Source organism: Hymenobacter jeollabukensis (genome assembly GCF_005771675.1).
Lineage (GTDB): Bacteria > Bacteroidota > Bacteroidia > Cytophagales > Hymenobacteraceae > Solirubrum > Solirubrum jeollabukense.
The window spans coordinates 57,672-173,014 of sequence record NZ_VAJM01000015.1 but is presented as its reverse complement, the minus strand read 5'-3'; the positions used below and the strand labels follow the sequence as shown (position 1 = coordinate 173,014).

At 61.6% G+C, this 115,343-nt stretch carries 85 protein-coding genes (2 of these 85 cut by a window edge); 47 read left to right on the top strand and 38 right to left on the bottom strand.

From position 1 onward, the window contains the following. From FDY95_RS22665 to FDY95_RS22650, 4 genes are all read right to left on the bottom strand, one after another. On the bottom strand, window positions 1-1,785 hold the 5' portion of the coding sequence (locus FDY95_RS22665; RefSeq protein ID WP_138081335.1) for an AAA domain-containing protein. It extends 33 nt beyond the left edge of the window; the window shows 1,785 of its 1,818 coding nt (coding positions 1-1,785); the start codon lies at window positions 1,783-1,785; its stop codon lies beyond the left edge, outside the window. A gap of 35 nt (window positions 1,786-1,820) precedes the next feature. Continuing rightward, window positions 1,821-7,241 (bottom strand): sacsin N-terminal ATP-binding-like domain-containing protein, encoded by a 5,421-nt coding sequence (locus tag FDY95_RS22660; RefSeq protein ID WP_138081332.1) that lies wholly within the window; start codon window positions 7,239-7,241, stop codon window positions 1,821-1,823. Between the two features lie 123 nt (window positions 7,242-7,364). Beyond that, window positions 7,365-8,678: an McrC family protein gene (locus tag FDY95_RS22655; protein WP_138081329.1), complete on the bottom strand. Its 1,314-nt coding sequence runs from the start codon at window positions 8,676-8,678 to the stop codon at window positions 7,365-7,367. Further along, a complete protein-coding gene (locus FDY95_RS22650; RefSeq protein ID WP_246074110.1) occupies window positions 8,678-11,005 on the bottom strand; it encodes an McrB family protein in 2,328 nt (775 codons plus the stop codon). Before FDY95_RS22650 ends, FDY95_RS22655 begins: the two co-directional genes overlap by 1 nt. An 879-nt stretch (window positions 11,006-11,884) precedes the next feature. On the opposite strand from FDY95_RS22650, the gene FDY95_RS22645 reads away from it, so the two are divergent. From FDY95_RS22645 to FDY95_RS22585, 13 genes are all read left to right on the top strand, one after another. Then, a complete protein-coding gene (locus FDY95_RS22645) occupies window positions 11,885-14,632 on the top strand; it encodes a DEAD/DEAH box helicase (RefSeq protein WP_212744944.1) in 2,748 nt (915 codons plus the stop codon). Then, window positions 14,629-15,510 carry a DUF4391 domain-containing protein gene (locus tag FDY95_RS22640; RefSeq protein ID WP_138081323.1) on the top strand — a complete coding sequence of 294 codons (882 nt, stop codon included), beginning with the start codon at window positions 14,629-14,631 and terminating at the stop codon, window positions 15,508-15,510. The genes FDY95_RS22645 and FDY95_RS22640 overlap by 4 nt, the downstream gene beginning before the upstream one ends. Further along, on the top strand, window positions 15,507-17,417 hold the full coding sequence (locus FDY95_RS22635; RefSeq protein ID WP_138081320.1) for a site-specific DNA-methyltransferase: 1,911 nt from the start codon (window positions 15,507-15,509) through the stop codon (window positions 17,415-17,417). Before FDY95_RS22640 ends, FDY95_RS22635 begins: the two co-directional genes overlap by 4 nt. A 158-nt stretch (window positions 17,418-17,575) precedes the next feature. Beyond that, window positions 17,576-20,620 (top strand): type III restriction-modification system endonuclease, encoded by a 3,045-nt coding sequence (locus FDY95_RS22630; protein ID WP_138081317.1) that lies wholly within the window; start codon window positions 17,576-17,578, stop codon window positions 20,618-20,620. A gap of 30 nt (window positions 20,621-20,650) precedes the next feature. Next, window positions 20,651-22,456: a DUF262 domain-containing protein gene (locus FDY95_RS22625; RefSeq protein ID WP_138081314.1), complete on the top strand. Its 1,806-nt coding sequence runs from the start codon at window positions 20,651-20,653 to the stop codon at window positions 22,454-22,456. Between the two features lie 112 nt (window positions 22,457-22,568). Further along, on the top strand, window positions 22,569-23,423 hold the full coding sequence (locus FDY95_RS22620; protein WP_138081312.1) for a phospholipase D-like domain-containing protein: 855 nt from the start codon (window positions 22,569-22,571) through the stop codon (window positions 23,421-23,423). 398 nt (window positions 23,424-23,821) lie between these two features. After that, window positions 23,822-24,619, top strand: a complete 798-nt coding sequence (locus FDY95_RS22615; protein WP_138081310.1) for an HNH endonuclease — start codon at window positions 23,822-23,824, stop codon at window positions 24,617-24,619. Beyond that, entirely contained in the window at window positions 24,612-25,607 is a 996-nt protein-coding gene (locus tag FDY95_RS22610) for a hypothetical protein (RefSeq protein WP_138081308.1), read from the top strand. The genes FDY95_RS22615 and FDY95_RS22610 overlap by 8 nt, the downstream gene beginning before the upstream one ends. A 35-nt stretch (window positions 25,608-25,642) precedes the next feature. Further along, on the top strand, window positions 25,643-26,812 hold the full coding sequence (locus FDY95_RS22605) for an HNH endonuclease domain-containing protein (RefSeq protein WP_138081306.1): 1,170 nt from the start codon (window positions 25,643-25,645) through the stop codon (window positions 26,810-26,812). Between the two features lie 6 nt (window positions 26,813-26,818). After that, on the top strand, window positions 26,819-27,190 hold the full coding sequence (locus tag FDY95_RS22600) for a nucleoside triphosphate pyrophosphohydrolase (RefSeq protein ID WP_138081304.1): 372 nt from the start codon (window positions 26,819-26,821) through the stop codon (window positions 27,188-27,190). 67 nt (window positions 27,191-27,257) lie between these two features. Beyond that, on the top strand, window positions 27,258-28,169 hold the full coding sequence (locus FDY95_RS22595; RefSeq protein WP_171025808.1) for a hypothetical protein: 912 nt from the start codon (window positions 27,258-27,260) through the stop codon (window positions 28,167-28,169). Window positions 28,170-28,266: 97 nt separating this feature from the next. Beyond that, window positions 28,267-29,595 carry a DUF4041 domain-containing protein gene (locus FDY95_RS22590; protein WP_138081300.1) on the top strand — a complete coding sequence of 443 codons (1,329 nt, stop codon included), beginning with the start codon at window positions 28,267-28,269 and terminating at the stop codon, window positions 29,593-29,595. Window positions 29,596-29,730: 135 nt separating this feature from the next. Beyond that, window positions 29,731-30,141, top strand: a complete 411-nt coding sequence (locus FDY95_RS22585) for a hypothetical protein (protein ID WP_138081298.1) — start codon at window positions 29,731-29,733, stop codon at window positions 30,139-30,141. A 43-nt stretch (window positions 30,142-30,184) separates the two neighbouring features. Here the strand turns inward: FDY95_RS22585 and FDY95_RS22580 are convergent, their stop codons facing one another. The 8 genes from FDY95_RS22580 to FDY95_RS22545 all read right to left on the bottom strand — a co-directional run bounded on the left by FDY95_RS22580 (window position 30,185) and on the right by FDY95_RS22545 (window position 39,581). Beyond that, window positions 30,185-30,829, bottom strand: coding sequence for a hypothetical protein (locus tag FDY95_RS22580; protein ID WP_138081296.1), 645 nt, complete (start codon window positions 30,827-30,829; stop codon window positions 30,185-30,187). 31 nt (window positions 30,830-30,860) lie between these two features. Next, the gene (locus FDY95_RS22575; RefSeq protein ID WP_138081294.1) at window positions 30,861-32,252 is read right to left on the bottom strand and encodes an HNH endonuclease; all 1,392 of its coding nucleotides are present in this window, start codon (window positions 32,250-32,252) and stop codon (window positions 30,861-30,863) included. Window positions 32,253-32,291: 39 nt separating this feature from the next. Further along, window positions 32,292-33,959 (bottom strand): tetratricopeptide repeat protein, encoded by a 1,668-nt coding sequence (locus FDY95_RS22570; RefSeq protein WP_138081292.1) that lies wholly within the window; start codon window positions 33,957-33,959, stop codon window positions 32,292-32,294. 122 nt (window positions 33,960-34,081) lie between these two features. Next, window positions 34,082-34,426 carry a hypothetical protein gene (locus FDY95_RS22565; protein WP_138081290.1) on the bottom strand — a complete coding sequence of 115 codons (345 nt, stop codon included), beginning with the start codon at window positions 34,424-34,426 and terminating at the stop codon, window positions 34,082-34,084. 43 nt (window positions 34,427-34,469) lie between these two features. Continuing rightward, window positions 34,470-34,763 carry a hypothetical protein gene (locus tag FDY95_RS22560; protein ID WP_138081288.1) on the bottom strand — a complete coding sequence of 98 codons (294 nt, stop codon included), beginning with the start codon at window positions 34,761-34,763 and terminating at the stop codon, window positions 34,470-34,472. A gap of 90 nt (window positions 34,764-34,853) precedes the next feature. Next, window positions 34,854-35,792, bottom strand: coding sequence for a helix-turn-helix transcriptional regulator (locus FDY95_RS22555; RefSeq protein ID WP_171025807.1), 939 nt, complete (start codon window positions 35,790-35,792; stop codon window positions 34,854-34,856). An 84-nt stretch (window positions 35,793-35,876) separates the two neighbouring features. Further along, window positions 35,877-39,065: an ATP-dependent helicase gene (locus FDY95_RS22550; protein ID WP_138081284.1), complete on the bottom strand. Its 3,189-nt coding sequence runs from the start codon at window positions 39,063-39,065 to the stop codon at window positions 35,877-35,879. Window positions 39,066-39,098: 33 nt separating this feature from the next. Further along, window positions 39,099-39,581 (bottom strand): hypothetical protein, encoded by a 483-nt coding sequence (locus FDY95_RS22545; RefSeq protein ID WP_138081282.1) that lies wholly within the window; start codon window positions 39,579-39,581, stop codon window positions 39,099-39,101. Window positions 39,582-39,732: 151 nt separating this feature from the next. Here FDY95_RS22545 and FDY95_RS22540 point away from each other — a divergent pair, with 151 nt between their 5' ends. The 4 genes from FDY95_RS22540 to FDY95_RS22525 all read left to right on the top strand — a co-directional run bounded on the left by FDY95_RS22540 (window position 39,733) and on the right by FDY95_RS22525 (window position 43,732). After that, the gene (locus tag FDY95_RS22540; RefSeq protein ID WP_138081280.1) at window positions 39,733-40,743 is read left to right on the top strand and encodes a hypothetical protein; all 1,011 of its coding nucleotides are present in this window, start codon (window positions 39,733-39,735) and stop codon (window positions 40,741-40,743) included. Window positions 40,744-40,930: 187 nt separating this feature from the next. Next, the gene (locus FDY95_RS22535) at window positions 40,931-41,839 is read left to right on the top strand and encodes an HNH endonuclease (RefSeq protein WP_138081278.1); all 909 of its coding nucleotides are present in this window, start codon (window positions 40,931-40,933) and stop codon (window positions 41,837-41,839) included. A 41-nt stretch (window positions 41,840-41,880) separates the two neighbouring features. Continuing rightward, window positions 41,881-42,555 (top strand): hypothetical protein, encoded by a 675-nt coding sequence (locus FDY95_RS22530; protein ID WP_138081276.1) that lies wholly within the window; start codon window positions 41,881-41,883, stop codon window positions 42,553-42,555. 466 nt (window positions 42,556-43,021) lie between these two features. After that, on the top strand, window positions 43,022-43,732 hold the full coding sequence (locus FDY95_RS22525) for a hypothetical protein (RefSeq protein WP_138081274.1): 711 nt from the start codon (window positions 43,022-43,024) through the stop codon (window positions 43,730-43,732). A gap of 87 nt (window positions 43,733-43,819) precedes the next feature. Here FDY95_RS22525 and FDY95_RS22520 read toward each other — a convergent pair whose 3' ends face one another. The 5 genes from FDY95_RS22520 to FDY95_RS22500 all read right to left on the bottom strand — a co-directional run bounded on the left by FDY95_RS22520 (window position 43,820) and on the right by FDY95_RS22500 (window position 49,438). Beyond that, a complete protein-coding gene (locus tag FDY95_RS22520; RefSeq protein WP_138081272.1) occupies window positions 43,820-45,199 on the bottom strand; it encodes a Fic/DOC family protein in 1,380 nt (459 codons plus the stop codon). Beyond that, window positions 45,199-45,471, bottom strand: a complete 273-nt coding sequence (locus FDY95_RS22515) for an antitoxin VbhA family protein (RefSeq protein ID WP_138081270.1) — start codon at window positions 45,469-45,471, stop codon at window positions 45,199-45,201. Before FDY95_RS22515 ends, FDY95_RS22520 begins: the two co-directional genes overlap by 1 nt. A 79-nt stretch (window positions 45,472-45,550) precedes the next feature. Further along, complete coding sequence (locus FDY95_RS22510; protein ID WP_138081268.1) at window positions 45,551-47,806, bottom strand: type IV secretory system conjugative DNA transfer family protein; 2,256 nt, start codon at window positions 47,804-47,806, stop codon at window positions 45,551-45,553. Between the two features lie 32 nt (window positions 47,807-47,838). Then, complete coding sequence (locus FDY95_RS22505; RefSeq protein WP_138081266.1) at window positions 47,839-48,873, bottom strand: DUF5712 family protein; 1,035 nt, start codon at window positions 48,871-48,873, stop codon at window positions 47,839-47,841. Window positions 48,874-48,922: 49 nt separating this feature from the next. After that, window positions 48,923-49,438: a BfmA/BtgA family mobilization protein gene (locus FDY95_RS22500; RefSeq protein ID WP_138081264.1), complete on the bottom strand. Its 516-nt coding sequence runs from the start codon at window positions 49,436-49,438 to the stop codon at window positions 48,923-48,925. An 884-nt stretch (window positions 49,439-50,322) separates the two neighbouring features. Here FDY95_RS22500 and FDY95_RS22495 point away from each other — a divergent pair. The 5 genes from FDY95_RS22495 (at window position 50,323) to FDY95_RS22480 (ending at window position 55,122) form a co-directional block, all read left to right on the top strand. Beyond that, window positions 50,323-51,090, top strand: coding sequence for a ParA family protein (locus tag FDY95_RS22495; RefSeq protein WP_138081262.1), 768 nt, complete (start codon window positions 50,323-50,325; stop codon window positions 51,088-51,090). Between the two features lie 302 nt (window positions 51,091-51,392). Then, window positions 51,393-51,563: a hypothetical protein gene (locus FDY95_RS26450; protein WP_171025806.1), complete on the top strand. Its 171-nt coding sequence runs from the start codon at window positions 51,393-51,395 to the stop codon at window positions 51,561-51,563. Between the two features lie 909 nt (window positions 51,564-52,472). Continuing rightward, a complete protein-coding gene (locus FDY95_RS22490; protein WP_138081260.1) occupies window positions 52,473-53,423 on the top strand; it encodes a replication initiation protein in 951 nt (316 codons plus the stop codon). 93 nt (window positions 53,424-53,516) lie between these two features. Beyond that, window positions 53,517-53,840: a helix-turn-helix domain-containing protein gene (locus tag FDY95_RS22485; protein WP_138081258.1), complete on the top strand. Its 324-nt coding sequence runs from the start codon at window positions 53,517-53,519 to the stop codon at window positions 53,838-53,840. Window positions 53,841-53,844: 4 nt separating this feature from the next. Next, window positions 53,845-55,122 carry a type II toxin-antitoxin system HipA family toxin gene (locus tag FDY95_RS22480; protein ID WP_246074109.1) on the top strand — a complete coding sequence of 426 codons (1,278 nt, stop codon included), beginning with the start codon at window positions 53,845-53,847 and terminating at the stop codon, window positions 55,120-55,122. 193 nt (window positions 55,123-55,315) lie between these two features. On the opposite strand, the gene FDY95_RS22475 is transcribed toward FDY95_RS22480, so the two are convergent. Continuing rightward, the gene (locus FDY95_RS22475; RefSeq protein ID WP_138081256.1) at window positions 55,316-55,597 is read right to left on the bottom strand and encodes a hypothetical protein; all 282 of its coding nucleotides are present in this window, start codon (window positions 55,595-55,597) and stop codon (window positions 55,316-55,318) included. A gap of 646 nt (window positions 55,598-56,243) precedes the next feature. Next, complete coding sequence (locus FDY95_RS22470; protein WP_138081254.1) at window positions 56,244-56,435, bottom strand: hypothetical protein; 192 nt, start codon at window positions 56,433-56,435, stop codon at window positions 56,244-56,246. Between the two features lie 570 nt (window positions 56,436-57,005). Between FDY95_RS22470 and FDY95_RS22465 the strand changes: the two genes are divergently transcribed. The 4 genes from FDY95_RS22465 (at window position 57,006) to FDY95_RS22450 (ending at window position 60,112) form a co-directional block, all read left to right on the top strand. Next, window positions 57,006-57,818, top strand: a complete 813-nt coding sequence (locus tag FDY95_RS22465; protein WP_138081252.1) for a phosphatase PAP2 family protein — start codon at window positions 57,006-57,008, stop codon at window positions 57,816-57,818. 107 nt (window positions 57,819-57,925) lie between these two features. Next, window positions 57,926-58,951 (top strand): YncE family protein, encoded by a 1,026-nt coding sequence (locus FDY95_RS22460; protein WP_171025805.1) that lies wholly within the window; start codon window positions 57,926-57,928, stop codon window positions 58,949-58,951. After that, on the top strand, window positions 58,948-59,664 hold the full coding sequence (locus tag FDY95_RS22455) for a phosphatase PAP2 family protein (protein ID WP_138081250.1): 717 nt from the start codon (window positions 58,948-58,950) through the stop codon (window positions 59,662-59,664). The genes FDY95_RS22460 and FDY95_RS22455 overlap by 4 nt, the downstream gene beginning before the upstream one ends. A gap of 31 nt (window positions 59,665-59,695) precedes the next feature. After that, window positions 59,696-60,112: an EamA family transporter gene (locus FDY95_RS22450; protein WP_138081248.1), complete on the top strand. Its 417-nt coding sequence runs from the start codon at window positions 59,696-59,698 to the stop codon at window positions 60,110-60,112. Window positions 60,113-60,129: 17 nt separating this feature from the next. Here FDY95_RS22450 and FDY95_RS22445 read toward each other — a convergent pair whose 3' ends face one another. The 3 genes from FDY95_RS22445 to FDY95_RS22435 all read right to left on the bottom strand — a co-directional run bounded on the left by FDY95_RS22445 (window position 60,130) and on the right by FDY95_RS22435 (window position 65,827). Continuing rightward, the gene (locus FDY95_RS22445) at window positions 60,130-63,300 is read right to left on the bottom strand and encodes an efflux RND transporter permease subunit (protein WP_138081246.1); all 3,171 of its coding nucleotides are present in this window, start codon (window positions 63,298-63,300) and stop codon (window positions 60,130-60,132) included. Between the two features lie 154 nt (window positions 63,301-63,454). Next, a complete protein-coding gene (locus FDY95_RS22440; RefSeq protein WP_171025804.1) occupies window positions 63,455-64,468 on the bottom strand; it encodes an efflux RND transporter periplasmic adaptor subunit in 1,014 nt (337 codons plus the stop codon). Window positions 64,469-64,519: 51 nt separating this feature from the next. Continuing rightward, window positions 64,520-65,827 (bottom strand): TolC family protein, encoded by a 1,308-nt coding sequence (locus tag FDY95_RS22435; protein ID WP_171025803.1) that lies wholly within the window; start codon window positions 65,825-65,827, stop codon window positions 64,520-64,522. 227 nt (window positions 65,828-66,054) lie between these two features. On the opposite strand from FDY95_RS22435, the gene FDY95_RS22430 reads away from it, so the two are divergent. The 9 genes from FDY95_RS22430 to FDY95_RS22390 all read left to right on the top strand — a co-directional run bounded on the left by FDY95_RS22430 (window position 66,055) and on the right by FDY95_RS22390 (window position 78,963). Continuing rightward, complete coding sequence (locus FDY95_RS22430; protein ID WP_138081240.1) at window positions 66,055-66,735, top strand: response regulator transcription factor; 681 nt, start codon at window positions 66,055-66,057, stop codon at window positions 66,733-66,735. Window positions 66,736-66,839: 104 nt separating this feature from the next. Beyond that, a complete protein-coding gene (locus FDY95_RS22425; RefSeq protein ID WP_138081238.1) occupies window positions 66,840-68,087 on the top strand; it encodes a sensor histidine kinase in 1,248 nt (415 codons plus the stop codon). Between the two features lie 392 nt (window positions 68,088-68,479). Continuing rightward, on the top strand, window positions 68,480-68,956 hold the full coding sequence (locus FDY95_RS22420; protein WP_138081236.1) for a hypothetical protein: 477 nt from the start codon (window positions 68,480-68,482) through the stop codon (window positions 68,954-68,956). 40 nt (window positions 68,957-68,996) lie between these two features. Beyond that, on the top strand, window positions 68,997-70,373 hold the full coding sequence (locus FDY95_RS22415) for a TolC family protein (RefSeq protein ID WP_171025802.1): 1,377 nt from the start codon (window positions 68,997-68,999) through the stop codon (window positions 70,371-70,373). Window positions 70,374-70,483: 110 nt separating this feature from the next. Further along, the gene (locus FDY95_RS22410) at window positions 70,484-71,635 is read left to right on the top strand and encodes an efflux RND transporter periplasmic adaptor subunit (protein WP_171025801.1); all 1,152 of its coding nucleotides are present in this window, start codon (window positions 70,484-70,486) and stop codon (window positions 71,633-71,635) included. A gap of 113 nt (window positions 71,636-71,748) precedes the next feature. Next, a complete protein-coding gene (locus tag FDY95_RS22405; RefSeq protein WP_138081230.1) occupies window positions 71,749-74,844 on the top strand; it encodes an efflux RND transporter permease subunit in 3,096 nt (1,031 codons plus the stop codon). 329 nt (window positions 74,845-75,173) lie between these two features. After that, on the top strand, window positions 75,174-75,797 hold the full coding sequence (locus FDY95_RS22400; RefSeq protein WP_171025800.1) for a phosphatase PAP2 family protein: 624 nt from the start codon (window positions 75,174-75,176) through the stop codon (window positions 75,795-75,797). A gap of 137 nt (window positions 75,798-75,934) precedes the next feature. Further along, window positions 75,935-76,402 carry a PepSY-like domain-containing protein gene (locus FDY95_RS22395; RefSeq protein ID WP_138081226.1) on the top strand — a complete coding sequence of 156 codons (468 nt, stop codon included), beginning with the start codon at window positions 75,935-75,937 and terminating at the stop codon, window positions 76,400-76,402. Window positions 76,403-76,479: 77 nt separating this feature from the next. Continuing rightward, a complete protein-coding gene (locus tag FDY95_RS22390) occupies window positions 76,480-78,963 on the top strand; it encodes a TonB-dependent receptor domain-containing protein (protein WP_138081224.1) in 2,484 nt (827 codons plus the stop codon). 258 nt (window positions 78,964-79,221) lie between these two features. On the opposite strand, the gene FDY95_RS22385 is transcribed toward FDY95_RS22390, so the two are convergent. The 4 genes from FDY95_RS22385 to FDY95_RS22370 all read right to left on the bottom strand — a co-directional run bounded on the left by FDY95_RS22385 (window position 79,222) and on the right by FDY95_RS22370 (window position 84,107). After that, the gene (locus FDY95_RS22385) at window positions 79,222-79,521 is read right to left on the bottom strand and encodes a recombinase family protein (RefSeq protein ID WP_138081222.1); all 300 of its coding nucleotides are present in this window, start codon (window positions 79,519-79,521) and stop codon (window positions 79,222-79,224) included. A gap of 147 nt (window positions 79,522-79,668) precedes the next feature. Then, window positions 79,669-81,195 (bottom strand): IS1182 family transposase, encoded by a 1,527-nt coding sequence (locus FDY95_RS22380; RefSeq protein WP_171025799.1) that lies wholly within the window; start codon window positions 81,193-81,195, stop codon window positions 79,669-79,671. Between the two features lie 99 nt (window positions 81,196-81,294). Next, a complete protein-coding gene (locus FDY95_RS22375) occupies window positions 81,295-82,680 on the bottom strand; it encodes a M16 family metallopeptidase (protein ID WP_138081219.1) in 1,386 nt (461 codons plus the stop codon). Then, window positions 82,677-84,107: a M16 family metallopeptidase gene (locus FDY95_RS22370; protein ID WP_138081217.1), complete on the bottom strand. Its 1,431-nt coding sequence runs from the start codon at window positions 84,105-84,107 to the stop codon at window positions 82,677-82,679. Before FDY95_RS22370 ends, FDY95_RS22375 begins: the two co-directional genes overlap by 4 nt. A 196-nt stretch (window positions 84,108-84,303) precedes the next feature. On the opposite strand from FDY95_RS22370, the gene FDY95_RS22365 reads away from it, so the two are divergent. Both FDY95_RS22365 and FDY95_RS22360 read left to right on the top strand, forming a co-directional pair. Then, on the top strand, window positions 84,304-85,485 hold the full coding sequence (locus FDY95_RS22365; protein WP_138081215.1) for a sensor histidine kinase: 1,182 nt from the start codon (window positions 84,304-84,306) through the stop codon (window positions 85,483-85,485). Beyond that, entirely contained in the window at window positions 85,478-86,233 is a 756-nt protein-coding gene (locus tag FDY95_RS22360) for a LytR/AlgR family response regulator transcription factor (RefSeq protein ID WP_138081212.1), read from the top strand. The genes FDY95_RS22365 and FDY95_RS22360 overlap by 8 nt, the downstream gene beginning before the upstream one ends. Before the next feature lie 156 nt (window positions 86,234-86,389). On the opposite strand, the gene FDY95_RS22355 is transcribed toward FDY95_RS22360, so the two are convergent. From FDY95_RS22355 to FDY95_RS22345, 3 genes are all read right to left on the bottom strand, one after another. Continuing rightward, entirely contained in the window at window positions 86,390-86,953 is a 564-nt protein-coding gene (locus FDY95_RS22355; RefSeq protein ID WP_138081210.1) for an HD domain-containing protein, read from the bottom strand. Window positions 86,954-86,986: 33 nt separating this feature from the next. After that, the gene (locus FDY95_RS22350) at window positions 86,987-87,601 is read right to left on the bottom strand and encodes an FMN-binding negative transcriptional regulator (RefSeq protein WP_138081208.1); all 615 of its coding nucleotides are present in this window, start codon (window positions 87,599-87,601) and stop codon (window positions 86,987-86,989) included. A gap of 237 nt (window positions 87,602-87,838) precedes the next feature. Next, entirely contained in the window at window positions 87,839-88,306 is a 468-nt protein-coding gene (locus tag FDY95_RS22345; RefSeq protein WP_171025798.1) for a cupin domain-containing protein, read from the bottom strand. Window positions 88,307-88,750: 444 nt separating this feature from the next. Here FDY95_RS22345 and FDY95_RS22340 point away from each other — a divergent pair, with 444 nt between their 5' ends. Both FDY95_RS22340 and FDY95_RS22335 read left to right on the top strand, forming a co-directional pair. Then, window positions 88,751-89,680 carry a hypothetical protein gene (locus FDY95_RS22340; protein ID WP_138081204.1) on the top strand — a complete coding sequence of 310 codons (930 nt, stop codon included), beginning with the start codon at window positions 88,751-88,753 and terminating at the stop codon, window positions 89,678-89,680. Window positions 89,681-89,746: 66 nt separating this feature from the next. Further along, a complete protein-coding gene (locus FDY95_RS22335; protein ID WP_138081202.1) occupies window positions 89,747-91,936 on the top strand; it encodes a glycoside hydrolase family 44 protein in 2,190 nt (729 codons plus the stop codon). A gap of 308 nt (window positions 91,937-92,244) precedes the next feature. On the opposite strand, the gene FDY95_RS22330 is transcribed toward FDY95_RS22335, so the two are convergent. Together FDY95_RS22330 and FDY95_RS22325 are read right to left on the bottom strand one after the other, a co-directional pair. Beyond that, a complete protein-coding gene (locus FDY95_RS22330) occupies window positions 92,245-92,790 on the bottom strand; it encodes a cupin domain-containing protein (RefSeq protein WP_138081200.1) in 546 nt (181 codons plus the stop codon). Window positions 92,791-92,942: 152 nt separating this feature from the next. Then, window positions 92,943-93,812 (bottom strand): Cif family virulence factor, encoded by an 870-nt coding sequence (locus FDY95_RS22325; RefSeq protein WP_138081198.1) that lies wholly within the window; start codon window positions 93,810-93,812, stop codon window positions 92,943-92,945. Between the two features lie 328 nt (window positions 93,813-94,140). On the opposite strand from FDY95_RS22325, the gene FDY95_RS22320 reads away from it, so the two are divergent. Together FDY95_RS22320 and FDY95_RS22315 are read left to right on the top strand one after the other, a co-directional pair. Beyond that, entirely contained in the window at window positions 94,141-95,229 is a 1,089-nt protein-coding gene (locus tag FDY95_RS22320; protein WP_138081196.1) for a sensor histidine kinase, read from the top strand. Window positions 95,230-95,249: 20 nt separating this feature from the next. Beyond that, window positions 95,250-96,032: a LytR/AlgR family response regulator transcription factor gene (locus FDY95_RS22315; RefSeq protein ID WP_138081194.1), complete on the top strand. Its 783-nt coding sequence runs from the start codon at window positions 95,250-95,252 to the stop codon at window positions 96,030-96,032. A gap of 104 nt (window positions 96,033-96,136) precedes the next feature. Here FDY95_RS22315 and FDY95_RS22310 read toward each other — a convergent pair whose 3' ends face one another. The 4 genes from FDY95_RS22310 to FDY95_RS22295 form a co-directional block, all read right to left on the bottom strand. Then, window positions 96,137-96,382 carry a PID-CTERM protein-sorting domain-containing protein gene (locus tag FDY95_RS22310; protein ID WP_138081192.1) on the bottom strand — a complete coding sequence of 82 codons (246 nt, stop codon included), beginning with the start codon at window positions 96,380-96,382 and terminating at the stop codon, window positions 96,137-96,139. Window positions 96,383-96,442: 60 nt separating this feature from the next. After that, window positions 96,443-97,936 (bottom strand): PKD domain-containing protein, encoded by a 1,494-nt coding sequence (locus tag FDY95_RS22305; protein WP_138081190.1) that lies wholly within the window; start codon window positions 97,934-97,936, stop codon window positions 96,443-96,445. A 31-nt stretch (window positions 97,937-97,967) separates the two neighbouring features. Next, window positions 97,968-98,660 (bottom strand): hypothetical protein, encoded by a 693-nt coding sequence (locus tag FDY95_RS22300; RefSeq protein ID WP_138081188.1) that lies wholly within the window; start codon window positions 98,658-98,660, stop codon window positions 97,968-97,970. 73 nt (window positions 98,661-98,733) lie between these two features. Beyond that, window positions 98,734-99,717 (bottom strand): carboxypeptidase-like regulatory domain-containing protein, encoded by a 984-nt coding sequence (locus FDY95_RS22295; protein WP_138081186.1) that lies wholly within the window; start codon window positions 99,715-99,717, stop codon window positions 98,734-98,736. A 493-nt stretch (window positions 99,718-100,210) separates the two neighbouring features. On the opposite strand from FDY95_RS22295, the gene FDY95_RS22290 reads away from it, so the two are divergent. From FDY95_RS22290 to FDY95_RS22265, 6 genes are all read left to right on the top strand, one after another. Continuing rightward, a complete protein-coding gene (locus FDY95_RS22290; protein WP_138081184.1) occupies window positions 100,211-101,200 on the top strand; it encodes a hypothetical protein in 990 nt (329 codons plus the stop codon). A gap of 7 nt (window positions 101,201-101,207) precedes the next feature. Continuing rightward, window positions 101,208-105,743, top strand: coding sequence for a T9SS type A sorting domain-containing protein (locus FDY95_RS22285; protein ID WP_138081182.1), 4,536 nt, complete (start codon window positions 101,208-101,210; stop codon window positions 105,741-105,743). A gap of 719 nt (window positions 105,744-106,462) precedes the next feature. After that, entirely contained in the window at window positions 106,463-109,645 is a 3,183-nt protein-coding gene (locus tag FDY95_RS22280) for a SusC/RagA family TonB-linked outer membrane protein (protein WP_138081180.1), read from the top strand. 14 nt (window positions 109,646-109,659) lie between these two features. Next, complete coding sequence (locus FDY95_RS22275; protein WP_138081178.1) at window positions 109,660-111,189, top strand: SusD/RagB family nutrient-binding outer membrane lipoprotein; 1,530 nt, start codon at window positions 109,660-109,662, stop codon at window positions 111,187-111,189. A gap of 32 nt (window positions 111,190-111,221) precedes the next feature. Further along, window positions 111,222-111,905, top strand: a complete 684-nt coding sequence (locus FDY95_RS22270) for a hypothetical protein (RefSeq protein WP_138081176.1) — start codon at window positions 111,222-111,224, stop codon at window positions 111,903-111,905. A gap of 113 nt (window positions 111,906-112,018) precedes the next feature. After that, the gene (locus tag FDY95_RS22265) at window positions 112,019-112,555 is read left to right on the top strand and encodes a GNAT family N-acetyltransferase (protein ID WP_138081174.1); all 537 of its coding nucleotides are present in this window, start codon (window positions 112,019-112,021) and stop codon (window positions 112,553-112,555) included. Window positions 112,556-112,682: 127 nt separating this feature from the next. Here the strand turns inward: FDY95_RS22265 and FDY95_RS22260 are convergent, their stop codons facing one another. The 3 genes from FDY95_RS22260 to FDY95_RS22250 form a co-directional block, all read right to left on the bottom strand. Next, window positions 112,683-113,774, bottom strand: coding sequence for a serine hydrolase domain-containing protein (locus FDY95_RS22260; protein ID WP_138081172.1), 1,092 nt, complete (start codon window positions 113,772-113,774; stop codon window positions 112,683-112,685). 45 nt (window positions 113,775-113,819) lie between these two features. Beyond that, a complete protein-coding gene (locus FDY95_RS22255; protein WP_138081170.1) occupies window positions 113,820-114,791 on the bottom strand; it encodes a c-type cytochrome in 972 nt (323 codons plus the stop codon). A gap of 533 nt (window positions 114,792-115,324) precedes the next feature. Then, window positions 115,325-115,343: the 3' end of a hypothetical protein gene (locus tag FDY95_RS22250; protein WP_138081168.1), read on the bottom strand. The gene runs 290 nt beyond the window's last position; 19 of the gene's 309 nt are visible here — the last part of the coding sequence; the start codon falls outside the window, past its right edge — the gene reads right to left on this strand; its stop codon occupies window positions 115,325-115,327.

The window sequence follows — 115,343 nt, the reverse complement described above, 5'->3', positions numbered from 1 at the left end:
TTTCTGATGCATTAATGAACTGAGAAAGGCCTGTACCGGTCCTGCAGCCAAACCATTATTTTCGCTTATGCTCTCATCGGCCACTATTAGCGTGTGGCGCCGGGCACGGCTGGTTGCCACGTTGAAGGTGGCCGCTTCTAACGAATATGTATAGCCAGCAGCCGGCAATACATACAGGCAGATATCACAGGTAAGCCCCTGGACACGGGCAACAGTGTCGGTGACCAGAGCAGATCCGGCCGGAACCGCAATCCCCGCTAGGGTACGTTGTAAAGCTCGGTTCGTCGTGCGACGGTGCGTGAGTACGGCTACTGCTAATGGCTCATCTGCTTGAAAAAGATCAGTTACCAATTGTTTGACTAACTGCAGCATAGTAGGCGGGGCCTCATGCCCAGGTGGCATGGCTACGGGCACCAGTGTGGGGCCGCCTTCGGGGTGCAACACTTGACGAAGCAAGAGTGAAAGCCGACCGGGTAACAGTTGGCCCGTTGTTGAGGCGCTTGATACCAGTGTATTGTCATAGAAAAGGCCCGTGAAACGGGCCGCCCTCGGCGGCAGACGGTGCGTATGGGTGAGGCGAAAGCTAGGCAGACCTGCATAGTCATGCACGGTGCGAATGCCGCTTACGGCACCGGGTACCCGCAGCCGTTCGGATTGCTGACGCACGATGGGCGGCAACTGGGCTGTGTCGCCCACCCAGAGGTGCCGTTCCCCCAAGGTACGGGCCAGCGCCAGCGTTGCCAGCAAGGCTTGGCTGGCTTCATCTACCAACACGTAATCAAACCATTCTGCACTACCTGCCGCCTCAATCTCGGGCGATCCGGCTGCTCCTACGCTCATCATGTGAAACGTAGCCAATACCAGCGTTCCGGGCAGGGCCGTTAGCCGCGTAGCAGCTTGTAGCCCGGGCGCGGCCACCTCCTCGTCCGTACTGAGGGCCAGCTTAAGTACCTTGTGCTGGTCGCGCCATGGAGCTAGGTGGGGCTTGGTCGCCAGCTCAAGCAGGGCTCGATTGGTGAGGGCGGTCACGAGGATGCGCCGTCCTTGGGCCAGCAATTGGGCGCAGATTTCTGCCAGCAGATAGGTTTTACCGGTGCCTGGTGGACCTTGCACGAGCAGCGCAGGTGTTAGCCGACTTTGGCCCAACAGGAAATCGGCCAAGCGCGGACTGTTCAGCGGCTGTGGAGTGGGCGGGGGCGCCGCGGTAGCAGCAACAGGCGTAAGGGGCAGGTCAAGCAAGTAGCCAGCTGGTGTATGGGCAGGAGTGTGACGCACGGTTCGCAGCAACTGGCGCAGGTAGTCCAGCGGCGGCGGTTGGGGACCAAGTACTACCACGCAACGTGGCACCAAGCACGCAGCAAATTCCAGCGTAAATCCCTTAAATCCGACCAGTTGCAGCGCCGTCGGATTGTCGGGTGTGGCGGAAAAGCTGTGCCACACACAGCTCACCTCAGCCCGGGCCCGGCACCCAGCAGCTAGCTCAGCGTAGGTAAGGGCAGTGGGCCAATCGCGGTGTCGAGACAGGTGGTCAGGAGGGAGCAGAGCCAGACAATATTCGCGCAAACGCGGCAGGGGTGCGCCTGCTCGGAAGCCCAAGATGGCGTGGCCGCCTGCATCGTGGCCTAGGTAGAGTGCTACAAATAATTCCTCGTGCGTGTCACGTAGGACACAGGCGCTGGTTTCAGCCTTTTGCCGAAAATCCTCCACTTGCAGGCGCACTTCTTCGTCCAGAAACTCTTCGTGCAGGCGACGGCTAGGGGCAAGGGAAGGCAGGATAGGCAGCATGAGCGATCCGGGAGTACGATCTGATCAAATGGCTACTACAGTACATCATCGGACTGGGGACTGACAGGGCCGGCATCAGGATTGGTGGCGGAACCAAAAAAGCCTCGCAGCGGCACATCGAGCGAATCGGTATAGTTTGCGCCGGGTTGGTGAAACTTAAAGGTGGTTTGCACTCCCGTTTCACCATAGAGTTCGCGGTAAAAAACGGCCAGAGCAGTCAGCATTTTCTCTGAAGCGTATTCATTAAGACTCACTTTAAGCGAGTAGCGTCGATTGCGCTCGTCCTGCTCCAAGTCTTCCAGCGTAGTGGGCCTGAAATGGCCATTTGCTGTCAACACCAGTAGGGCACTGGGTTTTTCGCGAGCCAGCGCCAGCCAGTCGAAGGGGGTCAGATACATATAGCCGAGCTTGGCGCTTTTTACAACCAGTGTAAGCGGCTGCCCATCATAGCGTACCCCACGCACTACCGAATATTGTACCTCCCAGCGCGAGCAATCGTAACCAGGTTGCGATTGCAGCCATACTTTGGCTTTGGCAACGGCTTCCTGAGATGCTGCTGCTGCTGCTGCTGTGCCCTGGATATCGGTTGTGCCATCTCCATCGTCACCATCCATGGAAGGGTGTGCGTCTGTGGGCTTCATAAGCCGTGCTTGTTCCATCAGGGCAATACGTTGTTCCAGTTCCCTGATGCGATCCTCTTTTATTGCTAGTTGTCTGTCTTTATCCCGCTCTCGCTCCTGCTGCTGGGTCAGCTGTTGATTAAGCGTCAGCAGGCTTTGCTTATCATAGGCGGCGTCCATATCCCGTAAAGCGTGACGCAACGCTGTTATCCCTTCCGACGTGAAAACGCTGACTTCTTGTTCCGCTAGTAACTCTGGCAAATGTGCAAGGTCATCGGCCTTAACGTACATGTTCCCCTCATCCAAATCCACCCATAAACGACCATGGTAACGGGTAGTTAATGGCTCTTGCAGTAAGGTCCGCACTTGGGGCAAATCGCCCGGCACGGTAAACACTCGATTGATTATCCCTTTAGTCCATGCGTTTTCGCTAGCCCATTCGGCCAGTTCGGGGACTTCGCAAGCTTCCGATTGCAAGGCACTCCGATTGAAGTTCGCTTCTACAACTATTTTCTTCGCTGAGAGCGTTGACCAATTTTCCGGGTATATGCTCATGTCTAACACATTGAGCCCACGGTCTGCAGCAATTTTCAGCAAATCGACTATGGCAAGGCCGTGGTCGTGAAGTTCGGTCCGGGCATTCGCATCCAGTTGCAAATCGTCTTCGCTGTTGCAGCGTACCACGTGCCACGTTGCTCCAGAAAAATCAGCAGTCAAGTACGCGAAACGCTCCCAATCAAAATGATTGATGTCAAGCCGCTCAAAAATTCCGGTGAGGAGTTGTTGATGCCACGTGCTTGCGATGCGTATTTGCTGTTCATCCAGCCACCTCAAGGTCAGCGTCAGTACGCGCTGGCGGGCCTCATTGGTCTGGTTGGGCAGGCCCTCGAATAAGTTGGCTGCCGGTCCTGGTGCTGGGGGTAACTGGAATGCCCGCCGCAGATTTGCTAAGGGGCTGCTATCTACCGCCACGCCTAAGGTTGCCAGAAACCGTTGACGCTGGGCAGGGCTGTTGGTGCTTGCCCAGATTACCAGCCAATCGGGAGCTAGTTCGTCGGACGTGGCAAGTTCGACGGGCAACACAACTTCGGCGGGAACGAAGCCTAACGCCCGCGCGGCGTGTACGCCTGCCAACGTCGTCCAGTCGGTTGGCCAGTCATACTTACTGGTTTGCTGCTCGCGTTTTTCCCACCGCTCATAGAGGTAAGTAAGCAAGGTTTGCTGACCGACTTCGTCTAAGTCTTCGCGCAAGCCAGGCGCTTGCAGGCCCTGACCGGTAAAGTATGGCCGGGATAATAGTCGAAAGGCCGTGTTGGGAATATTATACTCCCGCTGGCCGCTCATTTTGAGCAAGTCAGGCAGCTCAGCTAAATCAGAACCCAACACGTAGCCGGGATCAATGAAGTTGGGAGCTTTGGTATACCAATCACTGGTCAACGCATATGGCTGCCCGTCGGCGCTCAACACCTGGAAGTCAGTTAACGAGTATACTTCACTGTCTTCACCGGTCAGCAGCACATAAGCAACCTGCGTGGCATTCTGCAACACATTCCCAAAATTTGCGAGTTCCGCTAACACGTCGGCTTGCAGTCGCCCATGGTCATGCTCCTCGCCCAAACCCAACAGCTTACGCAGGTCGTCACCGGCCGCCAGGCGGTCAGCCAGCTGGTTTACCCATTCGCTTTTCTGGTCGGCGCCTGGTAGCAGTGCTGAGCGCCGCAGCTTAACATCCGCGCCGGTACCGGTTTTCAACTTTATTTCATCGGCTTCGGCTGCCCCGTCCAGCGCAAACTCTGCATGGTGCGGCACGGACAGGAATAGCTTGCGCCGGAACGCTGCCAGCTCGCTCGGCTTGTCTGCCAGTGTACGAGCGGCTAGTTCCAACAGGCGGCGGTGCAGGTGGTTGGCGGGATATTCCGCTTCCAGCTCTACCTCGACGCGGGGCAGACGGGTCAGCCAGTCGCGCACTACGCTGCTATAACTGGTTTCAGCCATCAAGTTCTGGAGGGCTTCGCTTAGCCATTCGGTAGCAGGCAACTCATCCAGCAACGCGGTCAATAGCTTGGCATCTTTCAATACGGCTTCTTCGTCGCGCAAACTCCGCCCATGCGCATCCAGTGGCAACGGGTGCAAGTCGGGACAATTCGCCTCAGCCAATGTTCGCACGGCTTCGTCGGTGCTGAAATAGGAACGCGGGCGGCCATTGGTGCGCGGCATCACCTGGTACTGCCCCGCTTCGGCCCGCAGTGTGAGGTAGTCGGTCAGGCGTACTTCGGTTGCTTTTGCCAGGGCAATCCAGACGGCCACCTGCGCACTAGTCAGTAGATTCGCCTTGGGTGTGCAAGCCAGCGTGTCCACATCCAATTTGAACGGTTCCGTAGCCAACCAGGGCAACATTTCGGACTCCGGCACCTGCCATCCATAAAGGGCCAAAATGGCTTCACCCAAGGCCTTGTAGTTGGCGGATTCACTGAGTTTGGAATGGTAGAAAACGCTACCGGTAGGCTGCCAGCCGTTGGTTGTAAGGACCGTCTTTGGACCGGGCAGATGACCGGGATTGGAGGCGGCAGCATACCATTCTACCACTGTCTTACTAAAGACAGCTATGTTGCTGGTTGTCAGCTTCGTCTTCCAACTTTCCCAGCGGGTTTGTATGAGGGAGGCGTATAATTCAGGCTTTTTTAGCAGATACTTATCAAGCTGTGCGCTGTAATCATCGGCATGTACTTCAGCCCATTTAAATAAGCTGGGTAGTGTCACGTCCTTACTGACCAACTCGCCCAGAGCCATAGGGTTACTATGGGCATTGCGGAACAGCACTAGCTTGCGAAGCGTGGTAGTGGTAATACCTAGCGATTCAAACCACGTGAACAGGGGTAATTTTTCGGCAGCGTTTAGCTGCACGAAAGCTTCTGAAATCTGCGAACTGACACGGGTAAACAGCTCGCTGTTCTTTTCGAAGTAGGGCAGTTTTTGCAGCATCGCTCGCCCGATAGCCGAGGAGGCAAATTCTGGCGAATAGAAACTGGTATGAAGGCCTGCCTTGTGCAACGTGCCACTTACCGCTGCAGCACCGGCGGGTAGCAGCAGATGACTAGCCGAGTCCACCACCATGCTGATTGACCACAATACCCCGTCTGCAAAAGGCACAAAGCGCAGGGCGCATAACTTAGCCAAAAACTCAGCCGTCCAGACTTTTCCCGCTTCCAGCTTGATGCTGGACAGTTCGCTAACAAACCGGGTAAGGTCATCAGAGGTAAGACTCTTTAGCCAATCATTAATAGCATCAATGTTCCCACTGCTTATCAAGTCCTTGATATTCCATTGCACCAACTTAAGCTTTCGCCCTGCGTGATTGGCTAGCTCGCTACCAGACTCCCATCTAAACCACTCCTGCTCCGCAATGCCCAGCGCGGCGGGTTCCACCGGCAGCTTGGTTTGCTTGATTTTTACCTGCGCCACCGGGCGAAAGCCGCCGCTAGCAGTAGGTACAACAGCCGGTAAGCCAGCCAACAGTGGGTCGTAGAACACCGGTTTCTGCCAGGCGTGTTTCTGGCCCATTGGCGGCTCATCGGACAACAATATTCCGCCCCAGATGCGGCGGGCCAGTGAGGGATTGGTACCGATGTGAGTCTGTAATCGCTCGTAGAGCAAGGTCACTGCCAACGGCAGCAATTGCTTGTTTATGTCGTTGGGCTGTAGCTGCGTTCGGTTGGGCTCGATGCCCAACAGGTTGCTGTGTAACACGAAGGTGTAGGGTGCATCCTCGGCGGCTACGGGAAAATATTTGAAAAAACTGGCTTCGGTTTTCAGTAAGGCGCTGGCCTGCTCCACTGGCGCAAAACCAAAGGTGCATTCGAGCGGGCTACGCTGGTCGCGGCTGTTTTCCAATGGCACGACCAGTAAGCGCGGGTCGTCAGCCGGGAGTGTAAAGGTTTCCAGGTGTAAATCATCGAGCCGCTGTACGGCTTGACCCTGGACCGACACGTGCTGTAGTTTACCCAGCAAATGCAGGGCACTGCGCATCCCGTTGCCTAGGGCTTGTTCGTTCTCGCGCAACTTCTGGCTTTTACCCTCGCCGAGCTTCAAAAAAAACAGACTGCCTTGACTTAGCTGATCCAAGTCTAACTGGGGTGCACATTCCCGGAGGTAGGCGCGGCATTCAGCCAACTCGTCGGTCGGAAAACCTACGCGGGGCTGATAATTTAAGTCGCGTACCTCTTCGCCCGGCATGGCGGGGAAGCAAGTCAATAGGATCTTAAAGAGCCAAGGACTGGCTGCTTCCGCCGCCCCGACTGCTTCCGCCGAAAGTGCCTGATCGCCTACGAACTGACTAAAATCTGCTGGTTGCGACCAGCTGTAAATCACCGGGCCGGCGTATTCTTTCAGAAGCTCCGTAATTCCATTACCCTTTCCTACCAGTCGGTGAACCAGCTTGAAACCAATGCCATAGCGCCCAATCTTGCTGGTATCTTCTTTATCGTCGCTGGTTTGAGCGCTATTAAGAATGGCATCAACGCCCCCGTTAGTGAAAGCAAAACCGTTGTTGATCGCCAGAAAATATTGCTCGTTGAAGAATAAGTAAAAGTGTGTGGCGTCACAGTCAGCGGCATTTTGAATGAACTCGTAGATTCCCTGCGAATCGTCGGCCATGTCAATCGTGCCGGTTAGCAGGTTTTCTATTTTCCTTTTGTTGCCGTGAACAAAGCTGAAGAAACCAAACCGGTCGCGTTCCGCAGTAACGGTACCCACGAAATGTTCGTCGTTGCGCTCGTCCGTCAACGGTAGGTTTTGGCGGTACCGGGTACGGTACTCACGCATGTTCTTGTAGGGCATTGGATACAGGGAAGACTATGTACTGAAAATGAAAGCATAACCCGGGGAAGATTTGGGAGCTGCTACCCCCTTCTTTCGGCTATGACCCCGGTGCAGCAGTGCTTTGGTGCTGAATTTATCGCCTCACTTGTTCGGGGCTTGAAGTGTTCGCATCACGCTCAAAACATCAAGCCCCAACCGTGGATTTAGAGTGAGATTAGCCTGCAAGACAGGGGCAAACAATGTTTGCCCGGTGATCTGCGTACCAGCTTCAGCGAACTCACTGGGAGCATAAATACCGCGGCGCGGCTGCTGCTCCTCACTGACCCACGGATACAGAAGCACGCCGTGGGTGGCTCCCCATAAGTGACAATACGCGTACACCTGGCGCATATCATCTGCCGTTGGTTTGCCAGCTTTTGGTACCTTCCACTTCACGTCAAGGATGCAATTGCGGACTGGCGTTGGATCCTGATCGGTGGGTAAAACGCTCACCACAATATCAGGGCGTGCCTTAATGGTTGCCCAAAACGTCTTTTCCTGCTGCGCATGTACAGTGCAGCCAGCAGCAGTAGCCGCTCGCCGCAACAAGCTCTCTATATATCCTTCAAACAAGCTGTTCATGTCGAACAGCAGAGCCAGGGCCTGATTGTGCCCCCGTTGCAAACTAGGACTTTGGGCCCGCAAAATGAGCAGGGCCAAGTCCAAAGCAGGACCGTAACGCTGAGTTTTGCGAGTCAGCGCCGGTCGCTCTTCTGGAACGGAGACCTCCGCTAACTCCGGCCAGTGCAGCAGAAACGTACGGGCGCGCGCGGCCAGGCCCGCATTCCGCGCCAGGTCAGCAGTCCGCAACAAGGCCATGCGCAACAAGGCATTAAGCGGATGAATCCGGTCGTACACTTGGTGTCGGGTGTAGAACCGCTCCTTATGTAGCAGGTTGTGGTTTAAATGCTGACCAAACAACAGCTGCCCTTTGAGGGCGGCCCGGTTTCCTTCCGCCACATGGTAGTGCTTAACTAGTCCATTCTGGTAGACGAACTCGGTCTGTTGAATAAAGGCCTTGAGAAAGACATCCAGCATGCGGTGCGGAACTGTTGCCAGGTTGGCGGCGCTGGGCACTGAGAGTGGCAGGTCCAACACTTGCTGAAGCATCCCCAGCAACACATTCCGCCACCGGTTTTGCAGCTCGCTTTCCAGCAATACGTGGGCCTTGTTCCCTTGATTTGGGTTATCCGCTTTGGGCAAGATCTCCATCGCCAGACCAGGCAACTGAATTATCCCTACGTACTCGCAGAAACGGATGCCCTTGCGCTCGAGTGTAAACCAGTTGCTTCCTCCTTTGTGCGCGGCCTGTAGCCTTTCCAATGCCGCTGCGTGGCTTTCCTGCCAGTTCTTGATGGCCGCATAAGGCAGAAACTGGTGCTCAAATGCCGTAATGGTAACGGAGGCAGATGGCATTAGGAGGCAACAGTACTGCTCCGGTAGATAGAGCAAAAGTCCTCTATCGACCAGGCTTCGTTACGAATGGTATACAGCGAGCGTCCTTCCGGTTCGTCTTCCTCGCCAAACGTGAGCAAGGGGGAAGTAGCTAAGGCGCGTTCGGTTACAAACCGCTTCCCAAGGATTTGCCCGAGCCGGCCCCAATTGCCGGGAAAAAAATCCTGCAGCTGCGGAATTACTTTATTACGGAAGACGGCCTGCAACCCCTCCAAACTGCTTACTCCCATCAGCCAAGCATGGCCAAGACAGTAATCCCGTCCCAGCAGATACTCTAGTCGCTGATTCAGGGTGTCCAACAGTTTTTGCAGGTTTACCCCTGAGAAGTGTACAAAGGCAAAAGCATCTTCAATCTGTTGTTCACTCGATGCGGACGTAAGTGCTTTCCAAATCGGCTTCTGCACATTTTCTCCCTTCAGCAACGGGCAACCCAACAATTCGAAAAGCTGCTGTTCCGCCTTTACGTATTCCGGTTCCGCCCACGGCTGCTCGTAGTGCGCATACTTGAATCGGAAACGGAAAATCATTTGGGCAGGCGAGAGCAGTTGGGGCCTGGGCGACATTTCCACAAAGGAGAAGCGGCGGCGCAAGGCCGTATCCAACGCCTCGACGCTGCGATCGGCCGTGTTCATCGTTCCTAAGACGAAAAGATTAGGGGGCACGCTGAAAGGCGGGCGCGTCTCTTTCGAGTATGGCAGCGTGATGCTCAATGCGTTGTCCGCTCCCGCCCGTTTATCATCTTCCAACAGAGTAATCAGCTCGCCGAAAATGCTGGCGACGTTGCCGCGGTTGATCTCATCGATTATAAGCACGTAGTTTGGCGCCTGCTCTGACAAAGTCGCTGTTGCTTCTTCGTCGGCTACCTGGGCCCGAAGCTCTTCCTGATGGGCTGCTTCGTAGCGTTTCAAATCGTTAAAGATGGCCCACTGCAAGGTGGCATTTGGCCCCCCAATTTCCAGCATCTTCTTGTTCATTGGCACTATGTCCGTGGCTAGATCGTAGCGTTGGTACGCCGCCTCGGTCCAGGCCGCTTTGACGTTGTACTGGTAAGGTCCAGTACTGTGTCGAATGCTGATAATGCCCTGCCCCGATACACCCGAGATGATGGCGGAATAATTTCCTACCGTAGGAATGGAAACCGTACCGTCCGCGCTGGCGCCCAAACGCGTTATCAGGTCCGCGATGTAGGCATCGTACACGAGTTGAAAAGGTAGTTTCTCGGCCCCAGGAGCCGAGCGGCCGGCAGGAGTTGACCGCCGCCAATCCCGGGTAGCGTCATCGGCAATCAAGCGAAAGACGCCGGGCTCCACTTTGTAAGAGACCTCTACATCGCCGTCTAGATTGGGTTTGATGCCTTCCACGAAGTCCTCGTAGCTGAAGGATTGGTGAAAGGTTACAAAGCGCACCTGCTTGCGCGACTTGTATTGTTCGAGCACGCGCTGCAAGGTGCGCTGGTCGTGACGGTAACGGGCCTCTATCTCGGCAAATGGCTTGTTTTCAATAAGCGCCAAGGCCCAAGCTGCGGTCGCGTAGGTTTTACCCGTACCAGGCGGGCCGTACAAAATCTGATTGAGTGGATGCACGGGAGCAGTAGGGACAGCAGGGATTATTTGAATGGGAATGCGCTCATCAAGGATTTCGCTTTCAAAGCCAGAGAACGATTCATCACGAAGCTTTTCGGCGACTACGAACGCATGCGCTAATTGCTGCAGCACCGTTGTTTTGAGGGCCATACGACGGTTAAGTCCGGCGTCAGGTCGCAAATCATCGAGGGGCAGTCGAGCCAGCACCAGCCATTCGCCGCCCAGGGTAGGATGAACAGGGAGAACGTCAGGAAACAAGCCCTGCCAGGCTCGCTTGAGTTCACGGGCCAATTCAATGGTTGCATCGGCTGGGCGCGGGTCATCGCGGCGGCGCCCAAACCAGCGGTTCTTCCCCCCTTCCCCGTTGCCCATTTTAAAGCCAAGCAGTACATGGGTATCGTCCTGCGGGAGTTGAGCCAGGGAAAAGCCCATTAGTTCGCTGTCATCGTTTTTCAGAACGAGATTCGACCCCGGAGATGCGCGACCCGCGGCGGTATCCCAGGTAGCCAGCGCAAAGGCCAACGCGACTTGCTGGTTGCCACGTTGCCACGTAAACTTGAGTGGATGCTTGGTGAGGGTGCCGGCATTTCGCACTGTGTAGTTATCATACTGCACAAGGATGGGGCCGGCCGGAAGTGTATTATCGGCTAGTAGGCTGAGTAAGGATTGTAGCGGAAGGGCCTCGATCAATCGAAGTTCATTCATATACGGATAGTAAGGGGGGCGGAAACCTCAGCCCGCAAAGTAGTAGTCCTGCACGCGATTTAGCAGCGGTAGAAGCATTAGACTCTACTTTTTTGCTTTTGGAAGATGCATAAATGACACTTCCAGAATTGGCACCGCCCTTCTTTCCAACATGATTTTACTGTTAATGAGCGGGTTGACCTAAGTCGCCAGCAGTGCTATTAGGTTAGCTGAACCGGTTCTTTTACATTCGTCATCACCCATTGCAAACCGAGGCCCGAGGCGCTTTTTAACGCCTTTATTGATTCTAATCGGCCAATCTTTATGAAGCTTATTCGCAACAGTGGAACAGAGCGCGTCGCTGATGAGCTGCGCCAGCACCTGGCGCCCGATACGACCCTGTCCATTGCCACCCCGGAGTTTTCCCTGTTTGCTTTTGGGGAATTAAGAAAGCAGCTAACCCAGCTCGCTGGGGTAAAGCTGGCGTTGCCGGCCGCGGCTGACGTGGGTAGCTTAGGTCTGTTGGGTACGGCCGCCGACCGACCGCTGCGGAACAAGTTACAGACCCGCTGGCTGGCTCAACAATGCGCCACGTGGTTGGAGCAAAAGGCCGAAGTGCGTCGGGCGGCGGGCCCCATTCCGCAAGCAACTCTGATTACCGCTAATCCGAAGGATCACAAGCATCAGCGGGTGCTCAGCGGGGCCTGCGCGTTCACAACCGAAGGACTGGGCCTTACGCCCGGTAACCAGTTCGGCCTGATTCAGTCCTCTGAAAGCGCTGAAGACTTTGAATTGCTATCTGAGTGGTTTTGGCAGCAGTGGAACGCGTTGCCGGACACAGCGGAAGGCAAAGACGCTTTGCTGGCCCACCTGCGAGAGCTTAGCGCGCACCAAGCGCCTATGACAACCTACCAGCTTATCCTCTATCACCTCTTCAAGGAACTGGGCGAAGAACTGGACGAGGAACGCATCATCAAGTCGGGCACGGGCATCCGTAACTCCAGGGTGTGGCAGAAACTCTACAAGTTTCAGCGCGATGCCGTAGTGGGAGCCATCGACAAGCTGGAGCGACACGGCGGCTGCATTATTGCCGACTCGGTGGGCCTGGGCAAGACCTTCGAGGCACTGGCCATTATCAAGTACTACGAGCTGCGCAACGACCGAGTACTGGTGCTGGTACCCAAGCGCCTGCGCGACAACTGGAGCCTTTACAAGGCCAATGACCGGCGCAACATGCTAGCCGATGATCGGCTGCATTACGACATTCTCAACCACACCGACTTGTCGCGGGAAGCAGGTCAATCGGGAGACATTGACCTGGCCAACGTCAACTGGGGCAACTATGACTTGGTCGTTATTGACGAGTCCCACAATTTCCGAAATAAGAAAAACCCCAAGCAGGGCGGCGAAACCCGTTACGACCGGCTGATGCGCCAGATCATCAAGTCCGGCGTGAAAACCCGGGTGTTGATGCTTTCGGCCACGCCGGTAAACAACCGCCTCACAGACCTACGCAACCAGATTGCATTCATCACCGAAGGCCAGGACGACGCGCTGACTGAGCACGGCATCAGCAGTATTGACGCGACGGTGCGCCACGCTCAAAAGCAGTTCAACCAGTGGCTGACGCTGGAAGAGGTGGCACGCACGCCTACTAAGCTGTTGGAAATGCTGGGCTTTGACTACTTCCGCCTCCTGGACCGCCTGACCATTGCCCGCTCGCGCAAGCACATCGAGAAGTACTACGGCATTGCCGAAACAGGGCGCTTTCCCGAGCGGCTCAAGCCCATCAACATCAAGTCGGACGTCGACTTGGAGCAGCGCTTTCCCTCCATCCGCGACATCAACCGGGAGATTCTGCGGCTGAACCTGGCGGCCTACGCGCCCTTGAAGTACGTGTTGCCAGCCCGGCAAACATATTACGACCAGCACTACAGCACCCAGCTGCGGGGCGGCCGGGGCATTTTCAAGCAGGTGGACCGCGAAGAAGGCTTGATTCAGCTGATGCGGGTCAACCTGCTCAAGCGCATGGAAAGCTCGGTATCCTCGTTTGCCAGCACGCTGCGCCGGCAACTGGACAACGTCAACCAAGTGTTGGAGCGGCTGGATATGGCCCTGGAGGAGCTGGAAGAGCTGGCCCCCGATTTGGAAGACCTGCAGCTGGACGACCCGGCCGCGGAGCCGCTGCTGGTGGGTGGCAAAGTCAAGGTATTGCTCACGGATTTGGACCGGGTACGTTGGCGCCAAGACCTGGAGGAGGACCGCAACCGCCTGGCCACGCTGCTGGCCGCGGCCGACGACATCGACCCCACCCGCGACGCCAAGTTGGCCGACCTGCGCGACGCCATTGAGGCGAAGCTCCGGGAGCCGCTGAACCCTGGCAACCGCAAGATTATTGTCTTCACTGCTTTTGCCGATACCGCCCGCTACCTCTACGACGAGCTGCAGCAGTGGGCCGCAGAGGAGCTAGGCGTACGCACGGCCCTGGTAACGGGCACGGGCAGCAACCGCAGCAACCTGCCCGGCCTACGCTCCGACCTGACCAGCATCCTGACGGCCTTTGCGCCCCGGGCCCGCGAACGGCCCGCTGACCTAGCCAGCGAAGGTGACCTGGACCTGCTCATCGCCACCGACTGCATATCGGAAGGCCAGAACCTGCAGGACTGTGATGCGCTCATCAACTTCGACATTCACTGGAATCCGGTGCGCATCATCCAACGCTTCGGGCGCATTGACCGCCTGGGCTCACCCAACACGAAAATCCAGCTGATTAACTTCTGGCCCAACATGCAGCTGGAAGAATACATCAACCTGGAGCAGCGCGTGAGTGGGCGGATGGTGCTGCTAGACATTTCGGCCACGGGCGAGGAAAACCTTATTGAAGTGGCGGCCGGTGACCAGATGAACGACCTGGAATACCGCCGCCAGCAACTGCTGCAGCTGCAGGAAACGGTTATTGACCTGGAAGACCTGAGCAGCGGTCTCTCCATAGCAGACCTTACGCTGAACGACTTCCGCATGGACCTTGCTGGCCTGCTGCGGCAGCCGGGCGCCGTGGAGCAGCTGGAGAGCATGCCCGTGGGCGTACTAGCCGTGGCCACTCCGGCCGGGCCAGCCGATGCCACGCTACCTCCGGGTACTATCTTCTGCCTGCGGGCGGAAAGTGGTACCGCGCGTACCACACCCGAACCGGGCTACCCACTCGCGCCGCACTACCTGGTGTACGTAAGCCAAGAAGCCGGCCCTGACGGGCACCCGGCCGTGGTCCTGCCCTACTCGCAAGCCAAGCAAACGCTGGACCGCCTCAAGCGCCTGTGCGTGGGCCGCGACTTGCCCGACGCGGTGGCCTGCGCCCGGTTTGATGCAACAACGCGCCAGGGGCAGGATATGGATACAGTGCGTGAGCAGCTCGCCGCGGCCGTGGCGGCTGTGAATGGCCGCAAGCAAGAACGAGCCATGGCCAGCCTGTTTCAGGCCGGCGGTACTCACGTGCGCAAGGACGAAGTGGCGGGCCTAAACGACTTCGAGGTATTGGCTTGCGTGGTCGTGCTAGCTCAAACGGTGCCAACAGCTGCAGCCAGTAATCCATCGGCGGCTACGTCTGCAGTGCATACTCCCATCACTGAGCAGGAGGAAGTAGCCCCGTGAGCATCACCGCCGTGTACGCTGCGCTAGGTCTGCCTGCTGAAGTAGCGGTGGACGAGCGTGTGCCCAAAAAGGTGCTACTGGAACAGGTAGTGCTGCCGGCCCCCGACCGTCGCCTGGTGCAGGACGGGCTGGAAGAGCTACGCTTCCTGGCCACGCTGAAGCCTAGCCTGTGCGGCGTGGCTGCCTACCACGCTCCCACTGCCCCGGCCAGTACCAACGACATCGACGTGATAGAAGTGGTAGTGGTAAGTGCGCGTCTGCGTCCCGCCACGCCGGCAACGACTAACCGCCTGCTGGAGCTGCTGCACCGCGCTATACCGTACCCCATGCTACTGCTGGCCGAAACGGTGGGCCGGGCCGATGAAAACCACGGCGGCGTTATCGTCTCGCTGGCTCACAAGCGGCCGGCACAGAATGCAGCTGATCGCCTCACCTTGCTCGAAGTGCTCCATTCGGAGCCACTGCATTTGTCTCCGCTAGCCCAGGCAGCTGAGCCGGAAGCCGTATACCGGTCGGCCGGCACCCGCCCGAAACCGACCGGCCCGGCGGCTTACCTGGCGGCCCTGACTTTGCCGGCCGTGGGAGCATCGCACCTGAGTGCGCTGTACCAAAGTTGGCTCGACCGCACCGTAGCGCTGGCCGCGGCAAATATAACGGGCAATTATTGCCCGCCGACCACACCGGCACAGGCAACGGCCCTACGCGAAGCCTTGGCAGCGCATAGCCGCCTCAAACAGGAACAAGTTACCTTGCGCAGTCAAGCCGCTCGCGAAAAACAGATGGCCCGCCGTGCTTCACTCAATCTTCGCCTACGACAGCTTGATACTGAGCTTGTAGCACTTCATCCCGTCCTTACGCTTACTTCTCCGACTCCGTGAACCCCATTACCGCCCAAGACCCTCTGGCTCGCTCCCTCGACGTGGCTACTGATAATACTCAGCGCTTGCAGCAATTATTTCCCGAAGCCTTTACGGAAGGTAAAGTGGATATAGATGTCCTCCGAGAGTTGCTGGGTGAGACCATAGACGAAAGGGATGAGAAATATGGCCTTAATTGGCACGGCAAGAGCCGAGCCCGTCGACTCGCGCTTACACCAAGTACAGGCACACTACGTCCTGCACCTGAAGATAGCGTAGATTGGGAAACCACTGATAATCTTATGCTTGAAGGAGACAACTTAGAGGTTCTAAAGTTGCTTCAGAAGAGCTATTCAAATCAGGTAAAGCTTATCTATATAGACCCGCCTTACAATACGGGGAAAGACTTTGTGTACCCTGACAATTTCCATGATACCATCAGAAACTATCAAGAGTTAACAGGGCAGGTAGAAGGTGGTAAGAAAATATCCTCTAACACTGAAACGTCAGGCCGATTTCACACAGATTGGCTTAATATGATGTACTCGCGCTTGAAACTGGCGCGGAACCTATTACAAGATGATGGCGCAATTTTTATCTCTATTGATGATTCAGAAGTAGGTCGCCTTCGAGTTATTTGTGATGAAATTTTTGGGGAAGAAAACTTTGTAGCGTCCATCATTTGGGAGAAAAAGTTTGCTCCCCAAAATGATGAGAAGTACCTCTCCGAAAGGCATGACTATATCTTAGCTTTCGCAAAAAACAAGCCTTCATGGAATCGCAACCTATTGCCTCGCGGTGAAGAGGCTGCCGCTAGATATAAGAATCCTGATAATGATAAGAGAGGTCCTTGGGCTTCCAGCGACTTGTTACGCATGGAACACAGGGACAACTGTGTTTACTCTATAAAAACACCTGCTGGAAATAGTTGGAAGCCTGAAACAGGTACAAGCTGGAGGCATCCAGAGGAAGAAATGCTTGAATTAATCAACACAGGGCAAGTTTGGTTTGGTGTTGATGGCAGTAGCAAGCCTCGCCGCAAAAGATACTTGTCAGAGGTAAGTGACGGAGTTGTGCCTGAAACTATGTGGTTTCATAAGGATTGTGGGCATAATCAAGAAGGCACACAAGAACTTAAGGCGTTATTCTCAGATATAGGAATAGCCTTCTCGAATCCAAAGCCGGTGCGGCTAATAAGTCGTGTTATCGAAATTGCAACTAACAAGGACGACCTGATTCTGGACTTTTTCGTGGGTTCGGGAACAACTGCACAGGCTGTGATGAAAGCCAATGCGAAAGATGGAGGTAATAGAAAATTCATTGTAGTACAATTACCTGAACCTTTAGACCCTAACACAAAGGAGCAAAGGGATGCAGCAAACTCTTGTGATTCCCTAGGCAAACCACGTACCATTGCTGAGCTAACCAAAGAGCGCCTTAGGAGAGCAGCTAAAAAGGTGAAAGCTGAAAATCCTATTTTCAGTGGCGATCTAGGTTTCCGAGTTTATAAACTTGACAGCACCAATATTCGTCCCTGGGACCCTAATCCACAGGATATTTCCGGCTCGTTGTTCGCCGCCCAAGAGCACTTGAAAGAGGGCCGCACTGAACACGACATCCTTACTGAACTACTGCTGAAGCTAGGGCTACCGCTTACCGTGCCAATTGAGGAGCGGGCTTTTGGCAGTCATACGCTATATGCTGTCGGTGCTGGCACACTCATGGCTTGCCTGTCTCCGCGCATCGAGAAGGAAGACGTGGAAGCGCTGGCTCAGGGCATGGTAGCCTGGCAGAAGGAGCTGGCTCCCGTGGGCGACAGCCAAGTTGTGCTACGCGACAGTGCCTTCCGCACCGATGTCGCCAAGGCCAACTTCACGGCTATCCTGGAACAGGCCGGCTTTGACAAGCGCAACATCCGCAGCTTGTAGGCCCTGGCGCTTTTACTCTTTGATGCTAGCCAGTAACAAGCTGGATTCACCTTGCTCCCCCCACTGCCATTGGAATGGGCATTTCCGCTTGTTACGCTCTGCTGTATGGTTGCTAATCGGTGGAACTGCTTGGCAGCTACTTATTCTAGAATTTCCTCATGAAACTTCATTTTGAACCCAACCTTGACTACCAGCAGGCCGCCATCGAAGCCGTGTGCGACTTGTTCAAGGGTCAGGAAACCTGCCGCACCGAGTTTACTGTAACCGCGGCCCCAGCCGCCGGGCAGCAGGCGTTGGGCTTTGTGCAAACGGAGCTGGGCGTGGGTAACCGCCTGGGCCTGCTTGAAGAGGAGCTGCTGCAGAACCTCCACGGCGTGCAGCTGCGCCACGGCCTACGCCCGTCGGAAAAGCTGGCATCGGGTGACTTCACCGTGGAGATGGAAACCGGCACGGGCAAAACCTATGTGTACCTGCGTACGGCTTTTGAGCTGAACCGCCGCTTTGGCTTCACGAAGTTCGTTATCGTGGTGCCGTCGGTGGCTATTAAAGAGGGTGTTTTCAAAACCCTGCAAATCACCGCCGACCATTTTCGCGCTATCTACGGCGGCGTGCCTTTTGACTACTTTATCTATGACTCGGGCAAGCTGGGCCAAGTGCGCAACTTCGCCACCAGCCCCAACATCCAGGTAATGGTGATGACGGTGGGCGCCATCAACAAATTTGGTGACGACGCCGAAGCCGCCCGCTTGGCGGCCACCGACCGGCCCAACGTGAACGTGATGTACCGCCCGAGCGAGAAAACTGGCGGCGAACGGCCTATCGACCTTATCCGCGCCACCCGGCCCGTGGTGATTATCGATGAGCCCCAATCCGTGGACGGCGGCCTGAATGGCCAGGGTAAGCGGGCCATCGACATGCTCTCGCCCCTGTGCACGTTGCGCTACTCTGCTACCCACGCCAACAAGCACCACATGGTGTACCGTCTTGACGCGGTGGATGCCTACGAGCGGAAGCTGGTGAAGCAGATTGAAGTGGCCGCGCTGGAAGTAGAAGGCGACCACAACACCGCCTACGTAAAGCTACTGGCCACTCGTAGCAAGAGCGGGCGGGTAGAAGCCCAGATTGAAGTAGACGAGCAGCTACTTACCCACGTGGCCCGCAATACCCACTGGGTCATGTCGGGTGACGACCTGCAGCAGCTAACTCGCCGAGCGGTGTACGCGGACTTTGCCATCGGGGAGATTCGCTGTGGCCGGGGCGAGCAACTCATGGAGCTGCGCCGCCCCAACCACGACGAGCAGTGGATGGAGCCGGGCCAGGTAGTAGGCGGAGTGGACCCCTCTGACGTGAAGCGGCGCATGATTCGCCGCACCATCCAGGAACACTTGGATAAGGAGCAGCGCCTACGCCCCAAAGGCATTAAGGTGCTGAGCTTGTTCTTTATCGATTCGGTGGAAAAATACCGTTCCTATGCGGCTGACGGCACCCCGCAAAAAGGCGAGTACGCCCGCATATTTGAGGAAGAGTACCGCCGTCTGGCCAAAGACCCAAAGTACCGCACCCTATTCCAAGAGGTAGACCTGGCCGCCGAAGCTGAAGCCGTGCATAACGGCTACTTCTCGGTGGACAAGAAAGGCGGGTGGACGGACACGGCCGAGAACAACCAGAGCGGCCGCGACAACGCAGAACGGGCTTACAACCTGATTATGCGGGATAAGGAAAAGCTGCTCAGTTTTGACACGAAGCTGAAGTTCATTTTCTCTCACTCCGCCCTGCGGGAAGGATGGGACAATCCCAACGTGTTCCAGATTTGCGCCTTGCGCGAGATTGGCACCGAGCGGGAGCGGCGCCAGACCATCGGCCGCGGCCTGCGCCTGAGCGTGAATCAGCAAGGGGAACGGGTGCGCACCGACGGCGTGAACACGCTCACCGTCATCGCGACGGAAGGCTACGAGGAATTTGCCGAGAACCTGCAGAAGGAAATCGAAGCTGACACCGGCATCCGCTTCGGCATTGTGGAAGAGCACCAATTTGCCGCCATTCCCGTGGTTGACCCAGCGACGGGTGAAATCAATACCTTAGGCATCGCCCAGTCCAAAGCCCTCTGGCAATGGCTGCGCAGCCAAGATTACGTCGACTCCAAAGGGCGCGTGCAGGACAAGCTGCGCACGGCCTTGAAAGAAAAGACGCTGGTGCTGCCCACCGAATTCGAGGCGCAACAAGAGCCTGTGGCGGAGCTACTGCGTAAGCTAGCCGGCAAGCTCGACATCAAAAATGCTAACGACCGCAAGGCCGTGCGCGTGAACAAGGAAGTGCTGCTGAGCCCAGAGTTTCAGGAGCTATGGGCCCGCATTCGGCAGCGCACCACCTACCGCGTAGATTTCGACAACAACAAGCTGCTCAAGGACTGTGTACGGGCCGTGGAAGAAATGCCCCCCGTCGCCCGGGCGCAAGCCCGCTTCCGCACCGCCGATATTATCATCGGTCGTGGAGGCGTGGAAGCCACTGAGAAGAAAGGCAAAAACGCGAAAGAGCTACCCTCTGCCCTGCAGGAAAGCCACGGCGAGCTGCCCGACATCCTCACCGAACTGCAGGACCGTACGCAGCTTACCCGCCGCAGCCTGGTGCACATTCTCACCGAGAGTAAACGCCTGACCGATTTCCAGCGCAACCCGCAGCAATTCATCGACCAAGTCAGTGAACTGCTGAACCGCACCAAGCGCATGGCCCTGGTGGCCGGCATTCGCTACGAGCGGCTGGGCCCGGAACACTACTACGCCCAGGAGCTGTTCGAGGAGCAGGAGCTATCCGGCTACTTAAAGCAAATGGTGCCCGCTACCAAGTCGGTGTACGAGGAAGTGCTGTTCGATTCCAGTGGAGTAGAGCGCAACTTCGCCGAGGAGCTGGAAGCCAATACTGCCGTGAAGGTCTTTGCCAAGCTACCCGGCTGGTTCCAGGTGCCCACGCCCTTGGGCAACTACAATCCCGACTGGGCGGTGCTGATTGAAAAGGACGGAGCCGAGCGCCTCTACTTTGTGGTAGAGACCAAGGGCAGCCTCTTCCACCAAGATTTGCGTGGTACCGAAGGAGCCAAGATTGACTGCGGCAAAGTTCACTTCCGCACCCTGGCCGCCGGCACAGTTGAGCCGGCCCAATACATCACGGCCAGCAGCTTCGATGACGTGCTCAAGCACGTTATCTAACTCGCTTTACCCCCATTATTCCACCTTTCTATGATCAGCACCGAAGGTTTCGTAAAGGCCCGTACGTGTACGCTCCTGCCTAGTACCGGCCAAGATGGGCTACTCGCGGGCCAATCGTATGTTATTCCCGTGTATCAGCGTCCATTAGCGTGGAGCGAAGACCAGATCCAGCGGTTGCTAATGGGATTCTGGAATGCTTTTCAATCCCGTGAGCCGTATTTTATCGGCACGCTGTTGCTGATTCCGCGGGCCACGGATGAATGGGAAGTAGTGGATGGTCAGCAGCGTCTGACCACACTGCTGCTGCTCTGCCAGGTAGCTAAGTGGCAGTATGGGGAGCAAGTTCTTCCGCAGGAGCTGCGGCACTCGGACTGGCTTCGCACCCAGGTTAGTAGCCAGGAGCAGCAAAAATGGCTCGACGAGGTGCTAAGTAGTCCATCGCTGCCCGACCGCCCGACCGCGGCTATTCAGAATCCCTACCTGCGCAACGCCTTTTTTATCTACGACTGGTTTGAGGGCCAGGAAACGCAGGCCGGTGAAGACAGCCCCGGCTTTGAGCCGGCAGCGTTCTTTGCTTTCCTGGTTGCCGCCATTCATGTAGTCGTGATTGAGACGCGCAATGGTCTGGCCAAGGCCCTCGACATCTTTAACACGATTAACACCACGGGCCTGCCACTGACCGGAGACGACTTGTTTAAAATCAAGCTCTACGATTACCTCACGCATGGCAAGAACCTGACGGACGACGAGAAGCAGGCTGCGCTGCTGGATATTGACGCCTTCTACGCCAACATCGTCGCCCGCAACAAGGCAAAGACGTACAACGTCACCAGCCCTGACCAGATTCTGCGCATATACCAGCGCATCCTGATCGAGCGGGCCGGCCTCAACCGGGCCCTGCACGAGTCCGGCCCGGATCGGTTTTACGAACGCGTATTTGATTCCGTGCTCTTGAGCCGGCCGCAGGGTCTCGACGCCAACAAACTGCGCGCCGCCCTTGGCGCCAACCCACTGGTTGATCTGAACCGGTTGGTAGAAATGCGCTTTCTCTGGGAGGAAGGTATTTCCGCGCGGCACGAAATCTGGCACGACCTGCAATGGCGCACCCGCTACGGCTGGCGGTTCGAGTTCCTCGACGTAATCTACCTGTTCCGGTTTCACGATGCCGGCTTTGAGGCGATAAAGCCCAAGTTTGAGTTGTGGAAGGAGTTGATGGTGAAGTTCTACATCATCAAAACATTGGAATCAGCCAAGGTGGTCAACGACGGGCGCACCTTCACCTACCAAGTTATTCGGGAGATACTACGGCCTGAATCGACACCTGATACGCTGCTGGCCCAAGTGCGAAAGAAGCTGCAGGATTACGACCGGGAATGGTTTTTTGACGAACGCCTGAAAGGGGACGTATTCGACAACGCCGCCCGCCGCGAGCTTACGTCCCGTCTTTCCGCACTCCTGATGCAGGACCCGGAATGGCGAACTGGCTGGCACGATCCTGAACTGCGGGAGCTGGTTCTTGGCAAAGTCAGTTACGAAGTGGAGCACATCCACCCCCGGAATCCATCGGATGCGTTTACAGCTCCCGAAACTTGGCACCATTCGACGCTGAACTCGCTGGGCAACCTAATGCTGTTGGAGTGGGAATTGAATCGCAAGGTGCTGAATCATCCTCTACACAAAAAGCAGCTGACCTACAAAGAGTCCAAGCTTCAGGAAGTGCAACAATTGCTTGGTCACACCCAGCCTTACTGGACCCTGGCAGCTTGTGAAGAGCGGACGCATCAAAAGGCTCAGTTGTTGGATGCGTTTCTTTTTGGCGAAGCAGAATACCGCTAGCAAAGGCAGATTATTGAGATAAATTAGTTACTCGGCCCGGATACACCGGCTGCTTCCTTGAGGAAGGATTGCAGTCGGTGTGTCCCAGGCACATTTGCTAGGCATACGACCCGTGCGGCTTCTTCCTCCCCATAAAATCAGCAGCACGTTACTCGACGTCGTGCTGGAAGCGAAAAAAGAACTTGTTCTGGTTTCGCCCTACGTGAACCTGACCTACTGGAAGCAGCTGGCGGGCGCGTTAACCGCTGCTCGTCAGCGCGGCGTTCGGATCAGCATGTACATCCGCGATGAGAACCCGGTGCATCGAGAGCAGGTGGAGGCACTTGGTATCAGTCCCAAATTGATCAACAGCCTGCATGCTAAGCTTTACTACAACGAAACCAGTGGACTGGTCACTTCACTCAACCTGCTAAGCAGCTCCAACAGCAACACCATTGAAATCGGGTATCAGCTGGAATCACCGGCCGAGCTAGAGGAACTACGTAGCTTCGTTCAGCAGCACATCGCGCCGTTTGAGCAACGCCCGGCCGTCGGGAGCGTGAAACGAGGACCGCAGCAGCTGCCTTTTGGCGCGGTACTGGACGAGTACCTGTGCGAAGAAGTTGATGAGGACACCTTCATTGACCAAGACCAGGACGATGAGCTTCGCGTTCGGGCGCTCAACAATACCTTCTACGTGGCCATTGAGCACCCCGGCAATCGCTTCATCCTCCGTGGCGTGATATCCGGTGCTGAAGCGGACCGGTTCCCAAGCAAACAGCGACGCCACTTCAACTCCAGCGCACTGCGCTACGCGTTGGAACGGGGCGGTTTTGGCAGGTACGATATGGTCCGGGCCGAGCTGCCGCAACGCTTGGCAACAAACGATCTGGATCAGCTTTCACACCCGGAACAAAAGCGGTTGATCACCCTCGTTGCCGAATTCATTGTTGCGGTTCGCGCGTTTAAAGACGATTATCACGGGTAGAAGCTGTTGGCCCCAGCTATTTACCCATTCTGCGTAATGCCTGTAGAGGAGCTATTGGGCCTAGTCAACCGCTAGTCATCCTGATGCGTCGCCCTCCTCCATTGGGTCCCATGCAGGGTTACGGCGGACGTGTTCGCACACGATCAGCGCCAATTGTCGCAGGCTTTGCAGTATCTCTTCTGCTTCCTCACGTGAGTAGGCTTCACAACCAGGATATTGCCGAAATTCAGCGACAGTCAACCCTTGAGTCGGCAATGTCTGGTAGGAATCCATACCGACCGTATTATTTTTTCTGCGGACCATCGGAAGACAAGGAATCAGCTTGTGATTGATAAGGTAGCGAAGTTTAGGTAACCTCTACGAACCATAGCTTACGCTTTCATAAAACGCTACTTACGATGAAGATCCCAAATTCTTGCGTGCCGGATGCTTACCTGGTTGCCACGCACGTGTATCATGGTCAGACCAGTCTCACCGACGGAGCTCAACTACTGGTGAATCGGCATGGGCTCAATGTGAACTCGGCCCGGGACTACATCAACAACTTTCGCTACCTGATGGAAGGGCGCGGCTTTACACGCACACTGAATGCCTTTTCCATGGAGTACTTCCTGGAACAAATCAGCACGAACTACCCTGCTGCTACGCTCCGTAATGCGGTCCGCGCCCTTCGGGAACATATTCTCTACTACCAAAGCGTGCAGCGCACACCCGTTACTCTGAAAACCATGTGGAGCATCTACGCACGCTTTGCCGCGCGGCTCCCCCCACGCTTTCAGAATGAGCTGGAACAAGAAGACGTGGAGTCCATTGCTGTCCAGACCTTGAGCCGGGCTGATATCATTCACGCTTTGCGCAGCCTCCGGCCCACGGATTCGCAACTGGTTACACTACAGCTGCGGCAATACAAACGCGACAACCATACGGTGGCGCTACTCAAAATTCTGCGCAACCATGCTTGTCAGATTTGCCAGACTACTATCCGCAAGCAGAACGGGCAGTTCTACATTGAGGCAGCCCACATTACCCCGAAACGCCTTCAGGGCTGCGAAATGCCAGATAACCTATTGATTCTATGCCCTAATCATCACAAAGAATTTGATTTTGGTGACACCGTCATCCTTTCTCGCGACCCACACGAGCTCGTCGTTTCACTGAATGGCATCACCCATACTATCAGTTTACGCCTTGAATAAGCCGAATATGGACTCGATGGATTGGTTTGCAGCAGATGTTACTTGGCAGCTGTTGGGTTACCCTACCCTGAACAGCTTTTTGCAAACCTGGGTACCCAAAGCACGCTTTCATTCCCTGGTTCCCGAGGACGTACGTAACGCCTACCGCACCACGAGCTATCTGCTTGCTAATTCCTGGCACCACTACCCCATGTACGATCAGGGGCTTCAACACCTGCTCGGGATTCTCGAAATGGCCGTCAAATTTCGAGCTGAGCAATTGGGAATCGCCGTGACCTCGTCATCCCAGCATAGGCATTCGCAGCCTCCGAAGCTGGCAAACCTGATTGATTTGGTCTGCCGTCGCGCTCAGGCTCAAGAGCTAAAGCAAAAGCTGCACTGGGCTCGCAAGATGCGCAACTACCACGCGCATCCGGACCGCTACCGCTTCGCACCGGTCGTGATGCAGCAAGCCGTCCTGCCGCTGCTTAACCTGCTCAATGAGCTCTTTATCGATCCGATGCAGGCAACTCAGGCAGAGCAGCAAATGCGCCAACTTAGGCGGCACAGCCAAGTGCTGCACGGAAAGCTGTTGATCCTGGAATACCAGGGCCTCCGTTATCTCATGCACCAAGCAGAGCCGCTGCGAGCCTTTTACTCAGCTGATCATTGGCGTTCGCTCTGGGCCTTTTACCCGGTTCTACCACAAGCGCATGAATCTCTAAGTCAGCACAGGTATTTGCCCCCGATTGTGCTAAGCTTAAGGGCCGTCGAGAAAGAAAGCGGTGGATTTCAAGCGCTGGACGTAACAACCGGGCGGCTCGTTCGGGTGCTGGTCAATCAGGACGTGCGCAACCAGGAGGTATGGGAGGCGCACCAGCAGGCCTGGCGCTTAGCTGATCGAACCGATCGCTGGCTTTTTGCCTCCTCGCAACAAAGCAACGTGCGCCGTGCACAACACCAATTGGAACACGAATTCGGGTGGAGCTATGGGGGTGGCGCCGTGTAAGCTTCCTTGGTGGTCAGCTCCCAACTTACGTTCTTATGTTTGATGAATCCACCGGGGAACATGCTCTCGCAACCGTCCTCAAATACGATACTAAAACGACCAGCTACAAAATCGCTCTCCTGCGGGCAATCAACGATTTGGTGCTGGCCTATCCCGACCTGACTGCCACCGGCCGGGATATTGCAATCCCCCTGCGGCGCGTTGCCGAACTCTGGATTGCCTATTACTGGCCTTTTGCGGATGAGCAGCAACCCATTTACCAGGGAGCCCGCGCGGAGCGCAATGGGATAGTGCGCAACGACCTGAGCTTTCGCCCCGCCTTATGTCAGCTACGGGCGCAATGGCAACTGACCGTTCACCTCTCGGTACGAGCTTCCGATGGTTTTTTCTTGGTTTCAGACATGCGTACTCCCAGGCGGCGGGCTACTTATGCGCCGGCACTTCAAGAAGCTTACGATAAGGCCGTATCCGCCATTGTTACCGCGGTGCAAATGCCTATCCGTTACGCGGGCCCAAAACAGTGGACCGTATTTGACAAACCTACCCGGCTGGCCAATCTACCTGCTTCTGTGCTGTCGCTGCCAGGCACGCAGCCGCGGGAGTTGTGCGTGGTAATCAAGTCGGCGCTTTGGGCGGCTTTCCACCGCCTCTGCCTCTACATTGAAGCGCTTTGCATCCACGAATGGTGTCTATTCACTGAAGGCGTTACCCAGACAGCTAGTGAGCTTCTTACCCGTGGTCACGTGTATAGCCTGCTTACCGCTCGGCCGGATAATCGCCGGCCCCTTAGCTGGGAGCGCAATCAAGTAGATCTGCTATTACTAGAGCAGTTTTCCTTTACTTGTCCTTGGACACGCAAAAGCATTCGCCAGTCCAGTGACTACGACCTCGATCATTTGCTACCACTAGCCGTGTATCCCGTCAATGAATTGTGGAACCTGATTCCGGTAGACCGTGAGTTCAACCAGCGAGTTAAAAGAGACCGGGTACCATCTGATCAGCGTTTGCGGGAAGCGGAACCTTGGCTAGCAGAAGCATACCGGGGCTATGATCGATCCCGTTTTTTGAGGCAAGCCGTGCAGGAAGATGCCTCTTTGCGTTTCTCGGCGATTCAGCACCAACCCGATTTCGCAGCGGCTCTAGCGCAGCAAGCAGTGGCGTTTATTAATGGCGTCGCGGCAGCCCGTTACGTCATGCGTTTTTAACCATACATGGAATACTGTAAACTCATCCGCGATTTCATTCCCGACATTATTTCCGCATCAGGGCGGCGTTGCGAAACGCGCGTGCTGGGGGAGCAGGCGTACCAGGACGCACTGCGTGAAAAGCTAGTTGAAGAAGCGCTGGAGGTAAAATCCGCCCCATTGGCAGAATTGGCCATTGAACTTGCTGATGTACTGGAAGTGATTGCTGCTCTAGCTACGGCACACGGTATACGTATGGAGGAAATACAACAACTTCAGGCCGCCCGTCGCCAAGAGCGAGGAGGGTTCCAGGCCCAGCTGCAGCTGCTGAAAATCCACGAAGAGAAACCACAACAGCCAACCCATACACCGAGCAAGTCAAATCAGCACGAGCACTAATAGCTCGTCATAACAACAAGGATCATCGCGCCACAACAAACTGTGCATAACGATGCATTTCTTCACAATGACAAGTCTTGCCATGAATGCCCAAATCGATAACCTGATTGCCAGTCAATATACAACCAGGCAATATGGCGAGCTTGAGGCCGTCTCTATGCTATTTCGCCAAGCCTTTTTAACTGGACTTAAATCCATTCTAAATCACAATCCCTGGTATAGACCCAACATAAAAAGCCGTTACAATATTCGAATCGGCTGGATTGACAAGATTCCATTAGCCGAGTTCAATTCACCAGTAACTGGCGTTAACGGCGCGACCATTACCCAACGGGTGGAAATAGGGGATTTTATGATAATTCTATCAGAAAACCATCTACAGCGCAATCCGGATGACACCATTAGATATTGTGAAAATCAAAGGGCTTTAATAGTGCAGGCTAAGCTGTCCAACCAACAAAACCCAACGTCTCCCATCGGTCATATCCCCCCATCAGGCGTTAACTCAACTCTCAAAGAGCTTGCGCTTTTAAGCTCTTGGCCTTCATTTGATCTCTATTTGGCCTCTAGGTCAAAAACCCAAATTCTACCAAATCTGAATATTCCCTTTGACCCACAACAATCCTGCTTCTCAGGATTTTATAATAAAAAGTGGTTCTGCGGCCAGGCAGCAAATAAAGCTCCTTGTAATCTCTCCCTTGGAGAGGTAATCGAAAAAATTACGAATAGAAATGCTGGCTTTGTATTTAATGAGGTCAGTCCCAAAAATGATTGGGACAAGCTCATTAAATCAATGGTTGATATATGCCGGATTAGAAACCGTCCTAAGCATTACATCAACACTGCTGCTCCCGGCAGATTGCTTAGTGCTTTTACTCAATTGATTAATGATACACAGTACGAGGATTTGGTATTAGAAGAGGATAACCCCGCTTTCCCCATCCTGTTCATCGATAGATATCTGATAGAAGGCGAATAATATGAATATACCTTGGTAAATCATCTCTACTAAGGTATCCCCACATGACAACGTTTCTATGCCTATTAGCGGCTCTCTCATAACCTTTTGATCTCGTATGTCTCTGCTTTTATTTCTGCTGGTTTGCGCACTCGCGGCGGCATTGTACTTTCTCTATGCCCGATTGCTTGAGCGCGACGCTACGATCCAAAAGCTACAGCGGCAGAACGCGGCCATGGGTAGCCGGTACAGAAGTTTAGCTGAAATCGAAACTGCTCATCAGCACCTGACCCGCCAGAACCAAGCGCTGCAGCAACAGCAAGTACAGCTGACCACCACCGTTCGACAGTTGGGCAACACTATTGTCGAGGTAAAGGCAGACCTTGAGGCGCATCACAAAGCCATGCGGGTCGAAGCAACGGGTTACGCCAAAGACCGATTTGCACTTGAGGTACCGGCTTTTGAGCAGCGTTTGAGAGGTATAAAAGATCGGCAAAAGCAACTGTTAGCGGAAAGAAACGCGGCGCAGGCCGAAGCTCGATGGAGAGTTTCGGGGAATGAAGCCGAAGGCAGACGTCGGCAGGAGCAGGTATTGAACTTGATGCTACGCGCATTCAATGGCGAATGCGAGGCAGCGATTGCTCAAGTGAAACCCTATGGACTGGAAGCTGCAGAGAAGCGCATTCGCAAATCGTTTGCCGGCGTCAACCGTCTTGTAGCAGCGCAAAAGTGCTCGATCACGGACGCTTATCTAGCGGTGCGATTGGAAGAGTTATTCCTTACTGAAGCTTATCGTCGCAGGCTAAAAACCGATAAAGAAGCGCAGCGAGAAGCTCAAGCGAGAATCCGCGAGGAGCTACGCGAAGCAAACAAGCTGGAAGAAGCGCGAGCCAAGGCCCAACGGGACGAGGACTTTTACGCCGAAGCGTTGCGGCGCGCCAGAGAGCAGGCACAACATTCCTTTGGGAGTGAACGCCAACGCTACACGCAACAAATAGAGCAATTAAAGCAGTCGTTGGCTCAAGCACAGGAGATGAAACGTCGGGCAACGGCTCAGGCCCAGCTCACCACTGCCGGTCACGTGTACGTGATCTCCAACATAGGCTCCTTTGGAGACAACGTGTACAAAATTGGGATGACCCGCCGCTTGGAACCGCAAGACCGAATCGATGAGCTAAGCAACGCATCGGTGCCATTTCCCTTTGATGTGCATGCCATCATTTCCTGCGACAATGCGCCAATGTTGGAAAAGCGCCTTCACCACTTGTTTCAGCACCGCCGGGTGAATATGGCAAACGAACGTAAGGAGTTCTTTCAAGTGTCCCTGCACGAAATTGCCGCTGCCGTTCAGGCCAACCACGGAGAAATACGCTTTGTGCACGAAGCAACCGCCGATGAGTACCGGCAAACACAGCGCCTGCGTGCGAAGCGGCCTCAGTACGTTTAATCAGCACATCCAGTAGCCACGAGCGCCGATACGCTGCCCATTCATTGATTCAAGTTGAAGATGCCGCCTTCTCAGTCACAATCTTCTGGTTTGCAAGCATGCCAGGTCGGCTTCAGTCTCTTCCATTGCTTACACATGGAACTACCCTGTGCAATCGGCCTCGAAGATGACGCACCTGAAGACTTAATACGCTTGACCTGTGCGTTGCACAACACCGAAGCAATCTGCCGCACTTTTTGGGCACTGGAAGAGCGAATTTGTGAAGGAGAGACTATCAACGTCGCCGAATACGTCTACGCAGGGTTGGAAATCATGCTCCAGGATCCTGATGCCTGGAGCATGTTGACCAGATTTGGACAGTCTTTGGATACGTTTCTACTCAGTGGCCTCGCAATGTCAGAGCAGGAGATTCCTCGTTATCTAGATACCGCACAGCTTTTTTGCCAAGGAGTCAAGAACAAACATCTGGATGGATTGAGTCCCTTGAACTTTGCTACCAAGCATTTGGTGAGTTATGTCAGTTGGCTACAAGTAGCATGTGCCTGAATTCCGCTTTCAAAGCTTTTAGCGTTATACGATACGGTTGGCTTTAACCAACACCCTCAAGCACAAAACCTTCCGGAGCCCGGTTGGAAATGCGCTGGTGGTAGGGAGATATAAAAACTTCCCCTAACTCCTCACCGCTGTAATCAGTCAGACGATAGCAATCCACCGGGTTATCGATTCCAGCGGCAGAGCGCGAACCGGTGCGCTGCCAGTCCACCAGCCGACCGTCCGGCGGGCTCAGCCGACGCAGGTACAGCTCGGCCGATACGATACCGGCCACGGGTACCGGGTTGGAAGCCACGCGGCCGAAGGGGCCGGTGCCACCGGGAATTTCGTCGGCATCATAGCCTACCGGCCCACCCGACTCGGCTACCAGCCGCGCGGTGAGACGCTCCTGCTCGTCCTGCGAGACCGGCACCCGGACGAATAACAGGCTGAGCAAAACGGTAGTCATCTGCTCTGTGGTTAGCGCATAGTCGAAGTCTTCGCTGAGCACCGTAGCTCGGGAACGAAGCTCGGCAGCTGACTTGCAGCCACGCTGAATCACGGATACTGCCTGGTCTATCAGTTCAACTAGACTCGTTTCTGGCAGTGTCTCAGGAAACAACTGCAGCAGGCGCTGCAGGGCAGCCTGCTTTTCAGCCGGCGTCTCAGGCAGTTGGATCTCGTCGGAGTCGTTAGTGGTCATCAGCATAGAGTAACGGTCTGGTCATTACCTTCTAAAGCAGGCCGGCCGCTTTAAAAATGCGGGTCCACTCCGTGATATGGTTTGCATTCCATTCTTTACACAGCAGATAGCCAGTACGCGCCAGCGGGGTGGCGTAGTAGCGTACGTACCCCTTGGAATCCTTTCGCAATGCATCCAAATCAGAGTTCGCATCAAATGGCCGCAGTACCTGTAATTCTCGCGTCATTCCCAGCCGTGTACCATCTGTTAGAACACGCTGAACTGCTGCCAGTGCTACGGGCTCTTCGTCTAGTATGTGAAACACTTGCTGGATTCCTTGCCCAATTCTGATGTGACCAAGCTCCTTGTTTTCTGTTTCCTTCACCTGATTCCAGATAGCCTGCACGGCAGCCTGTACAGTTGAGCCAATCATTGAATCCAGCTGTGTTGCGGTTGCAGACAGGGCAGCTACCGGCATTAGTGCCTCTGAAGTATCCGCAATGCCAGCTTCGGCCCGGAACACTTCGTCTACCAGCCAGTCTTCCAGCATATCCCGGCGGCCGTTGTTCCACTGGCTGCCCAGGTAATAAGCAATGCCGTCCAGTACACAGGGCTCGGTATAGTAGCGTGGTTGGCCGGCAATGATGAGGCGCTCCGTAGCCAGTACTGGCACATACAAGCCAAGTTGCTGGGCACTGTATTGCTTTTCCTGCAGACGCTGTACAAAAGGAGCAACTCGGCCATCAGCAAAGAGTTGGGCGAAAATCGCCTGCGCCAGCCGGCCAATACGGTGCTTTTTGTGCGCGGCCAGCAATTCACGGTAGGCAGTAGGCAACCGGTCGGTCAGGTCTTCTTCGCGGCCCGTCTCTTCATTATCTACTTCTTCCTCTTCATCCTTTTCGCTGTCAAGCATGCTGCTCATCAATTCTGGCGGGGCCATGCTTTGCACCTCTGCCCTGATCAAAGCGCACAGCTCTTTTACCTGCTGATACTTTTCCTCTAAATATTCAGGTGAAAGCACCGCCGAAGAAGTGACCTGCCGGTACCCGGTTTCCTCCATAAAGGATTCTATCCTGGCAATAGCCGTTTCCCTATCCTCGGTAGTCAGGTGACCGAGGCTGGCAAAGCGGCCGGGAGTGCTGCGCAAAAACTCCACGTACGTGAGCGAGCCTTTCTCATTATTCGCCTGACGGCAGGCTGGCAGCAGGTTACCAAACCGGTGTAGGCCACCACTGGCCCGGTTTAGTGGAATGGCGTGGTCCCGGTCAATATCGGCCGGAGCCAAGGCCTTCCCAGTATACGCGCAACGATTTCCAAAAAAATCAAGTGTCGCCTGCCAGTGCTCTTTGGTAAAACCGCCGTGCATTTCGCCCACATCGGCAAGTAAGCTGCGGACAAATAAGTTGGCAATGCTGCTGTGGTGAACGCGGCGAATGGTGGCCATAGGAAAATGAAGAAGTGACGAAAGGTGGTTGAACTACAATTAGGTTGTAGCCAGAAAAGCTAGTTGCGCATCGTAATGGTTAACCGCATCTCGAATGGCCTCCGTGGTAGCGCCAGGCCGATTCTGCGCGTCGCGCAATTCGGATCTGAGTAAGTTGCGGTAGAGCTGAATAAAGACTGCTTTATAAGCTGGTTGCCGCTGCATGCCATTCAGGAACAAGGACAAAGCCGTCGCAAAAGCGGCCGCGCTGCGGGGCTGCACAAAATAATGGCCGGCCGGCAACCACAGGGCCCGGTACTCATCCATCGCCTGACTCAGTTCGAGTACGCTCAGAACTTGAGCAGCCGCAAACAGCCACTCATTAATAGCCCGCTGCTGGTTGGGGTCATTTACTTCCTGAGTCAGTTGGTGCTCCAGCTGCCAGCGCAGGTATTCACTATCTGATACCGGTGGCAAGAGCTCTTTTACATCGCCCATCCAGTGCAGCTGCTCATCACCACTCAGTAGCCCGACCCGGGGTAGCCTTCCGGTAGGCAGGATGATGGCGGCCGCAAAATCAGCTAGCGCCTGTTCGCGCCGGCCCAGCCGGAAGTTAGCCCACGCGGCCTGGTGGCCGTAGCGGGCTCGCTGCCATAAAGCCTGGTCACGAGGCGTCTCGGAACTACCCGCTTTTCTTGACCCGACAGCGTGGGGAAGGGGCCGTTCCAACAGCCATTCATAGTCCGTTAGCAGAGCGTCGAAGTCCGGTATAGCCTGCGCCAGCCGGCAGGCAATGCGTATCTCCCGGTAGGGTACGTGGCTGGGCCGTAGCGTCACAGCAGCCTCCGCATCGGTCAGTGCCCGAATTGCGGCGCCGTGCGCCAGGAAATAACGGGCTCGCTCGCTCAGATACTCCGCCGTCGCCGGCTCCTGGATACCCGTCGACTCAAAAAGCACCAAGGCTTTTTCCCAGCGCTCCATCGGGGAGGAGTACTGCTCATCCGCATACCGGATGTGGTACTCCACCTTAGCTTCACGCCAGTCCCCTCGCAATTTGCCCGCCTGGCTGGCGCGAAAATCGCGCAAGGCACCCGGAAAATCGTGTTGTAGAAATAGTATAACCGCGCGGCGTACCCTAGCCCAGCGCAACGTTGGGCTCCGCGCCAGCGCAGCATTCAAATCATTCAGGGCCTCGTTGAGACGGTCATGCGCCAGGTGGAACTCGCCCCGCGCCGCCAAGTACTGCGGGTTGTCCGGTTCCAGAGTTAGTGCCTGGTCGTAAGCGGCCCGCCGCCGGGCCTGCCCTTCGGGCGAGGCATCGTAGTCCCGGCCGAAATAATAGGCGGCCGGGGCTTCTAACGCCTCGGCATAGTGGTACCAGGCCTCGGCGCGAGTGGGGTCGAGGGCCAGGGAGGCGGCCAGGTCGCGCCGGGAGTCGCCGTCACCGTCGTTGAAGCGGGCGCCTACTCCCCGCCAGTAGAGTTCCTCGGCCGTACTTGCCGGGCATTTGGCCGCCCGGGCACAGGCCGAGAGGTCGATGTGCCCATCCGCATTCTGCACCCCCTCCCGGCCCAGCAGCAGGCCGTAGCGAGCCCACAGCTCGGGGGAGTCCGTGACCAGCGTAACGGCCTGCTCGTAGCAGGCTGCCGCGGCCCCCCAATCCGAGGCTTGCTCGTGCTGCAGCGCGGTTTCATACAGGGTCTGGACGGGTTCCGGGAATTTGGACATAGAAAATTAGATGTGAGTAAGAACCCGCTTCGATGCACCGATAAAGCACAAAGACACCACCACAACCGCCCCATGTTTGCCAGACAGGTGGCTGTCAGTTCAACACTGAAGGACCGGCTGCCTTAATCATCATAGCTCACATCCTCACCGTGGTCCACCACTACCACGCGCTGGACTGGCGGGTCCGTGCTGATACCTATTTGGTAGAGGTGATGGCCGTAGCGGGAAGCATCCTTGGCCCGGCTGCTGAGACTCTGCGGCAGATAGTGCAGCAGGGAATGGTTCACTCCGGCAGTAAACAGCCGGTGACGGGGTTGCGCTTTCTCGGTATAGTTATCTAGCAGGGCGAAGGCCTCCTCCGGCGTTTGTGCATACACCAGGGCAAATCCTGGTATGTCAATGCCCAGGGACCATGTGAGGTAGATGTTGACCGGATTTGGAGCAGAATTTTCACTCATGAGCAGCATTCCAACGATGGAAGAGAAGCAACTTGGACTTAACCAGCCTGGACTATCCGGGCAGCAGCGTGGCCCGGATAGTCGTAACGCGGGCATCGAGCACGCCCACCCGGAATTCTTGGCGCGAGAGGATGTTGCCCCGCAGGTGCGACTCGGGGCGCAGGCGTCGCACCCGCCACGTGGAAGGCTCCAGGGTGGTGCCGTTGGCCAGCACGAGCGTTAGCAGCACCCGGCCGCGGCGAATGGCTTCGCGCTGAAAGACCTGCTCGTCTTCCGGCTGGAATTCCAAAATCAGGCCGCGATTGGTGCCGGGGGCCGTTGGGGAGGCGGAATGGGGCGTGGTCATAAGCAGGGAATTGGTAATCGTTGAAGATGAAGCAAACCTACGGGCCGGTCACTGACAGTTAGTGTCACAAATCATCTGAGACGAAAAATATTACCACAAGGCCCGGGCGCTTTTCTCCCGCACGAACTGCCGGAATGTGTCGGGGGCCACCACTCGCACTTCGGTCGGCAGGCCCATTACGAACCGGCCGATACCCTCGTAGCCGCGCACCTTGCCCCGGAAGAAATGCGGCCAGAACGGGTCCGTGCCGGCGGTGCAGCAACGGGCCGCAGCGGGGTACTCGCGGATGAGCACGCCGTGGGCGCGGTTGGTGAGCAGCAGCTCCACGGGCAGCCAGTCGTTATCAGCCAAGCCAAAAAAGTCCGGCAGACGGTCCACCGTGCGGGGCGTTACCGCTTCCTGCAACATTTCTACTCCCTGCATCCGGTCGAGCAAAAAAGACTTTTCCAGGCTGGAGGCTACTTCCCAGGCCCGCAGCTGCAGTTCCGGCGACAGGTACAGAGGCTCTACAATCCGGTCGCGCACTTCCGGGGTGCTGGTAGAGCGGTAACCCAGCAACCGCACCCGGCAGCCCTTGCGGATGGCCTCCCGCAGCTGCTCTGCCCAGATAAGGCGCTGCAACGCCGGCAATTCCTCGGGGCGGGGCAGCAGGCCAGCGCTAAGCTGCACCTTGCGGCGAATGCTTTCCAGCACCGGGTTGGGCGCGCCTACCTCCGCCAAGCGCTGCAACAGCACCTCTTTCTCCTCGGCGCTAAACAGCTGGTGCGTAGTGAGCCGCCCGGTATCAGGAATCCTATAGCGGCCTTTCTGCCGCACTACGCGGTAACCCAGCCCCTCCTCTCCTACTAGCCGCAAGTAGCGGTACACGGTGCGCGCGTTGCTGCCCAGCGCCTCGGTAAGGTCCTTAACCGACTGGCCCCAGGGCTGCAGCAGCAAATCCAGCAGTTGAAAGACGCGCAGAATTTTTGCCTGCTCCAGCTGGGTATCAGGCTCGCGTCGGGGATTAGAATTCGGAGTGCCGCGTGCCAAGGGAACTTGTACTGAACAGAAAATAAGTAGCGAAGGACTGTGCGCGTAAACTAGCTGCGAAGCGTGCAACGGAAACTGTCAACTTCAGCTCCGCAGCTGGCACCAGGTGCACTCCGGCTGGGCACAGCCCTGGCCAAACTCCCGGCGCCGGATAGCCGCGTCCACTGCCTGAATCTGGGCCAGTACGGCCTGCTCGTCGGCCGGCGTTACGTGGATGTACTCGCGCAGCAGCTCGGCTGGCTGTCCCGGTTCCGTATGGGGTTCGAGGTAATCAAATGCCACGGACACGGGAGTGAACCGCCGCTCCACGTCGTGCGTCAGCAGCAGGTGGTAGAAAATGGCCTGCCGCCAGTAGTCGCCGCCCCGGGTCTTTTCATCCGCGCGCCAGGCTTCCAGGTCACCGGCGGGCAGCGCAGCGGCGCGACGCTTTGGGTCATATTTCTTCCACTTGCCGGTCTTGTAATCCAGCACGTCGTACCCCCGGCCATCGGCGCGCGGGTCGAGGCGGTCCAACTTGCCGTTGAGCACAATGCCATCGGGCAGCACCGCCCGACGGACGGCATGCTCCACCACGGCCGTAGCGGGCCAGCTCGCGGCATACCGGGCATGGTAGCCAGTGAGCAGCGTGCGGCCGTGGTGCAGGTACCGCTCGTAAGTGGCGGCGGGCAGTTCGTGGCGGGTGCGGCGGAAATGGTCGGCAAAAATGGCCGCCAACGTTTCGGCATCGGCAAACCGCAATCCTACATCAGCCTGCGCCTGGCGGAAAGCCTGTTCCAGCGCGTGGTGCATGGAGCTGCCAAAAAGCAGGTATTCGTTGCGGGGAGCGGGCACGCGCAGCACCTGCTGGTAGTAGAAGGCCACCGGGCACTTCAGGTAGGCGTTCAGGTGCGTGGCACTCAGCGAATAGTCGGCTAGCAGCTCATCCAGCACCCGGGGGTCGGGCAGGGCCGCCGGGGGCGGTGGGGGTGGCAGCAGCTGCAGCTGAGCGCGCAGCAGTTCATCGGCGGGCACCGCGACATCGGTGATAGTCAGCCCGGCATATTGCTGCAGCTCGGCAATAAACTCGCAGTCGGCGAGGTCTTTGCCGGCCTGGTCCTGGACGCAGGTGCTGATGAGCAGGTGCTCCTGGGCCCGGGTGAGTCCCACGAAGAACAATCGCCGGGCCTCTTCAATAGGCGAGCCCGTGGCGCCCGGCAGCAACGCATCGGGCAGCTTGAAGCTGGCCCCGGCTTTCGTCTTCAGCCAGACGCTTTGGTGGCAGCCAATCAGCCATACCCGTTCAAATTCCAAGCCTTTGGCCCCGTGCGCCGTCAGCAGCTGCACCCCCGCCGAGGCCGTGCCGGTGCTGCGTTCCAGTGGCAAGCCCTCCCGCAGCCTTTCCAGCATCGTCATTACCTCCAGCAGCCCTGCCAGCGTCAACAGGGGGTGGCGGCGGCATTCCGTGCGCACGAATTGCAGCAGGGTGCGGGCCACGTCGAGCAAGTGGTCGGGCTGCGGATGCGTAGCCAGCTGGCAAGGCAGCAGGGTTTCGAGGCAGATGTGCTCCGCCAGGGCCGGCAGTGGGAGGCTGGCAGCGGCCGTGAGCCAGCGCTCCAGCAGGGCAACTACCCGCCCCAGCGCCGTGCGGGCCTCGGCCGTGAGCTGCAGCGTGGTGGCCAGTTCCGGGGTTGCCGTTACCTGCGACAGCCAATCACGCCAGCGCAGCCGCTGTTCCGGCGGCAGGCCCTGATTGTGGCGGCGCAGACCAGCCGCCAGGCGGGCACAATCAAGGGGGGCCAGGCGCAGGGCGTCCAGGTGCAGCAGCTGAAACAGGTGCGACTCCCCGCCGTGCGCTTGGTGCAGTTCCGCAGCCAGGTACGTCAGGATGGCCCGCAGCCCCTTGGCCAGCGGCTCCTCCGACAGGATGTTCACCTTCCGGCGGCGGGCAAATGGTACGCCCCGGGCCGTGAGCAGCGTGGCCAGGTCATCTACCTGCCCGTGGTCGTGGCTGAGCACGGCGCACTGGTGCAGGGGAAAGCCCGCGCGGTGCAGTGCTTCCAGCTCGGCCACAATGCAGGCTGCTTCGTGCAGGGGCGAGGGGAAGCGCCGGATGGCCGGTGGGGTAACCGCATCCGCGAACGTGGGGTGCCGGGCGTGCAGCAGCTTGCTTAGCCCCGGCAGCTGGCCAACCAGCCGCTCCTGGTTGCGCCCGATCAGGGCGGTGGCGGCCCGCAGCACGGCTGCGGAAGAGCGGTAATTATCTTCCAGCACCACTACGGCCGCGCGGGGGTACTGGCGGGTGAAGTCGAGCACGTTGGCCACGCTGGCTCCCTGGAAGCGGAAGATGCTCTGGTCGTCATCGCCCACGGCAAACACGTTGGGATTATCCCAGTAGCTGGCCAGCGTGTGCAGGATGCGGTTCTGGGCCCCGTTGGTATCCTGGTATTCATCGACCAGAATGTGCTGGTAGCGCTCCTGGTAGCGCAGCAGGAGCTCGGGCTGCTCGGCAAAGGCCTGCAGTGTCCAGCCCAGCATGTCATCGAAATCATACCGGCTGCGGGCGCGCAACGCTTCCCGGTACGGTTCAAATTGTTCTACCCCGGCCGCCAGCGCGGTCATGCGTTTTACTTCCTCATCAATCAGTCCCTGCCGGGGGTCACCCTTTGCATACTTACCGGCGCTGGATTTCTGGTACTGATACTCGGACCGGTGAGGTAGCCCTTCTACGTGCACCCGAATAGCCTCCGCCAGTTGGGCTGGTGACCAGTCCTCCTTCTTCATCACGGCGAAAAGCTTGCTCAGTCGCGGCACCTCGTAATACGCGGCTTCGCCAACGCGCCGCAGCACGTTGCCGGCCGGCAGCGCGTCAATGAGCTGACGCAGCACATCCTCCGTTTCTAGCTCCGACACGGGCGCCAAATCATGGTAGCCAAAGTAGTCGGCGTTTTCTTGAATGAGCTGGTGGCAAAAGCTGTGAAACGTGTGAATGGCCACGCGGTGAGCCTCGGGACCGATAAAGCGCAACAGGCGCTGGCGCATGTTGTGCGCGGCGGCTTCCGTATAGGTCAGGCACAGAATTTCGGGAGCCTGTACCTGCATCTCGGGATGCTGCAGCAGCCAGGCCACGCGGGCCGCCAGCAACTGGGTTTTACCAGTGCCTGGACCGGCTACGACCAGCACCGGGCCGTCGGGGTGCTCCACGGCCCGGCGCTGGGCGGTATTCAGACGAGCAAATTCAGTGGCAAAAGCGGCTGTGGTGGCCGTTAAGCGGATAGGTGGGGAGCCGTCGAGCATAGATCGAAGTTGGGATTACTAGCAATTGAATGGTCATTGGTCAATATCCAGCAGGCCCCTGCCGGCAAGCCAGACAGCCAGTGTGAAATGACGAACTCGGTAATCGTGCAGAATTTGCGCGGCCCAGTCGTCCATTCCCACGCGGTTGGAATGGTGTTGCGGGTGGGCTCGCAGGGCTTGCGCCCAGGCCAGCGGATCGCGCTGGTAGGAGTGCACGACGAATTCCGTCGCCGTGCCCAGCAGGTGCAGATCGGTGGCGGATAATGCCTGGCTCCAGCCTTTGGGAAATAGGTAGCAGTACCCATCCAAAGCGCACAGGGGGCTGTTGAGCTGCGGCAGGTGGGAGGTACGCACCCTATCTAATACGATGCGCAGGGCACCGTCGATACGCTTGTCAGAAGTACCCCGCTCGGCAACTGATGCCTCACGCCAGCTTTGAAGCACACCCTGCACCCGCTCATCAGCGGGCCGACTGCGCTCCCACACCCAAGGTGGAATATTAACAATATCAAGCACGAGGGGACAAGCAGTAACAAGGTCGGTTGTTAGCTGGACCAACTAACCCGAAATCAAACACGAGAGATGAATGCGTTAGGGAAAACGCGGGCTTTCTTTTTGGGAAATAAAGCCCGCATATTTAGCCGTATTTTCACAAAATAACTACAGCATGGCGCTAGAACTACTTCAGCGTAACGGCTTGCAAGGGTTGCGCAATGGCTCGCAATTGGTATTACCTGTAGAACAGGATATCGTCTGGCCCCTGGGGCATAACTGGTGGGCTTACCGTCGCGACGCCATTTGCGGAGTAATTGCCCCTTCAGGACAACTTGTAACCGAAGAATTACCGGCTAGCTTTTCAGGCTTTGTGCCCTTGAGTGAAGACGATGAGCTGAGCTGTGTGCTGGAAGATGATGCTACGGTCGTTGCCTTCATTAGGCGTGAATTTCCCAACCCTCACCTCTATTTTGGCGCACTATGCGCTGCCACAAACTGGCTGGCAGATGAAGTGCTAACACCCGCCTGGTGGCAAGAAGAAACGCAACCCGCTACACTGGATCTACCGTGCTGCGACGGCCGTTCACTTACGCTACGGGCCGATGGAACATGGCGCTGGTTAGATCAAAACATATTCAGTAGCACCACCCTGTACCGCACATCTACCGCGCAGTGGCAGTTCGTCAGCAACGCCCACTTGCTCGCCGCCGACGAGTACGACTTGCTGAACTGGCGCCTGGCCCTCACCGGGGAAACGCCCGAAACTGAAACCTGGTTTGGTAAGCGGGTAGCGCAGGTACAGGATGAATTAGAGCTTAGCAATTACCTAGATGAGGTGCTGAGCGAGCAAGGCATTGCTTCCCAAGCGGCCCAGCGCCGGGCTGCTCAACTTACTTTTCAGGAATTTAATCCGGCAGATTTACCCTTGAGCGTACGCACAGCTTGCGAAACGCACCTGCAACAAGTGGCCCCCTGTGAGCTCGGGCCGGAACAGCTGGAGCAGCTCATCCGCCTCGCTTGGCTTTGGGCAAATGGGTATGTGTTTTACGATGAGGCGGACGGGTTTCACTGGGTGGACGGACGCTACAGCTTTGACAATGCTTGGTTTGATAACCAGATCATTGATAACATCCGCTTGGAGTACGAGCTATCCGAAATCGAGCCGTTGCTTCGATTTAGCTAGTCCATTACTAAGCTTGCTTGTGTCCCAACGACTTGGTAGCGTTAACGGTCCTGTTTAGCAAACTCCCCAGCCTTTGCCCTTACTATCTGATCAGCTCCTGTCGCTTCTCTCAGAACACTTTACCACCGGTGGATTACCCATTCTTCTGTCAATACATCTAATACCTCATCTGTCCAATTTATCAATCATGTTTCCCCTTGAATCGCACACCGACGCTACGGGTTTTGCTCAGCTTTTGATGAAGGCCAAGCTGTCCGGTCATCTTCGATTTGGTAAGTTTTTACTACCATGTGTCAAGGGGGTTAACGACAGCATTCAGTATAATCAACAAGGAATTGATTTGCTAGCCAATGAGCACGAGTACTCTTTCCCCTTGCTCGAGGGAAACTTGCAGGTTTCGCTGCAGCTATACCTGAACTCGGCAGGCCACTACCGCCTCTTTTGTTATACCCGCATGGGCAACACACAAGGCATGGTGTTTTCTCTGAACCTGACTACCGAGAAGGAAAGCGGTAGCGTAATTTACTTGACGCAGAAAATCAGGTTTGCGGAACAGTACCAGGGCAACCCCTCCCTGGCGCAAGCTCATCGCCGGCAAAAGCAAGCCGTCTTTTGCCAGCACCTGCGCCGGCTTGGATACGATGTAACCGAAAACAATGATCTGCTGCTCGGCATCTATGACCCGGCCCGGAAAAAACTGGTGAACACCACTGCCCAGGATCTGCTCAATGACTTTTTGGTGGTTTCTGTGCTTAAAGGGCACTACCAGGGCAATAAAGGCTATCAACTAGAAATTCTTCCTTCTTTTCTGCTTTCCGAGGATGCTATTGCCAAACCGGACGATGCGGTGATGAGCCTGCCACCACGGATTGTGGCAAATAAGAGCAAGCGGGCGATTCCGCTGAGCATGCGCTACCGGGTGTTGAAGGCACATGACTTCAAGTGCGTGGCGTGCGGTAACGGACCGGCTGAGGGCGCCAAACTACAGATCGACCATAAAGTGCCGTACTCGCTGGGAGGTTTGACGGAGCTGCGTAATCTGCAAACTCTGTGCGCAGACTGTAACCTGAGTAAAAGCAATAAATTCTGTGATTGAGGCTGGCAGAAAGCAGACTAGCATCCCAATTGAGTTCGATAATGCCAACTCATCCTCTTTACACGCGATTCAGTGCTATTCGCAAGCGTAGCTTTGCGCGCCATCTCGACCTGTTCCTTACCACGATCTACCTGCGGAGCGTGGACGGAAGGCTGCAGCATATCCGTCAGGACGAGTATCGTTGCTTTCACCCGGCAGCAGAGGAAAGAGCCGCGTACTTACGCTCCCACCAGGCCCGCAGCCTCGGCGAACCGTTTGCTCACGGTCAAACCGTGCAGTGTCTAGAAATCGCCATCCGGCAATGGCGGGCGGAAAACCCCGCCCTAGAAGCTGAGCTGCAATCGATTCATAACCAGCATCACTGCCTTAGCGCCGAAGAGTTCAGTCAGCTGGTTAGCTCGCAGACCGGTGAGCTGGCCTGCGAATACTGTGAGCTCACGGAAAGCGATTTTCGTGAACTAATCGAACGTGGCCTGGTTCGCACTAAACGGCTCAGCACCCGGGGAAGCACCTTTGAGTTTGACTGTCGAGATCCTGAGCAGGGCTATACCGGGAATAACGTAGCACTTTGCTGCTACTGGTGCAACAACGCTAAAACCGATGAGTATTCGGTAAAGGAATTTAAGCCCGTGGCCCTCGCGCTAGCTGCCGTATGGCGCCAGCGCTTGTCGACGCAAGCATCGGTTCACAATAACGACCAGGGGCAGAACGTATAAGTAAATGTTCTCATTCAGCGTAATCCCAGTCCACCAGCAGAAAGTTCTTGGAGTTTAGGCCAGTTTGAAGTGCAGCACCCAACCAACGATGCTGTGTGGAGCAAACCCGGACTTGCTTGCGACGCTTGAGCTCAACAAACAGGAGATCTGCCTCATGCCAACCCACCACAGCTTGCCTCCAAACGTGTTCGCTAGTGGAGCAACTTCCCAGCGCCGCAGAGATAACGCAGCCTTGGGTATGCTCAGAACCTAGTAATTCACTTTCATTGCTTCCGTTGTGATTGGTCACAACAAGCTAGGATGATAGTAAGCCATCTTTTACAGTTCAATATTGATTTTTATATCTTCAGAAACCTAACAAGTTCGTGGCCTAGAGTCATGTTAAGTAAAGGAGGCAGTTATTGTATTACTGGGTGGACACACAAATAACCAAGTCTTCCTTCTGCCGCCTAACTACACCTTTATCATGCCGAGATCTTTTCAATCGGACGAAAAGCCCCCGATGAAGTCGGAGGAAATGACGCGTGACTTGGTAACAGTACCTGAAGTGTTGCGCCGTCTTGCTGAGCAGAATGCTGAGTGGCAGCCCTTGGCGAAAGCCCTACTCGCCGTTGATCGCGACGCGAAGGTTCCCACGGGCAAGAAACTACAGCAGGACTTAGGGCTTTCTCCTTCCAGATACCGTCGCTGGCTTGATACGCTGTATACTGCTTACCTACATCTGCTGGAATCAGACGCCGACGCTATAGTATTCAAGCAAGTCGAGCACCAACTCATTTTAACCGGCCGGCGGGCCTCACAGACATTCAGCTGCCGCCTGCCTATCACGCCCCGGGTGGGCGAACAGCTGCAACTGGATTTCCTAAGGGCCGTGACCGAAGAATACATGTTCTATGTGGAGAACATCATTCATGATTTGACCGATGGACGCTACTCAGTGCTCGTATACCTCAAATACGGGTATTACAACGCGTATCAGCACCAGCTAACGGAGCGAGCCCGATTTGAGGAGACCATTGGTCTTGATGTGATTTTTCATGCGCCGGATTATCTGCTGGATGACCTGCTACGCGAGCGGTATCCACCACCTGCGGAGTCTTCCAAAGCCGAAGAAGCGCTTGACAAGGCGGAGGCCCGCTACGGGAGACGCACCCTATTTGGTAGAAGGAGAAGATGATCACCCGATCAATATCCATTATCTGCGACGCGCTGATTGACTTTGTTAGCGACGAGCTTACCCGGCCTGGAGTAACCGCCGGCAAGCTCATCGCTCCAACTGGTCGGCCCCCCGGGCGGTCTGGTAGGGGCTAGCAGATTGCCGCTCTGTCGCCTGGATAGGCAGTTGCAATACCGTTACGGCATTGCGCAACTCCTCCAGCGAACGACTATTGTTGAGCGGAGGCAGCTTTTCAGCTGTTTCCATTGCCCGGTCGACATTTTCACGGTTCAAACCTCCTAAATACGGATTGCGATCCACGTGGCGGATTGTTTCCTGCAGGCGAGCGGCGGCCAGCGGCTCCCCGTGCTCGCGTAGGCCCCGGGCCAGCTGCATGGCTGCCGCCCCGAATGCGGCCTGGGCTTGCTTATGAGTGGATAATTCCTCTCCTAACTCTTGCTGAGTTTGCTGACCAGTGCTCTGCTGCCGGGCAATTGCGCTTACATGGCCGGCCGCTTCCCGAAACCGCCTAGCATCCGTCTGGTCTTGGCGGGCATCAGGTCCCTGCAGGGCGGGATGCTTAACAATCTTCTCTGCTGCCTCTTGAAATTGCGCCAGATGAGTCTGAACAGCCGCTGGATTCAGGTTGGTCACCTCCACCCCCTTTCCCACCGCTACACCCTTCTCGTAATTGCCGGCGCCGGGCATATTAGCTACAATGTCCATCACCCGGTAGCCCGTCACTTCCAGCTCACGCCGGGCATCCATCGCCTGCATCTGCGGGGATAAGGCTGCCAGCGGCCGCGCCTGGCTGGGGTCACGCAGCCTTTCAGCCTCAAGGCCCGGCGCCGGACTAATTATCTGCTCAAACATAGCCTTTAGTACCTGCAGGTTCTTGGCGGCTTCCTCGGGCGCGTGCGGACGCACCATAGCCAGGTCGCGGGCACGGTTGAGCGTGGCCGGGTCGATGCGGGCAAAGTCAACCTGATAGCCGGCTTCCTTGCCCAACTGCACGAACGTAGCCTGCAGCGTACGCCCGTTGCCGTCCCTAAAGGCATGAGTGTGATTGTACTGGTCAAGGTAGTAGGCGGCCCGCTCGGCAAACTTCTCCGCCGGCAGTCCCTTCAGGTGGTTCTCCTGGCCCAGCTGCTCGCCGATGGCGTTCAGGCGCTGCTCAATCTCTTTGTAGGGCGCGTAGGTCATCGTTTCCTTAAAACCCGTGACGTACGTGGGCTTGTGCCCCTGAAACTCCCGGTCGGCCCGGGTTTCGCCGGCCCACTGGTAGACGCCCTCGAACAGCTTCTGGTGCACCTGTTTGAGGTGGGCGTGGTCGTAGCGCCCGCCGGGAATGCCGCCCTGCACGTTGAGCAGCTGCAGGCGCAGCAGCGATGAGTCGGTTTCGGCCTGGGCCAACTGCTGGGGGTCGGTAATACCCAGCCGGTTTATCCGTACTCCGTGCTCGTCGCTGAATCGGTCGCCGGCAACCATTAGCGCGCGGGGTTGGGCTCAGCGGTACCACCATCCGCCTGCGGCCGATATCGGGCCAGCAGCATGGCGTCAGTAAGCTCAATGGCTTCCTCGATGCTTATCTCCCCCTCCACGTACCGCTGCATGATGGCCAAGGCCTCCGGGCTGGGCGCAGGGCCGTTGCTCATCAGGATGGCAATCGAGTTGTTGGCGTGTCGCTCCCGCTCCTGGCGGGCAGTCAGCTGCTCGGGGGTGAGGCCGGCCGGGGCAGGCGTGAAAAAGCTCTTCATCATGGGAATCAAATTGGGGTTGACGGGTACTTACTCAACAGCAAAAAGAGCCTAAACGTCGCTTCTTGCAAGGTTTTTGAGGCTAATCGACCTCATTCTTTGTGCCTCCCGCTAAGGCATTTGCGTGCAGGGCCAGCGTTTCTTTCACCTGCTGACTCACGCGCCCGTAGTTCTCCTGCACCACCGTTGAGAGCATGGCGGCGCTATCCGCTTCGTTGTCGCCGAACGTGGCCACGGGATGTAGCGGAAACCGCTCTTGGGTAGCGTCAGCCCGGGAGATGACGCCCTGAAAGAAGGTGCGCTCCGTTTCCACGATCTGGCCGATAAACTCGCCCTGCTGCAGGCTGATGGCGTCCTGCACCCGCACCAGGTTGCGCTCCTGGTAGCTGGTGCTTAGGTTGGAGCTGTGGCTGCCGTGACTGCCGGCCCCGCCCTGGCTTTTGCCGGTGCTGGTGCTGTGCATCTGCTTGTCCTCCCGGCCCACCAGCTCGGAAATGAACTTGGCCGTGTCGAGCGAGTTGACCTTACCGAAAAACTGGTTGTTGAGGTTGGAGACCATAACCTTCATCTTTTCAGGCCCATAGGCATCGGTCATTTGAGCTAGGTCCTGGGTCATGTAAATAGTGGCCACCTTGTTGCTACGGGCCGTGGCCGGCAGCAGCTCCAGCCCCGGCACGTACACCGTGGCGGCCTCGTCGAGGAAGACGTAGCTGCGGTGCTTATGCTGCTGGTTCATGAGCTTGATGGCCACCGTGATGATGCAGCTGACCACCGGCGAGAAGGTTTCCTTCAGCGTCGGGTCGTTGCCGATGCAGAGCAGCGCCGGCTGCCGGGGGTCGTTCAGGTTAAGCGAGAACCCCTCCCCTTTCGCCTCATCGGGCGTGAGCACCCACACGATTTCCGGGGAGTTGATGCGGTTCAGTATCACCTGCAGCGTGCCCACCACGGCGGCCACCTGCTTTTCGGCCCGCTGCTCCACGGCCGTCACGATGCTGCGCACCATGCCGGCGCACTCCGGGTCGGTTTCCAGCATCGAGAGCACGTGCTTGAAGTCCTTGTGAATGGCCGTGGCCACCACGTGGGGAATGGTGCAATAGCGCGGGAAGTGCTTCTTGTAAAACCAGATGATGCCCGTCAGGTAAGCCACAGCGCTGATGTCGAAGAACTCCATCTTGCGGATGCTGGCCGGGTTGAGGTTGTTGATGATGGCCCGCGAGTATTCCTCGGCAAAGGCCACCACGGGCATGTCTTCGGCCCGCAAGGGGTTCACCCGCTCGCTGCGCTGCAGGTCGCGAAAGTTGATGACGTGCAGCACCACCGCCGGCTCGGGCTCCCCGTTAGGAAGCAGCCGCGGCGGACCCGGTCGACGCCCGGCCAGTTCCAGTGCCTTTTGCGCCGTTTCAGCTAGCACCGGGAATTTGAAGTCGTAGATAAGGCCGGCAAAATTCTTGGCCGCCAGCTGCTCAATCACCGGCTCTCCGATGGAGTAGGTTTTGCCCGCGCCGGCGCCGCCCAGCACCAGTACGCCCCGGTACGGATTGGGTACGTTCACCCAACCGCCCCCTTCCGTGGGCAGGCTGAATCCATCGGGCGTGTCTATCCTCTTGCGCTCCACGCTCAGCCCAAAGTCCGGGCTCTTGGTCAGGGCCCGCAGCAGTCCTACCACGAAGCCGCTGGCCAGCGCCAGCGTGGCCGCGACGGGGTAGCCCACCCGGATAAAGCCGGCCGTATACGAGGCAATGCCCAGCAGCACGTAGGCACCGAGCAGAAACAGCCCCGCGCAGCTGGCCACCACGATACGCACGGCCTGGGGCCGCAGGGGCTTGCGGCGTGCCTGCCCCGGTTTACGCTCCGGCGCGGACGGCAGAAACACCAACGCCACAGCTACCAGCAGCAACAGTGCCCGCAGGTATCCGCCCGCCGCGTCGTAGAACCGTCCGGCCTTGACCAGCAGCTTGCCTTTCAACCCCTGCCCGGCTGTGGCCACGCGCACCGCTGCCGCCCCTCCCTTGCTCACCACCTCGTCGCCGGCCCGGCTCGTGCGGCTGGCCAGCTCAGCGGCCGGCTTCCCTACCACGGGCGCCGCCTGCCGCTGCAGCCGCGCCCGCCGCGCTTCGGCTCGCTGCTGATTGAGGATGGCTAGCCGGGCCGCCAGACGCTGGGCGGGAGTCAGCCGGGGCACCTGCCGGGCCTGGTGCTGCGCGGCGCGGGCGGCAGCCAGTTCCGCCGGGTGCTGGAGTACGTACCACTCGCCGGCCAGCAGGCCCAGCAACACTAGGCCAACGACCAGCGCGAACGTTTGAGAAGAGGCCGCTGGCCGGGGTGGATGATTGGTCATAGGGAAGTGGAGAGAATGAATGGTATGGGGGCTTACATCTCGATGTCGAGCTCCGCGCTGCGGCGGCAGGGCTTCTCGGCCACGTGCTCGGTGCGCTCCGACTGGTCGGCCTGGGTGCTGCGCACCAGGTGCTGTACCGCGTGCAGGGCTGTGGCCGCCTGGCGATGCGGGGCCGGGGCCTGTTCCTGCCCGGTGCTCAGCAGCTGCAGGGCGTTGTCAATGGGGCGGCCGTCGCGGGCGCGCTCCTCCACCCGGCTCAGCATCCGGTAAAAGGTCTTGTCGAAGGCACGGGCCACAGCTATGTCCTGCACCCGCTCCGAAGCCAGGCGCTGCTCCCGGGGCACCAACAGGTTGATGCCGACCACGCGCTCGGCAATCTTCTGTAAGCGGCCGGCATCGCGGGCTGGGTCGCTCGGCCTAATAGGCTTGGGCCGCAGCTTTTCGTGGGACTGCGCCTCGTAGCCGAACTGCCGCTCAAACTGCCGGCCCGCCGCGGCCTGCCAGCGCATCAGGTCAAACCGCTGCCGGCGCCCGCCTGGGTTAAGGGTTATCTGCTGCTGCCGGTCGCGGGCGCTGACGATGATGTGCACGTGGGCCTGCAGGCCTGCCCGCTTGGTACCGGCTTTGGCCGTACCGGCTACCACCTCGGGGTCCGTGCCCCGGTGGGTACGGTCCTGGTGCAGGACGGCGCCCCAGACCAGGTCCTGGCCGCTGATCTGCCGGCCGCCGGGCAGGGTGAAGTTCTGCGCGTACTGGCGCATCACCTCGCGGGTGTAGTCCCGGAGCTTGCCGGCGTCACTGCCGATGTGGGCCAGCTCCTGCTCGCTCGGGCTCAGCACCAGGGAGTAGAATTTGGCTTCTGTGGCTCGCAGTCCTTTGACGTTGCAGTCGATGCTGTGCAGCAGTTGCGCGGCGCTGAGCTCGTCGGAATCACCGTTAAAAAACGTGGCTTCCTGCCCCTCCCCTACCGCTTCGTGCTGCAGATAATTCAGCGTTTGCGCGCAGCTACCGGTGTTGGTATACGCCGCTTTGCCGTGCGTTTTTGCGTTGATTAGCTTGGCGTACATGAGCAATAAGGAGTGAGTTTAGGCTTGCAGTAACACACATTTTTCCTCCCTACTGCCCCTGCCCTACCGGGCTTTCGGGTGTGCTCCGACGCTTGCCCGGCCCGTTTTGTTGGGCCGCTTGCAACGCTTCCCGCACCTGCTTTTCCACGGCTTCCTCGTTGCGTTGGCGCAGCAGCTGCAGCGCCTGTTGCTGTCGTTGTAGCTGCGCTTCGCTGAGCGTTTCCAGCTGGGCGTTTAGGTTGCCCACCAGGATTTCACTCATGCGCAGCACCCGGTCAAGCGTGATGCGGGTGCGCAGCATTTCCTCCAGCATGGCCGTGAGCAGCGTGCGCTCCTGCTCCTGCAGAAAGCCGAAAACCCGGTCGCCGAGCTTCTTTATCTGCTGCATGATGAGTTGCCCTTCGCGTGCTTCCGTCTCGCGGGGGTCTAGGCCACGGGTGGCAAAGTAGTCCACCGCCGCGCTGGCGTAGGCCCCGAGACTGGCGCCCACTTCGGCCGCGGCCGCTTCGCCTTTCCGGTAAACGATGTTGTCCAGGGTGACCCGCCTGCGTAGCTCCGTGCTCATGGTGATGGTTTTCAATTGTGCCCCAGTGGGCCATTTTTAGCGCTTTAAATCAGTTACTTGGACATTGCCTGGCCACAAAATCAGCTTTGCTGATTGCTAAATCACTCAAGAATAAAGCGTTAGCTCTAAGATTGTAGTGTTCTTCTTGCTAAGACTATTCTACGATTAGTTAAAAGTTAGTGAAAAGCTAGTACGCACCTTTCCTGCTTCGTGTTTATGTCCGTCCTTATTTCCCCGTGGTGTGGAGCCAGCTATTGAATCCCATTCATGCTACCGGTTCTTGTAGAGGCCCAGGCCGGTGCCCAGCAACTGGTGGTTAGCCGTGCGCTTTTGCCCGGTAAGCCCTTCCTGAGACCAGCAGCATAGGTTTTCATTTTATTGGCCTTGTTCCTGCAGTTCTGCAGTTCTGCATTTCTGTTATAACCTGACCTAAATCAAGAAGCAAGACCAACTGGCTCACAGATGCTCTTCTGCTTTTCTGTTGTTCTACATTTCTGCAGCTAGTGTACTTCCGTACGCTGAGGGAGCAAAGACACGTTTCATCTGTTTTTATGCAATTCTGTTGTCTTGTATTTCTGTTATTTTAGACAAAATGCTTTTTCTGTGCTGGCTGCGGAACTGTAGTTCTGCAAACCCTCACTTCTGCAGAAGTGCATTTCTGCTAAAGTAAATTTTAACTGATTTGCTTTTCTGTTTTTCTGTTGTTTTGCATTTCAGCTTAACAACAGAATTGCAAAATCACTTTTCTGAGTAACAACATTTCTGCTTTTCAGCAAAAGTGGTGTTCTGCTCTTCTGCCTTTCTGCTTTTCTATTACTTTTGGCTTACCATTGCGCTGGGCTCTGCGCCACCATCCCATCCCACGACTTTACCCTGCACCTACTATGTCCAAGGTTATCAGCTTCGCCACCCAGAAGGGGGGCTCCGGTAAATCCACCCTGGCCCTCGTGCTGGCCGCCCCGCTGGCCACCGAGTACGGCCTGCGCATCGCCGTCCTGGACTGCGACTACCAACAGAGCATCGTCAAGACCCGCGAGCAGGTCGACGCGGCCAACTTTGCCAAGCTGCGCGAAACCAACCCCGATGCCCAGTATCCCTACGACGTGTACCCCTGGCAGCTGAGCCGGATTTTCGATTTCATCGACAACCCCGAGCACAACTACGACCTGATTATCATCGACGTGCCCGGCCGCGCCGATGGCGACGACGTGTTCAACGCCCTGACGGCTTGCGACGCGGTAATTGTGCCTCTGGTATCGGATTACCTGGACCGGGCCTCCACGGCCGAGTTTATGACCATTCTGGAGGCCATCAAGAAGGCCGCCGACGACGCCCAGATTGACTTCCAGTACTACGGCCTGCCCACCAAGCGCGTGGCGGGGCAACGGGAGGAGAAGGAGATGGACGACTACATCGACGGGCTGGGCTTGGCGCGCTTCAACTCGTACCTGGGCCACCGCAAGGCTTACACCCGGGCCTCGACGCTTTACAGCCTGCTCAACCCGGCCTGGTCGCGCTACGCCGGCGGCTCCAAGGACACGAGCGAGGAAATCCGCCGTGTCTGCGAGGAGCTCATCGAGCGCTTGGGCCTGCCCGACCGCCGCGCCGCCGCGGCTGCTACTGTATCCACCACTTCAACCTCCGCGAAATAATGGGCTTCGAGAAACCACAAATCACGCCGCGTCGCCGCATTGAAGTACCCGAAGAAGCCCGCCAGCAGGCTCGGGCCGGGATGGGAGGGGAGGCAACCCGCACGGCCACCACGCCGCCGGCGCCAGTTGAACCCATAGCACCACCCGCCGCAGTTGCTGCTCCGGCGGTGCCTGCCCCCGAACCCGTGCCGGTAGCCGCGGCTTCAACGTCAGCAGCCCCAGCGGCTGCACCCGTTCGCGCTTCTACGCGGGGCCGTAAGTCCGCCGCGGCAGCTGCGCCCGCTCCGGAGGGCGAAGTACCGTTGCACACGGTTCAAATCGCCAAATCCGTGGTGCAGGAGATTAAGATGAGCCTGCTGCTGGCCACGCCCGGTCCGGACACGCCTACCACCATCAAAAATTACCTGGAGGCTGCCCACCGGCACTACGATGCACACCTGCGCAAAACTGGCAAGCTGCCGCCGGCCAAGTAGGGGAGGGGTAGCAGGCAGTAGCCTTGGGAAAGTCGGTCCCTTCGGGGGCTGGCTTTCTTTTTTGGGCAATGGGGGAGGGGCAGGCTGTAGCCATGGTGGTGTAAGTGCCGGCCAGGCGCTGCATCTCTCACATTTTATAAGCTTCGCTCTCACCGCTTCCCACTGGGGCATGTATGGCGGCAAGGAGTCATTACGGGGTAGAAAGTCCAATTATGACCGATTTCAAAGCCAAAACGGCGTTTTAACCAGGCAAAAGCGTGAGTGTACTGTTGTTGTCAAGGCTGGGTTTCGCTTATAAAACGTGCTAGTTCGGGCAGTATGGGAGGAAAGACACTTATAAAAAGTGGTAATTCGTTATTAACCATAAGTTAGTATAAAGTTAGTTAATCCTGTGCTTCTGCCGAAAAAAGCGGTGGTGACTTATAAAAAGTGGTGGAAAGGGGTGGGTAGCCCAAGTTTCAGGAGTTCCTGCAGCTGCTTATAAAAAGTGGTTTTAAGTGGCTAATGTTATGGGATTGCTTAGAAAAGTGCAATCCCTGTATTCATCAGGGTTTTCTGCTTTTTTTGTTGTTTTCTTGTTTGTCTGGTCCGGATTTTGAACCGCCGCCCTAAAAAGCTATTCGGATTCGGCATCAACAACCTTTGTGAGTTTATTTGTTAGTCCTTGTCTATTTGTAAGGCTCATAAGTTCCTGATATTCAATAGTATATAATGGTATAAAACCACTTTTTATAAGCGAAAAACCACTTTTTATACCTTTTATTACCACCTTTTATAAGCGAACTCTCACGTTTTATAAGTCTATCCACCACGTTTTATAAGCGAAAAACCACGCTCAACTACCACTGTGGTTTTTTATCTGCCTGACGCTTACATTTGCCTTATTCCCGCGTCCTTATGTCCTAGTTTATGAAGCCTGAAGATACTGCCGTTGTAGTTGTCGAGCCGGCTCCGGTTCCTGTCGTTCGTCAGCACAACGCCATCACCCAGGCCCGCTACGACTACACTGCCTGTCAGCTGGATATCTTCTTTTACCTGCTCTCCCGGCTGCGCCGGGATGACACGCCGGACCAGGAGTACACCATCTACGTGAAGGACGTGGAGGCCCTGACCGGCCGGCAGTGGAACTACCAGCAGCTGCGCGAGGCGACGGCCGACATGGGCTCGCGCATGTTCGAGGTGGAAAACGAGCGTACCTACCAGCAGCTGTGGATGTTTCAGCGGGTGGAGTACATCAAGGGCAAGGGCTGCCTGCAGATTCAGCTGGCGGCGCCCATCCGGCCCTTCCTGTTCAACCTCAAGGAAAATTTTACCTCCTACCAGCTGCACTCGGCCCTTAAGCTGAGCAGCAAGTACGCCAAGCGCATCTACCAGCTTGTGAGCCAGTGGAAGGATAAAGCCAGCACGCGCACCTATCCGCTGGACGAGTTCAAGCAGATGCTGCACCTGAAGGACCCCAAGGGCAAGGAGCCGGAGCTGTTTCAGAACATCAGCCAGCTCAAGGCCCGGGTGCTCGACATTGCCGTGCGCCAGGTCAGCGAGCACACCGACCTCAAGATTGACTACGAACTGGTGAAGAAGGGGAGGGCCTACGACGCGGTGCGCTTCACCATCGCCCGCCAGCACCCGCAGCAGCTGCCCATCCCCTTTGAGCAGCCAGCCGAGGATGCCCGGGCCTTCGCGGCCCGGCAGCACCTCGATACGTTGGGCATTACCCAGCCCCAACTGGTGGCCACCATCCTCGGCGACCCCAAGCACTTGGACCAGCTGTTCAAGTTCACCTACCAGTTGAAGACTGACAAGGTGAAGGCGACTAAGAACCCCGGTGGGCTGTTTTTGAAGATTTGCGGCCTGCGGTAAAACCTGCTCCTGGTCAGCAGCGCTTGCGCCGGACAAGGTAATGCGCAATAAAGCGAGCGTAATTGAGTATTATTGCTCATTGTATTGCGCATTATGCCCAAAAAACCGGTCGTCCTGCTGCCCCGCCTGCAGCAATTGTTAACTCAAACAGGCGAAAACATCCGGCTGGCCCGCCTGCGCCGCAAGCTCAGCGCGGCCCGGGTAGCCGAGCGCGCAGCCATCAGTCGCAACACCCTGCACGCCATTGAGCAGGGCAGTGCCACGGTGAGCATGGGCGGCTACCTGCAGGTGCTGTTCGTGCTGGGCCTGGAAAAAACCATTCTGGAGTTGGCCGCCGACGACGCGCTGGGCCGCAAGCTACAGGACGCCGAACTGGTCGTGAGCGCGCGGGCCCCCAAACAATCCTCCAACGAGTAGTGCCGTGGCCAAGAACGTAGAACGCCGCCAGCTGCTGGTGTACACCGACTGGCAGGGGCTGCCAACTGGGCCGCACTTGATGGGCACGCTCTCGGCCGTGCCGGTGCGGGGCAAGGAAGTGTTTTCCTTCGCCTACGACGCGCAGTGGCTGGCCTTGCCGCAGGCCCAGACGCTGGACCCCGCGCTGCAGCTCTTTGCCGGCCCCCAGTACCTGCCCGAAGACCAATCCAACTTCGGCCTGTTCCTGGATTCCTCGCCCGACCGCTGGGGCCGGCTGCTCATGCGCCGGCGCGAAGCGGCGCTGGCCCGGCAGGAAGAGCGCCGCGAGCGGCCGCTGCTCGAATCGGATTACCTGCTGGGTGTCTTCGACGGGCACCGCATGGGCGGGCTGCGCTTCAAGACCGACCCGGCAGGCCCGTTCCTCAACGACAACCGGGCCATGGCGGCCCCGCCGTGGGCTTCACTGCGCGAGTTGGAGCACGCCAGCCTGCAGCTAGAGCGCGTGGATGCGCCCCAGGACCCGGATTACCTCAAGTGGCTGTTTATGCTGGTGGCGCCTGGCTCCTCGCTGGGTGGGGCGCGGCCCAAGGCCAGCGTGGTAGACGAGCACGGCCAGCTCTGGATTGCCAAGTTTCCCAGCGGCCAGGACGAGCACGACGTAGGCGCTTGGGAAGCCGTGGTGAACGAGCTGGCCCAGGCGGCCGGCCTGCAGGTGGCCACCGGCCGCGCCCAGCGCTTCAACAGCCGCCACCATACCTACCTCTCCCAGCGCTTTGACCGCACGGCCACAGGGGAGCGGCTGCACTTTGCCTCCGCCATGACCCTACTGGGCTACCAGGACGGCACCGACCACCAGGACGGAGCCAGCTACCTGGACCTGGCCGGCGTACTCGTGCAGCAGGGCGCCCGCGTGGCCGAGGACCTGACGGAGCTCTGGCGGCGCATTGTCTTCAACATCTGCGTGTCCAACACCGACGACCACCTGCGCAACCACGGTTTTCTGCTCACGCCCCAGGGCTGGCGCCTCTCGCCGGCCTTTGACCTGAACCCGATTCGCTACGGGCAAGGCCTTAAGCTCAACATCTCCGAAACCGACAACGCGCTGGACCTGGCCCTGGCCCGGGAGGTAGCACCCTACTTCCGGCTTTCGGCCGCCCAGGCCGACGCGGTCCTGAACCAGGTCGCACACGCGGTGCGACAGTGGCCCGGGGTGGCTAGCCGCCATCAGCTGTCCCGAACCGAACAGGAAATGATGGCAGGCGCCTTTGAGACGGCGCGGTAAAGGCCCTATATATAGCCCCATGGCCTTGCGGCCTGTGGCGAAAGCCGCAGCTGGGAAAAAGGACTTGCCCCTGCCAGGGATGACGCTGATTAGAGTGATGCGCGGGTTTATACCCGCTCGGGTACAGGCCTGCACAGTCCTGGTGGTTTTATGCCCGAAAGGGTATCCGATGAGCCGCGAGCATGCCCGGCGGCTATCCAGCCGCGGCGGCCGCTTCGGCCCGAACCACTGCAAACAACTCCTCTTCCGCTACCTGGAGCACCCGCGCCAACTGCTGCAGCTCACCCACAGTGCAGGTAATGGGGCTGCGCTTGCGCGTGTCGTAGGTACGGGCCGATACACCCCAGGCCTCCACGATGCGCTTGCGCGTGCCGGCTACCTCCAGCAGCTCGGCCAGTGTGCTAACGCGGTGCACGCGCGGCGGACTGGTCAGGGGCTCGGTAAAGGCAACGGTGGGGGCAGAGACTTTAGGCATTCAGAAAAGGCTAAAAAGGCACAGAATAAAGTGCGTAAGGTAGTACTTCTACGTAGAACGCTGCCTTTCCAGCCACTCATCCGGTGACATCATTGCCTTCCGCGGCCAGCGCCTGGTCTTCCCAGCGCCCACACTCGGCTACGGCCAGCGCCAGCCACTGCCGAAGCCGGGCCGCCTCCAGGCAGCGAGCCAAGTGTGACCTGGCGGCAGCACGCCGCTCGGGGCTAATGGCCGGATGCTGCAGAATGCAGCGCAACTCTGCGCGAAGCGCATCCAGTTCAGAGCTGGGCCCGGCCACAGGGGCGGTGGGCAAAGAATGCTTAACCGACATGAGCAAGGGGAGTAGGCAGTGAGGAGAACCAGCAGGCTACTTATCCACGCCGCCGCCCGATAGCTGAGCGGCGGCATGGGTAAGGGGTTAGCGCATCATGGCCGACTTCATCAGCAGCACCGGGCCGGCTACGACATCAACAGGGGAAATGCTCTAAAGGGTAAGTTTCAGACCAGGCGGCCGTAGCCAGCGGGTTGATGGGGCGCCGGCGGTCCTTGCCCTCGTCGTCGAATACCAAGATATATCCTTCGCAGGGGCCGTGCTGCGGGCAATGCACGTCGATATAATTGGCGGTCAGCGCCGCGCACAACTGAGCTAGGCTGAACGTCTTGCGACCTTTTCGGGCCGTACCTCCCGGATGCTGCCGTCTACTCCTAGCAGCATGGCCGCCCCATCGGCGGGAAGCATGGCCGCGTGCTGGGCCTGGAAATGCTCGCCCAAGGCCTGCCGCGTGGCGTACTGGCTGCCACCAACTACCTGCAGCGGTTCGCGGTCATGGGGTAGCACAATAGTAGGAACCAAAATTCCCGCTAAGCAGGGACAGTATATAGGGGGCCAAGTATAGGCTTGTCTACCGTGACGGATAGCATTCCCGTGCCGTGTACATTTATATGGAAAAGGTGTAGCGGAGCGGATAGCATGAACAGCCGCTCCGTTGTAACTACTCCCGAATGTCTTCAGAATTGAACGCTAGTTTGCCACGCAATATCCTCTCCTGTGGCCGCTACTACGCCTTTTTTTCGTCATACGCCCCACGTTACGGGTGCTTTTACGCTCCCCCCGGTACCGGAGCGTTACCCCTTTCACGACAATGATGCGTGTCCGATCGGGCAGGACGTCAAGCGCAGCGACGACTGGCAATACTACGACCCACGCACCGTGGACGAAACACGGGTACGCTGCGAGCACTGCGCCGCGTTGAGCCGGGCTGGCCTCTGATAACGGCGCACGAATAGCCGCTGGCCGTCCGCGATGAAGTCGTCTGGAAAAGTGCTCAGAATGTCTCCAGAATCGCCTCGTACACTGCCGCTGAGCCCCCGGGCCGGGTCGGTCGGGGCTGGTTAACCTCTGAAGACAATGGCAACATCTTTCCGTTTTGCATGGCTGCTGGCTGGTGGCCTGAGTATGAGCAGCACCGCCTTAGCCCAGGTAACCCCGCCGGTGGCTGCGCCCGACACGACGCATAAATTCGAAAACCCTGGCGGAGTGCCAGCGGTGGTGAAAAAGCCCTGGTACCGCGGCAAGCTGGTGAAGGCGGTGGTTGTGCCGGCCGCGCTGATCGGCTACGGCGCATACACCTTTAACGGCGGAGGCTTCTACACTAACCAGCAGGCCAACCGCGACATTCACCGGCTGTTCCCCACCTACCGCACCTCGCTCGACAACTACCTCATCTTCGCACCTTACGCCGAGCTGGGCCTGGTAGCGCTGGCTGGGGTGGAGTCGCGCAACGACCGGCTGAACACCCTGCTGGTCATTGGCAAGTCGGAGGTCATTATGCTGGCCACGGTGTTTGCCGTCAAGAACCTCACGCGTGAAACCCGCCCCGACGGCTCCGACAACCTCTCGTTTCCCTCGGGCCACACGGCGCAGGCGTTCCTCGCCGCCAGCATCGTGCACAACGAGTTCCGCGACAAAAGCCAGTGGTACGGCATCGGGGCCTACACCATTGCTACCGGCGTGGGCGCCCTGCGCATGATCAATACCAAACACTGGCAGTCAGACGTGGTGGCCGGGGCCGGGTTCGGCATTCTGTCGGCGCACCTGGCGTATCTCTCGCACCGCAACCGGTGGGGGCGCAAGCCGCGCCTGTTGGACGGCACCACGTTTACGCCCACGGTGTACCCCGGCGGCGCCGGCCTGGGCCTGATGTGGCGCCCGACCAAATAGCACCCCTGCTACCCAACGTATTGCTGACCGCAGGCACAGGGGAAAGTGGGTGAAGTGGAGCCGCTACCCACAGATTAACTTCAGGTTTGCCCGCTACGTTGGACCGCATGAAAACCCTTCTGCTTCTCTCCGCAGTGGGCTTGGCCAGCCGCCTGCTGGTTGACGCCCAAGTACCCCCTCCCGTCACCTATCACTTGCTGCACACCACGACCGTGGGCGGCGAAGGCGGCTGGGACTACCTGGCCGTGGATGCCAGCGCCCGGCGGCTGTACCTCTCGCACGCTACGCAGGTGGACGTGGTGGACTTGCGCACGCACCGGAAAGTGGGCACCATTGCCAACACACCCGGCGTACACGGCATTCTGCCGCTGCCCAAGCTGGGGCGCGGTTACATCACCAACGGCCGCGCCAACACAGTGACCATCTTCGACCTGCAAATGCTGAAGCCGCTCGGCAGCCTGCCCACGGGCGCCAAGCCCGACGCCCTGCTGCAGGACGACTTCTCCGGCCGGGTGTTCGTGTTCAACAACGCGGGCAGCAGCGCCACCGTCATCGACCCGGTGACCAATAAGGTGGTGGGCACTGTGGCGTTGGGCGGCGCCCCCGAAGCCGGTGTAGCCGACGGGCAGGGCCGGATCTTCGTGAACCTGGAGGACACCCACGAAATCGTGGTGTTCGATGCCAAAACCCTGGTCGTGAAGCAGCGCTGGTCAGTGGCGCCAGGCGAGGGACCCAGCGGCCTGGCATTGGACCGTAAGCGCCACCGCCTTTTCAGCGTGTGCGCCAACGAAAAGGCCATCGTGCTGGACGCGCGGACGGGTAAGGTGGTGGCGCAGGTGCCCATTGGCAAGGGCGTCGACGGGGTGGTGTTCGACGAGACGACGCAAGCGGCCATTAGCTCGAACGGCGAAGGCACACTCACCGTCATCTACGCCGATTCGCCCACCAGCTACCGCACCGCAACCACTCCCTCGGCCCGCGGGGCGCGCACTATCACGCAGGACCCGACGACGCGCCGGCTCTACCTGAGTACGGCGGAGTTCGGCCCGGCGCCGGCCGCCACAGCGGAGGTGCCGCATCCCCGGCCGAGCGTGGTGCCGGGCACGTTTAAAGTGTTGGAATTTGGACGATGAAGCAGCGGCTGGTCGTTTTTTACCAGAAGGCGCGGCTGGCGCTGCGCGGGCACGGTGCCCTGGTGGCGTTGTTGCTGCTGGGCATCGGGGCGCCGTGGTTCATCTTCGTGGAAGTGGCCGAGGACATCTGGGAAAGCGGCGGCTTCATCGGCGACCAGGCTATCCTGGAATGGATTCATCAGCAGCAGAGCCCCACATTGGATGGTTTGGCGCTGGCCCTCACCACGGCCGGTGGTCCGGAGGTGATGTCCGTCGTAGGCGCCGCCATTGCGGGCCTGCTGCTGTGGCGGCATCGGCGCACGGAAGCGTTGTTTTTCGCCTTATCGGTCGGCGGGGCAGTGGCATTGAACGTGTTAGCCAAAACCATCTTCGGGCGGCCTCGGCCGGCGCTGTGGGTTTCCATCGCGCCGGAGAAGTTCTACAGCTTCCCGAGCGGCCACGCCATGGGCTCAGCCACGCTGGCGGCGGCGCTGGGGTTTCTGCTCTGGCGCACGCGCGGGCGGTGGGTCGTGTGGCTAGTCGGTGCCCTGTTCGCGCTGGGCGTGGGCCTCTCGCGCATGTACCTGGGCGTGCATTACCCCTCCGACGTGCTGGCCGGCTGGGTGTGTTCGGTGGGCTGGGTGGCCAGTCTGCACGTGCTGTTTTCGCCCGATTTTCGGCAGCTGCGCGCGTGGTGGCTGGCCAGCCGGGCGTATTGGCGCCGGCCTGCGTAAAACCAGCTCGTTTACTTTTTCGCTCCGGCTTATGTGGTGGCTTTTCGCATTGCTTTCCGCCCTCTTCGCGGCCCTGACGGCCGTGCTGGCCAAAATCGGCATCAAGGGCGTCGACTCCAACCTGGCTACGGCCGTGCGCACCACCGTCATCCTGGTGCTGGCCTGGGGCATCGTGTACTTCCGGGGCGGGCTCGGCGAAATTCATTCGCTCACGCGCGCCAACTGGTTGTTTCTGGGCCTCTCGGGGCTGGCTACGGGCCTCTCCTGGGTGTTTTACTTCCGGGCGCTGCAGCTGGGCAAGGTTTCCCAGGTGGCGCCCGTCGACAAGCTCAGCGTGGCCCTGACCATCGTGCTGGCGGTGGTGTTCCTGGGCGAGAAGCTCACCTGGCAGACCGGCCTGGGCGCGGGCCTCATCGTCACCGGCACGCTGGTGCTCATCTGGGGCTGACCGGTTCGGGGCCTTGCTCAGACCGCCGCCACGGCTGACGCAGCCTCGGCTTTGCCACGCCCGTAGGCCAGGCGCAGCAGGCTGGGCAGCACCACCAGCAGCAAGGGCAGCGCCAGCAGCAGCCCGCCGATGACGGCAATGGCCAGCGGCTGGTGCAGCTGCGCCCCCGCCCCAATGCCCAGCGCCAGCGGCAGCAGCGCGGCAATGGCCGACAGCGCAGTCATCAGCTTGGGGCGCAGGCGGGCCGCAATGGCGTAGCCGATGGCCTGCTCCACGGGCGCGCTCTGGCGGGCGTCGTTGAACTGCTGCAGGGTGAAAATGGCGTTTTCGCCGATGATGCCCACCACCATGATCAGGCCGGTGTAGGAGCCCACGTTCAGCGGCGTGCCCGTCAGGTACAGTGCCAGGCTGCCGCCGGCGGGGCCGAGCACGGCTACCAGCAGGATGAGGGCGGCGGCCTTTAGGTCGCGGAACAGGAACAGGCCCACGGCAAACACCAGCAGGCAGGCCGTGACCAAGATGGTGAGCAGCTCCTGGAACGACTGCTGCTGCTCGGCGTAGCTGCCCCCAAACTGGATGAAATAGCCGGGCGGCAGCGGCAGGTCGCGGTCGAGCTTCTGGCGGATTTCGCTCATGGCCGAGCCCAGGTCGCGGCCGTTGAGCCGGGCGGTAATGGCCGTCATGGCCTGCAGGTTTTCGCGCTCCAGCTCCGCGTCGCCGGCCGACACCGTCACCGTGGCCAGCTCATCGAGGCGGCGGCGCTGCCCGCCCGGCAGGAAAATGGGTTGCTGCCGCACTTCCTGCAAGCTGGCGGTAGCCGCGCCGGGGTAGCGCAGGCGGATGTTGAGCAGCTGCTCGCCCTCCAGCACGTTGCCGGCCACCACGCCCGCCAGCTGGGTTTGCAGCTGCGTCTGGAAGTCGGTGGCGGTGAGGCCGAACTGCGCCAGGCGCGCGGGCTCGGGCCGCACGTCGATGGACGGCCCCACGCGCACGATGCCGTTGAACACGTCGGCCGTGCCGGGCGTGCTTTCCACGATGCCGGCCACCTTATCTGCCAGCTCGTAGCGGGTGGCGGCGTTCGGGCCGAAGAGCTTGATTTCGATGGGCTGCACAGTGCTCATCAGGTCGCCCAGCATGTCGCCGATAACCTGGCCGAAGTCGATGACCAGGGCCGGCTGCGAGCTTTCGATGCGCTGGCGGATGTCGTCGATGACTTCGTCGGTGGTGCGCTTCCGGTCGGTTTTCAGGCGGATGAGGTAGTCGCCGCTGTTGGGCTCGGTGATGAAAAAGCCCATCTGCGTGCCCGTGCGGCGCGAGTAGCTGGCCACTTCCGGCACCCGCACGATGAGCTTTTCGGCCTGGCGCAGCATGCGGTCGGTTTCCTCCAGCGAGGTGCCGGGCGGCGAGTTGTAGTCGAGCACGATGGCGCCCTCGTCCATTTCGGGCAGAAAGCCGGTGGCCAGGCGCGGAATGATAAACCACATCAGCCCGATGAGCAGCGCCACGCCCACCACCGAATAGGCCGGGTGACGAATGACGGAGCGCACCCAGGGAATTTCGTGGTGGGCCGCTTCGGTCAGGCCGTGGTTTGCAGGGTCTTCACCCGCCGACCCCGACGGTAGGGCCGGCGTGCCGGAAGTGGTACTACGACTCAACGTCGTAGTACCACTATCGTTGAGCGACTCCCCAGCCGGCTTTTTTTCCCCGAACCCGATGCGCGAGAGCAGCAGATACAGCACCGGCAAGCCTAGCCAGGCCACCAGGAAGGAGCAGATCAGCGCCACCACCATCGTGGTAGCCAGCACCTTGAAGTAGGCCCCGGCCACGCCGCCGAGCAGGGCGAAGGGCAGGAAAATTACGATGGTGCTCAGCGACGAGCCGACGAGGGCCGGCAGCAGGTGCTGCACCGAGCGGGCCACGATTTCGCTGGTAGACGCCTCGGGGTGCTCCTCGCCCACGCGGTGCAGCTGCTCCACCATCACCACCGCGTCGTCAATCATCAGGCCGATGGCGGCGGCCACAGCCCCCAGCGTCATGATGTTGAAGGAGTAGCCCAGGCCGAAATACAGCACCGCCACCGTAAGAGCCAGGGCAATGGGAATGGTGAGCAGAATGGTGAGCGAGGCCCGCCAGGAGCGCAGAAACAGCGCCGTAACGGCCAGGGCCAGCGCGAGGCCAATCCAGAGCGAATCCTGCACCGAGCGCACGACTTCGGACACGAAATCGGACTGGTCGTAGTAGGGTGCCAGGCGGATGCCGCGGGGCAGGCCGGCCTGCAGGGTTTTGATTTTGGCCCGCACGCCGGCCGCCACCTGCACCACGTTGGCGTCGGGCTGGCGCAGCACACCGATGAGCACCGCGTCGTGGCCGTTGGCGTTGATGCGGGTGTACTCGGGCTGCTCGGCCACGCGCACGGTGGCCACGTCGGCGAGGCGCACGATGCGGCGGCCGTCGTTGCGCAGCACCACGTTTTCCACGTCCGATTTGCCGGTGATGGTGGCGTCGGTGACGGTCAGGTAAAGGCGGCGGTAGTCGGCTAGGTAGCCGTTGCTCTGCACGAAGTTGGTCTGGCCCAGCATGGTGCTCACGTCGGTGGGCGTCAGGCCCAGGGCGGCCAACTGGTCGGGCAGCAGCTCCACCTCAAACTCCTTGGTGCGCCCGCCCTGAATCTGCACCGCCGACACGCCGTCGACCTGCGAGACGAAGGGCTTGACGGTCAGCAGCGCCAGCCGCCGCAGCTCCAGGGCCGAGCGGCCGGGGCCTTCCAGCGTGTAGCCCATCACGGGCAGAATGGCCGGGTTCATGCGCTCCACGCTGATCTGGGTGCCCGCCGGTAGGTCGCTGCGGATCTGGTTCAGCCGCGACTCGATGTTCTGCTGGCTGCGCACCACGTCCACGTTCCAGTCGAGGTAGGCCGATATTTCGCAGCTGCCGCGGCTGGTGGTGGAGCGCAGCAGCGTCAGGCCCGGCACCTGCTTCATGGCGTCCTCCATGGGCTTGGTCACCGTCACCATCATCCGGTCGACGGGCTGCAGGCCGCTGTCGGCAATGACTTTCACCTTCGGAAAGGTGACTTCCGGGAACAGCGCCACCGAGATGCGGCGGTAGGCCAGCACGCCCAGCGCGAGGCCCAGGGCCAGCACCACGGCAATCGGGGCTTTGTAAGCTTGAAAAACGGATGGACGCATGGGGGGAGTGTTGGGTGCTAATGGCCCTGCATGTCGAGCTTGTCGAGACATCTCGCTGGATAGCAATTCCTTCGTTGAACCAGGAGAATACCATCAGCCCGCGAGGTACTTCGGGCCGCGCCTCGGGATGCCGTTCCGCGGTTGGGCGGCCGGCTTATTCTTTCGGCTCCGGCTGGGCGGGCAGCTGCACGGCGGCGGTATCGTCCAGGCCGTAGTTGCCGGTCAGCACGATGCGGTCGGTGGGGGAGAAGGATGGACTTTGGATGACGACGCGGCCGGCCTGCTCGGGACCGGGGCGCACCGGGACTTTCACGGCGGTGCTGTCGTTGAGCAGGCGCATCACCCAGAAGCTGGTCTGCGTTTCGTCGCTGAGCACGGCCTCGCGGGGCAGCGTGGCGGCCAGCTGCGGCGCGGTTTTGTCGAGGTCGACGGTGACGGTGAGGTTTTCGGGCAGCTGGGGCACCGGGCCCAGGGGCTTTATCGTGTAGCGCTGGGTTTGCACCGTCACGTCGGCGGCGGGCAGCGGCTCGGCCACCCGGCCGGGCAGCACGCGGCCGTCGGGCAGGGTGATGCGGCAGCGCTGGCCGGGATGCACGTAGCGCAGCTGCGTGACGGGCACGTCGAGCACGAAGCCGAAGCGCGACTGGTCGTACACCGTGCCGAGCTGCTCGCCGTCCTGCACGTAGTCGCCGGCCAGCTTGTCCACGGTGGCCATCACGCCGGCGCGCGGGCTCGGAATGCGGATGATGCCGCTGAAGCGCAGCTTCGGGTCGCCGGTCAGCTGGTCCAGGTGCAGGGTGCGCGACTCCTTGGTCTGCAGCGTAAACACCGTCTGGCCCGCGCCCACGCGCTGGCCCGGCACCGGCACCGGCGCCACGAGGTAGCCGGTGGTGGTGGCGCGCAGAATGTCCTTGGCCGGATAGGCCGTCAGGCCGGTCAGGTGCAGCACGTCCGTCACGGTGTCGGTTTGCACGTGGCCCACCGTCACGGCGGCGCGGGCGTGGATTTCTTCCTCGGCCGTGGCTTCGTCGGCGGCCGGGTCGGCCGCGCCGCCGCAGGCCTGGAGCAGCAGGAGCAGCGGCAAGAGCAGCCTCAGGGCCCAACCCAGGCTGGGCAAAAGCAGCGGAGCCGCGGCGGGACGGGTGACAGGCAGAGTAGGAGCGGGCAAAGGCATGGATTTCACGGTGAAACGGACAACTCGCAACTGATAACTGACAGCTCACTCGCCCAGGTAATCGAGGGCGTAGAGGTTGCGCAGGCGTTCGGTTTCGGCCTGGGTGAGGCTGAACTGCAGGCTGCGGTAGCTGCTCACCAGCTGCAGGTAATCGAGGATGGTGATGTCGCCGGTGGTGAGTTGCTGGCGGCCGGCATCGACCAGGGCCGCGGCAATGCCCACCTGCCGGCGGATGCTGGCCAGCAGCTGGTCCGCCTCGCGGGCAATGCCCTGGAGCTGCTGGTACTGCTGGCGGCGCTGGGTGGTGAGAAAGGCGCGGTAGCCGGTGCGCGTCTGCTCCGCAATCCGAAGTCGGTCGTAGCTGAGCTGGCGCTGGTGACCGTCGAAAATGGGCACGGTCAGCGTCAGGCCCCCGCTGAAGCCCACGTTGTGCGAGAGGTAGAGCGGGGCCGGGTTGGCCGACTGCAGGCCCGCGTCGAGCACCCAGTTGAGCCGGGGCCGGTACGTCAGGTCCACGGCTTCGCGGTCGAGGCGCAGGCGCAGCGAGTCGAGCGTGTATTGGCGCTGCGTGATGGAGCCCAGGCCGGCCAGCGGGCGGTAGGTGGGCGGCTGGGGCTTGTCGAGCAGCACCAGGGCCGTGTCGGGGGCGCCGGCCAGGTAGCGCAGCGTGCCCAGCTCGCGGCGGTAGCTCAGGCGCGCCTGCTGGGTGGTCACTTCCTGGTTGCGCACCGAGGCGTAGAAGGCCAAATACTGCGTCTGCTTGTACACGCCGCCGTTGACCAGCTTGCGCAGCAGCGCGTCCTGCTGGTTGAGGGTGCGCAGCAGCTCCTGGTTGTAGGTCCACTGCTGCTCGGCGGCGAAGGCCGTCAGAAACTGGTCGGTGATGCTGCGGCGCAAATCCAGCCCGGCCAGCTGGCGCGTGTTGCGCAGCACCAGGCCCTGGCTTTCGAGGATGCGGTAGTCGTTGCGCAGCACCGGCCCGCCGAGCACCGGCTGGGTGGCGCCCACGAAGGCCGCGTAGTTGCCCCCGTTCGACACGGCCTCGTCGTAGCCGAAGCCGCCTTCGCCGTTGGCGCGGCGGCGGATGATGGGCGCCGCCACGGCCGCCGCGTTGCCGGTCAGCTGGGGCCGCTGCTGGGCCGCCCGGCGCAGGCTGTCGATGCGGTTCTGGGCTACTTGCCCGGCGTAGTCGCGCAGCAGCGGGCTGGTGTTGCGGGCCAGGGTCAGAAACTCGTCGAGCGTGCGCAGCTCCTGCTGCGCCCGGGCCGCGCCGACGCTCAGCCCCAGCAGTGCGGCAGTCAGGAACAGCCGGCCGCCCGAGCGGCCTGAATAGAAAGCAGAACGTGAAAACAAGGCAAGCAGCGTTGGAAAGTGCGGTAAAGGAACCGCCCAATTCTGGCGGAATGCTGGAGTTGTCGGAATGTTGTTTTTAATGGTTTTTTAATCCCTTCGACAGGCTTGGTACGCCGCCCTTTCCCGCGCCGTTGCGTTTAAAAACCAACTACAGCTTTTCCTCAGAATTCAAGCTTTGCTTGCCGTCCTCATTTGTTTTTCTGCTCGCAATTAGCCCACTTGACAGCTTGAAAGTCCTGATTGTTGAAGACGAAGCGCCCCTGCGCGCCTCGCTGCTGGATTTCCTGCGCCACGACGGCTACGTGTGCGAAACGGCCGAGAGCTACCGGCAAGCGCACGAGAAAATCAAGCTCTACCAGTACGACTGCGTGCTGGTCGACCTGACCTTGCCCGACGGCAACGGCCTGAACCTGGTGCGCACGCTCAAGGCGGACAAGTCCGAAGCCGGCGTGCTCATCCTTTCCGCCCGCGACGGGCTCGACGACAAGATTCAGGGCCTGGAGCTCGGCGCCGACGACTACCTGGCCAAGCCCTTTCACCTGGCCGAGCTCAACGCCCGCCTGCGCGCCATTTTGCGCCGGCGGCAGTTTCAGGGCCAGCGCCACCTGGCCTTTCGCGACCTGACCGTGTTTCCCGACCAGGCGCTGGTGCTGGTGCACGAGCAACCCGTCACGCTCACGCGCAAGGAATACGACCTGTTGCTGTTCTTCCTGGCCAACCCCAGCCGCGTACTGACCAAAGAAGCCATTGCCGAGCACATCTGGGGCGACGCGGCGGATATGGCCGACTCCTTCGACTTCATCTACACTCACCTGAAGAACCTGCGCAAGAAGCTGCAGGACGCTGGCGCCGACAACTATATCCGCACCATCTACGGCCTGGGCTACAAGCTCGTAACGGAAGATTAAAGTCGCGTTTTTCGTTTTTTGTTGTTCGTTTTTCGGACCTCGGATGCAGGCCCGCGCCCCTGCCGAAAACGAACAACGAAAAACGAGCACCGAAAAACGAACCCGTGAAGCTCCTTACCACCACCAACCGCTACTACCTGATCCTGGTGCTCGTGCTGTTCGCGCTGGGTACAGGCGTGCTGTACGTGGGCATTCAGCGGGCCCTGGCCGAGGAAGTCGACGAGCAACTGCTGTTTCACCGGGACTACCTGCGGCAGCGCATCCGCCAAGCCGGCGCGTTGCCGTCGATGACCAATCCCAACGAGCTGACCATCAGTAAAAGCGTGCGTCCGCCCGGCCTGGGTGATACCCTGATCTATGACCCGGTGGAACGGACGCTGGTGCCGTTTCGCCAGGTGTCGTTTGCGGTGGAGCTGCACGGGCAGCGCTACGGCCTCACGCTGCGCAAGTCACTCATCGAAACCGGCGATGTGCTGGAAGTGGTGCTGACGGTGATGCTGACCGTCATGGGCGGGTTGCTGGGGTGCCTGGTGCTGCTGAATCGGTGGTTGTCGCGCTGGCTGTGGGCCCCGTTTTACCGCACGCTGGACTCTTTGCGCGGCTACCGCCTGCAGCAGCCGCAGGCCCTGGAGCTGCCCGCCACGCCCATCGACGAGTTCAGCGAGCTGAACCAGGCCCTAGCCCAGCTCACCCAGCGCGTGACGGCCGACTACCAGGCGCTGAAGGAGTTCACCGAAAACGCGGCCCACGAAACGCAGACGCCGCTGGCCATCATGCAGGCCCAGCTGGAGCAGCTCATGCAGCTGCCGGAGCTGCCCGAAACCGCCGCGCAGCCGGTGCACGAGCTGTACCGGGCCACACGGCGACTGTCGCGCCTGCACCAGGCCCTCACGCTGCTCAGCAAGATCGAGAACCGCCAGTTTACCGAGGCCCGGCCGGTGCAGCTCGATGGGCTGGTGCGCGACAAGCTGGGACAACTGCAAGAGTTTCTGGAAGCCAAACAGATCGAGCCGGAGCTGCAGGTAGCGGCTCCGCTGTCGGTGGCCATGCACCCGGCCCTAGCCGATTCGCTGGTGAGCAACCTGCTGCAGAACGCGGTGAAGCACAACGTGCCCGGCGGCCAGCTGCGCATCCGCCTCGACGCCCACGCGCTGGAAATCCGCAACACCGGCCTGCCGCTGGACGGCGACCCTACGCAGCTGCTTGGGCGCTTCCGCAAGCACAACGCCGCCTCCGACTCACCCGGCCTGGGCCTGAGTATCGCCCAACAGATATGTGGGCTCTACGGCGGGCAGCTGCGCTACACCTTCACGCCTGATGGCGCTTGGCACACGCTGCGGGCGCAGTTCTAACCCGGCTGCCCTGCCCGTACCGCCCGCTTTGACTAAGTCGGCCCACCCTAGTAAAACGGGGTGGGCCGATTTTTTTTCCGGGCTCCAATTCACTCAGTCGGCCACGGCAAACGAATCGGGATTACACCTACAGATTCTCTACAGAATGGGTGCGTAGTGTTGCAAAAAAGGTTCTTCACGAAATCTTCATCTACTGATTAAGTACCAAAGCAGGAAGATTAAAACGGCATTAAAGGTCATTTTGAAGCCGTAATGATCTGTCGAGTGCAAAAAGATACTGCCTCTCGCCGGCCTTGGCTGCTTGGTTGCTTGACGCCTGACCGAATGCGTTGCATCGGATTTTGCGTGGGCAGCCGCTACGGCCCCTGGTCGGCTCATTCCACCCTGGTCACATGAAAAAACTACTCAACGCGGGTACGGTGCTGGGCATCGTCGGACTGGGCGCCTGGCTGTGGGGCCGGGAGGCCGGCTGGGTGACGACGCTCGACCAAGCCACCATTCCGGTAGCCGTCACCAGCGCCCTGCACCGGGCCTACCCCAATGCCGCCGCTGTCGTCTGGACGAGGGAAGGCGCGGAGTACGAAGCCGAGTTTGCCGACGGCCAGACGTTCTGGAAAACGTGGATCATGCTCAACCCAGCCGGCCAGATAACGGAAACGGAGCGGCAGATACCACCGGCGCAACTGCCCGGTCCCGTGCGCCAGCGGCTGACCACGCACTACGCCGGGTACCAGGTGTCAGAGGCCGCCGTCCTCGTGCGGGGCGTTGATACGCTTTACGAAGCTGAACTCGCCCGCACGGGCCGCGCCCACGACCTGTACCTGCGCGCCGACGGTACGGAAGTACCCCACCCCGAAACCGGCGACTGAGGCCGCGCCCGGGTTCATGTTCCACCCATTGCTGACCGTCTTGAAACGCACTCCTTCAGGTTCCACTAGCTGTCCTTCGCCAGCCGCCGCCCGGCTGCTACGTTCCTGCCGGCCCTGGCTGTGGGCGCTGCCGCTGCTGCTGGCCGGCTGCGTCAGCACCAAATCCACCTACGACCGGGCGCACGTAGCCAACCGGTTGCAACGCCGCGCCGGCTACACGTTGGGGGCCGCCCAGCCGGCCGCCGCCCCAGTTGCCCTGCCGCCGGAGGTGCAAACCGGGCTTAGCGAGGAAGCTGCCACCCGCTTGGCCCTGACGCGCAACCCCGCGTTTCAGGCCGACCTGGCGACGCTGGCCCTGGCGCAGGCCGATTTGCAGGACGCCGGCCTGCTCACCAACCCGGTGCTATCGGCCGTGACGTCGTACGGCACCGCCCCGTTTTCGCTGGCGCTGAACGTTGCCGCTGATTTGCTGTGGCAACGGCCCTTGCGGGTGGGGGCCGCCCAGCTGGAAACCCAGCGCGTGGCCGAAAACCTGGTGGCCCGCGGCCTGATGGTGGGCCGCGACGCGCAGGTATCCTACGCCGACGTGGGCCTGGCTGACGAGCGGGTGCGCATTGCCCAGGAAGCCATTCGGATGCGGGCGGAAGTGGCGCGTATCGTCCGCTCCCGTTATCGAGTCGGTGAAGCCAGCGAACTGGAGACTGTGGCGCCCAGTGCCGATTCCCTCCGGGCAGTGGACGACTACCTGCGCGCCCGCCGTGATGCGCAGGTAGCGCGCCTGCGGCTGCTGGCCACGCTGCGGCTGGATACGCTGAACGCCGATTCCGTGCGCTTCACCCCGACAACTACACTCCCCGCCGCCGTGCCACCGCTGCCCGCGCTGCTGGACTCGGCCTACGCGGCCCGGCCCGACCTGTGGGCGGCCCGCATCGGCATCGAGGCGACCGGACGGCGGTTGCAGTGGGAGCGAAGCCGGGTGTTTTCGTTCGTGCTGTCCCTGAATGCGCGCCTCAACGACCCGAACCCGATTCAGCTCGGACCGGGCGCGGCCATCGGGCTGCCCATTTTCAACCGCAACCAGGGCCGCATCGCGCGGGTGCGGGCCGAGCTGGAACAGGCGGCGTGGCAGTACCTGGCGCTGCGCCAAACGGTGGGGCTCGACGTGCGCGAAGCCTACGCGCAATACGAACAGGCCAGCCGCAGCGTGGCGCTGTGGGACAACAGCTACCTGCCCAGCCTGCAGGACGCGCTCCGACGCTCCACCAACGCCTTCGTCAACGGTGACTTCCCTTACGTGCAGGTCGCCGAAACCACCCGGCAGCTGCTCGACGCCCGCCAGCGGGCCGCCGAAGCGCGGGCCGACCAACGCCGCGCCCTGGCCCGGCTCCGCTACGCCGTGGGCGGTGCCCGCTTCTAACGATAGTGTACCCCTCATTTTCCGTCGTCGGCCCGGTTGTACGCCAGCGGCGGGTACCACGCATAACCTTCATGAACTGCCAACCGCCACCGCTTCGTTGCCTGCTGTCCTTGCTGAGCCTGCTCACGCTGGCTGGCTGCAGTAAAAACGAGAAACCCCAGCACCAGAGTCCGTCCGAGGTGCAGAACCCAGTCAAGGAATCAGACCTGACGACCGTCCGCATCACCCCGCAGGCCGAGCAGCGCCTGGGTATCCGCACGGTGACGCTAAAAACTGACCGGGTGCAGGCCACCCGCGAAGTCGGCGGCGAAGTCCAGGCGGTGCCGGGGCAGGCCGTTACCCTCGTAGCGCCGGTGCAGGGCACCCTGCGCGGCGGCGAGCAGCTGACGGCCGGCCAGCGCGTGCGCCAGGGCCAGACCTTGTACCAGCTGGTGCCACTGCCGCCCGAGCGCGACCTGCTGACCCTAAACCAGGGCACCGAGCAGGCGCGCATTCAGCTGCGCGTCAGCCGGGCCCGCTTGCAGCGGGCCGAGGAGCTGCTGGCCGACCGGGCGGGCAGCGTGCGGGCCCGCGACGACGCCCGCGCCGACGTGGCCCTGGCCGAGCGCAACCTGGCCGACGCGCAAGCCCGGCAGGCGGCCATGAGCGGCAACAGCGGCGGCGGGCAGGCGTTGCCGATCAAAGCCCCGCTGAGCGGCGTGGTGCAGCGTGTGGCGGTAGCGCCGAACACCATCGTCACCACCAACACGGTGCTGGTGGAGCTGGCGGCCCTGAATAAAGTATGGGTGCGCGTGCCCTTGTTCGTGGGCGACTTACGCCGCCTGGGCGCCGACCAGACGGTGTCGGTCCGGCCGCTGAACGGCGGGGCGGCTCGTGTGGGACGCCCGGTGGACGCTCCGACGCTGGGCGCTGCTTCGGGCACGGCCACGGCCGATGTGTTCTTTGAGGTCGACAACACCGACGAAGCCTTCCGCCCCGGCGAACGGGTGGCCGTGGACGTGAACCTCAGCAACGCTGCCGGCACGGGTAACGGCAGTGCGCCGGCCCTGACCATTCCGGCCGCCGCCCTGCTCTACGATGCCTCGGGTGGGCAGTGGGTGTACGTGCGCACCGCTCCGCAGCAGTACACCCGGCAGCGGGTGGAAGTGCAGCGCGCCGTGGGCGACCAGCTCGTGGTGTCGCGCGGGGTGCAGGCCGGGGCCGTCGTCGTCACTGACGGCGCGGCGGAGTTATTCGGAACCGAATTTGGCGGAAGCCACTAACGGTGAGTTGGTGAAATGGTGAATGGGTGCATGTCATTCTGCCTGCGCAAGCGGCGCGGTATTGACCTCCCGAACATCGAACTCACCAATTCACCACTTCACAATCTCACCCTATGAAGTGGTTGGTAGAATCGGCGCTGCGACTGCGCCTGGTCATCGTCGTGCTCTTCGGCGTGATGCTCGTTGCGGGCCTGCAGGTGGTGCGCAACACCCCGCTGGATGTGTTTCCGGAGTTTGCCCCACCCTACGTGGAAGTGCAGACGGAAGCGCCCGGTCTGAGCACCGCTGAGGTGGAAGCCCTGGTGAGCGTGCCGCTGGAAAACGCCCTGAACGGCACGCCCGACGTCAAGAAAATCCGCTCTAAATCAGTGCTGGGCCTCTCGTCGGTGGTGCTGTACTTCCCGCAAGGCATCGACATCAACGACGCTCGGCAGGCGGTGCAGGAGCGCCTGAGCCGGGTGGCGCCCACCTTGCCATCGGTGGCCCGGCCGCCGGTCATGCTCTCCCCGCTCTCGTCCACCAGCCGGGTGCTTAAGATTGGGGTTTCCTCAGATAGCCTGACACAAGTGGAGATGACCACGCTGGCCCGCTGGAGCGTCCGGCCGCGCCTGATGGCCGTGCCCGGCGTGGCCAACGTCGCCATCTGGGGGCAGCGCGACCGGCAGCTGCAGGTGCTGGTGAACCCCGAGCAGCTGCGCAACCTGGGCCTGACCCTGGCCGACGTGGAACGAGCCGCCGCCGAAGCCACCACCCTGGCCGGCGGGGGCTTCGTCGACACGCCGAACCAGCGCTTGGCCTTGTCGCAGAGCGCGGCCATTCAGTCGGCCGCCGACCTGGCCCAGATGCCGGTGACCTTCCGCAACGGCGTGAGTCTGAAGCTGGGTGAGGTGGCGCAAGTGGTCGAAGGCTTCCCCGCGCCCATCGGCGACGCGGTGATTAACGACGGCCCCGGCCTGCTGCTCATCGTGGAAAAGCAGCCCGGCGCAAACACCCTCGACGTGACCCGGCAGGTGGAAGCCGCCCTCGACGCCATGCGCCCCGGCCTGAAAGGGCTGGAAATCGACTCGACCATCTTCCGCCCCGCGACGTTCATCGAAATGTCGCTCGACAACCTGAACAAGTCCCTGCTCATCGGCTGCGTGCTGGTGGTGCTGGTGCTGTTGTTCTTCCTCTACGAGTGGCGCACGGCCCTCATAAGCGCGCTGGCGCTGCCGACCTCGCTCATTGCCGCCGCGCTGGTGCTGCGCTACTCCGGCCGCACCATCGACACGATGGTGCTGGCCGGCCTCATCATCGCGCTGGGTGAGGTGGTCGACGACGCCATCATCGACGTGGAAAACATCATGCGCCGGCTGCGGCTGAACCGGGAAGCCGGCTCGCCCCAAACGGCCTTCGCGGTGGTGTTCGAGGCGTCGATGGAAGTGCGCTCGGCCGTGATTTACGGCTCGCTCATCGTCGCCTTGGTGCTACTGCCCATCTTCCTGCTGCCGGGCCTGTCGGGGGCGTTTTTCCAGCCGCTGGCGTTTTCCTACGTGCTGGCCATCCTCGCCTCGCTCTTCGTAGCTCTGACGCTGACCCCTGCATTGGCTCTGCTATTGTTGCCCAAAGCGGCCGAGAAACAAGCCAAAGAGGCGCCCGTCGTGGCGTGGCTGAAGCGTCACTACGGCCGCCTGCTGCCCGCCCTGTTGGCACGGCCCAAGCGTGTAGCCTGGACGTTGGCGGGCGTGGCGGTGGCGTCGATGCTCACGCTGCCGTTTTTCGGGCAGGAGTTTCTGCCCAATTTCAAGGAATACGACTTTCTGATGCACTGGGTGGAGAAGCCCGGCACCTCGCTGCCGGCCATGTCGCGCATTACGGTGCGGGCCAGCAAGGAGCTGCGGGCCATTCCGGGTGTGCGCAACTTCGGCGCCCACATCGGCCGGGCCGAGGTGGCCGACGAGGTGGTCGGGCCAAACTTCACCGAGCTGTGGATTTCTGTGGACCCCAACGTGGACTACGAGGCGACGGTGGCCAAAATCCAGGAAGTGGTGGACGGCTACCCCGGCCTGTACCGCGACCTGCTGACCTACCTGCGCGAACGAATCAAGGAAGTGCTGACGGGCACCTCGGCCACCGTGGTCGTCCGCATCTTCGGTCCCGACCTCGACCAGCTCTACACCAAGGCCAAGGAAGTGGGCACCCGGTTGGAGGGCGTCGACGGGGTGGTGGACCTGAAAGTGCAGCAGCAGACGCTGGTGCCGCAGATTCAGGTGAAGCTCCGGCCCGAATCGGCGGCGCGCTACGGCCTGAGCCCCGGCGACCTGCTGCGGGCCATCGGCACGTTGGTGCGCGGCCGCAAGGTGGGCGAGATTTACCAGGAACAGAAGATTTTCGACGTGGCCGTGTGGGGCCAACCGGCCGTGCGGGCGGATTTTGGGGCCGTGCGCGACCTGCTGATTGCCGTACCCACCGGCGGCTCGGTGCCGCTGAGCGAGGTGGCCGACGTGCGCATCGTGCCCACGCCCAACGAAATTACCCGCGAAGCTTCTTCCCGCCGCATCGACGTGACCTTGAACGTGCGCGGCCGTGACTTGGGCTCGGTGGCCCGCGACGTGCAGGCGCAGGTCGACCAGGTGCGGTTCGGCGCCGGCTATCACCCCGAAATCCTGGGCGAGTACGCCGAGCGGCAGGCTTCGCAGAACCGCATGCTGATGTTGGTCGGCCTCTCGCTCATCGGCATCTTCCTGGTGCTCTACACCGATTTCGGCACCGTCCGGCTGGCGGTACTCGGGATACTGAGCTTGTTCTTCGCCGTGTCGGGCTGCCTGCTGGCGGCGTTCCTAACCGGGGGTGTCCTCTCGCTGGGCTCCATTGTGGGCTTCATCACGGTGCTGGGCGTGGCGGCCCGCAACAGCATCATGCTGGTGAGCCACTACCAGCACCTGGAGCGCGAAGAAGGCGTGCCCTTTGGCAAGGAGTTGGTCATTCGCGGGTCGTTGGAGCGCGTGTCGCCTATTATCATGACGGCCCTGACCTCGGTGCTGGCGCTGCTGCCCATCATCGTGAGTGGCAACGTACCCGGCGCCGAAATCGAGCACCCCATGTCTGTGGTCATCCTGGGTGGCGTCGTCACCTCCACGGTGCTGAACCTGCTGGGGATGCCAGCGCTGTACTGGGCCTTCGGGCGCGAGAAAGGAGCGGAACCAGCCGCTGCGACGCCCACGTCCTGAACCAACGGCCGGGTACGGCTTCAGATTTACTCCAGAATTGCCCAGTAAACTGCGGCTCGGGTGCTGCCGGCAACCGAGCCGCTTCGCCCTCCATCTCCCTCATTGATTGCCGGATGCTCCCCCCGACAACCCTAATGCTCGTACGGGGCGGCTGTTTGCTGCTCTTGCTGTGGTGCAGCCGGCCGTCCAGGCTGGCCGCCCAAACGCCAACTGTCCGCTGGCTTACCCAGTCCTGGCAACTCGGACGCGAGCCGACCGACACACTCCGCCGGTCGGCGGATGCGCCACGGCCGCGCTTCACCGCACGCCCCGCATTCCGGCGTACCATCGTGCCGGCTACGCTGCTGACGCTGGCCGTGCTCGGCACTGAGAAAGTGGACGTGCTGGAATCCGACGAAGGGCTGCGTGAGGAAGTGCACGAGCACCTGCGCATCCGCACCAACCTCGATGACCAGCTGCGGCACGTACCCGCCTATGCCAGCCTGGGCCTCAGCCTGGCGGGCGTACGGGGCCGGCACAACACGCTGAACCAGGCCCTGCTGTTCGGCCTGAGCTACACCATCAACAACGCCCTGACCAGCCGCCTCAAGCACCTGACCCGCGTGGAGCGCCCCCTGGGCAACAGCTTCGACTCCTTCCCGAGCCAGCACACCAGCGCCGCGTTTTCGGCGGCTACGCTGCTGCACAAGGAGTACGGTGGGCGCAGCCTCTGGTACAGCGTGGGCGGCTACACCGCCGCCACGGCCACCGGCGGCCTGCGCATTGCCAAGGACAACCACTGGCTGTCCGACGTCATGGCCGGCGCGGCGGTGGGCATCGTATCCACTGAGCTGGCGTACTGGGCCTACCCCTGGCTTCACCGGCAGCTACGCAAGGGCCTTGGCGACCGAGCCGTAGTCATTCCCAGCTACCTCAACGGCGCTGCGGGAGCAACCGTGGTGGTCATGCTGTAACCTGTGCGGCTGAGGCAGACAGCGTTTTCGCCTAGACTAGAGCAGAATCGCCGTTTTGCGGTGGATAGAAGACGCCAGAAAAACCACAGAAACGGGGTGTAGGATTGCAGCGTCAACCATGTAACCCGCATTGCCCCATGAAAAAAACGTTGTTGCTGCTGGCCCTGACTATGGGTGCAGCCGTTGCCGTCCAGGCCCAGGAGCTGACGGACAAGCAAGTACCCGCCGCCGTAACGGCTGCTTTCCACAAAGCCCACCCGGCGGCCAAGCAGGTAAAGTGGGAAAAGGAAGACGGCAACTACGAGGCCGAGTTTAAGCAGGGCGCCGAGGAACTGTCGGTGGTGCTGACGGCGGATGGGAAGCTGCTGGAAACCGAGACGGAAATCCGGGTGGCGCAACTGCCGGCGGCCGTGTGCGGCAAGCTAACCAGTGCCTACGCCGGCTACCAGGTGACGGAGGCGGCCAAAATTGTGACGGCGGCCACCGGCGCTACCACCTACGAGGCCGAGTTGCGCAAGCCCGGCAAGAAGATGGACGTCATCTTCGACGCCAACGGTGGGGTGGTCAAGACCGAAGCCGACGACGCGAAAGCCGATAAGAAGTAGTACCGGAGTGAACGTGAGTGAGTGAATGGCCGGGACGAAGCCTGCTGCAGGTTTCGTCCCGGCTACCTTTTGAACGAATGAATACATTTTTTCGCCTGGAGCGCCTGAAGCACCCGTTGTGGGTGGTGTTGGTAGTACTACTGACCCCGCTGACGTCGCGGGCCCAGTCGACGGCTACCGTGCGCGGGCTGCTCTATGACGCGGCCACCAACCAACCGCTGCCTTTCGCCAACGTGGTGCTGCTGCGCGCCCAGGATTCCAGCTTCGTGGCCGGCGCCCAAACCACCGAAAGCGGCGCCTTCGTACTCGATAAAGTGGTGTTCGGCAGCTACTCCCTGCGCGCTACGGTGCTAGGCTACCGCCCCGGCCGCAAGCCCGTGACGGTGGCCGCTACCCCTGTGGACCTGGGCACCCTACGCCTGCGCCCGACGGCGACTCAGCTCAAAGATGTAGTCATTCAGGGCGAACGAGCTGTCGTGCAGGCCGGGCTCGATAAAAAGGTCGTCAGCGTGGCAAAGGACCTGACGGCCGTGGGTGGCACCGCAGCCGATGTGCTGCAGAACGTGCCCTCCGTGACGGTAGACCAGAACGGCGCGGTGAGCCTGCGCGGCTCCAGCGGCGTGACCATCTTCATCGACGGCAAGCCCTCAGGCGCGGCTGGTGGAGGCAGAGGCGTCTCGCTCGACCAGATTCCGGCCTCGCAGATTGAGTCGGTGGAAGTCATTACTAACCCCTCGGCCCGCTACGACGCCGAAGGCGCGGCCGGCATCATCAACATCGTGCTCAAGAAAAACCGCCGTGACGGGCTCAACGGGCAGGCTACGGCCGGCGCAGGCACCAAGGACAAGTACAACGGCGCGCTGAGCCTGAACTACCGCAAGGGCAAGGTGAACGTGTTCGTGACCTACGACGGCCGCCATGACCGCCGCACCGGCTACGGCTCCCTGGACCAGACCATCACCAGCACCGACGCGGCCGGCACCAGCACCCGGCGCGTCCTGCGGCAGAATCGCCAGGGTGTTGTCTACAACCAGTCGAACGCGTTGCGGCTGGGGCTGGACTACAGCCTCACGCCCGAGCAGACGCTGACCTTCTCGGTGCAGCCGCGCTACAACGCGGGCCACAGCTGGGAGAATATTGCCGCGCGGCAATTCAACTTCGTCGACACCGGCCGCTACGCCGACAGCCTGGGCACCACCGACCGCAGCAACACCGCCCGCAGCACCAACCGCTCGGCCGACGTGACGCTGGATTACCGCCGCACCTGGGCCGGGCAGAAGGGTCGGGAACTGACGGCCAGCGCCATTTACACGCCCCTGTTCGGTCAGAACACCATCGACTCGCGCCTGTACTACCTCGACGGCGGCGCCCGGCCCGGTCAGCAGCAGCACTTCGACAACCGCCTGCACCAAGGTTCGGGGCAGGTGGATTACGTGCAGCCACTGGGCGAGAAAAGTCGGCTGGAAACCGGGGCCAAGAGCGTCTGGCGCCAGTACGACAATGACTACCGCTTCAGTAGCACCCTGCCGCTGGCTTTCGACCCGTCGAACCACTTTCTCTACCAGGAGTACATCCAGGCCGCCTACGCCACCTATGGCAACGCGCTGGGCCACCTGAGCTACCAGGCCGGCGTGCGGGCCGAGCAGACCAACACCCACGGCAATCAGCTCTCGACCGGGCAGCAGTTCCGGCGCAGCTACCTGAACGTGTTTCCAAGCGCCGTGCTCAGCTACGAACTCAGCCAAGACCAGCAGCTGCGCCTGAGCTACTCCAAGCGCGTGCAGCGCCCCGACCAGGGCGAGCTGAACCCCTTCACCGACCGCTCTGACCCATTGAACCTGAGCACCGGCAATCCGCTGCTGCTGCCCGAATACATCCACGCCGTGGAGCTGGGCCACCAAAAGTTTTTCGGCAAGAATAACTCGCTGACCACGACGGCCTTTTACAACGTCGAAACGCAGACCATCAAAGGGTTTCGGGCAATTATCACCGACCCGCTGACCGGCAACGTGGTGACCAATAACACCCGCCTGAACCTGGGCGACGAGACGAACTACGGCCTGGAGCTGATCGGAGCCACTAGCCTGACCTCGTTCTGGAAGTTCAACGGCACGGCCTCGGCCTTCCGGCGCATCATCAAGGGCACCGGCCCAAGCACCGACATCAACAACAGTAACTTCGTATACACCGCCCGCGTCAACACCACGCTCACGCCGGTGAAGAAGCTCGATGTGCAGGTGTCGGCCAACTACCGCTCGCCGGTGGTGTCGGCCCAGGGCCGCCGCCTGACCACCTTCAACACCGACGTGGCCGCCAAGTACGCCGTGCTCGGCGACCGAGGCAGCCTCTCCCTGCGCGTGTCGGACGTGTTCAACACCCTGCGCTTCAACTTCACGGCTTACGGTCCTAATCTCGACGCTGTCAGCCGCAACAAGCGCGAGTCGCGCATTGCTATACTGACATTCAGCTACCGCTTCGGGCAGGATGGAGCCGAGAGCAACCAACGGCGGCGGCCCCAGCAAGGGCCCTCAGATGCGGGTACGGGGAGCGGATTTGAATAGCAACCCAGCTGATAAGTTCCGCCTAGGGTGTGGTTCAGATTGGGGCTACCGGTTGGTCAACTAGTTTCAGAAAAATACAGAGTCTCACAAAACGGGGATTATTACGGCCCGGGCGAAGCGGCAACGGCCGCCTCGCCGATGCACGGTGGAAATTGTCTCATTCGTTGTTCTCACGAATCAACGACTCGCTATCCGCGTCGGTGGAGGCTTTCTGAGAATTCATCGTTGATTTCCTTAGCGTTGTTTTTCGTTCCAACTCTAGTGGGACCCCATTCCCAAGTCGAGGGCCTTGAAGTGGATGCCGCGCTGGTGAAAGGAGTTGACCAGGTGAATGACGTGGTCGCGGCTGCGGCCCAGGCGGAAGAAACGCGCCACCAGCACCGTGTTGCCTTCGCGCAGCAAGCCCAGCAGCTCGTCGAGTGCGGGCCGCTGCAGGCTCATGCCCGTGACCTTGTCCTGGAAGATGCGGTCGCAGTCGGCTTTGGTCAGGATGTCGAGCTGGGTGTCCAAGTTCTGGTCGAGGGTGGAGACGCGGGCATAACCGAAAACTTTGTTCATGCGGGTCAGAAAGTCGGGTTCACAAAGATAAACCGCCGTTTATTTTTGGCCCGACTTTCTGGCCCTGTCTTTTCGACCACTTGTCCTGGGGCGGGGCTCGGGGACGCCGGGCTCGGAAAGCCATTGTGGCTGTTGCAGAACTCTCGCTTACCAGGAACACACAATTGACAAGATGCTGTGTTTGGGTATTCCTTGCAGCGATTGGGCACCAGAGGATGTCAGCGTTGTCTTGGGCAGTGCCATGGCCAGTGCCAGACGTTGCGCAGGCTGGTGGCGCAGTAGCTTCTTCAAGTTGTAGGCCACGGCGGCGAGCAGCATGGTTTTGTGGGCGCTGGCACGGCTGCGTGTGTTGACCCGGCGCAGGCCGTAGTAGTGGAGCAGGCTGCCGAACACGGGCTCGACGGTGCTCTGGCGCCTGCGCCGCATCCGTTGCCCTTGCCGGCTGTGCTGGCGGTGCAGGGCCCGGCGGTACCACGGGTCGTAGGCCGTGCGCGCGATGCGGCGTTTCTTGGTTTTGGGCGCGCAGGTGGGCTTGTGGGCGCACAACCGGCAGTCCCGGCTCGAGGCCAGGTAGCCCTTGGAAAGGCCCCCATCCAGACTCGTCTCGTAGGCGACAAAGCGTAGTTTCTTGCCGGCTGGACAGGTAAAGCCGTCTGCTACCGCGTCGTAGGTGAAGCCCTCCACGTCGGCTTTGTAGCGCCCGAAGACGGGAATCCAGGGCGTGATGCCACGTTGCTCGAGCAGGGCATAGTTCACGCCGCTGGAATAGTTCGTATCGGCAATCAGGTCCTGCAGGGGCAGGCCCTGCGCGAGTAACCGCTGGTGCAGCTGCTCCACCAGTTGCGGCAGGTGTACGCTGTCGCGGCTGTCGGCAAAGTCAGCCTGCACATGGCTGATCACGCCGTGGGCCGTATCGACCGCCAGGCTGCAGAGGTAGTTGAGCGCCCGCGCTTTGCCCGTCTTGACGGAGATGCGCGCGTCCGGATCGGTCGGGCTGTAGTGGGTTTTATTGCTGACCAGACGCGCCCCTGGCCGGCTGGCGCCCAGGTGCCCGGTTTGCTGCTGGGCTTGCCGCGTGGCCACGCGGCGCAGCACGTGCGCGGGCGTATCCAGAATGGCCACCGCAGGCAGCGGTGGGGACTCGCTGGTGGCCGCATCGGTCAGGTGCAGGCGCGGCACCAGGGCCGCGATGGGCTGCTTCTGGCAGAGGCGATGCAGCGACGCGTTGGCTTTGACCGGCGCCGAATCCACCGCCTGCGTGTCGCCGGCGACCAAGCCCTGCGCAACGCACTGGGCAAAGACGTGGTCAAACAGGCGCTCGAAGACCGCCGCCGGATACAGTTGCCGGGTGCGGCTCACGGTCGAGTGCCAGGGTAGCGCTTCCGTCACCTCGTAGCCCAGGAACAGCAAGATGTCCAGCCGCAGGGCGCAGTGCTCGATCAGGCGCCGGTCACTAACCAAGTTTTCCAAGCGTGCTACCAACACGAGCTTGAAGAACACCACCGGATCGAGCGAGGGCTGCCCCGTGTGGCTGTAGAGGTCTTTAGTCGCGTGGTGGAGAAAGCCCCAATCCACCAGCTCGGCCAGCCGGCGGTAGAAATTGTGCGGGGGCACGCGCTCGGAGAGGCGAAAATGCGTGACCTCTTGATTGGTGAAGTGCTTCTGACCTTGCATACGCAGCCTCATCAGCAAGCGGTCAGTTCTGCAACAGCCACTACGGCTTTCCGAGCCCCTCCGCTGTTGCCTTTAGTTGCCAGCAAGAAAATAGGTGCGCTACCATAGTCGGCGGCCCTGCACCTCGAAGCCCTGTAGCTGCCGGGTCAGCGTGGCCCGGTCGCCGACGAGCACCACGGTCATAGCTTCCGGGCGCAGATATTGCCGGGCCAGCTCCTGTACCTGCGCGGGCGTGATGGCATAGAGGGCCGGCACCTGCTCGGTGAGGTAACTGTCGGGCAGGCCGTGCAGGTCAAGGAAACGGAGCTGGGTGATAATACCGGCCGGCGACGAGTTCCGCAGCACAAACTGCCCGGCTTCCTGCTCTTGCACCTCTCGCAACTCCTGGGCCGGTGGCGCCTCCTGGCCCAGCCGGATAATTTCCTTGAATATCTCGCGCAGGGCATCCGCCGAATGCGCCGTGGCCACATCGGAGCCCTCGCCCCAGTCGGCGCAGCCGTAGCGCGGGTAGATGCTGCTGGTGCTGCCGTAGGTGTAGCCCTTGTCGCCGCGGATATTCCGGGTAATCCGGGATGTCAGGCCGCCGCCTAGCAGCGTATTCATCAGCCGCAGTCCGTTGTAATCGGGGTGGGAGGGCGGCACCACCGGCAGACCCATGACCACCGACGTCTGCTGGGCCCCGGGCCGATCCAGCACGAGCAGCTGGCCCCGCGCCTGCGGCTGCGGCACTTCGACGTGGCGCGCCGGTCCCCGCGCCCAGCCGCCCAGCGCCGCCCCTACGGCCGGGCGCACGGCGGCGGTATCGAAGCGGCCGACTATGTACAGGCTAGCCCGCTGGGCACCGTATTCGCGGGCGTAAAAGGCGCGCACCTGCTCAATGGTATGCGCATCGAGCTGCTCCTCCGCGGGCAGACCCCGACCGTAGGGATGAGAACCGAACAAGGCACCAGCGTACGCCAGCCGGGCCTGGGTGCCGGGTTGGGCACCATACTGGGCCAGCCGCCGCTTCAAATCGGCCGTAACGCGCGGCAGCGCGGCGGCGGGCAGGGCGGGCTGTTGCATCAGCTGCCCGAGCAACGCCACGAAGGCCGGACTGTGCTCGGCCAGCACCGTAGCCGACAGGGCGGTTTCCGTTTCGCCCACCGCCACGTTGAGCGTGCCGCCCATATGGGCTACCTGGGTGGCCAGGGCAGCGGCCGGTACTTCGTGGCTGCCCTCGCTGAGCAGCCCTCCAACGATGTCGGCCAGGCCGGCTTCGGTGGCTTGCTCGTGTACGTTGCCGGTTTGCAGTACCAGGCTCACGGTAACTTTGGGCAGGTTGCCGTAGGGTACTAGCTGCGCTTTCAGTCCGTTGGGCAGCGTAAAAGTGGTGCGGGCAGGCAGCCGGAAGGGGCGGGGCGGGGCGCCCGCCGGAATGTGCTGCGCCAGCGCAGTGAGCGGGCCGAGCAGCAAGCCGCTCAGCAGGAGTAGCAGAGAAGATTTCATCGGGAGGAGGTGGCGGGTTTGGCAGCGGCGGGCGTCACGAACAGCAGGGTGCGGTTGGTAAGGCGCAGGTATTCGCGGGCGGTACGCTGCACCAGGGCTGGCGTCACGCGCTGAAACTCGGCCTCCAGCCGGTTCAGCTTGTGTGGGTCGTGGTCGAAGAGGGCGAAGCAGGCCAGCAGATCGGCCGTGCCATAGCCGTAGCGTTGTCCTAGCAAGTCGTAGAGGCTGGCGCGCAGCTTTTGCTGGGCCAGCGCCAGCGTCTCGGCGTCGACGCCCTGCTCAATGATGCGGTTGATTTCCTGATCCAGCGCCGCCACCACCGAGTCGGCGGGCACCTGCGGGTCGTAGAGCAGGCTGCCGGTCCACAGCATCGGGCCTTCGTAGTTGAAGAGGTTACCCAGCTCCACGTTCGCGCCCCCTTTCACCGCGCTGGCGTAGCCGCGCCGCTGGGCCAGGGCCTGGGTCAGGCGGCTGTCGTTGCCCTGCAACAGGATCTGGTCGAGCAGGCCCATGGCGTAGTAGGCCGGCGTGCCGCGCTCGGGCAGATGATAGGCGAAGGCCAGAGCCGGGCGGCTAACCAGCGAATCGGCGCGGTGAATGCGCCGCTCGGCCCGCTGCCGGGGCTCCCGGGTGTCGGGCTGCGGCGGGCGCGGGGCGGCCGCCAGGGGGCCGAAGTAGCGCTGAATCCATTCTCTGGCTTCGGCCGGCTCAAAGTCGCCCGTCAGCACCAGGCAGGCGTTGTTGGGGGCGTAGTAGGTCCGAAAAAACGCCTGCGTTTCGGCCAGCGTGGCCGCGTCCAGGTCGCGGAAGTCGCCGTAGAAGTTGTGGGCGTTGGCGCGGTTCTGCAGGGCCACCTGCGGCATGTCGAGCCAGGTCAAGCCCCCGTAGGGCTGATTGAGCACCCGCTCGCGCACCTCGTTTTTCACCACGTTGCGCTCCTTGTCCAGCATGACCTGCGTCAGCACGGGGCCTCGCATACGGTCGGCTTCGGCCCAGAGCATGGTTTCCAGCTTGTGCGCGGGCACGGTGCAGTAGTAGGTGGTGAAATCGTAGCGGGTGGAACCCTGCAGCACGCCGCCGTTTTGCTGCACCAGGCCAGCAAAGCCGCCGGCCCCCAGCTGGGGCGAGGGCTGAAACATCAGGTGCTCGAACAGGTGCGCGAAACCCGTGCGCCCCACCGGCTCCTGCCGGAACCCTATGCGGTAGTGCAGATCCACCGTTACCAGCGGCGCCGAGTGCTCGGGCGACAACACCACCTGCAGGCCGTTGGGCAGGGTATAATACTCGATGGGAACCTGGAATGACGGGGGCGCGGCGGGGGCGCGGCGGGCGGCCGGTCCGGGGGCCGCGCAGCTGGCAGCCAGGGCCAGCAGCAGAACCGCGCTCAGGCCCCGACGCAGGCCCGCACCACAAGAAGAAGAAAGCATAAGCAGGTGAATGGAGACCGAAGAGTCTCAAAGCTAGCTGGGGACCCCGCCGGCCGGAACCGGCTTTATGCGGAAGCACCAATTCGTTATTTAAAGCGCCCGATGGCCCTTTAAATAACCGTTTGGGCCCTTCAGCCACCGGGCTGCCGCCAGCCGCCACACGGCTGCTAGCTTTGTCGTATTCCCGCTTTCAGCTATGGCCATTCTCTGGGTTACCCGCCTGCTGCGCGAAGCCGAGCTGCCCCTCACCCGGCGGCAGTTCTGGCGGTACGCCACCCTGTTCTGGGGACTGATGATGCTCATCAACGCCTGCCAGACCTTCGGCCTAGGCTGGCTGACCGGGCGGCGGCCCATGTTTGGCGCCGAGCTGCTGCAGTGGGCGCTGACGTTTGTGCTCTGGTGGGCCTTCACGCCCGGTATATTCTACGTCACGCTACGGTTTCCACTGCCCATCGCCCGGGAGCCCCGTGCCTGGCTGCGCACCCTGCTGGGCCATCTGCTGGTAGCTTCGGCTTTCGGGCTGCTGGTGTGCGCCGCCTGCTACGTGGTGGTGCGGCCCCTGTACGCCCACGAAACGGGCAAGTGGATTGATCCTGGCTATATTCCCGCCTGGTTTCTGTCGACGTACCCTACTACGGCGCTGACCTATCTGCTGGTGGTGGTGAGCGGCAGCATTGCCCGCTACGTCCAGCAGAACCAGCGGCTGCAGCACCGGGCCGTGGAGTACCAGCTGCACGCCGAGCAGTTGCGGACCCAGCTGGCTACCGCTCAGCTCCAGGCCCTGCAGATGCAGCTGAATCCCCACTTTCTCTTCAACACCCACCACGCCATTGTGGCCCTGATGATGCAGCACGAAACCGACCGGGCCATCGACATGGTAACGGGCCTGAGCGACCTGCTGCGCGGGGTGCTGGCCCACCAGCAGGCCGATTTTATTCCGCTGCGCGACGAGCTGGCCCTCACCCGGCAGTACCTAGGCATTCAGCAGGTACGCTTTCAGGACCGCCTGCGCATCGACTACTGCATCGAGCCGGGGGCCGAGGACTGTCTGGTACCGCCCCTGCTGCTGCAGCCGCTGGTGGAAAATGCTCTCGTGCACGGCCTGGCCGACCGCGTCGCTGACGGCTGCCTGCGCATCACGGCCGCCGCCGCGGGGCCCGACGCCTGGCGCCTGTGCATTGAAGACAACGGCTCGGGGCGGCCCGCCCGGGGCGGCTCGGGGCTGGGGCTGCGCAACACCCGCGCCCGCCTGAGCCACGCCTACGGCCGGGCCGCCAGCCTCGACGTTGCCCAGCAGCCCGGTCGGGGCACCACCGTCACGCTTAGGTTGCCGCGCCCGGCCGTAGCGCCCCCACCTACTATGCCGCCCCATGTTTAGCGCCCTCATCATCGACGACGAATTGCTGGCGCGTGGCGTCATTCGCACTTTGCTGCAAAACCACCCCGCCGTGACGGTGGTGAGCGAAGCGGCCAACGGTACCGAAGCCGTTATCCAGATTCTGCAGCACCGGCCCGACCTCGTGTTTCTCGACATCCAGATGCCCGAGCTGAACGGCTTCGAGGTGCTGCAGCAGGTGTGGCCGCACCACCAGCCGGCGGTGGTGTTCACCACCGCCTACGACCAGTACGCCCTGCGCGCTTTCGATGCCAACGCCATCGACTACCTGCTCAAGCCCTTCAATGCCGTACGCTTTCACCAGGCGCTGGAGCGGGCGCGCGAGCGGCTGGGCCGGCGCCCGCAGCCCCAGCTGGAAGCCCTGGTGCACCAGCAGGCGCAGCGCGCCCCTTACCTGCGACGGCTGCTGGTGAAGGAAACCGGCCGCATGTACCTCGTTGATACGGCCGACGTGCGCTACTTCGACGCGCAGGGCAACTACATTACCCTGCACACCGCCGGGACCGAGCGGCACATCATCTACGACAGCCTGGGCCACCTCGAAACCCGGCTCGATCCGGCCGACTTCGTGCGCATTCATCGCTCCTATATCGTCAACCTGAACTTCGTGCAGGCCGTGGAAACGCACTTCAACGGGGAGTATCTGGTGCAGCTGCGCGACGGGCCCCAGCTGAAATGGACGCGCAGCTACCGCGACAACCTGCGGGCGTTTCAGGCACGGCAGGGGTAAGCGGAGGTGGTCGTCTGCTGCCGGTTGCCGGTAGTGAATGGCTGCGCCATCGGGCCCCGCCCGGCCGCGCCACCAAGTTGGTAGGCGGAGCCAGCAAAAGGGGCAGGCCTTGCGCCAGCGGGTGCTGCCGATCGTTTCAGACCGAGCCCCGGCGGATTATCCGAGAAAGGAATGGTACCGCCTGATTTTCAGTCTCAAACGGTTGGCCAGATACTCGTTGCCGGCCTGCAGCTCCGTGAGAATCAGCTCCGCCTCGCGCAGGTAGGCCCGTTTTTTGGCGTGGTCCCAGTAGTAGGGCGGCTCGGATAAGTTGACAATCCGGTCGGCGAGCTTGACGGCCCAGATTTCCACTGGCTGCTCCCGGATGCGGCGCAGGCTGTCGCGCATCTGCGCCGCTTTATCTTCGAGGTGGTCGGATTTGGTCAGGGCCAGCACGCCGGCGGCTACGGCCGGGCCGAACAACTCCCGAATCTGCTCGTAGCTGCCCGCCGTGTCCTCCACCACGTCGTGCAGAATGGCGCACTTGATGGCCAGGTCCGCCCGCAGTCCGGCAGTGTGCTGCACGGCGTTCAGAACCTCCAGCGTCACGCTGCCGATGTGGTTCAGGTATTCGATCTGCTCGCCCGGGTCGGGGCCGCCGTACTTCTGGCCGTCGTGCAGGCGGGTGGCCAGCTGCCAGGCTTGCTGAACTTCGTCGATGGACCAGGTGGCTTGTTGCATTGCCGCAGGATTAGGCGAGGGATTGGAAGGTGTTCAGTGGGCGGCGGGCAGGTAGCCGGCCAGCTGGCGCGTGAGGTTGTCGGGACTTTGGGCCAAGGCGGCGGCCAGGTTCTGCTGCTCCTGGGCGGTGCGGTTCTGGCTCAGCTTGTACTTGGCCTGCAAGTCCTTCACCGTCAGCTCAAACGCCACGATGGCGCCCAGCATCCGCTGCTGATACCCGGCCGGAAGCCCCTGCCACTGCGGCAGGTAGTCCGGCTCGGTGGCTTCAATGAGGTCTTCGAGCACCCGGCGCTTATCGGCTTCGGCTTCCAGCAGCTGCACCGGGCCGTAGGCGTGCACGGCAATGTAGTTCCAGGTGGGCACGTTCTGCGCCTGCTCGTAATGCCGCGGCGATACGTAGGCGTGCGGCTCGCTGAAAATAACCAGTGCCGGGCCGGCCGTCAGCTCGCGCCACTGCGCGTTGGCGCGGGCCAGATGCGCCGTCAGTACCACCTCGCCGGCCGCCGAGTGGCGTACCGTGAAGGGCAGGTGCGTGGCCGTCGGCGGGCCCGCGGCGGCAGTGACGAGGGTGGCAAAGCTGTAGCGCTGCATAAACGCCACCACGGCCGCCTGATCCTGCGGGCCCCGGAATGAGTTGGGAATGTACATGCTCGGAAGAAGGCGGCCTCCTGGCTGACGCGGTACCGCACCGGTAGCCGGCCGGCGTCGGAGCCGAAGATAAACCACTGGCCGCAAAGCCTGCCCGGGGCCGCCAGCCCCTGCGGTGGCGCGGCCCGGCAAACCGCCCGGCCACTGGTAACCCAAACGCCGGCCCAGGCAGCTTCGAACCCCGGTGCTACGGAGTGAAGCTACCCAGGCCGGCGCACTTTGGGGCAAACCGCCCGGCTACGCGAACTGCACGCCGTAGCCCGCGGCGCTGGCCAGCATCTGGGCCAGGACTTCGGGCAGCGGTGGGCCCTGCGGCGCCCGTAGCTGCGCCGGCGCTTGGGCAATCGGGGTGCTGAACTCCAGGAAGTAGCCCGAAAACTCGCCGGGCGTTATCAGCGTCAGCAGGCGGGCCTGCGGCGACTGGATGGCGAACAGGTGGTCGAGGCCGCGCGGGGCAAACACGGCCTGCCCGGCTTCGGCCACCACCACCGCGTCGCCGATTTCGAAGCGCACCTGGCCTTCCAGCACGTAGAACGTTTCGTCTTCGCGGGTGTGGCGGTGGCGCGGCGGTTCGCTGCCCTGGGGAAGGGTGAAGTCGAGCAGGGCCAGCTGCCCACCGGTTTGGGCGGGCGAAATCAGCAGCTGCAGAAAGCCGCCCTGGTAGGCGCGCAGGCTGCCGGCGAGAGAAGAAATCAAGTGTTCCATGAGCAGGAAAGCTGGTGAAAGGTGACGTAGAAACCCGGCGGTGAAGCCGGTGCGCCCGGGCCTGGGCCCGTGGTTGGCGGCCAGGCATTGTGCCTCCATTGTGCCTCAGCCTGAGCGCCCCGCAAAACTGCCCCATCCGGCTACCGGGGGGAATAGATTCCGGACTGAGCCGGTGATTATGGCACCTGAACTCTGCAAAAGCCGGCCCGAAGCTGCCCGGTAGCCGGCCAATGCGGGCCGCCGTGGTCCGGGCCACCATCGGGCCAATCTTGGTCAAGTCTGGCCGCCGGTTCAGGCGGCGAATAGGCCGGTTCAGGGGCGGGTTTGGGCAGTACGGTCAGAAGAATATTTCCCGACTGCAGGGGCGGCAGGACATTCGCTATCGGCTGTTGACCGCTTCGGCGCAGCTCACGTCTACACCCCAACCCTCACTCCTGGTCCTGCATGAAACAACGACTTACTACCCTGTTGACCGCCGGCACGCAGCTGCTGCTGGTCGCCACTGCCGCGGCCCAGGTGCCCAATGGCGACCTGGAAAGCTGGGAAACGCGCGACGGCGCCGAGCGGCCGCGGCACTGGGTCACCACCGACGACATCCTGCAATCGGCCGGGCAGCAGCCCTGGAACGACGTGACCAAAACGCCGGACAAGTATGCCGGCAACTCTGCCATGCGCATCCAGAACACCCTGATACCCGGCCGGGGCGGGGAGGGCGGAATCGTGGCGCTGGGGGCCGTGAGCCTGCTGCCGGGGTGGCCGCCTCTGGACGGGCAGCCTTACACCGGCCGCCCCGCCCGGCTGGAGTTCTACTACAAGCAGACCGGGACCAACGTGGCCCAGGACTCGGCGACGGTGCTAGTGGCCCTGTCGCGGTGGGTGGCGGGGCAACGGCAGGCGGTAGCCGTGGGCGAAACGTATTTGCTGGCGGCCCCTACCACCTACCAGCGCGAGGAAGTAACGCTGCAGTACCGCCCAGGCTTCATCCTGGCGCCCGATTCCGCCTTTATCTACATCCTGTCGGCCTCGGCCCGCGCATGCACGCCCGGCAACGCGCTGTTTATCGACGAGCTGCAGTTCGTTGGCGGTACGGCGACGGCCACGCGCCCCGAACCCGCGCCTGCGGAGCTGAGCGTGTTTCCCAACCCCAGTGCCACGGGCGAATTCACGCTGGAGTGGCTGGCCGCCGGGTCCCTGCCAGCTGGGGCCCGGCTGGTGGTGACCGATGCGCTGGGCCGCCCGGTGGCGCAGCCGGCTTTGGCCGCCACCGGGCGGCGCTACGCCATCGACCTGCGCCCGCAGCCCGCCGGCCGCTACACCCTGCGCCTGCTCCTGCCCGATGGTCGGGTAGTGACGCGCCCACTGCTCAAGTACTAGCCCCGCCCTCGAACTCCGCCCGCCCGACGACTGCCTCGCCGGGCAGGCTTTTTTCAGCTCCTTCCGATGCTCTTTTTCTCTGCCCGCGCGGCGGCCCTGTTGGCCGCCGGCCTGACCGCCACCGCTGCTCAGGCTCAGCTCACGGTGAATTTTACCGTCAACACTGGCACCGGGCGCAAGGCCATCAGCCCGCTGATCTACGGCACCAACGAGCCCCTGCAAGCCGCCGACCGCTACGGCTCGGTGCGCCTGGGCGGCAACCGCCTGACGGGCTATAACTGGGAAACCAACGCCTCGCACGCCGGCTCCGACTACAACTACCAGAACGACGACTTCCTCTGCCAGGGGCTCGGCCCCGGTGAATGCGCCCAGCCCGGCAAAGCCGTGTCAAGCTTCGTGGTGGCGGCCCGCGCCCGGGGCCAGGCCCCGCTGGTGACGCTGCAGCTGGCCGGCTACGTGGCGGCCGATAAGTCGGGCACCCCGGTGACGCCCGCCCAGGTGGCTCCTTCGGCCCGCTGGAAGCAGGTGGTATTTCGCAAGGGCAGCGCCTTCAGCCTCGCGCCCAATACCGCCGACGGCGTGGTGTATATGGACGAGCAGGTGAACTTCCTGGTGCAGCAGCACGGCACTACGGCCGCCGGCGGGGTGGCCGGCTACTTCCTTGACAACGAGCCCGGCCTCTGGCCCGAAACCCACCCCGGCATCCATCCCGCTAAGCCCACCTCGCAGGAGCTGTGGACCAAGACCCGCGACCTGGCCCAGGCCGTGAAGGCAGTGGATGCCTCGGCCCTGATCTACGGCGGCGGGCTGTACGGCTTCGGTGACTATTTCAGCCTGCAGGACGCGCCCGACTACCCCACCGCCGTGGAAGGCGCCGGCTACGCCTGGTTTATCGACTATTACCTCGACAACCTGCGGCAGGCTTCGCAGAGCGCCGGCCGCCGCCTCCTCGACGTGCTCGACGTGCACTGGTACCCCGAGGCCGTGGGCACCAGCCGCATTACCGAGCCGGGCGCCAATACCGCCGCCGACCGCCAGGCCCGCCTGCAGGCCCCGCGCACGCTCTGGCAGCCCGGCTACCACGAAAACAGCTGGATTGCCGACGAGCCCTACTTTCTGAACAACTACCTGCCTATCCTGCCACGGCTGCTGCAGTCCATCAATACGTACTACCCCGGCACCAAGCTTAGCATCTCGGAATACGCTTACGGGGGAAACGATGACATTTCGGGCGGGCTGGCCCAGGCCGACGTGCTGGGCATCTTCGGCAAGTACGGGGTGTACAATGCCAGCTGGTGGAAAACCTACGACCCCGGCAATCCAAACTCGCCGGCCTCGTACATCTCGCCGGCCTTCCGCCTCTACACCAACTTCGACGGCGCGGGCAGCAGTTTCGGCCGCACCAGCGTCACGGCCGCTACTTCCGACGTGGCCCGCACCTCGGTGTACGCCGCCATCGACGGTACCAGCGAGCAGCGCCTGACGCTGGTGGTCATCAACAAAGCCAGCCAGGCCGTGACGGGAAACTTCGCGCTGACCAGCGGTGCCACCTATTTGGCCAGCCGGGTGTGGAGCCTGGTGCAGGGCAGCCCCGCGCTGGCCAGCCGCGCCGCCGTGAATGGGCTCAGCGGCAACCAGTTCAGCTATTCGCTGCCGGCCATGTCGGCCAGCGTCATCGAACTGCGCACGGCCACCGCGCTGCCGGTAGAGCTGCTGGGCTTTGACGCCGCGGCCGACGCCACCGGGGCGCAGCTGCGCTGGAGCACGGCCTCCGAAAACAACGCCGCGCACTTCGTAGTGGAGCGGCGGGCTGAGCAGGACACCACGTTTCGGGAGCTGGGCCGGGTGGCCGCCACCAATGGCAACCACCTGCACCGCTACGCCTACCACGACGACACCCCGCAGCCGGGCCTGAACTACTACCGCCTGCAGCTGGTCGACCAGGACCAGACGCGCCGCGCCGCGCCGGTGCGTACCGTGCGCATACCGGGTGATGAGCCGAATGGCTTCCGCGTGTACCCCACGCTGGTATCGGCCGGCGAGCTGCGCTACGAGCTGCCTGCCGGGCTGGCCACCCCCGCTACCCTCGATATACTTACGCTGGCCGGCCAGCGCGTGCATAGCTGCGCCGTACCCGTGGGCATCCGCCACGGCCGGCTGGCGCTGCCCGCCGTACCACCAGGCAGCTACCTGGCTCGCCTGAGAACGGCCACAGGCATCTACCGCCAGCGCTTCGTGGTGCTGGGAGCCGACTGAGGGTACAGAAGGAGTGGGCTGCTGCAGCCCATCCGTTGCCGGTTACTTGCTGATCCACCCAGACTACACGCATTCGGGTAAGCCCAGCTATTCAATCGGCAAGGCAATGTGGTTTTGCCCGACGAAATGTCTGTTGCCGTGACGTTATCGAAAGCAAAAAGTGGCCTCTGATGCCATCCGAATGGTTGAGCTTGTTCAAATGCGTATGGTCTGCTTGTCCACTAATACTTACACGACCGCGCCCGCCGTGCATGCACGGCGGGCGCGGTCATGAGGGGCAATGCTCCGGACAAGGCCGGCAGGGCCGTTTAGTCGGCGCAGTAGCGCTGCCGCAACTCCCGCTCGTAGCGGCCGTCGTGCATGGCTCGGCGGGCAGCGTGGCGCAGCAGGGGCTGCAGCAGCCCCGGCAGACCCGGCAGGTTGATGTCGGATAGCTCCACGATCAGGCCCAGCTGCCAGAGCTTGCGGGGCCGGCCGCCGCGCGTGAGCTGCCCGTCGGCGGCCAGGCCGTACATGATTTGCAGCGTGTGCTCGAAACCCGGCGAACCAGGCCGGATGACGACGCGAAACCGCGTCGGCTGCTGGCTGGCGTTGAAAAAGCGGTGTACTACGTGGCGCGGCGCCAGCGCCTGCTGGCCGGGCCGCAGGGCGATGAACTGCTTACCGACCTGCAGGCTGACTTCGCCTTCCAGGCACTCGAAATGCTCATCGAAGGTGCGGTGAAAGTGCAGGTCGTTGCCGCCGCCGGGCTTTAGCGTCACTTCCACCACCGTATCGGGGCCGCCAGGCTCGTGGGCCAGCTTTACAAAGTGTACTACGTCGCCGATCAGGGGATTTTCCAGGATGCGTTTCATGGGAAAAAGGGTTGATTGAGTATCGCATTCGTGTACCGGGTTGCGGGGCCGCGCCCCGGTGCGGCCGTCGCCGCCCGACGTCATCGGGGCGCGCATGCACCACACCCCAGCTATAGCTGGGGTCGACAGGGCAGCCTGGCAAGGCGACTGGCTCATGCCTGCAGCAACAGTACCTCGTGCACGATCTGCCAGCTGCCTTTGGCCGCGCGGCGCCAGATGCGCAGGAAAGCCCCGCTGCGGTTGTCGGTGCGGCCGTGGCCGTAGGTGAAGCCCAGGTCACCGGAGGCCGCTACCACCGCCCGGGCGTCGGTATGCGTCATGGGCAGCTGCTGTTGGGCAGCAAACGCGGCGGCCCCGGTGCCCACGCGCGGGCGCTGGCCGTTGCGGTACAGCCGCGTATCGGCCCCGGGGGCCAGGCTGCGCCGGTAGGCCACGCTCAGCGACTGGGCGGCCTCCTGCTCGAAAGCCTGCTCGGCGGCCAGCAGCGTGCGGCGTCCGGCGGCGGTATCGGCCGGCGTCGTCATCTTGCGGGCAAACCGCGCGGGCAGCGTCAGGGGCGCGGCGGCCGGCTCGACCAGCGGCATATCGCCGCCCACATCGGCCAGCACCTGCCACTCGCCGGCGGGTGTACGGTGCCACACACTGGTAAAATAACCCACGCTGGTGATGCTGTCGGAAGCTGTGGTGGGGCGGTAGGTGAAGGGCCCGGTGGAGTAGCCAAAGTCGCCGGAAGCGGCAATGACGGCGTGCGCGGGCTCCCAGGCCAGCAGCCCCGGCAGCGCGGCGGCCCGCTCGTAGAGGGGCTTGCCCAGCCGGTAGCGGCCGTTGACGACCACCAGCGCCTCCGGCGACAGGAAGCGGCTGAAGCCGGCCTTGATGCCGTTCTGGCCGGTGAAAGCGGCAAACTGCCGCTCGGCCGAAACCATGGCGTGGTAATCGTCGGCGACGGTGGAGGGGGTGCCGGGGTGGGGGCCGGGCAGGGCGGCGCTCAGCCCGGCCAGCAGGAGGACAGGAAGTTTCATGGCGGGGGAAAAAGAGGAGGTATAGCCGGCGCGACCGAAGCCCGGCCGGCAGTGCGAAGGTGGACGGGCCCGCCTCCGGCGGCAACGTCAAACCGGATGAAGCCCCCAAATCGGCGCCTGAGCGCCGCCGAACCGCTGATTAAGCGGCTACGGCCACCGCCGGCAGTCGGGGGCAGCTTCAGCCAAGGCTGGGCCCGGCTGAAGCACGATTTCAACCGGTTCAGGAGAGCTTTCGGCCACATCATCCGGGTTTGGCTGGCAACACTTTGGGCGCGGGTGTATCTTTGGTTTCCCCGCGCCTGCCTCACATCCACTACCTTACCCACCGTTGAAACCGCTGAACGACAAATGGATCCGCGTGGGCGGCATTGCCGTGCTGGTGCTCAGCGGGCTGTACTACCAGAACGCCTTTGCCCAACTGCCCACCTGGGACGCGACCCTGCTGCAAGGCACCGCGTGGCGCTGGTATAACCTGCCGCAGCTGTGGCGAGCCTGGCAGTGGCCGGGCGGCCGAATTATGCTCGAATGCCTGACTTTGAGCACTTTATCCTGGGAAGCCTGCCGGGCCGTGCTGCTGCAGTCCCGGCGCATTTATCCCCGCCTCGATCAGTCGCGCACGCGGCTGCTGCTGGCCCTGGTCGCCTGCTGGGCCACCGCCGCCCTGATTGATATCCTGGACATGCTGCTCATCAACGCCACCGGGTTCCGGCCGGCGTACTCCACGGCCAGCATCCTCAACGGGATTCCCGGTGGCCTAGCTACGGCCCTCATCGTGGTGGGCGCCCAGGAGGCCATCTACTACTTCAACCGCACCCTCCGGGCCGAAAAGGAGGCCGAGCAGCTGAAAAAGGAAAACCTGCAGACCCAGCTCGACAGCCTCAAGCAGCAGGTGAACCCGCACTTTCTCTTCAACTCCCTCAACACGCTTTCCTACCTGATCGGCGAAGACGCGCTCAAAGCCGAGGAATTTCTGAACGAGATGTGCAAAGTGTACCGGCACCTGCTGCACAGCAACGAATCGGAACTGACCAGCCTGGCCACGGAAATTCAGTTCATCAAATCGTATTTCCACCTACTGAAAACGCGCTACGGTAACTGCCTGTGGCTAGATATGGAAATCGACGATAAATACGAAAACCACCTGATTCCTTCGCTGACTTTGCAGCTGCTAGTGGAAAACGCCGTGAAGCATAACGTTATTCACAAGGACCACCCGCTACGCATCAAAATTGTGACCGACGAGCCCGGCTGGCTGACGGTTAAGAATAATCTACAAACCAAGGAAGAGTATATTCCATCCAATAAAATTGGGCTGAATAACATCGTGAAGAAATTTGAATTGCTGAAGCAGCCGAGCGTGGTAATCGAAAAAACCGAAGCCGAATTTATTGTCAGCCTGCCCATCATTGCGGCATAGCACTCTTGCCCCCCGTCGATATGCAAGTTCTGATCGTGGAAGACGAAGAAATGGCCGCCAAAAAGCTGGTAAAGACCCTGGCGGCCGCCGTGCCCGAGGCCCAGGTAGCCGGCATGACCAGCAGCATCGACGAAACGGTGGTCTGGCTGCAGGCGCACCCCGCGCCAGAGCTGATTCTGATGGACATCGAGTTGGCCGACGGGCAGAGCTTCCGGGTGTTCGAGAAAACGGAGGTGAAAAGCACCGTCATCTTCACCACGTCCTACGACGAATACGCCATCAAGGCCTTTAAAGTAAACAGCGTGGATTATTTGCTGAAACCCATTCAGCAAAACGAGTTGCGCGCGGCCGTCGATAAATTCAACCGGGTGCGCAACCTGCACCAGCAGGATGGACGCGGGGCGGAACATGCGGTGGATATTTCCAGCCTGATTACTTCGCTGAATAAGATGCAGACGAAGGAATACCGGCAGCGTTTTCTGGTGCAGTACATGCACAAAATGGTATCCATTAATATCAACGACATTGCCTATTTCTACAGCGACAACCGCCTGACCCTGATCCGGGCCAACGACGGCCGCCGTATGGTGGTGGAGTATACCCTCGATGAGCTGGAGCAGATGCTGGACATGGCGCGGTTTTTCCGCGTCAGCCGGGCCTTCCTCATCTCCGCCGACTGCGTGGAACACGTCGAGAATTACTTCGGCAACCGCTTGGCCGTGCGCCTGCAGCCGGTTATCGATAAGGAAGTCATCGTGAGCCGCGAGAAGATTACGCCCTTCAAGCTCTGGCTGGGCAAGTAGACCCAAGCAAACAGCCGCCGCCGCAAACGCCACGGGCCGGAACTCAGCAGTTCCGGCCCGTGGCGTTTGCGGCGGCGGCTGTTTGCCTGGAGGGTAGCGGCGGATCAGGGTCGGCGGCCGTGGGCAGCCTGCTGAGTCGTGCGCCGGCGCAGGGTGCGCAGGGCGTAGGCCGCGCCACTGGCCAGCAGCAGGGAGGCGCCAGCGTCAATAGGGACGGCCGTGGGCTCCTGAGTGCCGGGCGTGGGGCCGCCCGAGCCGGGGTCCTGGGCCTGGAGGGGCGCGGTGCTGAGCAGCAGTAAGGCTCCGGCAAAGCCGGGGGCAACGAATAAACGGAAAACAGACCGGAGCATAGGCAGGGAGAAAAAAAACCACAGATGGCGGGCAGGCAAAGGCAGAATTGTCGGCGGGGCTTATTCGTTGACGATAGTGCCCCGCGCGTTGCCGCTGAACGTGTTGACGGTGGCCGCGTCGGCGTTCAGCTGGGTATCGTAGCCCAGCACAATGCCGTAGCCACCGCTGTTGCTGAGGGTGCAGTTGCGTACTGTCACGCGCGAGCGGCTGGTACCGTTGCCAAACAGCACGATGTTGCCCGTGTTAATGGCGCCGAATCGTTGGCCGCCGCCGCCGCTGATATCCACGTACTCCAGGGCATTCTGCGGATTGTAAGCGTAGGTGAACCCGATGCCCTTCCAATACCCCTGCGTGGCCTGATTGCCGGTGATGGTAATCCGGCTGGCCGCCGTGCCAATGGCCGATAAATAGCCGTTGCTTTCCACGGAAATGCCCGCATCAGGCCCGAACTGCAGCTTCACACCGGGGCTCAGCTTCAGCCCGCTGCTGACGTTGAGGATAACGGGCAGGCGGTAGGGAGTGCCGTCAGTGAAGTTGGGCCACACGGCTTCGGGGGCGCCCGCGGCCAGCGTGCCATTGTTGATTTCTACCACGTCGCGGCCGTTGCCGCCGGTGAAGCGCGAGGCCGCGTCCAGCTTGCTCACCAGCCTGGCGGGCAGGTACAGGCCGGCCTCGGTGTTGTTGCTGAAGGTATTATTGGCAAAATCGCGCAGCACCGCGGTATTGACCAGGTGCAGGCCGTAGCCGTCGGAAAGGCTGAACAGGCTGTTTTTCGCCGTCAGCTGCCCGCCGCTGTTGACGGTCAGGCCGGCCTTTACGCTGGTGGGCGCGCTGCTGCCGGTGTGGAGCACTTCGGCGTAGTCGAGGCTGTTGGCGTTGCTGGCCGAGCTGATGAACACGCCCTGCCAGAAGCCCTTGGTGGCCTGTTGGCCGATGAAGCGCACCTTTTGCGTGGCCGTGCCCTCGGCAATCAGCACGCCGCCGGTGTTGATGGTCAGGCGGGCGTCGCGGGCGAAGCCGATGGTCACGCCGGGCATCAGCACCAGCTCCGCGTTGACGGCCACGCTGCCGTTGGCCAGGTAGTCGGGCACGTTCGGGTCGGCCACTACGTCGTTGAGCACCAGGCGCTGGCTGATGGTGGCATCCAGCACCATCGTAGCGGCCGGCGACACCACCACCGTCACCTCAGCCTTAGCCGTTTCGCCGCCGCCGTTTGTCAGCGTCAGCTCAAATTTGTACTCGCCGGGCTTGTCGGGCACGAAGGTGGGCTTGGGCACATTGGCCACCAGGATGGCGGCCGTGCTGCCGGCGGGGCGGCTGGTAATGGCCCAGCTAAAGGTAAACGGCCGGTTTTCCGTGTCGCGCGACTGGCTGCCGTCGAGCGTCACGGTGGTGCCCACGGGGGCCGTCTGGTTGGTGCCGGCGTGGGCAATCAGGCGGGTGGAGCCCTGGCCGGTGCCGGTGCCCGTAGCGGGACCGTTGTCGTCGTCGTCGCAGCCCGTCACGAGCAGCGTAGCGGCCAGGGCCGCGAGAAGCAGGCGGTGTGTCAGCATGGAGTAGAAGTGAGAATGAGAAAAGCGGGGATTAACGCGGCGGCAGGGCCGCCAGCTCGCGGCGAACTTGCTCGCTGATTTCTTTGTCGAAGGCTACTTGCCCTACCGCAGAGCCGACCGGGCCGGCCGCCGCCGCCGCTACAGGCGAATCCTGCCCCCCGTACTCCTCGAAGTTGATTTTCTTGGCAGCCAGCAGGTTCAGCAGCTCCTGCATACCCGGGTGCTGCGTCACCAGCAACTGTGCTTCGTACCGGTAGCCGCCCGAAGGTTGGCGGGTGCCGCCGTTGGCGCAATTGGTGTGCAGGCGGAAAAAGTGCTGGCCCGGCGGCACTTCGAAACTCGTGCGCGTGGCCACGAAGCCGTTCTGCGCCCGCTCCGACTGGGACACCACCACCAGCCCCGGCGGGAACACCACGTTGATGGGCTGGCTGGTGCTGTTGTACAGGTTCAGGCACACCGATACCATGCCGCCCACGCCGAGGAAATGGCGTTGATCAAGCGCATCCTGCACGCAGTCCCGGTTGTCGTCAGCCGGCTCGCCGATGAGGGTGATGCCCGCCGGCCAGGTAAAGGGCGTGCCCACGGGGTGTTCCTTGGAGGGGCCGAAGCCGGGCTCGTACCGGGGCTGCACGGGCTCCACGGTGCCTTCCGAGGGGCAGCCGGCCAGCGCGAAGCTCAGGCCCAGACCGGCCAGTAGCAGCGGGCGTTTCAGCAATGTCAGCATAAGAACATGAGGGTAAAAGTCGGCCGGCCAGCGGGCCGCGGCAATGAAAAATCCGGCAAGCGGGGGCAGGGCGCTAGGGCAGCTCCAGCCTGATATCGACGGCGCGCCAGTTGCCCGCATACGGCACCGCCATCGACGGCTCGAAGCCGGGCGTGGGCGTAAACAGCACGCTGGCCGCGCCGGGCGCGGCGCTGTTCTTGAGCCCAAAATGCGGGTAGATGCCCACCCGGGGGCCGACTTCGGTCATGCGCAGCGCCCGGCCGTCCTGTAGCCGGGCCGTCAGGCGGTACTTGCCCACCGGGATGTTGAGCACGCCGAACTGCGTGCGCACGTTGCCCACTTCCTTGCGGATGGTAAACGTGCGCGTCTCGCCGAACAGGCCCGGCCCGTCCGGCGCGAGCTGCACCTCAATGGTGGCGCTGGGCGGCAGGTAGCTCGGCGGCGAGGCGTAGTCCTCGATGCCGTAGCTGAACGACAGCGCCCCGCCGAAGTAGCTGGACTCGAAGCTGGGGTGCAGGCTTAGCTGGTCCGGGGCGCCGGGGCCGTAGGAGAGCAGCACGAAGTTCTTGACCTTACCACCATCCGAAACGAACCCGGCCCCGTCGTTATCGGCCGGGCAGAGGCCCATGACGGCCTGGCCCTGGTCGTAGGGGCGGCTGATGCCGGTAGCGTAAAAGCTCACCGCGCCCACCGGCGCGGGTATTTCGTAGTAGCCGTTGCTATCGGTCGTGGCCAAGGCGCTGGCGTAGTACACGCTGGAGCGCAGGCCGAGGTGGGCCCCGGCCAGGGGCTGGCCGCTCAGGTCGGCCACGTAGCCGCGCACCTTCCCGGCCTGGGTTTCTAGCGCCGGGAAGGCCGGCATGCGGGCCGCCGTGGGCATCACGTTCACGTAGGCATCGGCCGCGCCCAGGCTGAACGCGGCCGTTCCGTCGACGACGGGCAGGGCGGGCTGCGGGCCCCAGGCGTCCTGCGCGGGCTTGGGCTCGGGGTTGGAGTGGCAGGCGCTCAGCAGGCCGGCCAGGGCCAGGCCGACCAGGGAAGTGCGGCTCTTATTCATAACGGTCAGGGGTCTGTTGATAAGCTGCCGGGATGTGCCGGGGACGCTGGCACAGACGAAAGCGTGGGCGAAATTTCCGCCGCCCCCGCCGGGCCTTCAACCGCCTTCTGACTGAATCGGGGAATTTGGCGCCTCAAGTCGGCATTTGCCCGCTTCAATGCCCGGCGCCGCCACGGCTCCGTCAGCAGCCAATCGGCCACTGCCGGAAATGGCCTTTTTTCGGTAGCAGCTGGGGGGCAGCCCCCTCCCAACCCGGGAATAGGGCTCAGTCGTCAGCCGCCGGACCAGGCGGGGAAGGGCCGGAAACGGTGAGGAAGTAAAAACGCGGCTTGAGGCGGGAATTTGGCCGGTTCATCCCTTTTCCGCTTCCGGACGGGGAGGTGGGCAAGAACCTTCGCGGGCAGCAAGGCCCGGCGGGGCCGCCGGCAGCTGTCGTCGACGGCCCGGTGGTCAGCCGCGCGAAAACCGCTTCTCGTCCCTTTTTCCGCTATCTATGAACAACCTCTTTGCTACCGGGCTCGGGCTGGCGCTGCTGAGCGTCACCGTGCTGTCGGCTCCGGCCCAGACCATCCGCCGCGTGAACAACACCGGCCTGACGGGCACCAACATCTACGCCACCGTGCAGGCCGCCCACGACGCGGCCACCCCCGGCGACATCCTGCAGCTGGAGCAATCTGCCGTCGACTACGGCAACCTCAACTGCACTAAGCCGGTGCGCATCGTGGGGCCGGGCTACTACCTGAGCTTGAATACCGGGCTGCAGGCCAACACCAACGCGGCCTCCGTGTCGGCCGTGACCTTCGGGGCCGGCAGCAACGGGGCCTCCATCACCGGCACCACCATTACGGGGGGCGTGAGCGTGCTGGCCAGCAACATCACGCTGGAGCGCAACCGCATTACCTCCTTTATCACGGTGGGGATAAGCGGCTCGGCCAATACCGTCAATACGTTGGTTCAGCACAATTACCTATACGGTATCACCAAAAGCGGCAGCAGCGTGCGGGCCGACAATATTCTGCTGCGCAACAACATTATCAACGGCGCCGGCGCCAACCTGGCGACGCTGGTCAGCGGTGATTTTGAGCACAATGCCGTTATCGGCGGCGGGATTAATCTGCTCGATTTCAACGTGCACAACAACTACTTCGGGGCGGGCGTGGCGCTGACCAACGGCACCAACTCGCACAACATCAGCGCCCTCAACGACCTGAACCCGGCCAATAGCAGCCAGAACAACGTGCCCCAGGCCTCGGTATTCGTGCTGGGCCCCGGCAGCACGCCGTTCGACGCCTGGTACCAGCTCAAGACCGGCACCAACCCCGCCCGCGGCACCGGCACCAGCGGCGTCGATATCGGCGCGTTCGGGGGCGCCGCGCCCTACCGGCTGTCGGGCATTCCGGCCGTGCCCACCATCTACCAGTACAACCAGACGCTTAGCGGCAACGTGCTGAATGTGACACTGGGCACCCGCTCCAACAACTAGCCCGGCCATGTTGCATTCTTCTTGTTTCGCCGCCGGCCGGGCGCGGTGGGCGCGGCTGGGCGCCGTGCTGCTGCTGTTGCTCAGCGGGCTGGCTACGGCTGGCCGGGCCCAGCAAATCACGCAGGCTGAGTACTTTTTTGAAGCTGACCCCGGCTTCGGGCAGGGCACCCCGGTTCCGGTAGCCGCGCCGGCCCCAACGCTCAGCAACTTCGCGTTTACGGCCAGCCTGACGGGGCTCAGCCGGGGCTTTCACCAGCTCAGCACCCGCACCCGCGACGCCAATGGCCGGTGGAGCCTGACCCAAGTGCGCAGCTTCTATTACGAGCCGGCCCTGGCCGCCGCGCCCAACGTCACGCGCGTCGAATACTTCATCGACGCCGACCCTGGTTTCGGCAACGGCACCAGCGTACCCATCACGCCCGCTACGGAGCTGGCCGGCGTGACGTTTGCCGCTGACCTGGACGGACTAGCGGCCGGGTTTCACCAGCTCAGCACCCGCACCCGCGACGCCGCCGGCCAGTGGAGCCTGACCAGCGTCCGTAGCTTTTACTACGCGCCGGCCCTGGCCGCCGCGCCCAACGTCACGCGCGTCGAATACTTCATCGACGCCGACCCTGGTTTCGGCAACGGCACCACTGTATCGTTCACGCCTGCCCAGGATGTAGCCAGCCTGGCCTTCACGGCCGACGTCAGCGCCCTGGCCAACGGAACGCACCGGCTGTTCGTGCGCACCCGCGACGCCAACGGGCAGTGGAGCCTAGTGCAGAACCGGGAGTTTGAGAAGCTGGACTGCAGCCTCTCGGCCAACTTCGCGGCCGGGCTGCCGGCGGGCAGCTACACGCAGTCGGCGGGGCTACCCTCGGCGCAGGCGGCCTTCAACGCGGCGGCCGGTAGCGGGCAGGGGACGCCAGTCAACGACAATACGTACCTCCAGGCTGATTTTGGCAGCGGCAACCAGCAGCAAATCAGTGAGCTGAAACTGGCGCTGCAGGCACAAAACTCGGTGGAGCTGCGCGTGGAGCTGCAGACCTCGACCAACCTGAGCAACTGGACCACTGCCGGGACGCACACGGCCCTGCTCAACGGCGGGCAGACGCATTATCTGACCCAGACGCTGCCGACGCCGCTACCGAACGTGCGCGCGGTGCGGTTGCTGTTTCAATCCGCGCTGGGGCCGCTTACCAGCCCCGTGCTGGTGAACGGGGCCGGCGCATTCCTGGCCGGCTGCCCGCCCACCATCAGCAGCTTCACGCCCGGCAGTGGCCCGGCCGGCACCAGCGTGGTTGTCGCCGGCACCAACCTGACGGGCGCCACCGGCGTGACCTTCAACGGCACGGCGGCCCTGAGCTTTACCGTCAACTCGGCTACCCAGCTGACGGTGACGGCCCCGGCCGGCGCCACCACCGGCCCCATCTGCGTGACGACGCTCGGCGGCTCGGCCTGCTCGGCCAGCAGCTACACCTACCCCGCCGCCACCACGCTCACGCTGGATGACGCCGGCGCCCGGCAGGTGTGCACCGGCAGTGCGTTCTGGCTGACCTTCTACGTGAGCACCCCCGGCGTGCCCCCCGCCACTACCATCACGGCCCAGCTTTCAGATGCAAGTGGTTCGTTCGCCAATCCTACCGCCATTGGTACTACCGCCTTTGACAGCAGTGGGGCGGGGGGGGTGAGGGTGACGGTGCCAGGCGCGGCGAGCGGCAACCAGTACCGGGTGCGCCTGGTGAGCAGCGGCCCCGCGCTGACCAGCAACGCCAGCGCCCCCTGGACCATCACCAACCTGGCGGGCGTCACGGCGGCGTCGAACTCGCCGGTTGCGGTGGGCAGCCCCATCCAGCTGACCTCGGCCGGGGTGCCCGCCGGGGCTGCTCTGCAGTGGTCCGGCCCGAACGGCTTCAGCTCGACGCAGGCCAGCCCTCAGATTGCCAGCGCCACCACCGCCGACGCGGGCACTTACATGCTGACGGTGAGCCAGGCGGGCTGTACCAGCCAGCAGACGACGCAGGTAACGGTGACTCAGGGTACCGTGTACCTGGCCGTCGGTAGCTTCGCGGGGACCTACTGCCCCGGCTCCGCGCTGAGCGTGCCATTCGCGGCGCAGGGGACCTTCGGGGCCGGCAACGTATTTACGGCGCAGCTCTCGGATGCCAGCGGCTCGTTTGCCGCGCCCACCGCTATCGGCACGCTGACCCAGGACGGGACCGTGGGCAGCGGCCGCATCAGCGCCACGATTCCGCCGGGCACGCCCGCCGGCACCGGTTACCGGGTGCGGGTGAGTGCCAGCAGCCCGGCCACCATCAGTGCCAACGACAACGGCACCGACCTGGTGGTGCAGGCCGTGAGCTATGTCTGGACGGGCGGCACGTCGACGGACTGGCTTGACGGGCGCAACTGGGCCTGCGGGCAGGTGCCCACGCGCGGCAGCACCGTTACCATCGGTACCGCCCGGTTTCAGCCCGTGGTAGCGGGCACCGGGGCCGAGGCCGAATCCATTATGATTGAGCCCGGTGCTTCGTTGGAGGTGGTTTCGTCGCTGAGCATCTACGGCAACGTGTCGAACTACGGCTCCTGGACCGGGGCCGGGCAAATCACCTTTACCGGGCCCGTCCAGCACGTCATTACCGGCCCCGTGCCGGCGCACCTGGGCGGGGTCGTGGTCGATGCGGGCGCCACGCTGCACTTGTCGCAGAGCCTGCACGTGACGGGCAACTGGCTGAACAACGGCGCGTTTGACCCGGGCTCCTTTGCGGTTACTTTCGACGGTACGGGGCCCCAGACCGTCGCTGGCACGACCCTGATGCGCTTCAACCGGCTGGTAGTAAACAATACGGCGGGGCTGACTTTTGACGTGCCGGTGTACCTCTTCGGCGGCCTCACCAACAACGGGCGCGTGAGCGTGGGCACATACCCTTGGTCTTGCGTCGGCCTCGGGGCCCAGACGCTCGGCGGCACCACCACCACACCCCTGCGCTTTTACGATTTGATTATCCGCAACCCGGCCGGCGTGACCCTGGGCAGCGCCTACGGCGTGACCCACATGCTCACGCTGACCACCGGCAACCTGGCTTCCGACGGCTACCTGACGCTGCACTCCAACGCCGCGGGCACCGCCATGGTGGTGAACCCCGCAGGCGGCGGCGTGGTGACGGGCCGCAGCACGATGGAACGCTACATCACGGGCGTAGCCACCATTGGCTACCGCCACTACGCCTCGCCGATGCAGCTGGGCACGGCCACGGTGGGCGAGTTTGCCGACGACCTGCCGGTCTTCGAGCTGAACCCGGCCTACAACACCCAGGGCAACACGGTGACCCCCTTCCCGACTTTCTACCAGTACGACGAAACCCGCCTGAACTCGGCCAGCAACTTCTTCGACCGGGGTTGGATGGTGCCCACGGCTTCGGACAACCTGGTGCCGATGCGCGGCTACTCGGCCATGACCGACCCGACGACGACCGTCGACATCAGCGGCGTGCTGCAGAACGGCGCGGTGAGCATCCCGCTCAGCCGGGGCGGGCAGGCGGGCTCGGGCTGGAACCTGCTCGGCAACCCCTACCCGGCCCCCATCGACTGGGACCTGGTGCCCGGCGCGGCCGGCCTGGACAAGGCGCTGTACGTGTACGTGCCCTCGGGCCGCTACACCGGGGCCTACCGCAGCTACGTGAACGGCATCGGCCAGAACGGCGGCTCTAAGGACCTGGCCGCCATGCAGGGCTTCTTCGTGCGGGCCACGGCCGCCTCGGCTACGGTCAGCCTGACCAACGCCGTGCGCCACACCTCGTACCTGAGCCCGGCCTTCGACCGGCAGGCAGCCGGCAGCAACGGCCCGGCCAACGCCCTGAAGCCGCTGCTGCGCCTGGAGGCCCGCAACGCCCAGGGCCAGGCCGACGAAACGGTGCTGTACTTTGATCCGCAGGCCGGCGCCGGCTACCAGATGGGCTACGACGCCTACAAGGTGCAGCTCAACGGCAACGGCCGCCCCAGTCTCTGGAGCAACACCGCCACCGACGCGCTGAGCATCAACGGCCTGCCCGCGCTGGCCACGGCCGGCGTGGTGCCGCTGGGCTTGCGCGTGAGCCAGAACGGGGCGCACACGCTGGTGCTGACCAGCCTGCAGCACCTGCCGGCCGGCACCCAGGTGCTGCTGGAAGACCGCCTGCTCAACCGCCGCCAGGACCTGGCCCTGGATTCGGTGTACGCCTTCACGATGCACCCCGACTCCACCCGCCAGCGCTTCTTCCTCTGGTTCCAGCCCCGCGTGACCAGCACCAACCCCGCCCAGCTGCAAGCCAGCCTGAGCCTCTACCCCATCCCCACCCACGGCCTAGTAACGCTGACCGTGGCCGGGCTGAAGGAGCAGCAGGGCCTAGTGAAGACAGAGGTACTGAACACGGTGGGCCAGGTGGTGCGTACGCTCCAGCTACCGGTTCGCCAAGGTGTCATCACCCAGGAGCTGAACCTGAAGGAGCTGCCCACGGGCGTGTACTCGGTGCGCCTGCACACGACTGGCGGCACGGTGGTGCGCCGCCTAGTGAAAGACTAAGCAACCGCTGCCAGCCTACTACGGCCTGGCCGCTCAATCGGTCCCTACTCATAGCGACTAAAACAACCTGTCGGGGCTCCCGACAGGCTGTTTGCTTTATAAGAGGGAGCGGGCTACCGGGCCGGGGCCATTGTCGGCCGCTGTGGGCGCACCAGCCGCCGGGCCGGACTACGCCGAGGCTCATCCTGAAAATTCACCCATTGGCGGGGCGATATGCGCAGTTCAGTCACTTGCTCGTTTCGGGGTCCCGCCCACCTGCATAGTTTTACATTGCTCTGGTAGCCATACAATTGGCAGCAGTGGCGGGTAATCAAATCCTCAACCGGGGATAGTTTTAGGGCCTGCCCGCCCTGGCGCAACAGCGTGCCGTCGGCCTACCCGGTGCCTGACGCAACAAAGGCTGACGCGGCTTGGGCAGGACGGTCGTGGGCTAGTGAGTGAGTGAAGCTATTCCACGGCCGCGCCGGCCGGCGCAGAGCCAGCCATGCGCAGCAGCTGCCTGAGCCGGTACCCGGCAGGTTTCGGCCGCTACGAGCTGCGCCGCCAATGCCCGTGCTACCTCGACAGCCTGGTCTGGCCGCTACTGGAGTGCCCCCCGAAGCTGCCAACCCGGGCCGTGCCGGCCGGACTACTGCCATAGTCTGGCCGGCACACGCGGTTCGGGCCAGCCCGGCGGCCCCACCTCTTTTTGCCCATCCCATTCCTAACGCAATGCCTGCATGAAACAACTTTTTAGCTTGATTGCTATTGCGCCGCTGCTGGCAGTAAGCCAGGGCGCACTAGCCCAGGAAAAATCCATTTCCGGTAAAGTAACCGATGCCGCGACCGGGCAGGGTCTGCCCGGCGTCACCGTTATTGCCAAAGGCACCACCGTTGGGGTGTCGACCAACCCGGACGGGGTGTACACCCTGAAAGTGCCGACCACGGCCAGCGTGCTGGTATTCAGCTCTATCGGCTACCTGTCGGTGGAGCGCGAAATCGGCGCCGCGGCCGAACTGAACGTGGCCCTGCATACCGACACCAAGCAGCTCAGCGAAGTGGTGGTGACGGCCCTGGGCATCGAGCGCGACAAGCGCAGCCTGGGTTACGCCACCCAGGAGCTGAAGGGGGAGGTACTCTCGCAGAAGTCGGAGCCGAACCTGCTCAACGCGTTGCAGGGGCGGCTGGCTGGCGTCAACATCGTGACGGCCAGCGGGCTGCCGGGCGCCTCGTCCAACATCAACATCCGCGGCGTCAGCTCCCTGCAGGGCAACAACCAGCCCTTGTTCGTAGTCGATGGCATTCCGATCAGCAACGACCTGGACCGCACCTCCAGCTCTTTGTTCGGCGCCCAGCAGGCCAACCGTGCCCTCGACATCGACCCCGAGAGCATCGAGAGCATGACCATCCTGAAAGGGCCGGCGGCGGCGGCGCTGTACGGCTCGCGGGCGGCCTCGGGGGCCATCATCATCACCACCAAATCGGGCCGCAACCTGAACAAGAAGCTGGAAGTCACCGTCGCCTCGGGCTTTTCGCAGCAGCGGGTGTACGGGCTGATTCCGCTGCAGAACGACTACGGGCAGGGCACCAACGGCAGCAACGTGCTGAGCGTGCCCAACGACCCGAACAGCGGGGTGTTGTCCTCGTGGGGGCCGCGCTTCGGCACCGCGCCCACGCGGGCCAACGGCCTGGCCTACCTCGACGCCAACGGCGAGCTGCAGACCCAGGACTACCGCGCCTACCGAAACAACACCCGCGACTTTTACCGGCCCGGCTACATCCTGCAGAACGGAGTGAACATTGCCGGCGGCAACGCCGAGCAGAACCTGGCCCTGAACGTGAGCAACACCCGGCAGGAGGGCATCACGAAGTTTTCGGGGCTGACGCGCACCACCGTGCAGCTGGCGGGCAATACCCGGCTGCTGAACAAGCTGGAAGCCGGCGGCTCGGTGAATTTCATCCAGAGCAACCAGGCCGGGCCGCCGCAGGGCAACAGCGGCTCGCCCTTCGGGCGACTGAACGTGGTACCACGCAGCTACAACCTGCAGGGCCTGCCCTACATCGACCCGGTGACCCGGCAGAGCATCTTCATCCCGTCGGCCGTCGAAAACCCGTACTGGAGCCTGGAGCGCAACTCCACTACCTCGAACCTGACGCGCTTCATCAACGTGGCAAACCTGCGCTACGCGGTGACGCCCTGGCTGAACGTGGCCTACCGCGCCGGCCTGGACACCTACACCGACCGCCGCAAGCAGATTTACGACGTGGGCTCCATCCGCGCCGCCGCCGGGCAGATCATCGACCAGGACATTTTCCGCTCCGAAGTCAACGGCGACATGCTGGTGACGCTGAAAAAGGACAACCTCTTTCGCGAGGGCCTGAACGCCAACCTGCTGCTGGGCCAGAACATCAACCAGCGCCGCCTGCAAACGGTGCAGTCGACGGCCAGCGAACTGATTTTCCCGGACTTTCCCAGCTCCTCGAACGGCAAGACCTTCAACGGCTCGGGCGAGCTGTCGACGTTGCAGCGGCTGGTGGGCTACTACGGGCAATTGTCGTTGGCGTACAACGACTACCTGTTCCTGGAGCTGACCGGCCGGGCCGATCAGTCGTCGACGCTGCCGGCGAAGCAAAACACGTTCTTCTACCCCTCGGCCACGCTGGGCTTCGTGTTTACCGACGCCTTCAACTTCAAGAACGATTACTTCAGCTACGGGAAAATCCGGGCCAACGTGGCGCGGGTGGGCCGCGACGCGACGCCCTACAGCATCAACACGACGTACATCGCCACGGGCGTGGTGGGCAACAACGTGGCCAGCATCGTTTACCCCGTTACCACGGCCGCCGGCACTACCTACGCGGGCTTCGACCTGAACGACGTGGCCGGCGGCGGCCAGGCACTGACGCCGGAGTTTACCAAGTCGTTTGAAGTGGGCACCAATCTGGGCTTTTTCAACAACCGCCTCTCGCTGGACCTGACGTACTTCAAGACCATCAACGAACAGCAGATCGTGCCGGTGTCGACGGCGCCCACTTCGGGCTTCGTGCAGCGCTTCGCCAACGTGGGCCGCATGGACAACCAGGGGCTGGAGGCGCTGGTGAACATCACGCCAATCAAGACCAGCAGCTTCCGCTGGGACGTGGCCGCCACCTTTACCCGCATCCGCAACGAGGTAAAGGCCATTTCCGACGGCGTGACGGAGTCGGCTATCAACGGGGCGGCTTTTACCGGCACTATTGCCTCGTACATCAGCGGGCTGCCCTACGGCGTGATTCGGGGCAACAAGAAGCCCACCGTGACGGATGAGAAAAGCCCGTACTACGGGCAGTACCTGATCAATCCGTCCTCGGGCCTGTTTATGCCCGACGTGCCCAACCAGGTTATTGCCGACCCCAACGTGGACTGGCAGGCGGGCCTCACCAATACCTTCAGCTACAAGGGCCTGACGGCCTCGTTCCTGGTAGATGGCAGCTACGGCGGCGACGTGATATCCTTCACGGCGGGGCAGTACCGCAGCCTGGGCGCGCTCAAGCAAACCGGCGCCGACCGCGAATTGCCCCGCGTGATTCCCGGCGTCATTGCCAACGGCGACGGTACCTACCGGCCCAACAACATCCAGGTGGACGCGCAAAGCTACTGGAGCAGCTTCGGGCTGCAGAGCGACCTGAACGTGTACGACGCCTCGGTGGTGCGCCTGCGGGAAGTGTCGCTGGGCTACGCGCTGCCCAAGCAGTGGCTGGCGCGCACGCCCTTCGGGCAGGCCAGCATCTCGCTCTCGGGCCGCAACCTGTTTTTCTACGCCCCCAACGCCCCCTTCGACCCGGAGGTGAACACCCAGGGCGCGGGCAACATCCGCGGGCTGGAGCTGCAAGGCTCGCCCAATGCCCGCACCTACGGCGTGAACCTGCGCTTCTCCCTCTAACTCCGCCCGATTCCATGAACGCAACGAAATCCTTCGGTGCCGCCGCGCTGGCCCTGCTGCTGGCCGGCACCACCGCCTGCGACGACTTTCTGAACGTCAACACAGATCCCAACAACCCGCTGGTGGCCTCGCCATCCAACCTGCTGCCGAGCACGGTCATCAGCACCGGCTTCGCTAATGGCAACGAAATCAGCCGCATCACCTCCCTGCTGGTGCAGCACGTGGCGGGCACCGGCTCGCAGAGCACCGGGCAGGACGTGTACAACATCCGCGGCGGGCTCGACAACCAGTGGCAGCTGGAGCTGTACGCCGGGGTGCTGCAGAACGCGCAGAGCATGATCGAGGCCGCCGACCGCGTGAACAGCCCGGCCTACGCGGGCATCGGCAAGCTGCTGAAAGCCTACAACTTTGCCCTGGTCACCGACCTGTGGGGTGATGTACCGTACTCCGAGGCCCTGCGGCGCTTCGACAACCTGCAGCCGCGCTTCGACCGGCAGGAAGACATTTACAAGGGCAACGCGGGCCAGGGCGTGCAGAGCCTGTTCGACCTGGTGAAGGAGGGCCTGGCCGACCTGGACAAGCCCAGCACCTTCAAGCCCGGCGCCACCGACGACCCGGTGTATGCCGGCGACCTGGCCAAGTGGAAAAAGATGGGCAACACCCTGCTGCTGAAGCTGGCCAATACCGTCAGCGTCCGGGAGCCGGCCCTGGCCAAGGCCATCATCGAGGAAGTGCTGGCCAAGGGACCCGGCGCCTACATTGCTACCAACGACGAAGACTTCGAGGTGCCCTACGGCTCCTCCGTCGGCAGCCAGAACCCGATCTACAGCTTCAACTACGTCAACCGCACCACCGACCTGCTATTGAGCCAGCGCCTGCTCGACAGCATGGCCCTGCGCAACGACCCGCGCCTGCCGAAGTTCTTCACCACGACCCCGACGCCCACGGCCACCACCAACCTCACCGGCACGGTAACCTCGGTGGGCGTGTTTACGGGCTTTCAGAACGGGACGCCCGGCGCCGGCCCCGCCCTGGCCAACCGCTCGCGCTATGGCGCCTACCCGGCCGGCACCAGCGGCGCGGCCCCCATTCGCCTGCTCACGAACTTCCAGGTGCTGTTCATCCGGGCCGAGTCGGCGGTAATGCTGGGCGTCGTCGGCGACGCCCAGGCCCTGCTGCGCGAGGCCGTGCGCGCCTCCATGCGCAAAGCCGGCCTCACCGACGCCGACGTGGACGCCTACTTCGCGGCCAACCCGCGCTGGGTGACGCTGACGCCGGCCGCGGACGCGGTCAGCCGGCAGAAAAACCTGAACAAGATTATCACCCAGAAGTGGATTGCCTGGGTGGGCAACGGCTACGAAGCCTACAACGACTACCGCCGCACGGGCTTTCCGCGCCTCTCCCTGGCCCTGAACCCCCAGGGCGACGACGGCACCCTGCCCAAGCGCTTCGTGTACCCGGCCTCCGAGCTGTCGGGCAACACCAAAAACGCGCCCAGCCCGGTGCCCGGCACTTCCGTCCCGGTGTGGTGGGACGTCGACTAACCGGCCCTTGCACCCTTATTCCCTGCTTTCTGATGACGACGACGATTCTGCGCCTTGGCGCCCTGCTGCTGCTGGCCGGCAGTACGCTCTCCTGCGAAAAAGACTACGGCGACACCCGCCTGGGGCCACTGGAAGACAGCCTGGCCGCCATCCCGGTGACGGTGAGCAACGCCCAGTATTTCGAGCGGTTTCCCATCGTGACGGCGCCGGGCGCCTTCACCAGCGCCACGCCCCCGGTGGCCACGGCCCCCACGGCGGCCCAGCCGGGCCAGTTTTCCATCACGTTTTCCATTCCGGTCGATAAGGGCCGCATCAAGGAAATTACGCGGGTGGTAACCGGCGCGGCCGGGCTGCGCTACCTGCAAAACACGGTGGCCAGCGTGGCCACGGCTACCATCGCCTCGCGCCCGGTAACGCCGGCCGAGCTGGCGCTGAACTTCAACGGCAACGCGGCCAGCCCCGGCGCCACGCCCATTGCCGGCAACGGCACGAACAGCATCACTTTCACTTCCAGCCTGCTCGACTACGCCACCTACCGCAGCCGCGTAGGTGCCCTGCTCGATGTGGGCGCCACCGGCCTGAACCTGCTCGGCCCCGCCCCGCTGGTGGCCGCCGACGCCACCAAGCCCACCCAGATCAGTTACTTCTTCCTGCTCACCCTCGAAGACGGCACCCAGATCATCCCGATGGAAGTGCGCGTGCGGGTAGTACGCTAACGACGGTACTGCGTCCCCATAGCCCTGGCCGTATCCGGCTGGGGCTTTTTGTGCCTTTGCCAGCCTGACCGTCGGTTTTGCCATTGTCTTTTCCCTTATCTAATCCTTCCCCGATGACCATTCCCCAACTCGAAACCGAGCGGCTGCGGCTGCGCGGCCACCGCCCCGACGACTTTGCGGCCCTGCTGGCCATGTGGCAGCAGCCGGCCTTTTACCAGTACCTGAACGGGGCCGCCCTGCCCGCCGAAGACGTCTGGAAACGCCTGTTGCAGAACACGGGGCTCTGGCACCTGCTGGGCTTCGGCTACTGGGCCGTGGAGGAAAAAGCCACCGGCCAGTGCATCGGCGCGGCGGGTTTCGCCGAGTGGCAGCGCGCCATCAGACCCACGCTCCAGGGCTACCCCGAGGCCGGCTGGGTGCTGGCCCCCAGCCACCACGGCCGCGGCTACGCCACCGAGGCGGTGCGGGCCATCCTGGCCTGGGCCGATACCTACCTGCCGCCGCGCTCCGTGTGCCTGGTGCACGCGGCGCACGCGGCCTCCCTGCGCGTGGCCGCCAAGTGCGGGTACGCCGAGTTTGCCCGCACCGACTACCACCAGCAGCCCGTGGTGCTGCTGGAGCGCCCGGCCTCCACGCTGCCCCGGCCCTAAAACGCCGCAACGCCTTGCCAGGCTGTCCTGGCAAGGCGTTGCGGCGTTTGGCGGTAAGCGCAACCGATCAAGCAGTACGCAAGATGATGCGTCTCTGCCTGACCGTTTAATGGTGCGGCGCCACTGCTCAGAAGGTCTTGGGCACTTCCGGCATCTGCAGGCCGGGCACGTAGAAGGTGGCCATACCCTTAGCCAGGTAGGGGTAGAAGCCGCGCTGATTGGTCAGCACCAACAGCGTGAGCTTCTGGTCGGTGAAGCGGAGGAAATCGGCCAGGGCGGGGCCGCCGCTGTGCCCGGCTACGGGGTGGCCCTGGTACTGCTCCACCATAAAGCCCAGGCCGGCAAAGCCGGTGCCGCCGGTTTTCATCGGGCTGCCGGTGAGCAGCATAGCCTGGGTAGCCGGCTTTAAAAACGTGCCCTCGTCGAGGACCTGGGCAATGCGGGTAAAATCGGTCAGCGAGGTGTACAACCCACCGGCGGTGTAGCCCGTGCGGCCAAACTGCATGTCGCTGACGTGGTAGCGGTTGTCGAAGTAGCTGTACACGGCGGCCTCCCGGGGCAGCACCTCGTGCGTGCGGATGCCGTTGTCGTCGTTCTGGTTGACGAAGGTGTGGCGCATGCCCAGCGGGTCGAGTACGTGCTGCTTAAGCAGGGTGTAATAAGGCTGATGCAGCTTCTGCTCCAGCAAATACTGCAGGATCCAATAGTCGGAGCTAACGTAGCCGGCCCGCGTGCCGGGCTCGTACTCCATGCGCTGCTCCTTAGCCGCGTTGAAGGCCTCCCGCGATGTTTTCGTCGGACCAAATTTGGCTATCCAGATGCCCGACTGGTGCGAGGCCAGCTGCCGGATGGTGATATCGCGCCAGTAATACGGAATGGAGTCCTGCAGCTGGCCGATGGTTTCGTCGGGGGAGAGCAGGCCTTTATCGATCAGCCGGCCCAGCAGCAGCGAGCAGAACAGCTTGGAGCAGGAGGCCGTCTGAAATACGGTTTCGGCGTCCACCGGCGCGTTCCAGGCCAGGTTGGCTACGCCCTCGTAGCCCTGCTGAATTACCTTGCCATCCTTTACCACGGCGTAGGCCAGGCCCGGAATGTGGTTTTCCCGCATGGCTTGGCGCAGAAACGCAGTTACGGCGGGGGCGGCCCGCTTCTGGGCCGTGGTCGGCGTGGCGGCCAGCGCGAGGCCGGCCAGCAGGAGTAGCGTGATTATGCGGGGCATGGGTCGGCAGAGTAGGAGGGAGAGGGGCGTTGGCGCGGCCGGGGCCTAGCGGGCGGCCGTAGCCGCGCCGTCTTCGTGCGTGGCATTGCGCAGCGCGGGCACCGAGTTCAGGTAAGCGTACAGCGCGTGTACTTCCTCGTCGGTCAGGCGCGAGTATTTGGGCATGGGGTAGTGCAGCGGGCCGTTGGGCGACTGGCCGAACCGCAGCGCCTGCGCAAACTGCGGCTCCGTCCAGTCGCCCAGGCCGGTTTCGGCATCGGCGGTGATGTTGCGCGCCACCACGGGCTGGCCCTGCTGGTTCATCAGTCGGTTGCCACCGCCCAGGTAGCCCGCCGATTTCTCCGGCTCCAGGTGGTTGTTGGTCTTGAAGTCCTTGCTGTGGCAGTCGTAGCACTTGTAGCGGCCCACTACTAGGTAGCGGCCGTAGGCCACGGCATCGGTGGGGGGGGGCGCCACCACCGGCTCCGCGGGCAGGGGCGTGGGTTTCATCACCGTATTGACGAGCACCTTCGCCAGCAACGAGGGTTCCTGCGGGTGCGAGGGCGTAGCCTGGGGCCGTACCAGCGGGTGGTTGGAGCGCAAAAATGCCACGATGCTGCGCACGTCGTCGTCGGACATGTGCACGAAGCTGGGCATGATGATGCGGTAGCGCCCATCGCGCCCGATGCCGGTGCGCAGCAGTCCCACCAGCTCCTGGTAGGTCCACCGGCCGATGCCGTGTTGCTCGTCCCGGGTGATGTTGGCGGAGTAGAGCTGGCCGAATTCGGGCGGTACGTCGCGCAGGCGCTGGCCCGCGAGGGTATTGGTACTGCGGTCGAGGTGGCAATCGGCGCAGGCGGCCAGCACCAGTTTTTCGCCCTGGGCCAGTTGCTCGGGCGTGGCGGCAACGGGCGCCACGCTCGGCTTGGGAGCCGCGTAGCTCGGAATGCCACGCAGGTTCACGTACAAAACAAAACCCAGCCCGGTCAGCAGTAGCAAGCCTACCGCTAGGCCCAGCAGTTTAAGCGCTTTTTTCACCTCAAGAAAAGAGTTTGATTTTTTGCTTGTCGATTAATTGCCTTGGCAAAAACGGCCGAATTCCCCGTTTTTTGCGGCTCTGCCGGGCGTGGTTTCGTGCTTGGGCAGTATGGGTTCGGGCCTCGCTGAAGAACCTATTTCTAATGCCTGTAGCACATCCCAATGGTGCCGGTGCCAGTTCTCCTGAGCAACGACTTCGCTAACTTCTGCCAGGATCTGTGGACAGTGGACAATACCGAGGTAGGTATCATAAGAAGCTTTAGACCGTCCACCTGGCAACTCATCGAAGTGTTGCTACCGGATGATTTCGGGCGCACGAAGCGGACGAGATGCTTCGGCGGGGCTCAGCACGACGTGTTTTTTGCTTACTCTCCACACGGCTTGGATATGGCCGGGGCAGGAGCCAGCCGGCAACCGCCCCTATTGATCGGAACAACTGCCAGCTGAGAGGTTTTCCAGCGTGTAACACCGCTGCACGATAAGACTTTGGGTCGGTTCAGGGCATTTGACCAAGCGGGGAGTCCCATCACCGTCTAACCGATAAGAAAACGA

What these genes read in the sequence shown, in the direction of transcription:
- FDY95_RS22580 (WP_138081296.1), bottom strand. Translation starts at nt 30,829, where the DNA reads ATGACCACTAACGACTCCGACGAGATCCAACTGCCTGAGACGCCGGCT.
- FDY95_RS22540 (WP_138081280.1), top strand. Translation starts at nt 39,733, where the DNA reads ATGGCGCTAGAACTACTTCAGCGTAACGGCTTGCAAGGGTTGCGCAAT.
- FDY95_RS22465 (WP_138081252.1), top strand. Translation starts at nt 57,006, where the DNA reads ATGGCAACATCTTTCCGTTTTGCATGGCTGCTGGCTGGTGGCCTGAGT.
- FDY95_RS22630 (WP_138081317.1), top strand. Translation starts at nt 17,576, where the DNA reads ATGAAACTTCATTTTGAACCCAACCTTGACTACCAGCAGGCCGCCATC.
- FDY95_RS22595 (WP_171025808.1), top strand. Translation starts at nt 27,258, where the DNA reads ATGACAAGTCTTGCCATGAATGCCCAAATCGATAACCTGATTGCCAGT.
- FDY95_RS22515 (WP_138081270.1), bottom strand. Translation starts at nt 45,471, where the DNA reads ATGATGAAGAGCTTTTTCACGCCTGCCCCGGCCGGCCTCACCCCCGAG.
- FDY95_RS22265 (WP_138081174.1), top strand. Translation starts at nt 112,019, where the DNA reads ATGACCATTCCCCAACTCGAAACCGAGCGGCTGCGGCTGCGCGGCCAC.
- FDY95_RS22390 (WP_138081224.1), top strand. Translation starts at nt 76,480, where the DNA reads ATGAATACATTTTTTCGCCTGGAGCGCCTGAAGCACCCGTTGTGGGTG.
- FDY95_RS22520 (WP_138081272.1), bottom strand. Translation starts at nt 45,199, where the DNA reads ATGGTTGCCGGCGACCGATTCAGCGACGAGCACGGAGTACGGATAAAC.
- FDY95_RS22590 (WP_138081300.1), top strand. Translation starts at nt 28,267, where the DNA reads ATGTCTCTGCTTTTATTTCTGCTGGTTTGCGCACTCGCGGCGGCATTG.
- FDY95_RS22275 (WP_138081178.1), top strand. Translation starts at nt 109,660, where the DNA reads ATGAACGCAACGAAATCCTTCGGTGCCGCCGCGCTGGCCCTGCTGCTG.
- FDY95_RS22450 (WP_138081248.1), top strand. Translation starts at nt 59,696, where the DNA reads ATGTGGTGGCTTTTCGCATTGCTTTCCGCCCTCTTCGCGGCCCTGACG.
- FDY95_RS22315 (WP_138081194.1), top strand. Translation starts at nt 95,250, where the DNA reads ATGCAAGTTCTGATCGTGGAAGACGAAGAAATGGCCGCCAAAAAGCTG.
- FDY95_RS22395 (WP_138081226.1), top strand. Translation starts at nt 75,935, where the DNA reads ATGAAAAAAACGTTGTTGCTGCTGGCCCTGACTATGGGTGCAGCCGTT.
- FDY95_RS22260 (WP_138081172.1), bottom strand. Translation starts at nt 113,774, where the DNA reads ATGCCCCGCATAATCACGCTACTCCTGCTGGCCGGCCTCGCGCTGGCC.
- FDY95_RS22585 (WP_138081298.1), top strand. Translation starts at nt 29,731, where the DNA reads ATGGAACTACCCTGTGCAATCGGCCTCGAAGATGACGCACCTGAAGAC.
- FDY95_RS22370 (WP_138081217.1), bottom strand. Translation starts at nt 84,107, where the DNA reads ATGCTTTCTTCTTCTTGTGGTGCGGGCCTGCGTCGGGGCCTGAGCGCG.
- FDY95_RS22310 (WP_138081192.1), bottom strand. Translation starts at nt 96,382, where the DNA reads ATGCTCCGGTCTGTTTTCCGTTTATTCGTTGCCCCCGGCTTTGCCGGA.
- FDY95_RS22500 (WP_138081264.1), bottom strand. Translation starts at nt 49,438, where the DNA reads ATGAGCACGGAGCTACGCAGGCGGGTCACCCTGGACAACATCGTTTAC.
- FDY95_RS22530 (WP_138081276.1), top strand. Translation starts at nt 41,881, where the DNA reads ATGCCAACTCATCCTCTTTACACGCGATTCAGTGCTATTCGCAAGCGT.
- FDY95_RS22655 (WP_138081329.1), bottom strand. Translation starts at nt 8,678, where the DNA reads ATGCCATCTGCCTCCGTTACCATTACGGCATTTGAGCACCAGTTTCTG.
- FDY95_RS22380 (WP_171025799.1), bottom strand. Translation starts at nt 81,195, where the DNA reads ATGCAAGGTCAGAAGCACTTCACCAATCAAGAGGTCACGCATTTTCGC.
- FDY95_RS22525 (WP_138081274.1), top strand. Translation starts at nt 43,022, where the DNA reads ATGCCGAGATCTTTTCAATCGGACGAAAAGCCCCCGATGAAGTCGGAG.
- FDY95_RS22285 (WP_138081182.1), top strand. Translation starts at nt 101,208, where the DNA reads ATGTTGCATTCTTCTTGTTTCGCCGCCGGCCGGGCGCGGTGGGCGCGG.
- FDY95_RS22290 (WP_138081184.1), top strand. Translation starts at nt 100,211, where the DNA reads ATGAACAACCTCTTTGCTACCGGGCTCGGGCTGGCGCTGCTGAGCGTC.
- FDY95_RS22560 (WP_138081288.1), bottom strand. Translation starts at nt 34,763, where the DNA reads ATGACCACGCCCCATTCCGCCTCCCCAACGGCCCCCGGCACCAATCGC.
- FDY95_RS22625 (WP_138081314.1), top strand. Translation starts at nt 20,651, where the DNA reads ATGATCAGCACCGAAGGTTTCGTAAAGGCCCGTACGTGTACGCTCCTG.
- FDY95_RS22295 (WP_138081186.1), bottom strand. Translation starts at nt 99,717, where the DNA reads ATGAATAAGAGCCGCACTTCCCTGGTCGGCCTGGCCCTGGCCGGCCTG.
- FDY95_RS22405 (WP_138081230.1), top strand. Translation starts at nt 71,749, where the DNA reads ATGAAGTGGTTGGTAGAATCGGCGCTGCGACTGCGCCTGGTCATCGTC.
- FDY95_RS22535 (WP_138081278.1), top strand. Translation starts at nt 40,931, where the DNA reads ATGTTTCCCCTTGAATCGCACACCGACGCTACGGGTTTTGCTCAGCTT.
- FDY95_RS22495 (WP_138081262.1), top strand. Translation starts at nt 50,323, where the DNA reads ATGTCCAAGGTTATCAGCTTCGCCACCCAGAAGGGGGGCTCCGGTAAA.
- FDY95_RS22460 (WP_171025805.1), top strand. Translation starts at nt 57,926, where the DNA reads ATGAAAACCCTTCTGCTTCTCTCCGCAGTGGGCTTGGCCAGCCGCCTG.
- FDY95_RS22325 (WP_138081198.1), bottom strand. Translation starts at nt 93,812, where the DNA reads ATGAAACTTCCTGTCCTCCTGCTGGCCGGGCTGAGCGCCGCCCTGCCC.
- FDY95_RS22270 (WP_138081176.1), top strand. Translation starts at nt 111,222, where the DNA reads ATGACGACGACGATTCTGCGCCTTGGCGCCCTGCTGCTGCTGGCCGGC.
- FDY95_RS22350 (WP_138081208.1), bottom strand. Translation starts at nt 87,601, where the DNA reads ATGTACATTCCCAACTCATTCCGGGGCCCGCAGGATCAGGCGGCCGTG.
- FDY95_RS22490 (WP_138081260.1), top strand. Translation starts at nt 52,473, where the DNA reads ATGAAGCCTGAAGATACTGCCGTTGTAGTTGTCGAGCCGGCTCCGGTT.
- FDY95_RS22365 (WP_138081215.1), top strand. Translation starts at nt 84,304, where the DNA reads ATGGCCATTCTCTGGGTTACCCGCCTGCTGCGCGAAGCCGAGCTGCCC.
- FDY95_RS22615 (WP_138081310.1), top strand. Translation starts at nt 23,822, where the DNA reads ATGAAGATCCCAAATTCTTGCGTGCCGGATGCTTACCTGGTTGCCACG.
- FDY95_RS22330 (WP_138081200.1), bottom strand. Translation starts at nt 92,790, where the DNA reads ATGAAACGCATCCTGGAAAATCCCCTGATCGGCGACGTAGTACACTTT.
- FDY95_RS22335 (WP_138081202.1), top strand. Translation starts at nt 89,747, where the DNA reads ATGCTCTTTTTCTCTGCCCGCGCGGCGGCCCTGTTGGCCGCCGGCCTG.
- FDY95_RS22650 (WP_246074110.1), bottom strand. Translation starts at nt 11,005, where the DNA reads ATGAATGAACTTCGATTGATCGAGGCCCTTCCGCTACAATCCTTACTC.
- FDY95_RS22340 (WP_138081204.1), top strand. Translation starts at nt 88,751, where the DNA reads ATGAAACAACGACTTACTACCCTGTTGACCGCCGGCACGCAGCTGCTG.
- FDY95_RS22375 (WP_138081219.1), bottom strand. Translation starts at nt 82,680, where the DNA reads ATGAAATCTTCTCTGCTACTCCTGCTGAGCGGCTTGCTGCTCGGCCCG.
- FDY95_RS22420 (WP_138081236.1), top strand. Translation starts at nt 68,480, where the DNA reads ATGAAAAAACTACTCAACGCGGGTACGGTGCTGGGCATCGTCGGACTG.
- FDY95_RS22385 (WP_138081222.1), bottom strand. Translation starts at nt 79,521, where the DNA reads ATGAACAAAGTTTTCGGTTATGCCCGCGTCTCCACCCTCGACCAGAAC.
- FDY95_RS22485 (WP_138081258.1), top strand. Translation starts at nt 53,517, where the DNA reads ATGCCCAAAAAACCGGTCGTCCTGCTGCCCCGCCTGCAGCAATTGTTA.
- FDY95_RS22300 (WP_138081188.1), bottom strand. Translation starts at nt 98,660, where the DNA reads ATGCTGACATTGCTGAAACGCCCGCTGCTACTGGCCGGTCTGGGCCTG.
- FDY95_RS22445 (WP_138081246.1), bottom strand. Translation starts at nt 63,300, where the DNA reads ATGCGTCCATCCGTTTTTCAAGCTTACAAAGCCCCGATTGCCGTGGTG.
- FDY95_RS22475 (WP_138081256.1), bottom strand. Translation starts at nt 55,597, where the DNA reads ATGCCTAAAGTCTCTGCCCCCACCGTTGCCTTTACCGAGCCCCTGACC.
- FDY95_RS22660 (WP_138081332.1), bottom strand. Translation starts at nt 7,241, where the DNA reads ATGCCCTACAAGAACATGCGTGAGTACCGTACCCGGTACCGCCAAAAC.
- FDY95_RS22605 (WP_138081306.1), top strand. Translation starts at nt 25,643, where the DNA reads ATGTTTGATGAATCCACCGGGGAACATGCTCTCGCAACCGTCCTCAAA.
- FDY95_RS22645 (WP_212744944.1), top strand. Translation starts at nt 11,885, where the DNA reads ATGACAACCTACCAGCTTATCCTCTATCACCTCTTCAAGGAACTGGGC.
- FDY95_RS22600 (WP_138081304.1), top strand. Translation starts at nt 26,819, where the DNA reads ATGGAATACTGTAAACTCATCCGCGATTTCATTCCCGACATTATTTCC.
- FDY95_RS22565 (WP_138081290.1), bottom strand. Translation starts at nt 34,426, where the DNA reads ATGCTGCTCATGAGTGAAAATTCTGCTCCAAATCCGGTCAACATCTAC.
- FDY95_RS22280 (WP_138081180.1), top strand. Translation starts at nt 106,463, where the DNA reads ATGAAACAACTTTTTAGCTTGATTGCTATTGCGCCGCTGCTGGCAGTA.
- FDY95_RS22345 (WP_171025798.1), bottom strand. Translation starts at nt 88,306, where the DNA reads ATGGAACACTTGATTTCTTCTCTCGCCGGCAGCCTGCGCGCCTACCAG.
- FDY95_RS22570 (WP_138081292.1), bottom strand. Translation starts at nt 33,959, where the DNA reads ATGTCCAAATTCCCGGAACCCGTCCAGACCCTGTATGAAACCGCGCTG.
- FDY95_RS22505 (WP_138081266.1), bottom strand. Translation starts at nt 48,873, where the DNA reads ATGTACGCCAAGCTAATCAACGCAAAAACGCACGGCAAAGCGGCGTAT.
- FDY95_RS22305 (WP_138081190.1), bottom strand. Translation starts at nt 97,936, where the DNA reads ATGCTGACACACCGCCTGCTTCTCGCGGCCCTGGCCGCTACGCTGCTC.
- FDY95_RS22455 (WP_138081250.1), top strand. Translation starts at nt 58,948, where the DNA reads ATGAAGCAGCGGCTGGTCGTTTTTTACCAGAAGGCGCGGCTGGCGCTG.
- FDY95_RS22575 (WP_138081294.1), bottom strand. Translation starts at nt 32,252, where the DNA reads ATGGCCACCATTCGCCGCGTTCACCACAGCAGCATTGCCAACTTATTT.
- FDY95_RS22510 (WP_138081268.1), bottom strand. Translation starts at nt 47,806, where the DNA reads ATGACCAATCATCCACCCCGGCCAGCGGCCTCTTCTCAAACGTTCGCG.
- FDY95_RS22360 (WP_138081212.1), top strand. Translation starts at nt 85,478, where the DNA reads ATGTTTAGCGCCCTCATCATCGACGACGAATTGCTGGCGCGTGGCGTC.
- FDY95_RS22550 (WP_138081284.1), bottom strand. Translation starts at nt 39,065, where the DNA reads ATGCTCGACGGCTCCCCACCTATCCGCTTAACGGCCACCACAGCCGCT.
- FDY95_RS22355 (WP_138081210.1), bottom strand. Translation starts at nt 86,953, where the DNA reads ATGCAACAAGCCACCTGGTCCATCGACGAAGTTCAGCAAGCCTGGCAG.